Origin of the sequence: Bradyrhizobium sp. AZCC 2176 (assembly GCF_036924645.1) — a bacterium.
Classification (GTDB): Bacteria; Pseudomonadota; Alphaproteobacteria; order Rhizobiales; family Xanthobacteraceae; genus Bradyrhizobium.
Map to the genome: position 1 here is coordinate 6105148 of NZ_JAZHRX010000001.1, position 112276 is coordinate 6217423.

The 112276-nt window shown below is 63.1% G+C and carries 108 protein-coding genes and 2 pseudogenes (2 of these 110 running past the window's edge); 54 read left to right on the forward strand and 56 right to left on the reverse strand.

Features of this window, described 5'->3' with window-relative positions; genetic code table 11:
* Together sufB and V1288_RS28800 are read right to left on the reverse strand one after the other, a co-directional pair.
* Positions 1-904: the 5' portion of a Fe-S cluster assembly protein SufB gene (gene sufB, locus V1288_RS28795; RefSeq protein ID WP_334360239.1), read on the reverse strand. The gene continues 578 nt to the left of window position 1, outside the view; only the first 904 of its 1482 coding nucleotides appear in the window; it begins with the start codon at positions 902-904; its stop codon lies beyond the left edge, outside the window.
* A gap of 88 nt (positions 905-992) precedes the next feature.
* Positions 993-2147, reverse strand: coding sequence for a cysteine desulfurase family protein (locus V1288_RS28800; protein WP_334360240.1), 1155 nt, complete (start codon positions 2145-2147; stop codon positions 993-995).
* A gap of 293 nt (positions 2148-2440) precedes the next feature.
* Between V1288_RS28800 and V1288_RS28805 the strand changes: the two genes are divergently transcribed.
* Positions 2441-3088 carry an alpha/beta hydrolase gene (locus V1288_RS28805; protein WP_025589847.1) on the forward strand — a complete coding sequence of 216 codons (648 nt, stop codon included), beginning with the start codon at positions 2441-2443 and terminating at the stop codon, positions 3086-3088.
* Positions 3089-3112: 24 nt separating this feature from the next.
* Here the strand turns inward: V1288_RS28805 and V1288_RS28810 are convergent, their stop codons facing one another.
* A complete protein-coding gene (locus V1288_RS28810) occupies positions 3113-3790 on the reverse strand; it encodes a glutathione S-transferase family protein (RefSeq protein WP_334360241.1) in 678 nt (225 codons plus the stop codon).
* A 115-nt stretch (positions 3791-3905) separates the two neighbouring features.
* A complete protein-coding gene (locus V1288_RS28815; protein WP_334360242.1) occupies positions 3906-5006 on the reverse strand; it encodes an anhydro-N-acetylmuramic acid kinase in 1101 nt (366 codons plus the stop codon).
* Positions 5007-5182: 176 nt separating this feature from the next.
* Here V1288_RS28815 and tyrS point away from each other — a divergent pair, with 176 nt between their 5' ends.
* The gene (gene tyrS, locus V1288_RS28820) at positions 5183-6436 is read left to right on the forward strand and encodes a tyrosine--tRNA ligase (protein ID WP_334360243.1); all 1254 of its coding nucleotides are present in this window, start codon (positions 5183-5185) and stop codon (positions 6434-6436) included.
* Positions 6437-6505: 69 nt separating this feature from the next.
* Complete coding sequence (locus V1288_RS28825) at positions 6506-7753, forward strand: MFS transporter (RefSeq protein ID WP_334360244.1); 1248 nt, start codon at positions 6506-6508, stop codon at positions 7751-7753.
* Here V1288_RS28825 and V1288_RS28830 read toward each other — a convergent pair whose 3' ends face one another.
* Entirely contained in the window at positions 7754-8659 is a 906-nt protein-coding gene (locus V1288_RS28830; RefSeq protein ID WP_334360245.1) for a LysR family transcriptional regulator, read from the reverse strand.
* Between the two features lie 113 nt (positions 8660-8772).
* On the opposite strand from V1288_RS28830, the gene bla reads away from it, so the two are divergent.
* Positions 8773-9669, forward strand: coding sequence for a class A beta-lactamase (bla, locus tag V1288_RS28835; RefSeq protein ID WP_334360246.1), 897 nt, complete (start codon positions 8773-8775; stop codon positions 9667-9669).
* A 31-nt stretch (positions 9670-9700) separates the two neighbouring features.
* Positions 9701-10102, forward strand: a complete 402-nt coding sequence (locus V1288_RS28840; RefSeq protein WP_334360247.1) for a hypothetical protein — start codon at positions 9701-9703, stop codon at positions 10100-10102.
* A gap of 49 nt (positions 10103-10151) precedes the next feature.
* Here the strand turns inward: V1288_RS28840 and V1288_RS28845 are convergent.
* A pseudogene (locus V1288_RS28845) lies at positions 10152-13831 on the reverse strand (YhdP family protein).
* 228 nt (positions 13832-14059) lie between these two features.
* Between V1288_RS28845 and V1288_RS28850 the strand changes: the two are divergent.
* The 3 genes from V1288_RS28850 to V1288_RS28860 all read left to right on the forward strand — a co-directional run bounded on the left by V1288_RS28850 (position 14060) and on the right by V1288_RS28860 (position 16973).
* Complete coding sequence (locus V1288_RS28850; protein ID WP_334360248.1) at positions 14060-14833, forward strand: peroxiredoxin; 774 nt, start codon at positions 14060-14062, stop codon at positions 14831-14833.
* A 101-nt stretch (positions 14834-14934) separates the two neighbouring features.
* A complete protein-coding gene (locus V1288_RS28855) occupies positions 14935-16290 on the forward strand; it encodes a peptidoglycan DD-metalloendopeptidase family protein (protein WP_334360249.1) in 1356 nt (451 codons plus the stop codon).
* A 233-nt stretch (positions 16291-16523) separates the two neighbouring features.
* A complete protein-coding gene (locus tag V1288_RS28860; RefSeq protein WP_334360250.1) occupies positions 16524-16973 on the forward strand; it encodes an SRPBCC family protein in 450 nt (149 codons plus the stop codon).
* A 41-nt stretch (positions 16974-17014) separates the two neighbouring features.
* Here the strand turns inward: V1288_RS28860 and V1288_RS28865 are convergent, their stop codons facing one another.
* Positions 17015-18238: an ABC transporter substrate-binding protein gene (locus V1288_RS28865; protein ID WP_334360251.1), complete on the reverse strand. Its 1224-nt coding sequence runs from the start codon at positions 18236-18238 to the stop codon at positions 17015-17017.
* A gap of 176 nt (positions 18239-18414) precedes the next feature.
* Here V1288_RS28865 and V1288_RS28870 point away from each other — a divergent pair, with 176 nt between their 5' ends.
* A complete protein-coding gene (locus V1288_RS28870) occupies positions 18415-20565 on the forward strand; it encodes a carbamoyltransferase C-terminal domain-containing protein (protein ID WP_334360252.1) in 2151 nt (716 codons plus the stop codon).
* A gap of 1 nt (position 20566) precedes the next feature.
* Here V1288_RS28870 and V1288_RS28875 read toward each other — a convergent pair whose 3' ends face one another.
* From V1288_RS28875 to V1288_RS28900, 6 genes are all read right to left on the reverse strand, one after another.
* A complete protein-coding gene (locus tag V1288_RS28875) occupies positions 20567-21472 on the reverse strand; it encodes a DMT family transporter (RefSeq protein ID WP_334360253.1) in 906 nt (301 codons plus the stop codon).
* A gap of 73 nt (positions 21473-21545) precedes the next feature.
* Positions 21546-22415 carry an NAD(P)-dependent oxidoreductase gene (locus tag V1288_RS28880; RefSeq protein ID WP_334360254.1) on the reverse strand — a complete coding sequence of 290 codons (870 nt, stop codon included), beginning with the start codon at positions 22413-22415 and terminating at the stop codon, positions 21546-21548.
* Between the two features lie 3 nt (positions 22416-22418).
* Positions 22419-23550, reverse strand: a protein-coding gene (gene prfB / locus V1288_RS28885) for a peptide chain release factor 2 (RefSeq protein ID WP_334360255.1) whose coding sequence is annotated in 2 segments (ribosomal slippage) — positions 22419-23480 and positions 23482-23550 — 1131 coding nt in all. Because the reading frame shifts where the segments join, the coding sequence is not laid out codon by codon here.
* A 152-nt stretch (positions 23551-23702) separates the two neighbouring features.
* Positions 23703-26192, reverse strand: coding sequence for a penicillin-binding protein 1A (locus V1288_RS28890; RefSeq protein ID WP_334361430.1), 2490 nt, complete (start codon positions 26190-26192; stop codon positions 23703-23705).
* Positions 26193-26362: 170 nt separating this feature from the next.
* Positions 26363-28861, reverse strand: a complete 2499-nt coding sequence (locus V1288_RS28895; RefSeq protein WP_334360256.1) for a penicillin-binding protein 1A — start codon at positions 28859-28861, stop codon at positions 26363-26365.
* A gap of 240 nt (positions 28862-29101) precedes the next feature.
* Positions 29102-30391 carry an N-acetylmuramoyl-L-alanine amidase gene (locus V1288_RS28900; RefSeq protein WP_442893869.1) on the reverse strand — a complete coding sequence of 430 codons (1290 nt, stop codon included), beginning with the start codon at positions 30389-30391 and terminating at the stop codon, positions 29102-29104.
* 785 nt (positions 30392-31176) lie between these two features.
* Here V1288_RS28900 and V1288_RS28905 point away from each other — a divergent pair.
* A complete protein-coding gene (locus tag V1288_RS28905; RefSeq protein WP_334360258.1) occupies positions 31177-34290 on the forward strand; it encodes an Rne/Rng family ribonuclease in 3114 nt (1037 codons plus the stop codon).
* 66 nt (positions 34291-34356) lie between these two features.
* Here the strand turns inward: V1288_RS28905 and V1288_RS28910 are convergent, their stop codons facing one another.
* Together V1288_RS28910 and V1288_RS28915 are read right to left on the reverse strand one after the other, a co-directional pair.
* On the reverse strand, positions 34357-35685 hold the full coding sequence (locus V1288_RS28910) for a dicarboxylate/amino acid:cation symporter (RefSeq protein ID WP_334360259.1): 1329 nt from the start codon (positions 35683-35685) through the stop codon (positions 34357-34359).
* A 197-nt stretch (positions 35686-35882) separates the two neighbouring features.
* Complete coding sequence (locus V1288_RS28915; RefSeq protein ID WP_334360260.1) at positions 35883-37070, reverse strand: pyridoxal phosphate-dependent aminotransferase; 1188 nt, start codon at positions 37068-37070, stop codon at positions 35883-35885.
* 231 nt (positions 37071-37301) lie between these two features.
* On the opposite strand from V1288_RS28915, the gene V1288_RS28920 reads away from it, so the two are divergent.
* From V1288_RS28920 to V1288_RS28960, 9 genes are all read left to right on the forward strand, one after another.
* Complete coding sequence (locus tag V1288_RS28920; RefSeq protein ID WP_334360261.1) at positions 37302-38708, forward strand: M48 family metalloprotease; 1407 nt, start codon at positions 37302-37304, stop codon at positions 38706-38708.
* 126 nt (positions 38709-38834) lie between these two features.
* Positions 38835-39602, forward strand: coding sequence for a DsbA family protein (locus V1288_RS28925; RefSeq protein ID WP_334360262.1), 768 nt, complete (start codon positions 38835-38837; stop codon positions 39600-39602).
* A 206-nt stretch (positions 39603-39808) separates the two neighbouring features.
* Positions 39809-40600, forward strand: coding sequence for a DUF1236 domain-containing protein (locus tag V1288_RS28930; RefSeq protein WP_334360263.1), 792 nt, complete (start codon positions 39809-39811; stop codon positions 40598-40600).
* A 292-nt stretch (positions 40601-40892) separates the two neighbouring features.
* On the forward strand, positions 40893-41360 hold the full coding sequence (aroQ, locus tag V1288_RS28935) for a type II 3-dehydroquinate dehydratase (RefSeq protein WP_334360264.1): 468 nt from the start codon (positions 40893-40895) through the stop codon (positions 41358-41360).
* A 77-nt stretch (positions 41361-41437) separates the two neighbouring features.
* Positions 41438-41929, forward strand: coding sequence for an acetyl-CoA carboxylase biotin carboxyl carrier protein (gene accB, locus V1288_RS28940; protein WP_334360265.1), 492 nt, complete (start codon positions 41438-41440; stop codon positions 41927-41929).
* 85 nt (positions 41930-42014) lie between these two features.
* The gene (gene accC / locus V1288_RS28945; RefSeq protein ID WP_334360266.1) at positions 42015-43376 is read left to right on the forward strand and encodes an acetyl-CoA carboxylase biotin carboxylase subunit; all 1362 of its coding nucleotides are present in this window, start codon (positions 42015-42017) and stop codon (positions 43374-43376) included.
* Between the two features lie 123 nt (positions 43377-43499).
* A complete protein-coding gene (locus V1288_RS28950; protein WP_334360267.1) occupies positions 43500-45032 on the forward strand; it encodes a sensor histidine kinase in 1533 nt (510 codons plus the stop codon).
* Complete coding sequence (locus V1288_RS28955) at positions 45029-45469, forward strand: response regulator (protein ID WP_334360268.1); 441 nt, start codon at positions 45029-45031, stop codon at positions 45467-45469. The genes V1288_RS28950 and V1288_RS28955 overlap by 4 nt, the downstream gene beginning before the upstream one ends.
* Positions 45466-46560 carry a sensor histidine kinase gene (locus V1288_RS28960; protein ID WP_334360269.1) on the forward strand — a complete coding sequence of 365 codons (1095 nt, stop codon included), beginning with the start codon at positions 45466-45468 and terminating at the stop codon, positions 46558-46560. The genes V1288_RS28955 and V1288_RS28960 overlap by 4 nt, the downstream gene beginning before the upstream one ends.
* On the opposite strand, the gene V1288_RS28965 is transcribed toward V1288_RS28960, so the two are convergent.
* Positions 46557-47351, reverse strand: coding sequence for an IclR family transcriptional regulator (locus V1288_RS28965; RefSeq protein WP_334360270.1), 795 nt, complete (start codon positions 47349-47351; stop codon positions 46557-46559). The two genes, V1288_RS28960 and V1288_RS28965, sit on opposite strands and share 4 nt — an antisense overlap.
* A 171-nt stretch (positions 47352-47522) precedes the next feature.
* Between V1288_RS28965 and V1288_RS28970 the strand changes: the two genes are divergently transcribed.
* The 6 genes from V1288_RS28970 to V1288_RS28995 all read left to right on the forward strand — a co-directional run bounded on the left by V1288_RS28970 (position 47523) and on the right by V1288_RS28995 (position 52174).
* Positions 47523-48500 (forward strand): Bug family tripartite tricarboxylate transporter substrate binding protein, encoded by a 978-nt coding sequence (locus tag V1288_RS28970; RefSeq protein WP_334360271.1) that lies wholly within the window; start codon positions 47523-47525, stop codon positions 48498-48500.
* A gap of 3 nt (positions 48501-48503) precedes the next feature.
* Positions 48504-49121 carry a flavin reductase family protein gene (locus V1288_RS28975; protein ID WP_334360272.1) on the forward strand — a complete coding sequence of 206 codons (618 nt, stop codon included), beginning with the start codon at positions 48504-48506 and terminating at the stop codon, positions 49119-49121.
* 73 nt (positions 49122-49194) lie between these two features.
* The gene (locus V1288_RS28980; RefSeq protein ID WP_334360273.1) at positions 49195-50055 is read left to right on the forward strand and encodes a fumarylacetoacetate hydrolase family protein; all 861 of its coding nucleotides are present in this window, start codon (positions 49195-49197) and stop codon (positions 50053-50055) included.
* A gap of 3 nt (positions 50056-50058) precedes the next feature.
* Positions 50059-50862, forward strand: a complete 804-nt coding sequence (hpaH, locus tag V1288_RS28985; protein ID WP_334360274.1) for a 2-oxo-hept-4-ene-1,7-dioate hydratase — start codon at positions 50059-50061, stop codon at positions 50860-50862.
* Positions 50863-50891: 29 nt separating this feature from the next.
* On the forward strand, positions 50892-51275 hold the full coding sequence (locus tag V1288_RS28990; RefSeq protein ID WP_334360275.1) for a RidA family protein: 384 nt from the start codon (positions 50892-50894) through the stop codon (positions 51273-51275).
* A 23-nt stretch (positions 51276-51298) separates the two neighbouring features.
* The gene (locus V1288_RS28995) at positions 51299-52174 is read left to right on the forward strand and encodes an amidohydrolase family protein (RefSeq protein ID WP_334360276.1); all 876 of its coding nucleotides are present in this window, start codon (positions 51299-51301) and stop codon (positions 52172-52174) included.
* Between the two features lie 212 nt (positions 52175-52386).
* On the opposite strand, the gene V1288_RS29000 is transcribed toward V1288_RS28995, so the two are convergent.
* Positions 52387-52773 (reverse strand): DUF1330 domain-containing protein, encoded by a 387-nt coding sequence (locus V1288_RS29000; RefSeq protein WP_334360277.1) that lies wholly within the window; start codon positions 52771-52773, stop codon positions 52387-52389.
* 361 nt (positions 52774-53134) lie between these two features.
* On the opposite strand from V1288_RS29000, the gene aat reads away from it, so the two are divergent.
* Positions 53135-53815, forward strand: a complete 681-nt coding sequence (gene aat, locus V1288_RS29005; RefSeq protein WP_334360278.1) for a leucyl/phenylalanyl-tRNA--protein transferase — start codon at positions 53135-53137, stop codon at positions 53813-53815.
* A 52-nt stretch (positions 53816-53867) separates the two neighbouring features.
* Here aat and V1288_RS29010 read toward each other — a convergent pair whose 3' ends face one another.
* Together V1288_RS29010 and V1288_RS29015 are read right to left on the reverse strand one after the other, a co-directional pair.
* A complete protein-coding gene (locus V1288_RS29010; protein WP_334360279.1) occupies positions 53868-54902 on the reverse strand; it encodes an aldo/keto reductase in 1035 nt (344 codons plus the stop codon).
* 27 nt (positions 54903-54929) lie between these two features.
* Positions 54930-56111: an MFS transporter gene (locus tag V1288_RS29015; RefSeq protein ID WP_334360280.1), complete on the reverse strand. Its 1182-nt coding sequence runs from the start codon at positions 56109-56111 to the stop codon at positions 54930-54932.
* Positions 56112-56214: 103 nt separating this feature from the next.
* Between V1288_RS29015 and V1288_RS29020 the strand changes: the two genes are divergently transcribed.
* Positions 56215-57174, forward strand: coding sequence for a LysR family transcriptional regulator (locus tag V1288_RS29020; protein WP_334360281.1), 960 nt, complete (start codon positions 56215-56217; stop codon positions 57172-57174).
* Between the two features lie 42 nt (positions 57175-57216).
* Here the strand turns inward: V1288_RS29020 and V1288_RS29025 are convergent, their stop codons facing one another.
* Positions 57217-58221, reverse strand: coding sequence for a DUF2155 domain-containing protein (locus V1288_RS29025; RefSeq protein WP_334360282.1), 1005 nt, complete (start codon positions 58219-58221; stop codon positions 57217-57219).
* A gap of 295 nt (positions 58222-58516) precedes the next feature.
* On the opposite strand from V1288_RS29025, the gene V1288_RS29030 reads away from it, so the two are divergent.
* The 5 genes from V1288_RS29030 (at position 58517) to V1288_RS29050 (ending at position 63354) form a co-directional block, all read left to right on the forward strand.
* Positions 58517-59296 (forward strand): SDR family NAD(P)-dependent oxidoreductase, encoded by a 780-nt coding sequence (locus tag V1288_RS29030; protein ID WP_334360283.1) that lies wholly within the window; start codon positions 58517-58519, stop codon positions 59294-59296.
* 33 nt (positions 59297-59329) lie between these two features.
* Entirely contained in the window at positions 59330-60277 is a 948-nt protein-coding gene (locus V1288_RS29035) for an alpha/beta hydrolase (RefSeq protein WP_334360284.1), read from the forward strand.
* A 61-nt stretch (positions 60278-60338) separates the two neighbouring features.
* Positions 60339-61559, forward strand: coding sequence for an SLC13 family permease (locus V1288_RS29040; RefSeq protein WP_334360285.1), 1221 nt, complete (start codon positions 60339-60341; stop codon positions 61557-61559).
* Between the two features lie 176 nt (positions 61560-61735).
* Positions 61736-62617, forward strand: a complete 882-nt coding sequence (locus tag V1288_RS29045; RefSeq protein ID WP_334360286.1) for a hypothetical protein — start codon at positions 61736-61738, stop codon at positions 62615-62617.
* Positions 62618-62841: 224 nt separating this feature from the next.
* Positions 62842-63354 carry a hypothetical protein gene (locus V1288_RS29050; RefSeq protein WP_334360287.1) on the forward strand — a complete coding sequence of 171 codons (513 nt, stop codon included), beginning with the start codon at positions 62842-62844 and terminating at the stop codon, positions 63352-63354.
* A gap of 16 nt (positions 63355-63370) precedes the next feature.
* On the opposite strand, the gene V1288_RS29055 is transcribed toward V1288_RS29050, so the two are convergent.
* Entirely contained in the window at positions 63371-64309 is a 939-nt protein-coding gene (locus V1288_RS29055) for a GlxA family transcriptional regulator (RefSeq protein ID WP_334360288.1), read from the reverse strand.
* A gap of 113 nt (positions 64310-64422) precedes the next feature.
* On the opposite strand from V1288_RS29055, the gene V1288_RS29060 reads away from it, so the two are divergent.
* Positions 64423-65127: a DJ-1/PfpI family protein gene (locus tag V1288_RS29060; RefSeq protein WP_334360289.1), complete on the forward strand. Its 705-nt coding sequence runs from the start codon at positions 64423-64425 to the stop codon at positions 65125-65127.
* 414 nt (positions 65128-65541) lie between these two features.
* Here V1288_RS29060 and V1288_RS29065 read toward each other — a convergent pair whose 3' ends face one another.
* The 3 genes from V1288_RS29065 to V1288_RS29075 all read right to left on the reverse strand — a co-directional run bounded on the left by V1288_RS29065 (position 65542) and on the right by V1288_RS29075 (position 67235).
* On the reverse strand, positions 65542-66240 hold the full coding sequence (locus V1288_RS29065) for a hypothetical protein (protein WP_334360290.1): 699 nt from the start codon (positions 66238-66240) through the stop codon (positions 65542-65544).
* A 69-nt stretch (positions 66241-66309) separates the two neighbouring features.
* On the reverse strand, positions 66310-66717 hold the full coding sequence (locus V1288_RS29070; RefSeq protein ID WP_334360291.1) for a MarR family winged helix-turn-helix transcriptional regulator: 408 nt from the start codon (positions 66715-66717) through the stop codon (positions 66310-66312).
* A 107-nt stretch (positions 66718-66824) separates the two neighbouring features.
* On the reverse strand, positions 66825-67235 hold the full coding sequence (locus tag V1288_RS29075) for an NADH:ubiquinone oxidoreductase subunit NDUFA12 (protein ID WP_334360292.1): 411 nt from the start codon (positions 67233-67235) through the stop codon (positions 66825-66827).
* Between the two features lie 262 nt (positions 67236-67497).
* Here V1288_RS29075 and V1288_RS29080 point away from each other — a divergent pair, with 262 nt between their 5' ends.
* On the forward strand, positions 67498-68175 hold the full coding sequence (locus V1288_RS29080) for a BA14K family protein (protein WP_334360293.1): 678 nt from the start codon (positions 67498-67500) through the stop codon (positions 68173-68175).
* A gap of 61 nt (positions 68176-68236) precedes the next feature.
* On the opposite strand, the gene V1288_RS29085 is transcribed toward V1288_RS29080, so the two are convergent.
* The gene (locus V1288_RS29085) at positions 68237-68419 is read right to left on the reverse strand and encodes a hypothetical protein (RefSeq protein WP_334360294.1); all 183 of its coding nucleotides are present in this window, start codon (positions 68417-68419) and stop codon (positions 68237-68239) included.
* A gap of 180 nt (positions 68420-68599) precedes the next feature.
* Between V1288_RS29085 and V1288_RS29090 the strand changes: the two genes are divergently transcribed.
* Together V1288_RS29090 and V1288_RS34175 are read left to right on the forward strand one after the other, a co-directional pair.
* A complete protein-coding gene (locus tag V1288_RS29090; RefSeq protein WP_334360295.1) occupies positions 68600-69004 on the forward strand; it encodes a response regulator in 405 nt (134 codons plus the stop codon).
* Positions 69005-69022: 18 nt separating this feature from the next.
* A pseudogene (locus V1288_RS34175) lies at positions 69023-71258 on the forward strand (CHASE3 domain-containing protein).
* An 18-nt stretch (positions 71259-71276) separates the two neighbouring features.
* Here V1288_RS34175 and V1288_RS29105 read toward each other — a convergent pair.
* The 5 genes from V1288_RS29105 to V1288_RS29125 form a co-directional block, all read right to left on the reverse strand.
* Positions 71277-72011, reverse strand: a complete 735-nt coding sequence (locus V1288_RS29105; protein WP_334361431.1) for an alpha/beta hydrolase family protein — start codon at positions 72009-72011, stop codon at positions 71277-71279.
* Between the two features lie 259 nt (positions 72012-72270).
* Positions 72271-73587, reverse strand: a complete 1317-nt coding sequence (locus tag V1288_RS29110) for a M56 family metallopeptidase (protein ID WP_334360298.1) — start codon at positions 73585-73587, stop codon at positions 72271-72273.
* Positions 73587-73961 carry a BlaI/MecI/CopY family transcriptional regulator gene (locus V1288_RS29115; protein WP_334360299.1) on the reverse strand — a complete coding sequence of 125 codons (375 nt, stop codon included), beginning with the start codon at positions 73959-73961 and terminating at the stop codon, positions 73587-73589. The genes V1288_RS29110 and V1288_RS29115 overlap by 1 nt, the downstream gene beginning before the upstream one ends.
* Positions 73962-74136: 175 nt before the next feature.
* Positions 74137-74499 (reverse strand): MmcQ/YjbR family DNA-binding protein, encoded by a 363-nt coding sequence (locus V1288_RS29120; protein ID WP_334360300.1) that lies wholly within the window; start codon positions 74497-74499, stop codon positions 74137-74139.
* A 3-nt stretch (positions 74500-74502) separates the two neighbouring features.
* Positions 74503-75147 (reverse strand): DUF1993 domain-containing protein, encoded by a 645-nt coding sequence (locus V1288_RS29125; RefSeq protein WP_334360301.1) that lies wholly within the window; start codon positions 75145-75147, stop codon positions 74503-74505.
* A gap of 199 nt (positions 75148-75346) precedes the next feature.
* Here V1288_RS29125 and V1288_RS29130 point away from each other — a divergent pair, with 199 nt between their 5' ends.
* Positions 75347-75793, forward strand: a complete 447-nt coding sequence (locus tag V1288_RS29130) for a MarR family winged helix-turn-helix transcriptional regulator (RefSeq protein ID WP_334360302.1) — start codon at positions 75347-75349, stop codon at positions 75791-75793.
* 165 nt (positions 75794-75958) lie between these two features.
* The gene (locus V1288_RS29135) at positions 75959-76291 is read left to right on the forward strand and encodes an HNH endonuclease (RefSeq protein ID WP_334360303.1); all 333 of its coding nucleotides are present in this window, start codon (positions 75959-75961) and stop codon (positions 76289-76291) included.
* Between the two features lie 32 nt (positions 76292-76323).
* Here the strand turns inward: V1288_RS29135 and V1288_RS29140 are convergent, their stop codons facing one another.
* Both V1288_RS29140 and V1288_RS29145 read right to left on the reverse strand, forming a co-directional pair.
* On the reverse strand, positions 76324-77385 hold the full coding sequence (locus V1288_RS29140) for a ketopantoate reductase family protein (RefSeq protein ID WP_334360304.1): 1062 nt from the start codon (positions 77383-77385) through the stop codon (positions 76324-76326).
* 257 nt (positions 77386-77642) lie between these two features.
* Positions 77643-79046, reverse strand: a complete 1404-nt coding sequence (locus tag V1288_RS29145) for an MFS transporter (protein WP_334360305.1) — start codon at positions 79044-79046, stop codon at positions 77643-77645.
* A gap of 97 nt (positions 79047-79143) precedes the next feature.
* Here V1288_RS29145 and V1288_RS29150 point away from each other — a divergent pair, with 97 nt between their 5' ends.
* A complete protein-coding gene (locus tag V1288_RS29150) occupies positions 79144-79785 on the forward strand; it encodes a helix-turn-helix transcriptional regulator (RefSeq protein ID WP_334360306.1) in 642 nt (213 codons plus the stop codon).
* Positions 79786-79852: 67 nt separating this feature from the next.
* Here the strand turns inward: V1288_RS29150 and V1288_RS29155 are convergent, their stop codons facing one another.
* Together V1288_RS29155 and V1288_RS29160 are read right to left on the reverse strand one after the other, a co-directional pair.
* Positions 79853-80746: a DMT family transporter gene (locus V1288_RS29155; RefSeq protein ID WP_334360307.1), complete on the reverse strand. Its 894-nt coding sequence runs from the start codon at positions 80744-80746 to the stop codon at positions 79853-79855.
* A gap of 445 nt (positions 80747-81191) precedes the next feature.
* Complete coding sequence (locus tag V1288_RS29160) at positions 81192-81506, reverse strand: hypothetical protein (RefSeq protein ID WP_334360308.1); 315 nt, start codon at positions 81504-81506, stop codon at positions 81192-81194.
* Between V1288_RS29160 and V1288_RS29165 the strand changes: the two genes are divergently transcribed.
* The 3 genes from V1288_RS29165 (at position 81487) to V1288_RS29175 (ending at position 86871) form a co-directional block, all read left to right on the forward strand.
* Entirely contained in the window at positions 81487-85233 is a 3747-nt protein-coding gene (locus V1288_RS29165; RefSeq protein WP_334360309.1) for a vitamin B12-dependent ribonucleotide reductase, read from the forward strand. The two genes, V1288_RS29160 and V1288_RS29165, sit on opposite strands and share 20 nt — an antisense overlap.
* Before the next feature lie 78 nt (positions 85234-85311).
* Positions 85312-86052, forward strand: a complete 741-nt coding sequence (locus tag V1288_RS29170; protein ID WP_334360310.1) for a hypothetical protein — start codon at positions 85312-85314, stop codon at positions 86050-86052.
* 513 nt (positions 86053-86565) lie between these two features.
* Positions 86566-86871: a hypothetical protein gene (locus V1288_RS29175; protein WP_334360311.1), complete on the forward strand. Its 306-nt coding sequence runs from the start codon at positions 86566-86568 to the stop codon at positions 86869-86871.
* Positions 86872-87128: 257 nt separating this feature from the next.
* Here the strand turns inward: V1288_RS29175 and V1288_RS29180 are convergent, their stop codons facing one another.
* From V1288_RS29180 to V1288_RS29230, 11 genes are all read right to left on the reverse strand, one after another.
* Positions 87129-87785 (reverse strand): hypothetical protein, encoded by a 657-nt coding sequence (locus V1288_RS29180; protein ID WP_334360312.1) that lies wholly within the window; start codon positions 87783-87785, stop codon positions 87129-87131.
* A 432-nt stretch (positions 87786-88217) separates the two neighbouring features.
* The gene (locus V1288_RS29185) at positions 88218-89204 is read right to left on the reverse strand and encodes a tripartite tricarboxylate transporter substrate binding protein (protein ID WP_334360313.1); all 987 of its coding nucleotides are present in this window, start codon (positions 89202-89204) and stop codon (positions 88218-88220) included.
* 231 nt (positions 89205-89435) lie between these two features.
* Positions 89436-89795: a hypothetical protein gene (locus tag V1288_RS29190; protein WP_334360314.1), complete on the reverse strand. Its 360-nt coding sequence runs from the start codon at positions 89793-89795 to the stop codon at positions 89436-89438.
* A gap of 95 nt (positions 89796-89890) precedes the next feature.
* On the reverse strand, positions 89891-90604 hold the full coding sequence (locus V1288_RS29195; RefSeq protein ID WP_334360315.1) for an ROK family protein: 714 nt from the start codon (positions 90602-90604) through the stop codon (positions 89891-89893).
* Positions 90605-90828: 224 nt separating this feature from the next.
* Positions 90829-91137 (reverse strand): cytosolic protein, encoded by a 309-nt coding sequence (locus tag V1288_RS29200; RefSeq protein ID WP_334360316.1) that lies wholly within the window; start codon positions 91135-91137, stop codon positions 90829-90831.
* A gap of 115 nt (positions 91138-91252) precedes the next feature.
* Positions 91253-92281 (reverse strand): SH3 domain-containing protein, encoded by a 1029-nt coding sequence (locus tag V1288_RS29205; protein ID WP_334360317.1) that lies wholly within the window; start codon positions 92279-92281, stop codon positions 91253-91255.
* A 163-nt stretch (positions 92282-92444) separates the two neighbouring features.
* Entirely contained in the window at positions 92445-92630 is a 186-nt protein-coding gene (locus tag V1288_RS29210; RefSeq protein WP_334360318.1) for a hypothetical protein, read from the reverse strand.
* A 31-nt stretch (positions 92631-92661) separates the two neighbouring features.
* Positions 92662-93090 (reverse strand): hypothetical protein, encoded by a 429-nt coding sequence (locus tag V1288_RS29215; RefSeq protein WP_334360319.1) that lies wholly within the window; start codon positions 93088-93090, stop codon positions 92662-92664.
* A 227-nt stretch (positions 93091-93317) separates the two neighbouring features.
* Positions 93318-94253: an oxygenase MpaB family protein gene (locus tag V1288_RS29220; protein WP_334361432.1), complete on the reverse strand. Its 936-nt coding sequence runs from the start codon at positions 94251-94253 to the stop codon at positions 93318-93320.
* A 29-nt stretch (positions 94254-94282) separates the two neighbouring features.
* Positions 94283-95281: a Bug family tripartite tricarboxylate transporter substrate binding protein gene (locus V1288_RS29225; protein ID WP_334360320.1), complete on the reverse strand. Its 999-nt coding sequence runs from the start codon at positions 95279-95281 to the stop codon at positions 94283-94285.
* A gap of 321 nt (positions 95282-95602) precedes the next feature.
* Positions 95603-95815, reverse strand: a complete 213-nt coding sequence (locus V1288_RS29230; protein ID WP_334360321.1) for a hypothetical protein — start codon at positions 95813-95815, stop codon at positions 95603-95605.
* Between the two features lie 96 nt (positions 95816-95911).
* Between V1288_RS29230 and V1288_RS29235 the strand changes: the two genes are divergently transcribed.
* The 3 genes from V1288_RS29235 (at position 95912) to V1288_RS29245 (ending at position 97602) form a co-directional block, all read left to right on the forward strand.
* The gene (locus tag V1288_RS29235) at positions 95912-96256 is read left to right on the forward strand and encodes a tRNA-binding protein (protein ID WP_334360322.1); all 345 of its coding nucleotides are present in this window, start codon (positions 95912-95914) and stop codon (positions 96254-96256) included.
* Between the two features lie 117 nt (positions 96257-96373).
* Entirely contained in the window at positions 96374-96547 is a 174-nt protein-coding gene (locus tag V1288_RS29240) for a hypothetical protein (RefSeq protein ID WP_280971857.1), read from the forward strand.
* Positions 96548-96591: 44 nt separating this feature from the next.
* Entirely contained in the window at positions 96592-97602 is a 1011-nt protein-coding gene (locus tag V1288_RS29245; RefSeq protein WP_334360323.1) for a dienelactone hydrolase family protein, read from the forward strand.
* A 342-nt stretch (positions 97603-97944) separates the two neighbouring features.
* On the opposite strand, the gene V1288_RS29250 is transcribed toward V1288_RS29245, so the two are convergent.
* Positions 97945-98214 (reverse strand): DUF2312 domain-containing protein, encoded by a 270-nt coding sequence (locus tag V1288_RS29250; protein WP_334360324.1) that lies wholly within the window; start codon positions 98212-98214, stop codon positions 97945-97947.
* A 111-nt stretch (positions 98215-98325) separates the two neighbouring features.
* On the opposite strand from V1288_RS29250, the gene pdxY reads away from it, so the two are divergent.
* Positions 98326-99186: a pyridoxal kinase PdxY gene (gene pdxY / locus V1288_RS29255; protein ID WP_334360325.1), complete on the forward strand. Its 861-nt coding sequence runs from the start codon at positions 98326-98328 to the stop codon at positions 99184-99186.
* A gap of 140 nt (positions 99187-99326) precedes the next feature.
* On the opposite strand, the gene V1288_RS29260 is transcribed toward pdxY, so the two are convergent.
* Complete coding sequence (locus V1288_RS29260) at positions 99327-99602, reverse strand: hypothetical protein (protein WP_334360326.1); 276 nt, start codon at positions 99600-99602, stop codon at positions 99327-99329.
* 265 nt (positions 99603-99867) lie between these two features.
* Between V1288_RS29260 and hisC the strand changes: the two genes are divergently transcribed.
* Positions 99868-100932 (forward strand): histidinol-phosphate transaminase, encoded by a 1065-nt coding sequence (gene hisC, locus V1288_RS29265; RefSeq protein WP_334360327.1) that lies wholly within the window; start codon positions 99868-99870, stop codon positions 100930-100932.
* Positions 100933-101033: 101 nt separating this feature from the next.
* Here the strand turns inward: hisC and V1288_RS29270 are convergent, their stop codons facing one another.
* Positions 101034-102440 carry an adenylate/guanylate cyclase domain-containing protein gene (locus V1288_RS29270; RefSeq protein WP_334360328.1) on the reverse strand — a complete coding sequence of 469 codons (1407 nt, stop codon included), beginning with the start codon at positions 102438-102440 and terminating at the stop codon, positions 101034-101036.
* A 316-nt stretch (positions 102441-102756) separates the two neighbouring features.
* Between V1288_RS29270 and V1288_RS29275 the strand changes: the two genes are divergently transcribed.
* Entirely contained in the window at positions 102757-103662 is a 906-nt protein-coding gene (locus tag V1288_RS29275; protein WP_334360329.1) for a ketopantoate reductase family protein, read from the forward strand.
* A gap of 17 nt (positions 103663-103679) precedes the next feature.
* Here the strand turns inward: V1288_RS29275 and V1288_RS29280 are convergent, their stop codons facing one another.
* The 4 genes from V1288_RS29280 to V1288_RS29295 all read right to left on the reverse strand — a co-directional run bounded on the left by V1288_RS29280 (position 103680) and on the right by V1288_RS29295 (position 105687).
* Positions 103680-103862 carry a hypothetical protein gene (locus tag V1288_RS29280; RefSeq protein WP_334360330.1) on the reverse strand — a complete coding sequence of 61 codons (183 nt, stop codon included), beginning with the start codon at positions 103860-103862 and terminating at the stop codon, positions 103680-103682.
* A gap of 121 nt (positions 103863-103983) precedes the next feature.
* Positions 103984-104340, reverse strand: a complete 357-nt coding sequence (locus V1288_RS29285) for a hypothetical protein (protein WP_442893870.1) — start codon at positions 104338-104340, stop codon at positions 103984-103986.
* 165 nt (positions 104341-104505) lie between these two features.
* Positions 104506-105096, reverse strand: coding sequence for an NADPH-dependent FMN reductase (locus tag V1288_RS29290; RefSeq protein WP_334360331.1), 591 nt, complete (start codon positions 105094-105096; stop codon positions 104506-104508).
* Positions 105097-105348: 252 nt separating this feature from the next.
* Positions 105349-105687 (reverse strand): hypothetical protein, encoded by a 339-nt coding sequence (locus tag V1288_RS29295; protein WP_334360332.1) that lies wholly within the window; start codon positions 105685-105687, stop codon positions 105349-105351.
* 352 nt (positions 105688-106039) lie between these two features.
* Here V1288_RS29295 and V1288_RS29300 point away from each other — a divergent pair, with 352 nt between their 5' ends.
* From V1288_RS29300 to V1288_RS29310, 3 genes are all read left to right on the forward strand, one after another.
* The gene (locus tag V1288_RS29300) at positions 106040-106273 is read left to right on the forward strand and encodes a DUF6894 family protein (protein ID WP_334360333.1); all 234 of its coding nucleotides are present in this window, start codon (positions 106040-106042) and stop codon (positions 106271-106273) included.
* 9 nt (positions 106274-106282) lie between these two features.
* On the forward strand, positions 106283-106465 hold the full coding sequence (locus V1288_RS29305) for a hypothetical protein (RefSeq protein WP_334361481.1): 183 nt from the start codon (positions 106283-106285) through the stop codon (positions 106463-106465).
* Between the two features lie 250 nt (positions 106466-106715).
* Positions 106716-107747 (forward strand): hypothetical protein, encoded by a 1032-nt coding sequence (locus tag V1288_RS29310; RefSeq protein ID WP_334360334.1) that lies wholly within the window; start codon positions 106716-106718, stop codon positions 107745-107747.
* Between the two features lie 80 nt (positions 107748-107827).
* Here the strand turns inward: V1288_RS29310 and V1288_RS29315 are convergent, their stop codons facing one another.
* Complete coding sequence (locus V1288_RS29315; RefSeq protein WP_334360335.1) at positions 107828-108013, reverse strand: hypothetical protein; 186 nt, start codon at positions 108011-108013, stop codon at positions 107828-107830.
* Between the two features lie 242 nt (positions 108014-108255).
* Here V1288_RS29315 and V1288_RS29320 point away from each other — a divergent pair, with 242 nt between their 5' ends.
* Together V1288_RS29320 and V1288_RS29325 are read left to right on the forward strand one after the other, a co-directional pair.
* Positions 108256-108489: a DUF6894 family protein gene (locus tag V1288_RS29320; protein WP_334360336.1), complete on the forward strand. Its 234-nt coding sequence runs from the start codon at positions 108256-108258 to the stop codon at positions 108487-108489.
* 9 nt (positions 108490-108498) lie between these two features.
* Positions 108499-108651: a hypothetical protein gene (locus V1288_RS29325; RefSeq protein WP_334361482.1), complete on the forward strand. Its 153-nt coding sequence runs from the start codon at positions 108499-108501 to the stop codon at positions 108649-108651.
* 71 nt (positions 108652-108722) lie between these two features.
* Here V1288_RS29325 and V1288_RS29330 read toward each other — a convergent pair whose 3' ends face one another.
* Positions 108723-109511, reverse strand: a complete 789-nt coding sequence (locus tag V1288_RS29330; protein ID WP_334360337.1) for an SDR family NAD(P)-dependent oxidoreductase — start codon at positions 109509-109511, stop codon at positions 108723-108725.
* A 147-nt stretch (positions 109512-109658) separates the two neighbouring features.
* Entirely contained in the window at positions 109659-111332 is a 1674-nt protein-coding gene (locus tag V1288_RS29335) for a serine hydrolase domain-containing protein (protein WP_334360338.1), read from the reverse strand.
* Between the two features lie 157 nt (positions 111333-111489).
* Here V1288_RS29335 and V1288_RS29340 point away from each other — a divergent pair, with 157 nt between their 5' ends.
* The gene (locus V1288_RS29340; protein ID WP_334360339.1) at positions 111490-111921 is read left to right on the forward strand and encodes a hypothetical protein; all 432 of its coding nucleotides are present in this window, start codon (positions 111490-111492) and stop codon (positions 111919-111921) included.
* A 150-nt stretch (positions 111922-112071) separates the two neighbouring features.
* On the opposite strand, the gene V1288_RS29345 is transcribed toward V1288_RS29340, so the two are convergent.
* Positions 112072-112276 carry the 3' portion of a hypothetical protein gene (locus V1288_RS29345; protein WP_334360340.1) on the reverse strand. Its footprint extends 53 nt past the window's final position, so 205 of the gene's 258 nt are visible here — the last part of the coding sequence; its start codon lies beyond the right edge, outside the window; it ends in the stop codon at positions 112072-112074.

Sequence of the window (112276 nt, forward strand, 5' to 3'; positions counted from 1 at the left end):
GCTTGGTGACGAAATTGTAGATGCCGCCGACGCCTTCCGAGTTGCCGGGATACCAGTTCTGCACCGTCGAATATTTGATCTCGGCGTCATCGAGCGCGACCAGTTCAACGACGGCGGCGTGCAACTGGTTTTCGTCGCGCTGCGGCGCGGTGCAGCCTTCGAGATAGCTGACGTAGGACCCCTTGTCGGCGATGATCAGCGTGCGCTCGAACTGGCCGGTGTTGCGCTCGTTGATGCGGAAATAGGTTGACAGCTCCATCGGGCAGCGCACGCCAGCCGGCACATAGACGAACGAGCCGTCGGAGAACACCGCCGAGTTCAGCGTCGCGAAGTAATTGTCCGAGGTCGGCACGACCGAGCCGAGATACTTCTTCACCAGTTCGGGATGCTCGCGGATCGCCTCCGAGATCGGCATGAAGATCACGCCGGCCGCCTTCAATTCCTTCTGGAACGTGGTAGCGACGGAAACCGAGTCGAACACGGCGTCGACGGCGATCCTGCGCTCGCCTTCCGGCTTCACGACGCCTTCCAGCACCTCAACTTCACGCAGGGGGATGCCGAGCTTTTCGTAGGTCTTGAGAATTTCCGGGTCGATCTCGTCCAGCGAGCCGATCTGCTTCTTCGGCTTCGGCGCGGAGTAGTAGTAGAGCTCCTGGTAGTCGATCTTGGGATAGTTGACGCGGGCCCAGGTCGGCTCGGTCATGGTCAGCCAGCGGCGATAGGCCTCCAGCCGCCATTCCAGCATCCAGGCCGGCTCGTTCTTCTTTGCAGAGATGAAGCGGACGGTGTCTTCCGACAGCCCCTTCGGCGCCTTGTCGGACTCGATGAGAGTCTCAAACCCATATCGATATTGGTCGACGTCGATGCGCTTCACGCGCTCGACCGTCTCTTGTACGGCTGGCATTCCATCCTCCGCTCGCGGTTTCAAGGACCGCGGTGGAACAATTCAACATCGGTGACGAAGCGTTCCGGCGAAACGGACTTAGAACGTTTCAAGCCGTGTTTCGTCGCCCTCTAAGTAAGGCATCGGCAAGCTTTCGCCAAGCCTGAAGGGCCAAATCAATGTCTGCCTCCGTGGTAGACCAGCCCAGACTAAGCCGCACCGCTCCTTGGGCTAGGTCTCTGCCGACCCCCATGGCGGCCAGGACGTGCGACGGCTGGACCTTGCCGGACGAGCAGGCGGAACCGGAAGATACCGCAATACCGCCGAGATCGAAGCCAATCACGGCGGTTTCGGCCTTCAGGCCGTCAACCGTGAACAGGGTGGTATTCGGCAGCCGCGGCGTGCCTTCCGAAAACACAATCATTCCAGGGGTCTGCCTGAGGCCCCTCTCGAGGCGGTTCCGAAGGCCATGCAGCCGAACTGCATCGCCTTCCAGCGCGGCCATGGCCACCCGCACAGCAGCGCCAAAGGCCGCTAGACCCGCAACATTCTCGGTGCCGGCCCGGCGTCCAAGTTCCTGTCCGCCGCCGCGCAGCAGCGGCTCCAGTCCCTGCACGTCCTCGGCCAGAACCAGCGCACCGGCGCCCTTGGGGCCGCCGATCTTGTGCGCAGAAAGCGTGACCAGATCGGCCTTCATCGATTTGATCTCAAACGGTATCTTGCCAAATGCTTGGATCGCATCGACATGCAGCAGGCCGCCTGCTCCGTGCACGATGTCGGCGACGTCGGCGACCGGCTGGATGGCGCCGGTCTCGTTATTCGCCAGCATTACCGACACCAGCGCCGGCGGCCCGTCAGCGAGCAGTGTGCGCAAATGGTCGAGGTCCACCAGGCCAACGCCGGAGACTTTGATGGCCGCGATCGCGTCGGCGGGAAACCGTCCCCCTGACAGCACCGACGTATGCTCGATGGTCGAAACCAGCAGCCGCTGAACCGGCCAGCCCGCGCCGCGGCGCAACCCGGGCGTCAGCGCCATCGCGTTGGCTTCGGTGCCGCCAGAGGCGAACACCACGTCCTGCGGCCGCGCCGAAATCGCTGCGGCGACGTCCGCCCGTGCATCCTCGACCAGCCGGCGCGCCTGACGCCCTTCGGCATGAACAGAGGACGGATTGCCGGCCATGTCCCAGGCAGCCGCCATCGCCTGCCTGGCCTCGGGGCGAAGCGGCGTCGTCGCATTCCAGTCGAGATAGACCCGGTCAGGCATGTCCGTACAATATTACCTATATCCGGCAAGCAGCTCATGCAAGGCATGGCCTCGCGCCGGCGCAGGTTGCCTTATGGCAACTAGGGATCGCGCCGTCTCCAGGCAATCGCAGCTTAACGCCTTGAGCTGCCTTCGAGATGTTCAAGATGCTTGCTTTTTGCCCCTCGCCTCATGCTAGAACGCCGCCACCAGTTTCACGGGAGCGCCGTTTGCGCACCACCCAACGACGCCTGATCGCATTTCTTCTCCGCCGGATCACGGCCGTTGCCGAGGACCACTTCCAAGGATCATGAATGCCTGAAGTTATTTTCACCGGCCCCGCGGGCCGCCTCGAAGGCCGTTACCATCCGGCCAAGCAGAAGAACGCGCCGATCGCGATGATCCTGCATCCGCATCCGCAGTTTCACGGCACGATGAATCACCAGATCGTCTACCAGTGCTACTACGCGTTTGCGCATCGCGGCTTCTCGGTGCTGCGATTCAATTTTCGCGGCGTCGGCCGCAGCCAGGGCTCGTTCGACCACGGCACCGGCGAATTGTCGGATGCGGCTTCCGCGCTCGACTGGGCGCAGACCATCAATCCCGAAGCGCGCGCCTGCTGGGTCGCGGGCTTCTCGTTCGGCGCCTGGATCGGCATGCAGCTTTTGATGCGCCGGCCCGAAGTCGAAGGTTTTATTTCGATCGCGCCGCCCGCCAACCTCTACGACTTCTCCTTCCTTGCGCCCTGCCCGTCGTCAGGCCTTATCGTGCATGGCGAGAAGGATGCGGTGGTGCCGCCGAAGGACGTCAACACGCTGGTCGAAAAACTGAAGACGCAAAAAGGCATCGTGATCGATCAGCAGATCATCCCCGGCGCCAACCATTTCTTCGACGGCAAGCTGGAGCCGCTGATGGAGACGGTGACCGGCTATCTCGACATGCGGCTCGCCAACGTCCGCTGACGTGACCGTGTCGGTATCTTCGTCTCACGCCGCCAGTTTCAGCATATGCGCGTTATGGCGCACCAGGAACGCGTGCAGCAACTGCGGATAGTCCGGACCGACTGCCGTGCGCACGCTCGGCCGCTGCGCCAGCGTTTCTCGCCATGCGCTTGCCTTCGGCGTATCGGCAAACACCGATAGATCGATCAACTGATCGAACACATCGAAGTAGCGGAAGATCGGCGCGAACACCGCGTCCACCAGGCTGAAATCCTTGCCGGCGAAGAACGGTCCCGCGCCGAGCGTTTTCTCGACCTGCGCGAACTTCGCGGCTACTGCCTTCCGCTTGCTCTCGAAGATCGCGGGATCGCCTGTGGTCTCCAGGCCCCATAGCTCGCTCAGAATCGTAGAGCCGAATTCCATCCAGGCGCGGTGCTGCGCCCGCTTGAGCGCGTCCTGCGGATGCAGTTTCGCGCCTCCTTGCGTCTCCTCGATGTACTCGCAGATGACATTGCTCTCGAACAGCGCCACCTCGCCGTCCTTGGTCTCGACAAGCAGCACCGGCACCTTGCCGAGCGGCGAAATCTTCAGAAACCAGTCCGGCTTGTTGGCAAGATCGATGTCGATCCGCTCGAACGGAACGCCCTTTTCGGTGAGCGCGATCACCGCGCGCTGCACATAGGGACAAAGCTTGTGGCTGATCAGCGTGAGTTTTGGTGCCATGACGACCTCCCGGGCGAAGGCCGGCAGGCCTCGCTCCATGCATCTGCATTTAATTAGATGCATTTGCATGTAGCCGTCAAGGTCGATGCAGTTGCATCAACAGATCTTGAACCGGTCAGGGTCGCGCGATGATGCCGCCGGTCATCGGGAACGGTACCCCCGTGGTGGCGGGGTAGCTCAGCGGCAGGCCTTTGAGGCCCCGCGCCGCCAGAAATCCGAAGGCCTGTGCCTCGATGGCGTCGGATGCCCAGCCCAGCGTGTCCGCCGCCTGAACGGTCGCCGGCGCCAAGCACTCGCGCAGCATCCGCAGCATGGTCAGGTTGCGGGCGCCGCCGCCGGCCACGATCCAGTTCTTGGGTTCTTTCGGCAGCAGTGGCACCACGCGGGCGATCGCGGCCGCTGTGAACGCGGTCAAGGTCGCAGCGCCATCTTCCGGCGGTATGTCGCCGAGCTTCAGCCTCGCAAAATCGTTGCGATCGAGCGATTTCGGCGGCGGCAGCGAAAAGAACGGCATCGCCAGCGCGCGATTGATCCACGCCGCATCGACTTTGCCCAGCGCCGCGGTGCGGCCCTCGGTATCGAAGCGCTGGTTCAGCCAGCGGAACATGTAGTCGTCGAGCAGCGCGTTGCCCGGACCGGTGTCGCAGGCGACCAGCGTGTCGCCATCGATATAGGTGATGTTGGCGACGCCGCCGATATTGACCACGACGGTCGGCCCCTCCCAGTCCAGCGATTGGGCGAGCGCGCGGTGATAAACCGGCACAAAGGGCGCGCCCTGCCCGCCGGCTTCGACGTCGGCCGCGCGGAAATCGTACATGACCGGAACGTGGATCATCCTGGCGAGCGTGGCCGCGTCGCCGATCTGGACCGTTAGTTTTTTCTCGGGCCGATGCAGCACGGTCTGGCCGTGAAAGCCGACGATGTCGATGTCGTCGAAGCGCATCCGGTGTTGCGCGGTAAAGGCGGCCACCGCCTCGGCATGCGCTGATGTGACGACCCGCTCCGCCTCGCGCAGGCAGCCTGGCCGCGCCGCGCGATCCGGCAGGTCGGCGGCCTCATACAGTGCCTGGCGCAGCAGGCTGCGTTCCATTTCGGTATAGGGCCGGTATCCCGACGGCCCGAGGGCGTTGACCCGTCGGCCATCGGTTTCGATCAAAGCGACATCGACCCCGTCGAGCGAGGTACCGCTCATCAGACCAAGCGCCGTCAACATCATCTCAAATCGTGCCTTTGCAACGCCCTGCTCGATCCGTCCCGCCGACGACGATCAGCTTGTGCCAAACACGCACATCTTATAATGCCACAGCGCCTACCCTTGCGGCAGCCCGTTCCGCCATGGTTCCGCAAACAGTTACAATTACAGTGAAAATAGAATGATCAAAGCAGCCCGTCATGACCGCATTTAAATCAGATTTCCTGAACATTTTAAGGGAACGCGGCTTCATCCACCAGTGTTCCGATTTCGAGGGCCTGGACGCATTGGCCGCAAAGGGTCAGGCGACCGCCTATGTCGGTTACGACTGCACGGCGCCGTCGCTGCATATCGGCAATTACCTCACCATGATGATGCTGCACTGGCTGCAGCAGAGCGGCAACAAGCCGATCACCCTGATGGGCGGCGGCACCACCATGGTCGGCGACCCCTCCGGCAAGGACGAGTCGCGGGCGATCCGGTCGATCGAGGAAATCGAGGCCAACAAGGCCTCGATCCGCGGCGTGTTCGCGAAGGTACTTCGCTACGGTTCGGGCCCGAGCGATGCCATCATGCTCGACAATGCCGAGTGGCTGACGAAACTGAACTACATCGAAATGCTGCGCGACGTCGGCCGGCACTTCTCCGTCAACCGCATGCTGACGATGGACTCGGTGCGGCTTCGGCTCGAGCGCGAGCAGGAGATGAGCTTCATCGAGTTCAACTACATGGTCTGCCAGGCCTACGACTTCGTCGAACTGGCGCGGCGCACCGGATGCCGCCTGCAGATGGGCGGCTCCGATCAATGGGGCAACATCGTGATGGGCGTCGATCTCGGCCGTCGCATGGGCGCGCCGCAACTGTTCGCGCTGACGACACCGCTCTTGACGACAGCGTCGGGCGCCAAGATGGGCAAGACCGCGCAGGGCGCGGTGTGGCTCAATGCCGACCAGTTCTCGCCCTACGATTTCTGGCAATACTGGCGCAACGTCGAGGACGCCGACGTCGTCAAGTTTCTAAAGCTGTTCACGATTCTGCCGATTAGCGAGATCGCAAAGCTCGCGACATTGCAGGGTGGCGAGATCAACGAGGCCAAGAAGGTGCTGGCGACGGAAGCGACCGCGCTGTTGCACGGCCGCGAGGCCGCCGACACGGCCGCAGAAACCGCCCGGCAAACCTTTGAGCAAGGCGCGATCGCAGAGAGCCTGCCCACAGTGGAAGTTTCGCGTGGCGAGCTCGAAACTGGCGCCGGCGTGCTGGGGCTGTTCGTGAAAGCGGGCCTCGTGGCCTCGAACGGCGAAGCACGGCGCCAGATCAAGGGCGGCGGCTTGCGCGTCAACGATGCCGCCGTGACCGACGAGAAGATGGTCCTGACGCCCTCCAACCTCACGCCGGAAGGCGTCATCAAGCTTTCCATGGGGAAGAAAAAGCACGTCCTGCTGAAACCCGCCTGATCGGGCCTGCATAGGCGCATTCGCTTTTGATGCTTGCGGGGAACTGCGGAAACGCGCTCCCTGCGTCCCATGGACAACAAGACGCCAGAGGGAGATGCGTTAGCCAGACCGCACAAGCCGGAGCGGGTTGCGCTCAACGTGCTGGCGCTGTGCTTTACGCTGGCGCTGCTCGGCCGCGGCCTCGGCGAGAGCTTTACGGTTTTCCTCAAACCGATCTCTGAGAATTTCGGCTGGGACCGCGCGGCAGTGGTCTCGGTCTATTCGCTGACCTGGCTCGCCGGCGGGCTGACGGCGCCGGTGGTCGGCCGGCTATTCGATCGCTACGGCCCTCGCACCGTCTATTCGCTGGGACTGCTGCTGCTCGGCGGCGCGTTCCTGGCGGCCTCGCAGGCGCAGGCGCTGTGGCAATTCCAGTTGAGCGTTGGCCTCTGCGTCGGGATCGGCATCGCCTTCATCGGCAACGTGCCGAATTCGATTCTGCTCGGCCGCTGGTTCGGCCCGCGGTTGCCGACGGCGATGGCGATCGTCTATTCCGCAACCGGCGCAGGCGTTTTGGTCCTTCTGCCGGCGTCGCAAATCCTGATCGACCAGGTCGGATGGCGCGGCGCCCACCAGATCTTCGGCATCATTGCGCTGTGCTTGTTGGTGCCGCTGTTGCTGCTACCATGGCGGCTGTTCTCAACCGGCTCGCCGCACATCGCCAAACAGGCCGACCCTGGTTTCGTCGATGAGGGCTGGACGCTGGTCAGCGCGATGCGCCACCACGCGTTCTGGGCGCTGTTTTCAACCTTCTTCTTCACGGCAATCGGCATGTACGCGATCTCGGCGCAGATCGTCGCCTACCTTATCGACGCCGGCTTCCCGCCGCTGCAGGCCGCAACCGCCTGGGGCTTTTCCGGCGTCGTGCTGCTGTTCGGCATGCTGGGGGTGACGCAGCTCGATGCGATGATCGGACGAAGACCGTCAGTGCTGCTCAGCTACGCCATCTCGATCGTCGGCATCATTCTGCTGTGGCTGCTGCAGTACTATCCGAACTTCTGGCTGCTCGCGGCTTTCGTGGTGACCTTCGGCAGCATGATCGGTTCGCGCGGCCCGCTGATCACGGCGACCGCGATGAAGATCTTCCGCGGCGAGCGGGTCGGCACCATCTACGGCACGATCTCGATCGGCAGCGGTCTTGGCTCAGGGCTCGGCGCCTGGGCCGGCGGCCTGATCCACGACTGGACCCACAGCTATAATCCCGTGATCGCCTTCGCGCTGGTGGCCGTCGTGCTCGGAATGATCCCGTTCCTCGTCGTGCCGGCGCTGCGGCGCTAGCTAGCTAAGCCCCGGCCTGATTGCCTGGACCCTGCTTGTTGCCGCCATCGTCTCGAGCAGCCAACTCTTGAATGAGAGCATCGCGGGCGACGGTCGCCGGGAATGCAACGAGGTAATCCAATAATCGCCGAGTCCCACTTCGATCTTGAATGGACGTACGAGTCGACGTTTTCGGACCTCATCCTGAAACAATGCCCCCGGCAACAACGCAACGCCGAAGCCGCGCGCTGCTGCGCTGGCGATCGTGATCGATGAATCGAACACCATTCCCTTGAGAACCGGACTCTGCAGTCCCGCCGCCGCAAACCAGCGCGGCCATTCCTCCTGTCGGTAGGAACGCAGCAGCACCTCGCGCTTGAGATCGGCCGGCCGGCTAAGCCGGCGAGCCAGTGCAGGCGCGCAGTACGCCGTAAATGGCGCCCCCATCAAGTGGGTCGCCTCGGTGCCATGCCAGAGCCCATCGCCAAACCTGATCGCGTAATCGAGGCCCTCACCGGCGATATCGATACGATTGTTGTTGGTGAACAGGCGCAAATCGATCCGCGGATACGCGTTTCTGAAATCGTCAAGCCGCGGCAGCAGCCATCCCGAAGCGAAGGTACCGACCACGCCGACCGTGATGACGTCCTGGTAGCGACCATCTTCAAAACGGTTGAGCGTTTCGCTGAGCCGGCCAAAGGCCTCGACGATGCTTGGTAGCAGCGATTGTCCTTCATCGGTGAGCGCGACGCCGCGCGGCAGCCGGCGAAACAACTGTACGCCAAGCCGGTCCTCCAGCACTTTCACATGCTGACTGACCGCTGCCTGCGTGACGCGAAGTTCCAGGCCGGCACGGGTGAAACTCAAGTGGCGCGCTGTTGCTTCAAAGGCCCGCAGTGCGTTGAGCGGAAGGTGCGAAAGCTTCATCCGGCGTCGCATTACTTGTCCCTGGTTTTTCTTATGCCTGCCCGCAGAACTGATCGTTTGTCAAGACAGCAGCCGATGGGCACTTTCCTGCTCGCAGCAAGGAGGGATTCGTAGTGATTACCAGAAGACAGTTCCAGCTTGGGTTCGGCACAGTGCTGATAGCGACTGCTTTGAGCGCGCGGATAAAAGCCGTGCGCGCATCAACCGCAGATCAACGACTGATCGATGAGATCAAGCGCCTGGAGAGCGAAAGTGGCGGCCGGCTGGGCGTTTGTGTCCTCGAGACAGCAACGGATGCCCGCCATGTCCATCGGGGCGACGAGCGGTTTCCGATGTGCAGCACCTTCAAAGTGCTCGCAGCCGCGGCGACTTTGGCGCGGATAGATGCAGGCAAGGAACAGTTGACACGGCGCATAACCTTCGACGCGTCCGCACTCGTCGTGAACTCACCCGTAACTGAAAAGCGTGTCGGCGGCGATGGCATGACGCTCGCTGAGATTTGCGATGCGGCGCTAACTCGGAGCGACAATACGGCCGGCAATCTGCTGCTCGCCAGCATTGGCGGACCTCCGGGACTGACGGCCTTCGCACGAAGCCTGGGTGACCAGGTCACGCGGCTGGACCGGGATGAGCCCTCGCTCAACGAGGCTTTGCCCGACGATCCCCGCGATACTACGACACCGAATGCGATGGCTTCGAATTTGCAGGCCCTCATTCTTGGGACGACAGCGCTGTCGGCTGCATCGCGTGAGCAACTGACGGCATGGTTGATCGCCAACAAAACCGGCGACATGCGACTGCGTGCCGGTTTTGCAAAACGCTGGCGTATCGGAGACAAGACCGGCACAGGCGGACGAGGCACGAACAACCACGTCGCCGTGGTCTGGCCACCCAGCGCCGCCCCCATGGTGATTGCGGTCTATCTGACGGGCGCTACTGTTTCTTTCGAGCAACAGAATGCTATCGTGGCTTCGGTCGCGCGCGCGGTCTCGGCGACAACATCCGGCTAGGTAAGAAATGCGAGCGGTAACGATTGGCGGATTGTCGATAGCAATCATCCCGCTGTGCGTTGGCGTACCGGGTTTGTCTCCATTGATCGCCTCGGAGGAGTTGTTCGCCAACCGGCCCGCATTTTCCGTAGCGGAGCAGCCCGTGCGGATGCCAGCCGAATGCCGAGATGTGAGGCGGATGGCAGAAGGAATTCCTGAACTCGACTACCGGATCGATCTATCCGTGGTCGGCAGCCTCACGGCCGTGCAGACGGATCAGGTGTTGTGGTATCTCGTGCTGTGTTCATTGCCGGATATCCGGATCATGTGCGTGACCTACCAATCCAACGGCATGACGGTTGGCGAGAGGGTCATCGTTAAGGGCGGATATCGGCGACGCGACGCCAACCACGTCCTCCTTGATCCTTGCTTGGCAAGCAGGCCGGAACAGTGATTGTGATTTCGGCCGAACGCGCAGCGCGACCGGTCGCAGCGCGGCTTGACTAGTTGTTCGGCGGAAATTCGATCGGGGTGTTCTGCTTGCCGGTGTTGAACTCCATGATCTTTCGCGTCACGCCGGGAAAGATCGCCGAAATCGGATTGACGCGCAGCACGGGCTGGCCCGGCGTGCCCACGACCTCATAGGTCACGCCGATCAGGCCTTCATTGTTGCCGTTGCCGAGGAACAGGCCGAGCACCGGAATCTGGCCGAACATGTTGTTCAGTCCGTACATCGGAACGAAAGTGCCGCTCATCCGAACCTGATTGGCGACGGTATCGATGCTGCCTTCGATGGTCGCCCCGACCATCGGTCCCTTTACGACACCATCGCGGATCGCGAGCTGTCCATTCTGCCGGGTGAACTCGGCGCGCAACGCCGTAAAGGAAACCCCGCTCTGCGTGCCGGTAGAACCACCTGCGGCCACGCGGTCGAGCGAAGCCTCGCCCTTGATAGAAAAGTCGCGGACGTTGATCAGGCCGTCCTTGGCGCTGGGTTCAACCGTTGGCGGCTCCAGCGCAAGGGACAATTGTCCGCCAATCACCTTGGAGTACATGTCGGTGAAGCGGAAGAAAGCCCCCGCATCGTTGGTCTGCAGGATGATGACGTCCCGGCCCTGCCCCTGTCCACGGCCGCGCAAATCGGCCGTCACCGACGTGTCGCGTCCGACCTTGCCGGAGAGCGTGAAGTTTTTCACGATGCCGTTGCGGCGGGAGAACTTGCTATCGACGCTGCGCAACGCTTCGCCGTTGAAGCCCGCCACCGCGCCGAGCTTGACGTCGATGTCGAGGTCGATGTTCCTGGACTTGCTCTTGGGATCGGCCTCCTTGCCTGAGATCGCCGATTTGAGGAAGCCGCGGCCGTCGAACACGTCGCCGCGCATCGTGACCTTCACGACGCCGTCGGCGCCGCGTTCAGCCTTCAGCGTGGTCTTGTCGCCGTCCGACGGTGCATAGACCGGGAAGTTCGCGCTCAACAGCTCGCCATTCTGGTCAACTTCCAGCGATCCCTTGATCGAAACGCCGCCGCCTTCGACCACGATATCCTGGAACAACGTCGACTGTTCCTTTTTCACCACGTTGAACGTCGCCTTGCCCGACTTGCCGGGCAGCTTGACCCATCCGGGCAGGATGTTGTCGAGACGCAGGGAGGTCAGATCGGCCTCGATGCCGACGCGGCTGTCGTTCTCGCCGATCTTGCCGATCACCTTGATCGGGATGGAGCCGCTGACGGCAGATCCGAGATCGATCCCGAGGCGTGCGCGGCTGGCGTCGTCCAACGTCGCCTGCAGCCTGATGTCGGCGTCGCCCTCGTTCAGCTTGCGGTAGTCGAGCGAGGCCGGCTGCCCGTTGATCTTGACGTCGCCCTTGACCTGGTAGCCCGTGTTGTTGGCGACCAGCTTAAGCGCATTGGATTCCAGTTTCTGGTTCATCACGAGCTTGTCGGCGGCAAACCCGGAGAGATCGGCCGTGACGGCGTAGGTGGTGTCGGCCTTGGTCATTGAGCCCTTGACCGGCATACCCATCGTAATGGAGGCGGTGAGGTTGCCCTTGCTGGAATTCGGATCGATCAAGGTGCCGGAGACGTCGCTGAGGCGGTCCGAGGCGAGAATCTCTGCGGCGGCCGGCACCGGAGCATCGACCCTGAACTTCACCCGCGAGGGCGACGGCTTCGGCGCCATGTCCGGCACTTCGAACGTGAAATCCGAAATGTTGATCTTGCGCCCGGCCGGCGTATCGGCGATGCCCTGTCCGATGGTCACTGTCGCGGTGCGGCCGGTGACCCGCGCCTTCAAGTCGGCATCACGAACCGATGGCATTTCATCCACTGGGCGAACCGTGACGCCGGAGGCCACGATGTTGACGGCGAGACCATCATCCGGAATCGGCGGCCCCTTGCGCGACAGATTACGCACCGGCGAGTTGACGCCGACCTCGATGCGCTGAAGCGTACCCTTTTCGATCCGCTCGATCACCCATTCGCGCACTTCGGGCACGATCAGGATCGGCCACATCCGCTTCAGTGCGGATGCCGACATCGGCGTGCCCGCGAAACCAAGTTGCAGCCGCGCCTCGTTCGCATAGTCGATGCTGCCGGTGCCGGCGATGCCGATCTCGCCGTTGCTGATATCGGCCTGGGTGAGCAGCACGCGCTTCCGGTCGGTGTCGAACTTCAGCCCGATCGCGATGCGATTGAAGATCAGCGGCGGGGTTCGTTGTCGGTGCCGGCCAGCAGGATCGTGCCGCCGCTAAGGCCCGCCTGCCATTCGGTGGTCGCGCCGTTCGGCGGTTCGAGATGGCCCAGTAACGTAATCCGGTTCGCGCCGGAAACGATCTTGAAGGGCGCCACCAGCACGCGCCGTCCGGCGTCCCATTCGACGCTCATCTCTGCCGAATCGATCGCCATCGGATAGTCGGGCGTATCGGTGTCAATGAGGTTTCCGGCGCCGGCGGTGATCTTGCCGCGGAAATAGGTCGGCAGGCCGTCGCGGCCCAATTCGCCCTTCAACTCGCCGGAGAGCGGCAATTCCGCGCTGTAGGTCAGGTCCTTGACCCGCATCGCCAGCAGGATGTTGGCAGCCGGTACCTTGTCGGCGCGAAGGTCGACCGACCGCACGCCGTTCTGCTGCGGACCGACCACGACCTTGAGCGACCACGGGCGCGCGCCCTCCTCGCCCAGGCTCACCGCGACCCCGCCGCCGCTCGGCCGGCGCATGCTGAGGCTGATATTATCGAACGTCCATTTGTTGCCGCGCTGCTGGTCGTCGACGACGAGATTGCCGTTCTTCAGGCCGATCTCGTTCAGATTCTGGCCGTCAAGGCCGGTGAGGCTGAGGCTGTCGAGCCAGTCGAGGCCGGCCAGCAGTCCGTTCTGCGTCGTGTCGGGAGCCGTCGCAACAGCACCCTGCGCGGGTGCAGGCGCCTGGCGCGGGAATGTCGGCGCCATGCCGGCGTCGCGCTTGGAGGCGACGCCTGTCGCCAGCGGCTTGGCGGTGTCGCCGGCGGACACCGTCACCTGACCATCCGGCGTGATTCGCACAGCTAGTTCGGCGTCGACCAGATTGAGGCTTTCGGCGCGCAGCCGCCCCATCAGAAGCGCCGTGCCGGATAGTTTCACCTCGGCCTTCGGCGCGGTGGCAACGATGACCTGGTCACGGTCGCGCACCACGATGTCGCGGATGCGCACCGCGATTCGAATCCGCCCGGCCCGCTCGATCTGCGTACCGCCGACCGCAACCGTGTTGCCGTGGCCGATGTTGTCCTCGATCGCGGCCGCAAGCCATGGCGTGGCCACGTCGAGATTGATCGGCCCGGCGCCGAGGCGCCACCACAGCCCGCCGAAGCAGCCGGTGAAAATTACTGCCAGCACGCCGATCACAATCGCCAGGCGCTTGACCCAGCGTTCGCCGGTCAGCCAGCGCTGCAGCGCTGCAAACCGGTCTCCCGCCCGGTGAAATCCGGAATCGGAATGCGACAACAGCCGCCGCGCACGCGAGCGCGCCGCCTCATCGGGCTCTTGATCCCAGCCGGCCGCATCGTCCCACTGCGAGATGTGGGCCTCGGCACGCGGATTCGACCCCTTGGGCGAAGTGTTGCTAGCCATTGCCTCTCGGTGCCGGCACTGAGGTTGATCGCCGCCAAGGGCTCGCTCTTCGATCGTTATCGAGCGCTCCTGTGCCGGCATCGCTGCCAATCCTCGATTAATACTGTTACTCGTGGTCGGGCCCAAGGGTTGATTCAAGGGTTGACTGGGCGGCCCCATCGACGAGCGGACGGGTGTTGCGTCGAATTCCTTGTAACCATACTCCGGGGTCATCAAACTTGCCCAGCAGCCGGAGCGAATCCGACGATCAAGGGCGAGACCCGCAATACCTTAATGGTTGATCTGCGGAAAGCGACGAAAGGAAGGCGTATGTCCAAGAAAACGCGCAAGAAATCCTCCAAGCCATCCCCCGAAAGCCGCAAGACGCCCGCCCAAAAACCAGTCTTGGCCAAGACACCCAGCAAGCCCCCCGGCAAGGCCGCTCGCCGCAGCGGGACCACATCGGCCAAAAAGCCTGCAGCCAAGCTAGCCAGCAAGGCAGCCAAAACCGCCACCAAGACGGCCGCCAGGAAATCGGACAAGGCGGCCAAAACCACGTCAGCAAAAGCCTCGCACAAGCCGACATCGAAACAGTTAATAAAATCCAATCTATCGGACGCGCCCAAACCGGCTGCCGGAACCGGACTTGTCGAAGGCGCGATGGCTCCCCCCTTCAGCCTGCCCCGCGACGGCGGCGGCAGCGTCTCGCTGGCTGACTATACGGGCAAGAAACTGGTGCTGTTCTTTTACCCCCGCGCCGACACCCCCGGCTGCACGCGGGAAGCGATCGACTTCACGCGTCTCAAGGACGCGTTTGCCGACGAGGGAGCCGCGGTGCTCGGCGTCTCGGCAGACACCATAAAAGCCCAGGAGTCCTTCCGTACGAAGCACCAGCTTTCAGTTCCTCTGATCTCGGATGAGCAACATGAGATGCTGGAGGCCTACGGCGCCTGGGGCGAAAAATCGATGTACGGCAGGAACTTCATGGGAATCATTCGAACGACGGTTGTGATCGGCGCCGATGGACGGATTGCCAAGATCTGGCGCAATGTGCGGGTCGACGGCCATGCCGACGAGGTGCTGGCTGCCGTCCGCGCCATCTGATTTGGCAGGTTCCATTTCCCAAAAATTAACCATGAAAGGGTCAAATCGGCCCCGCAAATTGAGCCGTACGGAACTCATCTCCGACCGGCGCGGGAGTGCCGATGTCGTACCGTTCCGGTCATCATTATTCCGACTACCACCATCCTCACGACCATGGCAGGACGCCGCCCCACCGTCCCGCCCCCTCCGCGGCAAAGGCCGCAGCGATAGACGGCGACGGCTACACCATCGTGCATGCCGGCAAGCAGGTCCGGCTCGGCCCCGTCCTGTTCTGGATCGTTGTCGGCACGATCGTGTTGCTCGGCATGTGGTCGGCGGCGACCGCCACCTATTTCGCGTTTCGCGACGATGTCCTGACCCGGCTGATCGCCCGTCAGGCCGAGATGCAATATGCCTATGAAGATCGCATCGCGGAGCTGCGCGCCAAGGTGGACCGCACCACCAGCCGCCAGTTGCTCGATCAGGAACAGTTCGACCAGAAGCTCGACCAGATCATGCGCCGCCAGACCGCGCTCGAATCGCGCGCCACTGCACTTGGCGCGATCCCGGACGCCGCGGCTACCGGTTCTGTTCGCCCGCCGGGCCGTGGCGCGGCGGCAGAGACGCCGGCTTCCGGTTCTCTAAAACCCTCCCCGATCAGCGACACCGTGATCTTCGTGGCGCCGCCGGATCGCGAAGCGCGGCTGGAATCGCGCGCGCCCACCATCGTCAAGCCGCAGCCAAATCAGTTTGCCAAGGTTCAGGGCTTCGACAACGTTTTGGTCCGCCTGCAGACCTCCCTCGACTCCGTCGAGCGGCGCCAGATGGCGGCACTGACCGCGGTCGAGGACAGCATGGAATCGCGCGTCCGCCGGATGCGCGGCGTATTCACCGATCTCGGCCTCGACATGGCGCAACTCCAAGCGGCGACGCCGCGCTCGGCCATCGGCGGCCCGTTCGTGCCGGTGAAGCTTTCGGCCGATGCCGGCGCATTCGAGCGCCAGCTCTACCGGATCAGCATCGCGCGCTTCCAGATGCAGCGTCTCAACGCGACGCTGGCACTGGTGCCCTACCGCAAGCCGGTTATCGGCGAGGTCGAATTCACCTCGGGCTTTGGCGTCCGCAGCGATCCCTTCCTCGGCCGCCCGGCCATGCACACCGGCCTCGATTTCCGTGCCGCCACCGGCGATCCCGTCCGCGTCACCGCGAACGGCAAGGTCGTATCGTCGGGTTGGATGGGCGGCTATGGCCGCATGGTGGAGGTCGACCACGGCAATGGGTTGTCGACCCGTTACGGCCACCTGTCGGAAATTCACGTCAGGGTCGGCGACGTCGTCAGGATCGGCCAGGTGATCGGCGCCGTCGGCTCCACCGGCCGCTCCACCGGTCCGCACCTGCACTATGAAACGCGCATCGACGGCGATGCCGTCGACCCGCAAAAGTTTTTGCGCGCGGGCGTCAGGCTCAGCGCGGGCTAGCATCGCGCCGTCAGAACCGACTTGCTCGCTTGTCGATCGCGCGCGGGGTATTCCCTCTATTTTATCCTTGCAGTTCCACAGTCACCTAAAACGGAACCGGCTCGCGCCGGCGCCGGTGAATTTTTTGGCCCGATGTCGGCTCGCAGGGAGGCCAGGCGTCCTTGTAGCAGAGACGGAGCCAACCCAACCAAATCCCGCGATATACTCCGCTCGGTAATGGAGAAAATAACGTCATGTCCCAAGGCAATACCGTTCGTTTGCATCGTGTCCTCGCCACCAAGCCGGAGAAGGTTTTCCGCGCCTTCCTCGATGCGGAAGCCATGGCCAAGTGGCTGCCGCCCTATGGCTTCACCTGCAAGGTTCACCATTTCGAGGCGAAGGTTGGCGGCACATTCAGGATGTCGTTCACGAATTTCACCACGAACTCAGGCCATTCGTTCGGCGGAGAATATCTGGAAATCGTGCCCAATGAGCGTATCCGCTACACCGATCGTTTCGACGATCCCAATTTGCCTGGCCTCATTGAGGTCACTGTGACCCTGAAAGCGGTTTCGGTCGGAACCGAGATCCACATCGAACAGACGAACTTGCCGACGGTAATTCCGGTCGAAGCCTGCTATCTCGGCTGGCAACAGTCGCTCGCCCAGCTCGCATTGCTCGTGGAGCCGGATATTCCGGGATAGTGACGGTCGAGGGGAGGCACCACGCTGTGGTGCCTTGTCCTCTAATGCCCGACCTCGCCGGTGATGACGTCGCCGAAAACTTCCCACGCTTCGCCGTTGAATTTCATCAACTGCATCTGCTCGATCGGAAAGAAGTCGTTGGCGGCCGTGTTGATCCTGATGCCGGGCAGCAGCACCTCGCTGGTGAAATCCTTCAGGCTTGCGGCCTGCTTCATCACGTTCTCCCGGGTGAGATTGTCGCCGCACTGCTTCAGCACCTGCACCATGGTCTGTGCCGTCGCATAGCCGTAGATATTGTTGGCGTTGGTCTTGTCGCCGTCAGGGAAATATTTGTCCATGAACGCAAGCCAGCTCTTGATGCCCGGGTCGTCCTTCCACAATGGATCGGTCGGATCCTTCAGATATGCGGTTGAAATGATGCCTTTCGAATTATCGAGGCCGGCCGGCTTGAGAACGGCAGCGACCGAGGTCGAGACATTGCCGAGGAAATAGACCGGCTTCCAGCCGAGCTCGGCGACCTTGCGGATCGCCTGCGCCGCGCCCTTCGGCGCCGCCCAGGTCATCATGATGTCGGCACCCGAATCCTTCAGCGCGACGATCTGCGAATCGATGGTGGGATCGGAGACCTCGTAGGATTTGTCGGCAATGATCATGCTGGCCTTGTCGCCAAGGCCGTCGCGCAAGCCCTTCATCTGGTCCTTGCCGGCATCGTCATTCTGCCAGAGCGCCGCGATCTTGGCGTTTGGGAAATTCTTTCGGATGTAGGCGGCGTAGATCCGCCCCTCGCTCTGGTAATTCGGCTGCCAGCCCATCGTCCACGGAAAATTCTGCGGATCACCCCATTTGGTGGCGCCGGTCGCGACAAAGAGCTGCGGCACCTTCCTGGCGTTCATGTATTTCTGGATGGCGGAGTTCGACTGCGTGCCGAGCGGCTGGAAGATAAGGAGCACCTCGTCGCTTTCGACCAGCTTGCGCGCCTGCTCGACCGCCTTAGGCGGGCTGAAGGCGTCGTCATAGCTGATGAAATTGATCCTGCGGCCGTTGATGCCGCCCTCGGCGTTGATCTTGTTGAAATAGGCCGCCTGCGCCTTGCCGATCGTGCCGTAGGCCGACGCCGGGCCGCTATAAGGCATGATGTTGCCGATCTTGATTTCGGTATCACTGGCGCCGGGATCGTACTTCTTCTGCGCGGCGGCCGCGGTGGCAACCATTGCGGCGACGGCCAACGCTGTCAGGGCAACAAGGTTCTGCATGCGAACCGGCATCGGTTTCTCCCCCTTATTTTTTCAGTCTTGTTGCGGGCAAGTCTCGCAAGTCGCATCAACGCTTGCAAGCATGCGCTTATTCCGTATGACGAAACACCATTGTTGCCCAACAGCAATTGTGATTGATGCAGGTTCGCGTCATTCCCATGCGTGCAGGGCCCAGAGGTTGGACAGGGTTGAAACAGAACACACGAATTGGTCCGCGACATCCCAGGCTCGCTGCCGGCGGATTTCGCTTCGCGCGCTGGCTGGCGGCAAAAACCATGGGGCTTGCGGGATTTCACCAGCTCGGCTCGGAATTCGCCGATGCGCGGATCGCGCATGTGCGCGACAAGCTAGCGCGGGGCGAAACGGTCTATCTCGCTGGCCTCGGCGCACCCGGCACGCATAATTCGGGTCTGGCGCTGGTTGAGGTGACGCAGGCGGACGGGCCACGGCTGATCGTCAACAACGAGGAAGAGCGCTTTTCGGGCAACAAGCACACGACGGAATATCCGGAACTGTCGATCGACGCGGCGGTGGCGACGCTGCGGGAGATGGGCCGCGATATCGGCGATATCGATGCCTGGCTCACGAGCTGGGATTACCCGACGCTCGCCGGCACGCTGGCGCGCTCGGTGATCGAGGAACTGCCGCAGAGTTTCAAGCTCGTGCGTACCACCGAGGCTGCCGGCTTCGACGGCCGCCGCCTCGACCAGATGACGCGGACGCCAAAAATCCTCGCCCGCCAGCTCGGGGTTGCCGAGCGCGTGCCGCTGATCTGCCTGCCGCATCACGACAACCACGCCTGGTTTTCCTACGCCGCCTCGCCGTTTGCCGACGATGGCGAGCCGACGGCGATTGCGGTGCTCGACGGCACCGGCGATCAGGGGTCGATCTCGCTCTATGTGGTCGAGGATGGCGCGATGCGCCGGCTCTACTGCAACGACAGCATGTTCGATTCACTCGGCGCGTTCTACAGCGTGATCTCGTCGACGCAAGGAGGCTGGACCTGGCTTTCCAGCGAGGGCCGCTATATGGGCGCCGCCGCGTGGGGCGACATGGACCGCGCCAGCAATCGATACTATGCGCGGTTGCGCGACGTCTTGCATTTCGGCAGCGATGGCGAAGTTCGGCTCAACCGCGCGATGGCCCACTGGTATTGCGACCCCTTCGATCATCCCTACAAGCAGGCACTCACCGAGTTACTCGGCAAACCGCTCAAGCCGGACCAACTCTGGAATCCGGATGCGGTGCTGCGTGTCGAGGACATCCATCACCGCCCCGACACCAAAGACCGCCTCGACAAGGCGGCCGCGACCCAACTGGTGTTCGAGGACGCCATGATCCACGTTGTCGATCATTTGTTGCGCACGACCGGCGCCAACCGGCTGGTATTGACCGGCGGCGTCGCGCTGAACGCGGTCGGCAATATGCGGCTGCTCGAACATTTCGATCAGGCATGGTTCGCCCAAGCCCAGCAGCGCCACGCGCGGCTGCATCTGTGGGTGCCGCCGGTCCCCGGCGATGCCGGCGTCACCATCGGCGCCGCCTGGCTGTTTGCCCATCTCGCCGGCGCCCCGCGCGGCGCGCCGATGACGCATGCGTTCTATTGCGGCACGCCGCCATCGCAGGACGACATTGCGAGCGTGCTTGAGGCCGATGACATCGCCTCGCAACGCATCGGCGATATCTCGACGCCTGACGGCCTCGACGCGGTCGCCGACCTGATGGCATTCATGGTCGCGCAAAACGGTGTAATCGCGCTGTATCAAGGCGCGGCCGAAACCGGCCCCCGCGCACTCGGCCATCGCTCGATCCTCGCCAACCCCTGCGATCCCAAGGCGCGTGAGCGGCTCAACGAGCGCGTCAAATACCGCGAGGCCATTCGCCCGCTCGCGCCGATGGCAACGCTGGAGGCCGCCCAGGAATATTTCGAACTGCTGCCCGGCGCCTCGGATGCCGATTACAACGCCTATAATTACATGGTGCTGACGGCGCATTCGAAGCCGCACGCGCGCGAAAAGATCCCGGCCGTCATTCATGCCGATGGCACCGGCCGCATCCAGATCGTGCGCGCGGGCGACGATCCTCTCACCTACGCCTATCTGAAGGCGCTCGGCCGCCACATCGGCGTCGAACTGTCCGTCAACACATCCTTCAATGTCGCGGGTCCTATCGCCCAGAGCCCGCAGCAGGCGATCGACACGCTGCGCCGTTCCAAGGGACTCGATGTCGTGGTGCTGGTGGCAGGGGACGGCACGGTGACCGCAGCCTGGCATGGTGACGAGCGCGACAGCCGAAGGTTTACGGGCTGGTACTCGCAATGGAAGGCCCGTCGCGCGTAGCTTATCGCTGAAAGAACTTCAGCATGCGGCCGTCGATCAACAGCAGCGCGCTGCCGATCACCAGCGCGCCCGCAATTTCACGCGGCGAAATCTGCTCGCCGAGCACAAGCGAGCCGAGCAGGATGGCCGTAACAGGCACAAGCAGCGTCACCAGCATGACATTGGTGGCGCCTGAGCGCCGCAGCACCTGAAAGAAGACGATATAGGCCAGCGCCGTCGATAATGCGGCAAGACCGAGCACCGCGAACCATGTCACCGCGCCCGGTATCGGCAATTGCCACGGCCGCTCGAAAATGCCGGCGACGACAGCCATCATCAAGCTCGATGCCATTAATTGAAACGTGGCGGCAGCAAGCGGCGGCGAATCCGATAGCGCGCGGCGGGCTATCAGCGCCGAGATACCGTAGCTCAGCGCCGCCGCGAGGCACAGCAGGACGCCGAGCCCCTGCCCGCTGGCAAAGCCTACGCCGCTGCCGCGAAGGATCACGACGCCGACAAGGCCGACGATCACACCGGCCACACGCCTGATGATGAGCTTCTCCTCGCCCGCCGCCGCCATCACCGCCACCGTGAACAGCGGCGTGGTGGCATTGAGGATCGAAGCCAGCCCGCTCGGGATGTACATCTGTCCGGTGACGATCAGCGAGAACGGCAGTACATTGTTGAACAAGGCGACGAGGAAGAACGGCCTCCAGCCCATCCACCCCTTCGGAAACGGCAGTCGCTGCGCGCAAAGCACCGGCAGCAGGATCATGGCGGCCAGCAGCACGCGCAACAGCACGAGCGTGAAGGGCGGCAGTTCGCGTAGCACCACGCCATTGAAGAAGAACGATCCGCCCCACAGCACCGACAATGCGGCGAGCAACGCCCAGTCACGCGCATCGATCCGGCCGTCGCTGACTGTCATTTCGCAAGAACCTGATGAAATCGCACAACCAGCTAGGACGGACGCGCGTCGCCGTCCACCCGATTTCCGAAGGTTATTTCGACTGCGACACGATCTCGATCATCTTGCCTTCGTCATCGTCGGGCGCGCTTGCCTTCGCCTTCTCATAGGCGGCAAGCGCGGCGCGGCTGACAGGCACGCCGGGCAGCAGTGTTTCGGCCAGTGCCACGGCATAGGCCGCATCCTTATGGCGAAGCGCCGCAGTGAACGACGCGCCGGAGAAATCGCGCGCGACCATGCGTTTGGAATGGCGGATCACCTGCGGGCTCGCCACCGCGCCGGTCGAGAGCGCCTCCGCCACCAGGTTCATGTCGAGCCCGGCCTGCTCGGCCATGGCAATGCCTTCGGCGAGGCTAGCAATCTGCACCGCGCCCATCATGTTGTTGATCAGCTTGAAGACCGTGCCGGTGCCGACCGCGCCGAAGTGCCTGATCACGTCGCCGATCGGCGCCAGATAGGGTTTCGCGCGATCGAGATCGGCAGGTTCAGCGCCAACGAGCAAGGTCAACTTGCCGGCGGCCGCCGCTTGCGGCAGGCCGGTGACGGGACAATCGATATAGATCAGGCCGCGCCCGCGCAGCTCGCGCGCCATGTCGAGCGCATGCTGATGCGAGACCGTCGAGCATTCGATCGCGAGGCTGCCCGCTTTCATCGTTGCAGCCGCGCCATCCTTGCCGAGCCAGACGGCACGCGATGCCTCGTCGTCCGCGACCATGGTCACGACGGCATCGGCGCCGTTAGCAGCGTCGGCCGGCGACGAGGCCCAGCGCGCGCCGCGCGCGATCAAATCTTCCGCTTTTGCCTTGCTGCGATTCCACACCGCAACGGCACAACCTGCATCGAGATAGCGGCCGGCCATGCCGTGGCCCATCCGCCCAAGCCCGATGAAGGCGACCTTTGTCATCGGCTAGTCCACATCCTCGACAGCGCCGGGCGCGGTGCCGAACGCGCGCTGCGCCAGGGTTGCCGCCATGAATTCGTCGAGGTCGCCGTCGAGCACACCTGATGTATCTGATGTCTGCACGCCGGTGCGCAGGTCTTTCACCATCTGGTAGGGCTGCAGCACGTAGGAGCGGATCTGGTGGCCCCAGCCGATGTCGGTCTTGGCGGCCTGATCGGCGGCGGCCTGCTCCTCGCGCCGCTTCAGTTCGATCTCGTAGAGCCGTGCGCGCAGCATGTCCCAGGCTTGCGCGCGGTTCTTGTGCTGTGAGCGGCCGGCCTGGCAGACCACGGCGACGCCGGTCGGAATATGCGTCAGCCGTACCGCGGACTCAGTCTTGTTGACGTGCTGCCCGCCGGCGCCGCCCGAGCGCATGGTGTCGGTGCGCACGTCCGATTCCTTGATGTCGATCTTGATCGAATCGTCAACCACCGGAAAAATTGCGACCGACGAAAACGAAGTGTGCCGGCGCGCGTTGGAATCGAACGGCGAGATCCGCACCAGGCGATGCACGCCCGCCTCCGTCTTCAGCCAGCCATAGGCATTGTGCCCGCTGATCTGGATGGTCGCGGATTTGAGGCCGGCTTCTTCACCGAGGGTTTCTTCCAGATATTCGATCTTGAAGCCGTGGTTCTCGGCCCAGCGCGTATACATGCGCAAGAGCATCGCGGCCCAGTCCTGGCTTTCGGTGCCGCCGGCACCGGCATGCACCTCGAGATAGGAATCGAACTTGTCGGCCTCGCCCGACAGCAGCGCTTCGAGCTCGCGGCGGGCGACTTCCTTCTTCAGGGCTTTCAGCGCGTTTTCGGCTTCGACCACCACGCCTTCATCGTTCTCGGCTTCGCCCAGCGCGATCATTTCGACATTGTCGTCGAGCTCACGCTCGACCTTGCCGATGCCCTCGAGCGCATCCACCAGCGAGGTGCGCTCCTGCATCAGCTTCTGGGCTTTCTGGGGATCGTTCCAGAGATTGGGATCTTCGGCGAGCTTGTTCAGCTCGGCGAGGCGAGCCGTCGATTTCTCGACGTCAAAGATGCCTCCTCAGCAGCCCGACTGACTGCTTGATCTCTTCTACGAGGCGTTCGACTTCGGCGCGCATGGTCTCTTCTGTCTGCGGCTGGAACCGCTACTGGTGGTCTTTTGTTGGACGCGTTTTCCTGGCGCGAACCGGTATCCACTTCGCTCGAAAACGCTTTGGCTTGCGAGGGATGTAGCGGCCTGCGCCGCAAAGCGCAATCCGCAAACCGGCTGCTAGTAAAGCCGGCCGGTTCCGGGACGCATGATATTGCTGGCATCGGGCGGGATTTCCTGTGGCACGCGCCCATCCTGGTCGGTAACGCCAACGAGGGAATAATTATCCGGCGGCGCGGTGCCCGGCTTGAAGGCTTCCAGGATGGTGCGGCCGCCCTCGCCCGGGTTGGGGCGCATGCCGCTCTTGGCATCGATACGGACCAGCCTGATGCCGGCGGGAATCTTGAACGGCGTCGCCGGCTTGTCCGCGAGCGCGAGCTTCATGAACTCTTTGACGATCGGAGCGGCGGTATGGCCGCCTTGCGCCGCCCTGCCCAGGCTGCGGGGCTTGTCGTAGCCAAGATAGAGACCGACGACGAGATCCGGCGAAAAGCCGATGAACCAGACGTCTTTTCCATCGCTGGTGGTGCCGGTCTTGCCGGCGATCGGCTTGCCCACCTCGCGCATCACCGACGCCGTGCCGCCCTGCACCACCCCCTCCAGCATCGAGGTGATCTGATAGGCCGTCATCGAATCGAGCACCTGCTCCCTGCGGTCGACAAGCTGCGGCTCGGGCTGATTCTTCCAGCCGCCCGGCGCGTCGCAGCCGCGGCACTCGCGCGCATCATGTTTGAAAATCGTACGTCCGTAGCGGTCCTGGATGCGGTCGATCAGGGTCGGCTTCACCCGCCGGCCGCCGTTGGCGAACATCGAATACGCCGTGACCATCCGCATGACCGTGGTTTCGCCGGCGCCGAGCGCATAGGAAAGATAGTTCGGCAATTCCTCATAGACGCCGAAGCGTTTGGCATATTCACCGATCAAGGGCATGCCGACATCCTGCGCCAACCGCACCGTCACTGTGTTGACCGACCATTTGAGCGCTTCACGTAGGGTAATGGGGCCACGATAACTGCCAACCGAAAAGTTCTCCGGGCGCCAGACGCCGGCGCCCTGCCCCTGATCGATCTCGATCGGTCCGTCGACCATGATGGTCGCCGGGGTGTAGCCATTGTCCATCGCCGCCGAATAGACCAGCGGCTTGAACGTCGATCCCGGCTGTCGATAGGCCTGGGTCGCGCGATTGAACTGGCTCTGGTCGAACGAGAAGCCACCGACCATCGCGAGCACGCGGCCGGTCAACGGATCCATCGCGACCATGGCGCCGGACACTTCCGGCAATTGCCGCAGGCGATACTGGCCTTCAACTATATTGCCGTCCTTGATCAGCGGATCGGCGTAGATCACGTCGCCCGGGACAAGAATTTGCGAGACCGCGCCCGGCGCCTTGCCGCGAGCTGAGGCGGAAGCCGCCCTCGCCCATCGGACACCTTCCAGCGTGATGAGGCCGGTCTGCCGGTCCTTGGAGATCGCGCCTCCCAGTTCGCGGCTGGGCTGGAAACCGATGCGGGCCGACTGGTCGCTGGTCTCGAGTACCACGGCCATCCGCCACGGCGAGATGTCGCTGAGCGATTTGACTTCGGCGAGCTTGACGCCCCAGTCGCCGGAAATGTCGAGCTTGCTCATGGCTCCGCGCCAACCCTGGGCCTCGTCAAAGTTCACGAGGCCGGCGGCCACGGTCTTGCGCGCCATCACCTGCAGCTTCGGATCGAGCGTGGTGCGGACCGACAGGCCGCCTTCATAGAGTTTCTTTTCGCCGTAGCGCTCGAAGATGTCGCGCCGGACTTCTTCGGCGAAATACTCACCAGCAAAGATATGCGCGGCGTTGGACCGGCTGGTCACGACCAGCGGCTCCTTGCGCGCCTTGTCGGCATCGGCCTGCTTGATCCAGCCGTTTTCCAGCAGGCGGTCGATCACGTAATTGCGCCGCTCGACCGCGCGATCGCGGTTACGAACCGGGTGCAGCATGGCCGGCGCTTTTGGCAGCGCTGCCAGATACGAGGCTTCCGCAACCGTCAACTCGTTCACCGATTTGTCGAAATAGACCAGCGACGCCGCCGCGATGCCGTAGGCACCGAGGCCGAGATAGATTTCATTGAGATAGAGTTCGAGGATGCGGTCCTTGGAATAGGCGCGCTCGATGCGCATCGCCAGCAGGGCTTCCTTGATCTTGCGGGTGAAGGAAACTTCGTTGGTCAAAAGGAAGTTCTTCGCGACCTGCTGGGTGATTGTTGACGCACCTTGCGGGCGGCGATTGGAGCCAAAGTTCTGCGCATACACCACGGCCGCGCGCGCCATGCCGGTAAAGTCGATGCCGCCATGCTCGTAGAAGTTCTTGTCCTCGGCCGCCAGGAACGCGTTGGTGACGAGTTTTGGCATCGCCTGGATCGGCAAATAGAGGCGGCGTTCCTTGGAATACTCGCCGAGCAGCGCACCGTCAGATGCGTGCACGCGCGTCATCACCGGCGGTTCGTAATCCTGAAGCTGCGAGTAGTCGGGCAAGTCCCTGGAGAAATGCCAGATCGCGCCCGCGACACCGGCTACGCCGACCAGGAACACCACGGTCCCCGCGGCGAACAGGAAACCGAAAAACCGCACCAGCAAGCGCATCATCGACGCCCCGTTCCAACCCTTGCACCGCAACAGCCGGCGCTTGCCTTCGTATCCATCGGAGATTCCCTTTGCCCCGGCGCGGATCGCTCAGATCGGCCGGGTCCAATCATTTGTCTATCGCAATGTCCGAGAGATACGTCTTGAGGTTGTGAGCCTTCCGTGCGGGATCAGTAAAGCCCGCCGGTTCCGGGACGCATGATATTGCCGGCGTCGGGCTGGTACCCTTGCGGATATCCCTGCGGCATCCGGCCATCCGCATCGGCCACGCCGATGACCGAATAATTATCCGGCGGCGCGGTGCCCGGCTTGAAGGCTTCCAGAAGGCCGCCACTGCCCGGACCGGCGCGCATTCCGCTCTTGGGGTCGACGCGGACGAGCTTGATGCCGGCGGGTACCTTGAAGGGAATCGCGGGCTTGTCGGCGAGCGCGAGTTTCAGGAAGTCCTTGGCGATCGGCGCGGCCAGATGACCGCCGGTCATGCCGCGGCCGAGATTGCGCGGCTTGTCGAAGCCGACGTAGATGCCGACCACGAGGTCCGGCGAGAAGCCGATGAACCACGCATCCTTTTCATCGTTGGTGGTGCCGGTCTTGCCGGCGATCGGCTTGCCGACTTCCTTGACGACGGTCGCGGTGCCGGCCTGGACGACATATTCCATCATCGAGGTGATCTGGTAGGCCGTCATCGGATCGAGCACCTGCTCGCGGCGGTCGACGAGCTGCGGCTCGGCCTGATTCTTCCAGCCGCCGGGCGCGTCGCAGCCGCGACATTCGCGGGCGTCATGCTTGAAGATGGTATGGCCGTAGCGGTCCTGAATACGATCGATCAGCGTCGGCTTCACGCGGCGACCGCCATTGGCGAACATCGAATAGGCCGTCACCATTCGCATGACGGTGGTTTCGCCGGCGCCGAGCGCATAGGACAGATAGTTCGGCAGGTCGTCGTAGACGCCGAACCGTTTGGAATATTCGCCGATCAAGGGCATGCCGATGTCTTGCGCCAGCCGCACGGTCACGGTGTTCAGCGAATTCCGCAGCGCGTTGCGCAGCGTGACCGGTCCCTGGTACTTCCCCGACGAATAGTTTTCCGGACGCCAGACGCCGGCGCCCTGCCCCTGATCGATTTCAATGGGTGCGTCGACCACGACCGTCGACGGCGTGTAACCATTGTCCATCGCCGCCGAATAGACCAGCGGCTTGAACGACGAACCGGGCTGCCGATAAGCCTGCGTGGCGCGGTTGAACTGGCTCTGGTCGAACGAGAAGCCGCCGACCATCGCCAGCACGCGGCCGGTCCACGGATCCATCGCGACCATCGCGCCGGAAACTTCCGGCAACTGGCGCAGCCGATACTGACCCTCGACTGGCTTGCCCTCTTTGTCGAACAGCGGGTCGGCATAGATCACGTCGCCGGCCGCCAGAACTTGCGCCACCGAAGTCGGCGTCTTGCCCCTCGCAGGACCCGAGGCCGCCTTGGCCCAACGCACGCCCTCGAGCGTGATGATGCCGGTCTGCCTGACCTTGCTGACGGCGCCGCCGAGCTCGCGGCCCGGCTGGAAACCGATCCGCGCCGACTGGTCGGACGTCTCCAGCACCACAGCCATCCGCCAGGGCGAGATGTCGCCGAGCGATTTGACTTCGGCGAGCTTGACGCCCCAGTCGCCGGAAATATCGAGCTTCGAGGGCGCGCCGCGCCAGCCACTCGCCTCGTCATACTTGACGAGACCGGCGACCATGGCCTTGCGCGCCATGACCTGCATCTTCGGGTCGAGCGTGGCGCGGACCGACAATCCGCCCTCGTACAGTTTCTTTTCGCCGTAGCGCTCGAAAATGTCGCGCCGCACTTCCTCGGCGAAATATTCGCCGGCGAAGATATGCGCGCCGTTGCCGCGGCTGGTGACGTTGAGCTGTTCCTTGCGCGCCTTGTCGGCGTCGGCCTGCTTGATCCAGCCGTTTTCCAGCAGGCGATCGACCACGTAATTGCGCCGCTCGACCGCACGATCGCGGTTGCGAACCGGGTGCAGCACCGCGGGCGCCTTGGGCAACGCCGCCAGATAGGAGGCTTCCGCGATCGTGAGTTCGTTCACCGATTTGTCGAAATAGACCAGCGATGCGGCCGCGATGCCGTAGGCGCCAAGGCCGAGATAGATTTCGTTGAGATAGAGTTCGAGGATACGGTCCTTCGAATAGGCGCGCTCGATGCGCATTGCCAGCAAGGCTTCCTTGATCTTGCGGGTGAAGGAGACTTCGTTGGTCAGAAGGAAGTTCTTCGCGACCTGCTGAGTGATCGTCGAGGCGCCCTGCGGCCGCTTGTTGGAGCCGAAATTTTGCGCGTAGAGGACGGCCGCGCGCGCCATGCCGGTGAAGTCGATGCCGCCATGCTCGTAGAAGTTCTTGTCCTCGGCCGCTAGGAACGCGTTGATGACGAGCTTCGGTACCGCCTGGATCGGCAGATAAAGCCGGCGCTCCTTCGAATACTCGCCGAGCAGCGCACCGTCGGACGCGTGAACGCGCGTCATCACCGGGGGCTCGTAATCCTGAAGCTGGGAGTAGTCAGGCAAGTCCTTGGAGAAATGCCAGATCGCGCCCGCAACGCCGGCGACGCCAACCAGGAACACGACGGTTCCGGCAGCGAACAGGAAACCCAAAAACCGGACCAGCAAGCGCATTATCGAAGTTCCGTTCCAACCCTGTGCGCCGAAATCTGCGGCGGCTATCCTAACACGGCAATCTCGCCGAACGAGTTGCCGCTACGCGGTCGAACAATAAAAGGTCCGGCGGACAATTTTGACCGATGCCGAAGACCTGCAGTCGATTTTCTATACCGTTGCCGCTGTGGCCAAACTAGGGCTTGGGCCACCGAACGGCATGCTTTTCAGCCCGCGCTTACGCCCTGCGCACCGGACTTTTCACTTGCCCGGTCCGTTAGTTGCCAGCCGTTTGGCGAGAAATGCATCAATTGCCTGCGCCATCGATCCGACCGTCTTGTTCCGCCAGTTTTCCGACACCAGGTGCTCGAGGTCGCCCTTGTTGGAGACATAGCCGAGCTCGACCAGGACCGAGGGCACGTCCGGGGCCTTCAGGACCCGGAAGCCGGCCGATTTCAGCGGATGCTTGTGCATCCGCACCGTGCTCTTCATTTCGCCCATCAGCATCCGCGCGAACCGGTTTGAGAAGGTTTTGGTTTCCCGCTGTGCCAGGTCGATCAGGATGTCTGCGACTTCGGTCGGCTCGTCGGCAAGACTGACGCCGCCAATCGCGTCCGACTTGTTTTCGGTATCTGCCAGCCGTTCGGCCTCGGAGTCGGTGGCCTTGTCGGACAGCGTGTAGATGGTGGCGCCCTGGGCGTCGCCCTCGCCGCGCGGCAAGGCATCGGCATGGATCGAGACGAACAATGCCGCCGATTCGCTGCGCGCGATCTTCACGCGGTCGCCGAGCGGAATGAAAGTGTCGTCCGTCCGGGTCATGACGACGCGGTACTTGCCGGATTTCTCGATCCGATCGCGCAGCGCCAGGCCAAATCCCAGCACCAGATTCTTTTCCATGATGTCGCCGCCACCGGCCTGGGTGCCGTTGTCGACGCCGCCATGACCGGGATCGATCACGACCACCGGTCGCTGGTCCGGCGGCCCTGGCGGGGGCTTCGGCGCGGCTGGCGCATCCGGCGAGGCGGCAGCGTTGGCCTCGGCGATCGCAGGCCGCAGCTCGGGACGGCTTTCGGGCGCCAGCGACTGGACAAAGGCGGTGCGATCCACCTCTGCGAATTCGATCACCAGCCGCGGCGGCTGGTCGTTTGCCGCCTCCAGCACATAGGACTTGGCGATTTTGGCCGGCCCGATCAGGTCGAACACGATCCGCGACCCGCCCGGCATGACAAGACCGTAGCGGAACGCCTTGACCAGCCCTCGTCCCGCGACGCCGACCCCGGCGGGAAGCTTGAAACTGACCTGGGGAAGATCGACCACGACGCGATACGGGTCCGCCAGCGCGAAGGCGCGAAACTGGACCGGCTTGTCGAGGTCGAGGATGAAGCGGGTTTGCCTTGCGTCGCCAGCCAGCCGGGCGTCAGACGCGATCGGGAAATTCGATACCGTCGCCGGGCCGGGGACCGCGGCTTGAGAAGCCGGCCCTTGATAAACCGGTGCCTGGGCCGCGCTGGGGCCGATTATTTGAGCGCACAGCAATGCTGCAACGCACAATGCGCCACAACCCAGCAAAACAAGGTGATTTGCGCGGCTCGCCAACGATTCGGTGCCTCCGGAGGAGCCTTCCCTTACCGCATTAGAACCACAGGGTTAATTGGGCCTTAAGCCTGATTTGCGAAAAGAAATGAGTGTTGCCGCGATGCGACGCTTAAGGGAGGGCCCTTTTTGGCTCCCTTGGGGTTCCCTTGCGCTTCCCTTGCACGCAGCTCCCAATCCACGTATGTACGAGGTGCTGACGGCTAATACTCCCGGTTGTGTCGCGTTCAGCCTCCCGGTGCAGCGCCGGTACCTTCGAAGCCGGAGGAACCTGCGTCTTTCCCGATCCTCCACGGCCAGCGCAGCGCGCGGCTGACACGGAGCGGCGGTTTCGAGCCCGAGCGGCGTCCGGTCCCAGGTACTTTTCCAGGGACGGTTTAAGACACGGCAAAACTGATTATCCGGACCCAAAACGGTCCGATATGCGATGGCCGGCGGGCGTTTAGGCGCCGAACCGGGTCTTCAGCGATAGATGCGGCGGTATCCTTTCCGCCAACATGTTCAGACGGGCCGACGCTTGATGCGCCAGACTGTATTGCCGACCAAGGTCCACGGAACGACCGCGCCGACGCGAGGCGAAAGCTTCGCACGTCGCCTCGCTCTGGTGGTCCCCCGTTCGGCGCGGCGCCAAGAAGTGCGTTTTGGCCTTCCCCTCACCCCCGAATCAGGTGGACCGTCGCGTCACCGGGCCGCGCAATTTGCGCGCGCCATGCACCGCGCCCGCCGCCGTCAAGAGTTCCAAAATGCCCAACAAGATGTTGATCGACGCCACCCACCCGGAAGAGACCCGGGTCGTTGTGGTCCGCGGCAACCGCGTCGAAGAATTTGATTTCGAGACCGCCCAGCGCAAGCAGCTCCGTGGCAATATCTATCTCGCCAAGGTCACGCGCGTAGAACCGTCGCTGCAGGCGGCGTTCATCGAATATGGCGGCAACCGCCACGGCTTCCTGGCGTTCAGCGAAATCCATCCGGATTACTATCAGATCCCGGTCGCCGACCGTCAGGCGCTGATCGAAGCCGACGAGCGCGCCCACCGCGAGGCCGAGGAAGAGAGCGAGAACCGCGCCAGCCATCGCCGCCGCTCGCGCCACCGCAATGCACGCCGCCGCGGCCATGGCGACCGCGTCCAGAGCGACGTCGTCGAGAATGCCGGCCAGGATCCCGCACAGGCGGCCCAGCCCTACGAGGGCGAGGCGCATGGCCACGAAGAGATGTATGCCGGCGAAGCCGAGGCGCACGACGCCGGGCATCATGAGGATGATGCCGGGCATCACGGGGATGCGGCCCATCACGCCCATGATAACGAGGCGCATGGTCATGACCACTCGCATGATCACCACGATCACGATCATCCCCACGATCACGATGCGCCGGGTCCTGGCGAAGGAGCGGAAACCGTAAGCGAAGCGCCGGCCGCGGGATCAGAATCCGGCACGTCCGCCGCGGCATCGGTCGAGGCGGCCGGCCCCGAGGCGACGGTTGAACATCCCCATGATGAGCATCATGATGAGGAACAGGCGCGCGAAAACGCGGCCCATGCCGACGACGCGCCGCATATCGAGCACGCCGGTGAAGGATACGGCGTTGCTTCCCCCGACGAACTCGCCCCCGTCTCCGAACGCGACGACGGCCACGACGATGAGGACGACGCTGAGGACGCCGAAGAGGAAGTCGTCGAATCCGTCGGCGGCGATGACGTGCTCGAGGAAGTTCCGGAACGCCCGTTCCGCCCGCGCCGCCAGTACAAGATTCAGGAAGTCATCAAGCGCCGCCAGGTGATGCTGGTTCAGGTCGTCAAGGAAGAGCGCGGCAACAAAGGCGCGGCGCTCACGACCTATCTGTCGCTCGCCGGCCGCTATGCGGTGCTGATGCCCAACACCGCCCGCGGCGGCGGCATCAGCCGCAAGATCACCTCGGCCCAGGACCGTTCGCGGCTGAAGGAAGTGGTGCAGGATCTCGACGTGCCCGAGGGCATGGGGATCATCCTGCGTACCGCCGGTGCCTCGCGGACCAAGCCGGAGATCAAGCGCGACTTCGAATATCTGATCCGCATGTGGGAAACCGTACGCGACATGACGTTGAAGTCGCAGGCCCCCACCCTCGTCTACGAGGAAGGCTCGCTGATCAAGCGGTCGCTACGCGACCTCTACAACAAGGAAATCGACGAGATCCAGGTCGCCGGCGAAGCCGGCTACCAGGAAGCGCGCGACTTCATGAAGATGCTGATGCCCTCGAACGTGCGGGCAGTGCGGCAGTATCGTGACGGCCAGCCGCTGTTCTCGCGGATGGGCGTCGAGAGCCAGTTGGATGCGATGTTCTCGCCGACCGTGCAACTGCGCTCCGGCGGCTACATCGTTATCAACCAGACCGAGGCGCTGGTCTCGATCGACGTCAACTCCGGCCGTTCGACCCGCGAACATCATATCGAGGATACCGCCCTCAAGACCAATCTCGAGGCGGCCGAGGAAGTCGCGCGGCAGTTGCGGCTGCGCGATCTCGCCGGCCTGATCGTCATCGACTTCATCGACATGGACGAGAAGCGCAACAACCGCGCAGTCGAGCGCAAGCTCTCCGACTGTCTGCGGCAGGATCGCGCGCGCATCCAGGTCGGCCGCATCTCGCATTTCGGCCTTTTGGAAATGTCGCGCCAGCGCATCCGCGCCAGCGTGCTGGAGAGTTCGACCGAGCCCTGCGCGGTATGCGGCGGCAGCGGGCATGTGCGCTCGGTCTCCTCCGTCGCGCTGCAATTGCTGCGCGGCATCGAGGAAATCCTGATGAAGGGCGCGACTCACAATCTGGTGGTGCGTACCCGCACCGACGTCGCGCTCTATGTGCTCAACCACAAGCGCGGTCATCTGCGCGATCTCGAAAATGCCTTCAAGGTATCGCTCGCAGTAAGCGCCGATCCAACCGTCGCCGGCCAGCAGTCCTACATCATCGACCGCGGTGAGCAGGTGCACACGCTGGAAGCCGCGAAGGCTTTGCTGGCAGCGCAGGCTGCCGCCTTCCCGTCGCAGGTCGAGGAGGCCTATGACGACGATGAGGCGTTCGACATCGAAACCGAATCCGAGATCGAAACCGAGGAGACCGAGGGGTTGACCGAGGACGCCGCCGAAGTGGCGGCTGGCGAAGGCGAAGGCGACGGCCACCGCCGCAAGCGGCGCCGGCGCCGGCGCGGCCGTGGCGAGCCGCGTGAGGGCGGCGCTCCGCGCGAGGACAGTGACGCGATGCGCGTCGCCGGCGAGGCCGTCGAAGGCGCGATCGCCGAGGACGGCGAAGCCGACGAGGACGAAGGCGATGAACAGCCGGGCATGGTCCGCGGCGATCAGCCTGCCAATGGCGAGCGACGCCCGCGCCGCCGCGGCCGTCGCGGCGGACGCCGCCGGCGTGGTGGCGGGCCGGACGACGGTCTTGCCGGATCGATCGCGGACGAACTCGGGCCGGCGCCCGCTCCCGAAGTGACTAACGCGGTTGCCGATTTCGACGGCGGCGAGTCCGAGTCTGCGCCGTCACTGGTGCAGGCCGACGTTCAGCCGGGGCCGGCCTCGCAGCCGGCGGAGATGCAGCCCGCGGCCTATGCCCAACCGGAGCCGGTCGCGAGCGAGCCCGCGCCAACCGCTGAAGAAACCAGGCAAGAGGCCGAGCGCGCTGCGGCGCGGCGGCGTTCGACCGTGCGCGAGAAAGTCAGCTTCATGACCAGCGCTCCGGCCGAGGCGGCGCCCGCGGTCAGCCCGAGCGCGCCAGAGCCGGTCGCGCCTCCCGACCCTGCTCCGACCGAACCTGCGCCAGCCGCATCGGAGGAATCCGCGCCCCGCAAGGCGGGCTGGTGGTCGCGGCGCTTCGGCAGCGGCGAGTAAGATTCAAACCAAAAGAAAAACCGCCCGGCCAAAACCGGGCGGTTTTTATTTGCGTTGAGCTGGTCGCTATCCCGTCGTGATCGCGGTCTCCACGTCGGACGGATCGATCTCTTTGTTGAGACCGGCGCGCAGCTTCTCGTGATCGAGTTCGCCTTCCCACCACGACACCACCACGCAGGCGACGCCGTTGCCGCACAGGTTGGTCAGCGCGCGGCACTCGCTCATGAACTTGTCGATGCCGAGGACGATGGCCATGCCCGGCACCAGCCGCGGATCGACCACGGCGAGCGTCGCGGCCAGCGTGATGAAGCCGGCCCCGGTAATGCCGGATGCGCCCTTCGAGGTCAGCATCGCGACCAGGAGGATGGTCAGCTGCTGGCTGAAGGTGAGATCGAAGCCGAGCGCCTGCGCGATGAACAGGGTCGCCAGCGTCATGTAGATATTGGTGCCGTCGAGGTTGAACGAGTAACCGGTCGGCACCACGAGGCCCACCACCGACTTCGAGCAGCCGAGCCGCTCCAGCTTTTCCATCAGGGACGGCAGCGCGCTTTCCGAAGATGAGGTGCCGAGCACGATCAAGAGTTCGTCTTTGATGTAGGCCAGGAACTTGAAGATCGAGAAACCGACCATCCGCGCGATCACGCCGAGCACCACGAACACGAACAGCGCCGCGGTGACGTAGAAGGTCGCGATCAGCCCGATCAGGTTCAGGATCGCGCCGGTCCCGAACTTGCCGATCGTGAACGCCATCGCGCCGAACGCGCCGATTGGAGCTGCCTTCATCACGATGGCGATGACGCCGAACACGGCATGCGCCGCATCGTCGATAAAGGCGCGGACCGTATGGCCGCGCTCGCCGAGCCCCATCAGCGCAAAACCGAACAGGATCGAGAACAGCAGCACCTGGAGGATTTCACCCTGCGCGAACGCACCGACGACGGTATCGGGGATGATATGCAGGAAGAAATCGACGCTCTTCTGCGCCTCGGCCTGCTTGGCAAAGCCGGCGACGGCTTGCGCATTCGCCATGCCGCCGCCGAAACCCGCGCCCGGCTTGACCAGATTGCCGACGAGCAGACCGATCACCAGCGCAAAGGTCGAGACGACCTCGAAATAGACCAGCGCCTTGACGCCGATCCGGCCAACCTTCTTGGCATCTTGTATATGCGCGATGCCAGATACCACGGTGCAGAAGATGATCGGCGCGATCACCATCTTGATCAGTTTGATGAAGCCGTCGCCGAGCGCCTTGATCCAGTCGTTGGTCGCAAGCACAGGCCACAGCCAGCCGAACAACGCGCCGAGCACGATTGCAATCAAGACCTGGACATAAAGAACGCGATACCAAGGCTTTGCCGCACTTGCCGGTGCTTCGGTCGCAATCGTTGCCGCCATGACGCTTACTCCCCTCGGAAGGTGCGGATCGATCGAATATGCGCCAATCCGTCGCAGACAGCCAAAATCCTTTGGGCAAGCGGAGTCAATGGTGTTGGTCGCTTCGCCAACAGGCGAGCGATGCCTCGACCGAGAAGAATAATCTTTCCGGCCGGGGCGGAACAATGGAACGAAATGAACGGCAGATGAGCCGCGTGCTAACGAAGCCAACGCGCGATGCGCGTCACCGCTTCACGCATCTCGTCGGCCGAGCGCGCGTAGGAGAAACGAATGAAGCTGCGGCCGTGGATCGGATCGAAATCGACGCCTGGCGTCGCCGCCACATGCGCCTTCTCCAGCATGCGGCCGGCAAACTCGAAACTGTCGGCGGTGAAATCGGAAACATCGGCGTAGAGGTAGAACGCGCCATCCGCCGGCAGGAACTTGGCGAGGCCCGCCTTCGGCAGTCCCTCGATCAGGATGCGGCGGTTCTCCTGATAGCCACGCTTGATTGCTTCCATCTCCTCGCGGCCTTCGAACGCCGCTTCGGCCGCGATCTGCGACAGCGTCGGCACCGAGATCGACAGGTTCTGCTGCAGCCGTTCGATCGGCCGCACCAAAGGCTCCGGCACCACCATCCAGCCGACCCGCCAGCCGGTCATGCAGAAATATTTCGAGAACGAATTGATCACGAGCGCATGCGGCGAAAGCTCCGCCGCCGTCACCGCCGGAAACGCATAGTCGAGGCCGTGATAGATTTCGTCGGAGATGAAACGGATGCCGGCGCCTTCCGCCGCATTGATCAGGCCGGTGAGCGCCTCGCGCGACATCATCGTTCCCGTCGGATTGGCGGGGCTGCCAACCAGCACGCCCTTCAGCGGCGCCTTGCGATGCGCGGCCAGCAAGGCCTCGCCCGTCAACGCATGACGCGTTGCGCCCGATGTCTCGATCAGCACCGGCTCGCAGCCAAGCGCGGTCAGGATATGCCGGTATGGCGGATAGCCCGGCACCGTGACCGCCACCCGGTCGCCCGGCTCGAACATCGACAGGAACGCCAGAATGAACCCGCCGGACGAGCCGGTCGTGATCACGATGCGCTCGGGATCGACCGCGCAGCCGTAAGTATCACGGTAGTGTCTGGCGATCCGCGTACGAAGCGAGGGGATGCCGAGCGCGGACGTGTAATCGATCCGCGCCGCATCGAGCGCGGCATGCGCGGCCGCGATCGCGACCTTGGGTGCCGACGCCGCCGGCTGCCCCACTTCCATGTGAATGACATGGCCGCCGGCCGCCTCGATGCGCGCTGCCGCCGCCATCACATCCATCACCATGAAAGGCGGAACATCGCTCCGTGCCGAGGGGGTCAGCAGCGCTTTCGCGCGATCTCTAAGTGTCGATTCCAGCATCGATATCTGCTATTTGCACGGGGCACGTGCCGAATTCAGGTTCCCGAACCGGTTAGCGCCCCAGACTGGCCGCATTCGATGGCTTGTTATAACTTTTTCCAGCGAAGTGATACCGGCTCGGGTGAAAGAAACGCGTTGAAACAACAAACTGGGACCCGTTTCTGATCTAATCGGAAACCGAACCGGCGTCCGGGCAAATCCGGTCGCATCGCCAATCGCCAAAGACTGCTCATGCTGCTCCGCATCGCCTTACGCACGAAATCACTGAAATTGACCGCGCTGATGACGGCCGCAGCGCTTGCCGTTGCGCCTATGGCGGCTGTGGCGCAGGAGAACAAGGGTCCGCCGGTGCTGCGCGACACCGAGACGGAGCAGTTGCTGCGCGAATATACGCGGCCGATCCTGCGCGCCGCCGGTCTGGAAAAACAGAACATCCAGATGGTGATCATCAACCAGGGCGTCTTCAACGCCTTCGTTGCCGACGGCCGTCGCATCTTCGTGAACTATGGCGCGATCATGCAATCGGAGACGCCGAACCAGATCATTGGCGTGATGGCTCACGAAACCGGCCACCTTGCCGGCGGCCATCTCGCCAAGATGCGCGAGCAAATGGCGCAGGCCCAGACCCAGATGATCATTGCCATGCTGCTTGGCGCCGGCGCGATGGTGGCGGGTGCGCAAGGAGGCGGCAGCAACAGCGGCTTGGCGAACGCCGGCGCGGCCATGTTCTCAGCTCCGGGAGAAATCATCCGCCGCAACCTGTTGTCTTACGTGCGCCAGCAGGAGGAAAATGCCGACAAGGCGGGCGTGAAATTTCTGAACGCCACCGGCCAGTCCGCTCGGGGCATGTACGAGACCTTCAAGCGCTTCACGGACGAGAGCCTGTTCGCCGCACGCGGCTCGGACCCCTATGTTCAATCACATCCGATGCCGGCGCAGCGCGTCGCCGCACTGGAAGAACTGGCAAGGTCGAGCCCTTACTGGGACAAGAAGGACGACCCTGCCCTGCAACTGCGCCACGACATGGCGCGCGCCAAGATCTCGGCCTTCATGGAGCGGCAGGAGACCGTGTACCGGCGCTATCCGCTGTCCAACAACAGTCTGCCTGCGCGCTATGCCCATGCGATCTCGACCTATCTGCACGGCGACCTGCGCAGCGCGCTCGCCCAGATCGATGCCCTGATCCAGCAGCAGCCGAACAATCCCTATTTCCACGAGGTGCGCGGCCAAGCCCTCCTGGAGGGCGGCAAGCCGCAGGAGGCGATTGCGCCGTTGCGCAAGGCCGTCGCGCTCTCCAACAACGCGCCGCTCATCGAGATGCTGCTTGGGCAGGCCCTGGTGGCAACCGGCAACAACGCCTACACTGACGAGGCGATCGCCATCCTGCGCGCGGCGGTGGCGCGCGAGAGCGAAGCGCCGATCGGCTACATCCAGCTCGCGATGGCCTATGGCCGAAAAGGCGACTACGCGCAGGCCGATCTGGCATCGGCCCAGGCCGCCTACCTTCGCGGCGACAGCAAGACGGCGCGCGATCTGGCCTCGCGCGCGAAAACGCGCTTCGCGATCGGGACGCCTGGATGGGTCAAGGCTGACGACATTGTGAGCGCCAAGCCGCTGCCAGGCCAGAAGAGCAACTAGAATTAAACCGCGTTCGGCTATAATCGGACCTGATCACCAAGGACTTGGTCACCAGCGACCAGGATATTCTCCAGGAGCCGGCCTTCAGCAGAATTGCCCGGGAACCCGCCGCATAAGGATTTACCGATGCCCTCGTTCCGTCTTCTCGTCCCCGCATTGTTTGCTCTGGCGCTTTGCGGCGCGCCGATGTCCGCTTCCGCGCAGGGCTTCAGCGACACCCAGCGCGGCGACATCGAGACGATCGTCCGGAATTATCTGATTGCCCATCCTGAAGTGCTCGAAGAGGCGATGACCGAACTCAGCAAGCGTCAGGCCGCGGCGGAAGCCGCCAAGCATGCATCAGGTGTCGCCAACAACGCGGACGCGATCTTCAACTCGCCACGCAACGTCACGCTCGGCAACAAGGACGGCGACGTCACCTTCGTCGAATTCTTCGATTACAATTGCGGCTACTGCAAGCGCGCGATGACCGACATGATGGAGCTGATGAAGGCCGACCCGAAGCTGAAGGTCGTGCTCAAGGAGTTTCCGGTGCTGAGCGCGGGCTCGGTCGAAGCCGCCCAGGTCGGCGTCGCCGTACGCATGCAGGATCCGACCGGCAAGAAATATCTCGACTTTCACCAGAAGCTGCTCACCGGCCGCGGCGCCGCCGACAAGGCGCGCGCGATGGCGGTTGCCAAGGAAGTCGGACTCGACATGGCGAAGCTGGAGAAGGACCTTTCGAGCGCCGAAGTACGCAACACGCTCGAGGAAAATTTCAAGCTCGCCGAAGCGATGGGCATGAACGGCACGCCGAGCTACGTCATCGGCAAGCAGGTCGTGATCGGCGCGGTCGGCGTCGAGAGCCTGCGGGAAAAGATCAGCAACGCCCGCTGCGGCAAGGCGACATGCTGAGGCGAAGCTTCGCACGCAAAGCATTGCGATGAAAAGGCCGGCCTCGCAGCCGGCCTTTTTGTTTGCGCGTTTACGGCACTGCCGGGCGCATCAATTCATCCTGCGTTCACCAAACAAGGCGTTCGGAACCGGCAATATGCCGGAACATCAGGCAATTCCTTTCGTTGACGGCGTGGGCAATGCAGAAACTCGTGAGGAGACATTCGATGACTAATCGCTTTTTGATTTCGGTCGCGACAGCGGCCCTGATCGCAGGAACTGGCTTTGCGAATGCGCAGGGTACCGGCATGGGGCGGGACGCGGGATCGGCGGGTTCCGCTGCGCAGCAGGGCGCACCTTCCTCGGATCGCGGCGGCGCCTCGTCGGGCACGATGCAGCGCGATAGCGGCGGCGCGTCCGGCATGAAGGGCGAACAGTCCGAGCAGAAGTCGATGGGCGCTGAAAAGAACCAGCGCGTCGAAGACCAAAAGAAGGGCGGCAAGGACATGAAGGCCGAGGGCAAGGAAGACCGCGGCGGCATGAAGTCCGAGCAGAAGTCCGAGAAGGGCCAGACCACCGGCCAAGGCAAAATGGAACGCGATCAGGGCACGACCCAGCATCGTGACCAGACGACCCAAGGTCGCGACCAGACTATGCCGCAGAAGGACCAGAAGGCCCAGGGCAAGGAAGACCGCATGCAGACCCAGACTCAGGGCGGAGCCACTGGTCAAAGCACGACCACGACAGGCCAGGCTGGCGCGGCAGCTAAGCTCTCAACTGAGCAGCGCACCCAGATCACCAGCGTGATCAAGGAGCAACACGTTGCGCCGGTGACGAACGTGAACTTCTCGATTTCGGTCGGCACCCGCGTACCGCGCGACGTGACCTTCCACACCCTGCCGGAGCGCGTGGTGACGATCTATCCGGAATGGCGCAGGTATAAGTTTATCCTGGTCAAGGAGCAGATCGTGATCGTGGATCCGAACACCTACGAGATCGTGGCTGTTCTGGAAGTCTGATCGCGGACTTTTCACAGGTATCGGGGGCGGGCAGAAATGCCCGCCCTTTTTTGCGGTCAAAATTCCCGTGGCGACTTTGGCCCGAGCCCGGGCATTCGGGCCCAGGGCGACGTGACGATGGCGCCGACTTCCCGGCATTGGTTAACGAAGCAGTTTCAGCAGGTTCTGCACGCCTTTTTATGAACAGGACGAGGCCCTTCAAAGGTTCAAAAGCGCCCTCAAAGGCTTCCCCTGCGGCCCGTTGTTACCTATAACCCCCGCGACCTGTCCCACCCCGTTTACTGGAATTTGGATGGCCCAAGCCTCTGCCGCGACGATCTATGTGCTTAACGGCCCGAACCTCAACATGCTGGGGACGCGCGAGCCCGAAACCTACGGCCATGCGTCGCTCGCCGATGTCGAAAAGCTGTGCGTTGAAACCGCCGCGCAATTCGGCCTGAAGGCCGATTGCCGCCAGTCCAACCGCGAAGGCGAGTTGATCGACTTCATCCACGAGGCACACGCCAGGAAGGTGGCAGGCATCATCATCAACGCCGGCGGCTATTCGCACACCTCGATCGCGTTGCACGACGCGCTGGTCGCGGTGAAAATCCCGACGGTGGAAGTGCATATCAGCAACATCCACGCCCGCGAGAGCTTTCGCCATCACTCCTACACGGCCATGGCCGCCTTTGCATCGCTCTGCGGCTTCGGCATCGATGGCTATCGTCTCGCCATCAATGGCCTCGCCGCCAAACTCGGCGCCAAGGCCAAAACCTGACTTCAAATCCTGACGTCGAACGACACCAAACCTGACGCTTACGGCGTCACCCACATCGAGAATTCCGGATCATGAGCATGGCCCGCCAGCCCGACAACAAGTCAGCGGACAAATCAGCCGCAAACCTGAAGAGCGACGACAGCGCGCTCATTCGCGAACTCGCGCTGCTGCTGGATGAGACCAGCCTGACCGAGATCGAGATCGAGCGCGCCGGCTTACGGGTGCGGGTCGCACGCAACGTCACCGTGTCGGCAGCGATGCCGGCGAACTTCCATCCGGCGGCGGCGGCCGCGGCGGTTGCCGTCCCCGCGGCGAGTGCCGATCTGGCCAAGCATCCGGGCGTGGTCCCCTCGCCGATGGTCGGCACTGCCTATTGGGCGCCCGAGCCCGGCGCCAAGCCGTTCATCGAGGTCGGCACCAAAGTATCGGCCGGGCAAACTCTCCTGATCATCGAAGCGATGAAGACGATGAACCAGATCCCATCGCCGCGCGCCGGCACGGTGACGCAAATTCTCGTCGAGGACGGCCAGCCGGTCGAATTCGGCGAGCCGTTGGTAATAATTGAATGAGCGAATGGCGAATGGCGAGTAGCGAATGAAAATCAATGCACCTCCATTCGCTACTTGCTATTCGCTACTCGCTACTTGAGGCCGCATGTTCGATAAGATCCTGATAGCCAATCGCGGCGAGATCGCGCTCCGCGTGCTGCGCGCGTGCAAGGAGCTCGGCATCAACACCGTCGCGGTGCATTCCACCGCTGACGCCGACGCCATGCATGTGCGGCTCGCCGACGAGAGCGTGTGCATCGGGCCGCCCCCGTCAAAAGACTCTTATCTCAATGTCCCCGCATTGCTCGCAGCCTGTGAGATCACCGGCGCCGACGCCGTGCATCCCGGCTACGGCTTCCTGTCGGAGAACGCCCGCTTCGCCGAAATCCTCGCCGACCACAATCTGCATTTCATCGGCCCGAAGGCCGAACATATCCGCCTGATGGGCGACAAGATCGAAGCCAAGAAGACCGCCAAACGGCTCGGCATCCCGGTCGTGCCCGGCTCCGATGGCGCGGTCTCGCCCGACGACGACGCTCTGGCGATCGGCAAGGCGATCGGCTTCCCCGTGCTGGTGAAGGCGGCGGCGGGCGGCGGCGGACGCGGCATGAAGGTGGCGCATAGCGCCGACGATTTGATGATGGCGCTGTCGACCGCATCCAATGAGGCCAAGTCGGCGTTCGGCGACGCCTCGGTTTATCTCGAAAAATACCTGCAGAAGCCGCGCCACATCGAGATCCAGATTCTCGGCGACGGCCGCGGCGGCGCGATCCATCTCGGCGAGCGCGACTGCTCGCTGCAGCGCCGCCACCAGAAGGTCTGGGAAGAAGGTCCCTCGCCGGTTCTCGCCGCCGCCGCCCGCGCCAAAATCGGCGAGACCTGCGCCAAGGCGATGCGGGACATGAAATATCTCGGCGTCGGCACCATCGAATTTCTCTATGAGGATGGCGAGTTCTACTTCATCGAAATGAACACCCGCATCCAGGTCGAGCATCCCGTCACCGAGAGCATCACCGACATCGACCTCGTGCTGGAGCAGATCCGCATCGCCGCCGGCGGCGACCTGCCCGCGAAGCAGGAAGAGATCGCCATCATCGGGCATGCCATCGAATGCCGCGTCAATGCGGAAAACCCGCAGACCTTCCGCCCGTCGCCTGGCCGGATCACGCAATTCCACCCGCCCGGCGGGCTCGGCGTGCGGATCGATTCCGCCGTTTATCAAGGCTACGTCATTCCGCCTTATTATGATTCGCTGGTCGGCAAGCTGATCGTGCACGGCAAGACCCGCGCCGAATGCCTGATGCGGCTGCGCCGGGCGCTCGACGAGATGGTGGTCGATGGCATCGAAACCACCCTGCCGCTGTTCCGGGCGCTGGTCCGGGAGGCCGACATCATCAACGGCGACTACCACATCCACTGGCTCGAGCAGTACCTCGCCGGTCAGCCGCTGGACGGCAAGACCTCCTGAGAACAAGAGCTCCCGAAATATTCTACGGTGCGCGGAACCGGCGGGTTCCATCGCACGTTAAGAAGCACAGGGGTCTTCCCAGCCGGGGGCAACTTGTTCCGTTTGTCATGACGCGAGATCACCGTGACCGCTAATGCCCAGCGCAAGCGCGCCATGGGGCATATCCTGCTGCTTGCAGCGGGACTGCTGGTGTTGACCGTCATCAGTGCCGGTTCAGTCCATCTGGTGAATGAGGCGCGCGAGGACGCGCGCAAGGTTCTGCGCACCCTCGAGGTTGAAAACCAGATATCGCTCGTCCAACTGCAGTTGCGGCGTGCTGAAAGCGCACAACGCGGCTACCTCGCGACATTGCGGCCGGATTTCCAAACCGATTTTGAGCAAGCCCTATCCGAACTGACGCCGGCGCTGACGCGATTGAACCAGCTCATCAGCGACAATCCGGTTCAAAGACGGCTCATCAACGAAATGATGCCGCTCTACGACCAGCGGATCGAGGAATTCCGCACGACGAACGAACTGGCCCGGTCGAAGCGCATGAGCGACGCCGCCAAGATCGTGCGCGAGGGCATCGGACGTGACACCATGAAACATATCGACGATCTGGCGGGCCGGATGCGGGCGGAGGAAGACCGTCTGTTTGTCGAGCGTACGACCAATGCCGACCGCAGCCAGACGCTGGCGGCCTCGATCACCGGCATCGGGTCGGGTTTCGTGGTCGTGCTGGCCGGCATCGCGATCTTCCTGGTCCGGCGTTCGTCGCACGCGCGCGACCAGGCCGACGCCAGGCTGCGCGACAGTCATCTCAACCTCGAGGCCACGATCGACGAACGCACCGCGGACCTGCGCGAAGCCAATGACGAGATCCAGCGTTTCGCCTACATCGTCAGCCACGATCTGCGCTCGCCGCTGGTGAACATCATGGGCTTCACCAGCGAGTTGGAGGAACTGCGCGGCGACATCTTCAAACGGATTGCGTCACTTTCCCGCGCGCAATCCGAGACGCCGCCCGCCCCGGAAAACCCCACCGGTACCGCCGAGCCCGTACTCGAAGGTTCCGACAAGCAGCTCTCGGAAGATTTCTCCGAGGCGCTCGCCTTCATCAAGTCCTCGATCGGCAAGATGGACCGGCTGATATCTGCGATCCTCAATCTCACCCGCGAGGGACGGCGCGAGTTCGAGCCGGTCTGGATCGATACCAGGGAGCTCATCGAGGGCATCGTGGCGACCGTGGCGCATCAGGCCGCCGAAGCCCAGGCCGAGATCCGGATCGACGCGCTGCCGAATATCGTCACCGATCGTCTTGCGCTGGAGCAGATCTTCTCCAATCTGATCGATAATGCGCTCAAATACCTCAAGACCGGAGTCCCCGGCGAAATCACGGTGCGCGGCCGCACCAAGCTCGGCTTTGCGATTTTCGAGATTGCGGACAACGGGCGCGGTATCGATCCCAAGGACCATCAGCGCATTTTCGAATTGTTCCGCCGCGCGGGAACCCAGGACCGACCGGGACAGGGCATCGGCCTTGCCCATGTCCGCGCTTTGGTGCGCCGCCTGGGAGGAACCATGTCAGTCGCGTCGGAACTTCACCAGGGCAGCACATTTACGATTACGCTGCCTATCAATTGGCCTGTCGGTAACCGGAACACACGGATATGAGTACTCCAGTCACCATCATCATGATCGAGGACGATGAGGGCCATGCCCGCCTGATCGAGCGGAATATTCGCCGATCCGGTGTCAACAATGAGATCATGCCGTTCACCAGTGGTACAGCCGCCCTGAATTACCTGTTTGGCGAGGACGGGACGGGTTTGGACCACAAGGGCAGCGCGCTCCTGATCCTGCTCGATCTCAATTTGCCCGACACGACCGGCATCGACATTCTGAAGCGGGTCAAGGAAAACAAATATCTGAAGACCACGCCGGTGGTGGTGCTGACCACGACCGACGATTCTCATGAGATCAAGCGCTGCTACGACCTCGGTTGCAACGTCTACATTACCAAGCCCGTGAACTACGAAAGCTTCGCCAACGCCATTCGCCAGCTTGGTCTGTTCTTCTCCGTCATTCAGATTCCTCCGGCCGCCACATGAAACCAGCAACGCCGACACTGCTGTACATCGACGACGACGCCGGCCTCGCCCGGCTGGTCGACCGCGGCCTGACGCGAGCAGGCTTCAAGGTCGTCCACGCGGCGGGCGGTGAGCAAGGGCTGGCGCGGCTGGCGCAAGGCGGCATCGATGTGGTTGCGCTCGACCAATACATGCCGGGGCTCGACGGCCTCGAAACGCTGGAACGGATCATGGCGATTGCGGACGCCCCGCCCGTGGTGTTCGTCACGGCCGCGCAGGATTCGGCGATCGCCGTCACGGCGCTGAAGGCCGGTGCCGCCGACTATCTGGTCAAGGATACACAGGGCGATTTCATTCCGCTGCTCCAGGTCGCCGTCAACGGCGCCCTGCGGCAGGCCGAGCTTCAGCGCGCGCGCGACGAAGCCGAAGCCGAGGTCCACGCCTCGCGCGACCGCTATGCGGCGCTTGCCGCCGAACGCGAAGTGCTGTTGCGCGAAGTCAACCACCGCGTCGGCAACTCCTTGCAGATCATCGCCTCGCTGCTGCATCTGCAGGCCAATTCGACGACGCAGGACGACGTCAAGGCAGCGCTGACCAATGCAATGGGCCGCGTCGCCGCGGTCGCCCAGGTCCATCGGCGTCTCTACACCTCGCATGATCTCAAGAGCGTGTTGCTGAACCAGTATCTCGAAGCCCTGCTGGAAGACCTCCGGCGTTCGGCCGAAGGCAACAGGATGTCGCGGCTGACGCTCAAGGCCGAGCCGATCGAGATCGACCCCGACCGCGCGGTCGCGATCGGCATCATCGTCAACGAGCTGGTGATGAACGCCGTCAAATACGCCTATCCCGACGGCGCCGGCCCGATTCACGTCGAGCTGAAGCCCGACGGCGAGGACCTGGTGGTCGCGATTGCGGACGACGGCGTGGGTCTCAACGCCAAGGCCGATCCGCGCTCCACCGGCATGGGACAACGCATCGTGAGCGCAATGGCCGCCAAGCTGGACGCCAGTGCCGAGCGCGATCCGAACCATCACGGCACCAGGATCGTGCTGCGCTTCCGCCGCATCCCGGCAGCACCGCCGAAATCGACCAACGCCGCCGCCGCGGGTTAGCTGCGCGGCGTCGCCGCCTCGATCGCACGCGCAGCCGCGACAAGAACGTCGGCCACCTCGATCGCGCGACGCGGGCTCAGCCTGTTTCGGATGGCGGAGAGCGTAATCGCGGCGGCAGGCTGGCCGTCCGGCGTCCGGATCCAGGCCGAAAGCGACTTCGTCCCCTGCACGAGCCCGACGTCACGCAGATTGTAGCCCCTGCGGCGCGCGAGCTGGATCTGGCCAAGTACGGTGGCCGTATCGGTCCGATAGGCGGCAAAGCGGGCTTCGTTGGCCAGCACGATCTTGCGCGCCTCAGGGACCGGCATGGCGGCCAGGATTGCGACCCCTGCGCTGCTGACGCCCAGCGGACGCCGCACACCGACCTCGATCGACAACACCTGGATCGGATAGCTGCCGATGCGGCGCGCCACGCACAAGGTGTCGAGCCCGGTGCGCAAGGTTAGAAACAGGGTGTCGCCGAGTTGCGCCGACACCGCCGAGAGATGCGGCTCGGCTGCAATCAGTAGTGGCGAACGCGAGGGACGCGCCAGCGCCAGCTCCGGCACCTGGCGGCCGACAACGTAATTTCCCGTCCGCTCGCTGCGCTCGACAATTCCCTCCTCGATCAGCACATGCACGATGCGATGTACCGTCGGACGAGCGAGCGACGTCGCCCGCACGACTTCCGCGAGAGGTACGCCTCTTTCTCCACCAATCGCAAGCGTGCGCAGCACGGCTACCGCGCGGCGGATCGCCTGCCCGCCCTGCCGCGGCCCACGCCCGCGCGCCTTTAACCGACCGTTTGTCATATGCATTGTCCGCTGTCCACAATGTGGACAAAAACACCACAATTTGGTCGACAGCGGAAGGGCTGAGCGCAAGATCGGGCGCGCGGAACAATAAAGGCGCGCATGCCGCTCGGACGGGGCTCGCGCAAAACAAAAAGGTAGCGGCGATCCGCCGCTTTTCGGGAGAATGCGATGAAATTTTTCGCGATCGCAGGCGTCGCTGTATCGGTACTATTTGCGGCTTCGTTGAGCACGCCCGCCGAGGCCCAGCAATGGCCGGCGCGGCAGGTTAAGCTGATCGTCCCCTATCCGGCAGGCGGCAATGTCGACAGCGCGGCGCGCGTCATTGCCGACAGGCTGCAGGCCAAGTTGGGCCAGCCATTCATCGTGGAAAACAAGGCCGGCGCCGGCGGCCTGATTGCCGGCGAGGCGTTCGCGAAAATGCCTCCCGACGGCTACGCCTTGTTCGTCGGCGCCAACGGCCCGGTGCTGTTCGCGCCCGAGATCGCAAAGCGCGAGGCCTACAATTGGAAGCGGGATTTCGTCCCGATCACCTCGATCACGATGACGCCGCTGGTGCTCGAAGTGCATCCCTCGGTGCAGGTCAAGGATCTGAAGGAATTCATCGAGCTCGCCCGCCGCGATCCCGGCAAGCTGACGATGGCCTCGCCCGGCCAGGGCACCACCAACCATCTACTCAGCGAACTGATGCAATCGGCGCTGGGCCTGCAGTGGCTGACGGTGCATTACCGCGGCAACGCCCCTGCGCTCAACGACCTGATCGGCGGACAGGTGCAATTTGCGCTGGATCAGATCTCGGTCGGTCTGCCTTCCATCAAAAGCGGCATGCTGCGCGCGCTCGCCGTCACTGGCAGCCACCGTGCCTCCTGGCTTCCGGATGTGCCGACCTTCACTGAACTCGGCTACAAGGAATTTGACGGCCAGACCTTCACCGGCCTGTTCGCGCCCGCGCGTACGCCGGCAGAGATCGTGACCAAGCTCCACGACACCCTCGCGGAGATCCTGAAAGATCCCGCCATCGTCGAGAAGTTCAACGCGCTCGGCGCCGAGGCCGTATCGATGACGCCGGCGGACTTCACCAGCTACCTCGAGCGCGAGGACGCCAAGTGGATTCCCGTCGTCCGCAAGGCGAACATCAAGGCTGACTGATCCATGCAGATCGATCCCGGCGATCTCGGCGCGGAGCGGATTTACCGGCTGATGACCGGCATCGTGGTGCCGCGTCCGATCGCCTGGGTGACGAGCCTGTCGCGCAAGGGCGTGCTCAACCTCGCCCCGTTCTCTGCCTTCACCTTCGTCTCGCAGAAGCCGCCGATGCTGGCCATTAGCGTCGGCCGCAAGGGCCCCGACTACAAGGATACGGCGCACAACATCCTCGACACCGAGGAGTATGTCATCCACATCGCCGACACGCCGCTGATGGCTGCGGTGCATGACAGTTCGGTCGAGCATCCGCCCGAAGTCAGCGAGGTCGAAGAGCTCAACCTGGAAACGCGTCCCAGCGATCGCATCAAGGTGCCCCGGCTTGCCGCCGCGCCGGTCGCGATGGAATGCGTGTTTCGGCAATGTCTCGAATTCGGCGAGGCGCGCAGCCGGCTCATCGTCGGCGAGGTCGTGATGTTCCACATCCGCGACGGTCTCGTGAACAACGGCAAGGTCGAGACCGAGACGCTCGACCCGATCGCCCGCATCGGTGGGCCCCGCTACGCCCGCCTCGGCGAGATCGTGACGCTGCGCGGCGTCTTCCAAACCCCGAAATCGACCGATTAGCGGTGGCAGCAATCCGTAGCGCGCTTGCTGACGCCGGACGCAGATCGAAGCAGAATTCTCGAAGAGGACGACAATGCGACTGGTGAGCTATCTGGTGGAAGGAGAGCCGCGCTACGGCGCGGCAGTCGACAGCGGCGTCGTCGATCTGACGAAGCGGATCGGCCGCGACTTCTCCGACGTGAAGGCGCTGATCGCGGCCAACGCGCTTGACGATGCCCGCGAGGCGGTGGCCGGACAGAAGCCGGATTACGCACTCAAAGACCTGGACGTGCTCCCGCCGGTCCTGGCGCCGGAAAAGCTGTGGTGCATCGGCGTCAACTACAAAGACCGCAACGCCGAGTACAAGGACAATTCGGACCTGCCGAAATATCCGAGCCTGTTTGTCCGCAACCCTTCTTCGATCGTCGGCTCGGGTCAGCCGATCGAGAAGCCGAAAATTTCCGAACAGCTCGACTATGAGGGCGAACTCGTGATCGTGATCGGCAAGGAAGGACGGCACATCCCCCGCGAGCGCGCCTGGGACCACATCTTCGGCATGACGCTGTGCAACGAAGGCAGCGTTCGCGACTGGCTGCACCACGGCAAGTTCAACGTCACCCAGGGCAAGAATTTCGACCGCTCGGGCAGCATCGGGCCATGGATCGTCACATCGGACGAATGCAATCCGCGCGGACCTCATGACATTATTACCCGCGTCAATGGCGAGGTGCGCCAGAGCGACTCTACCGAGCGGCTGATGTTCCCGTTCGATTTCCTGATCGCCTACCTTTCCGCGTTTGCCACCTTGAAACCCGGCGACATGATCGCGACCGGCACCCCGACCGGAGCCGGCGCCCGGTTCACGCCGCCGCGCTGGCTCAAGCCAGGCGACGTCGTCGAGGTGGAATCCAAAAGCATCGGCATCCTTCGCAACACCGTGGCGGAGGAGCGGTAGCCGATGCTCGATCAACCAACCGTCGAACGGCTGGCGCAGCGCCTCGATGACGCCGAACGCAGCAAGTCGCTGATACCAGCGTTCACGCGCGAATATCCTGACCTCACGATCGAGGACGCCTACGCCATTCAGCGCGCCTGGACCAAACTGCAGCTCTCCCGCGGCCGCGTCGTCAAGGGGCACAAGATTGGCTTGACCTCGAAAGCGATGCAGAATGCCGTCGGCATTTCCGAGCCGGATTACGGCGTACTGTTCGCGGACATGTTCTACCCCGACGCGTCGCCGATCCCGTTCGACCGCTTCCACGCGCCGCGCATCGAGGTCGAACTGGCGTTCGTGCTGAAGACGCCGTTGAAGGGCCCGGATTGCACGCTGTTCGACGTTCTCAATGCCACCGACTACGTCACGCCGGCGCTCGAAATCCTGGAGACGAGGATGCATCGCGTCGATCCCGTGACCAAGGCGCCACGCAAGGTGATGGACACGATTTCCGACAATGCCGCGAATGCGGCGCTGGTCGTCGGCGGCAGGCCTATCCGCCCGCTCGATTTCGACCTGCGCTGGATCGGTGCCCTGTTGTTTCGCAACGGCCAGATCGAGGAGACCGGGATCGCCGCCGGTGTCCTCAACCATCCCGCCAACGGCGTGGCCTGGCTCGCCGACCGGCTGGCCGCCCAGGGCGAGTACCTCGACGCTGGCGAAGTGGTTTTGGCCGGATCGTTTACGCGCCCGGTCGACATCATCAAGGGCGACACGTTTCACGCCGATTACGGCCAGTTCGGATCGGTGTCCTGCCAGTTCGTCTGAACAAGAAGCGTCCCGGAAGGAGAGCAGAGATGACAAGGCGCAAGAGCATTCATATCGGCGAGTTCAAGCACGCCAATCCCATTCCGAACGCCTGCCGCATCGGCAATCTCCTGATGTCCGGTGTCATCCTCGGTCGCGACCCCGCGACCGGCAAGATGCCGGAAAAGATCGAAGATCAGTGCGCCAACATGTTCGGCCACATGAAGGCGATCGTGGAGGCCGGCGGCGGGACCACCGACGACATTATCAGGATGACGGTATGGCTGCAGGACCGCAGTCAGCGTGCGCCTGTCAATACCGAGTGGCTGAAGATGTTTCCCGACGAGCATTCGCGGCCTGCCCGTCACGCGCTGCAGATGGACATGGAGAACGGCGCGCTCGTGCAATGCGATTTCACCGCCGTGATCGGCTGACACGACCGAATAAGGAGCCTGACATGCCGGCCTACCTCCCGTTTGATCCGAACCCGCGCCGCCCTTCAAGGCTGCCGCCGCCGAAGAGCATCGACAGCCAGTTTCACGTGCTCGGTCCGCTGGAGAAATATCCGGTGCGGCCGGGCGCTGCCTACCAGATGCCGACCGCGACCTGGGAAGCGGCGCTGCGCGTCCACAAGGCGCTCGGCATCGAGCGCGGCATCATCGTGCAGACCACGACCTATGGCGCCGATCACTCCGTGGTTCTCGACGGCCTCGTGGCGATGGGGCCGAACTACCGCGGTTGCGCCAACGCGCTGGTGTTTGCCGAAGCCGACGACGCCTATCTCGCCAAACTTCACGACGCCGGCGTGCGCGGGGCCCGCTTCAGCTTCCGGCAGGAACTGGGCGCAGTGCTCTCGGACAAGGATTTTGCGCGCGCGATCGCGAAAATTCGCGAACTCGGCTGGTACGCAAAAATCCAGCCGGAGAAGGACGGCATCGTCTCCAGCGTCGCCAAATACGAAAACCTCGACGTGCCCGTGCTGATCGACCACATGGCCCGCCCTGACCCTATGCGCGGCAAGGAAGATCCGAATTTGCAAAAGATGCTGGAGCTTCTAGCGAAGGGCAATTTCTGGGTAATGCTGTCGCTTGGGGAAAAGACCTCGAAGAAGGGCCCGCCCTGGGACGACGTCATTCCGATCGCGCGCGCCTATATCGAAGCCGCCCCCGACCGCTGCGTGTGGGCCAGCGACTGGCCGCACCCGGTCTCGGTGGTGCAGCCGCCCAATGACGCCGACTTGCTCGAACTGCTCTATCGGTACGTCGTCGACGAGGCGGAACTGCAAAAGATTCTGGTGACCAACCCGGCCAAGCTGTTCGGCTTCAAGGACTAAGGCGTGGCGCTCATAAACGCTTGGCCAGACACGACATAGGTTTCCCCATTCGCCGGCAAAGCGGAGATGGCCCGAATTGCTGCTGGCTCGACCCGACCGCGAATGACCGGAAAGAAGACGTGCAGCAAAGCCGCGGTAACTCAAGTCCTTCGTGCGAGAAAGAAGGCTGCCAGCCAAGGCGGCCTTCAATTCGGCAGGCCCATTGTGAACAGCTATTGAGGTACCGCCTCAACGGCGAAGGAGCGGAACTTCGCCAGACTGTTGCGGAGCGGCACGAGGTCTTTGAAGGCCGCTGAATCGCGATACGCTTGGATTTTCTCAACGGTATCCCATTGGATGATAACAACGCGTGGCTTCGGCGGCTCTCCTTCGATTGTCGTGGTTTTACCTCCAACGGCAAGGAACTTGCCGCCAGCCGCTTTGATGGCGGCCTGAGCCTTTGGCGCGTAGTCCTTCACGTAGGTCTCTGTGTTCGAGGGCTCGATTTCAACGACTTGGTATACTGGCGGCCTGGCCTGAGCATGAAGTCTCTCAACCGCGACTGCACCGAGTCCTAAGCCCGCCAGCATCGCCAATGTCACTGAATGGTGAGTCTTCATGACGTTTCTCCCTGGTCACTGCGGAAATTATTCGGTCGTGCAGGCTCGCACGGCCGTGCGATTGCGAATGCCAAGACGCGCCGGCTAAAAAAGACTGTCGGTCTATTTGAAGTGCGACGCCTGCCGACGGCATCAACGCTGCCAATAAAAAACGGTGACGTCGGCACGCCCCAATGACAGCTCGCGGACCAACTGGATGTCCGTTCATTCAGCGTACAACGTCGGCCGGATTGTTGGAAGGGCGGGAGGACATCTATTGAGGCGCACCAATCAAACTCGATTTACTAACGATCGGGGCGACGCCGCCATTTTTTGTCTGAAGCGTAGCATAGGCCCGTGCCGTCCTGCTATTCTCCCGCGCATGACATCGCGCGAGTCAGCCGTTTCCGAAATCACGCCCGAGGTGCTGCTGCGGGCCTATGCCTGCGGCATCTTCCCGATGGCCGAGAGCGCCGGTGATCCGACGCTGTTCTGGGTCGAGCCGGAAATGCGCGGCGTGATTCCGCTTCAAGGCTTCCGCATCGCCTCGCGGCTGGCCCGCACCGTGCGCTCGGACGCCTTCCACGTCACCGTCGATACCGCCTTCAAGGCGGTCATCGCGGGTTGCGCGGCGCCGCAGCCGGGCCGCGACGATACCTGGATCAACAAGCGTATCAGGGATCTCTATGTCGGGCTCCACGAACTCGGGCACTGCCACAGCGTCGAGGTTTGGCAGGACGGCGACCTCGTCGGCGGCCTCTACGGCGTCAGCCTCGGGCGGGCCTTCTTCGGCGAGAGCATGTTCCATCGCGCCCGCGACGCATCGAAAGTGGCGCTGGTGCATCTGGTGGCGCGGTTGATCGCAGGCGGATTCGAGCTGCTCGACACACAATATGTCACCGAACATCTGCGCAGCTTCGGCGCGATTGAAATTCCAAGGCGCCGCTATCGCGTATTGCTCGACAAGGCGATCGCCGGCGAGCCTGCGGATTTCCTGAATTTGGCCGCCGGCCAACCGGTCAGCGGCGCGGAAGCGCTCGCGATCATCGCCGAACGCAATTAATGCGTAGGTCTTGCAAAGCACCGAGGCGCTGCGGCGTCCGCTTCCGGTCGGCTCAAACCGGCGGCGGGTTCAATCGCGCAAAGCCTTCCTGGACGCGATAAGGATAATAGGGATAGCAGGGCATCGCCGCGCTCGCCTTGTCGAGGCGCGCGATCTGCTCGGCGGTCAGCGACCAGCCAATGGCGCCGAGATTATCGCGGAGCTGCGCTTCGTCGCGCGCGCCGATGATCACGGACGCCACGCTTGGGCGGGTGAGCAGCCATGCGATCGCGACCTGCGGAACGGTGCGACCGGTCTCGGTCGCGACCGCATCCAGGACGTCGACGACGCGATAGAGCCGCTCCTCGTCGACAGGCGGACCGAACTGCGCCGTCTCGCGCAGGCGACTGCCCGCCGGCAGCGGCTGGCCGCGTCTTATCTTGCCGGTGAGACGTCCCCAGCCCAGCGGGCTCCAGACCAGCGCACCGACGCCCTGATCGAGACCGAGCGGCATTAGCTCCCACTCATAGTCGCGGCCGACGAGCGAATAATAGACCTGGTGCGCCACATGGCGCGGCCAACCGTGACGCTCGGCAATGGCGAGCGACTTCATCAACTGCCAACCCGAGAAATTGGAGGCGCCGACATAGCGCACCTTGCCGCCACGGACGAGCCCATCAAGCGTTGACAGCACTTCCTCGATCGGCGTGAAGGCATCGAAGGCGTGGAGCTGCAGCAAGTCAATGTAATCGGTCCCGAGCCTCCGCAAGGCGGCGTCCACCGCCAAAATGAGACGATGCCGCGATGAACCCGCGTCGAATGGACCATCACCCATCGGCAGGCTCGTCTTGGTAGAGATCAGCACCCTGTCGCGGCGGCCTTTGATCGCGGCGCCGAGAATCGCTTCCGACGCACCGTTCGAATAGACATCGGCGGTGTCGAACAGGTTCACGCCGGCTTCGAGGCAGATGTCGACCAGCCGCCTCGCTTCCTCGGCGTCGCTCCGACCCCACGCCGAGAACAGCGGCCCCTCTCCGCCGAACGTGCCAGTGCCGAAACTGATAACGGGGACCTTCAAGCCCGAGGCACCCAGGTTGCGATATTGCATCATCGTGCTCCTTTTGATGCTTTGCTTTCATTCCGCCGGGCACGCCGCAGCAGAAGGTACCGGCCGGTCGAGACGCAAGCTCCATAGCGCCAGCAGGAGCCCCGCCGCGGTGATCGCCGCCGCGACGAGTGGAAGCGCGGCAAGGCCGAGGCCCTGATCGATCGTTAGCCCGCCGGCCCAGGCGCCGAGCGCATTGCCGAGATTGAAGGCCGCGATGTTGAGGCTGGAGGCGAGCGTGCGCCCCTCCGTGCCGGCAGCTTCGAGCACGCGAAGCTGCAGCGGCGCCACGGTGGCGAAGGCGGCGGCACCGAGCAGGAAGATGAACGCCACCGCGAGGCCCTTGATCGACAGGACCGCCGCAAGCGCGACGAGCACGAGTGCAAGCGCCGCAAGCGTGCCGATCAGGGCGCGTCCGAGACCGCGGTCGGCGAGCCGCCCACCCGCAACATTGCCGATCGACAGGCCGACGCCGAACACGAGAAGAATCGGCGAGACCGCCGCTTCAGAGAAGCCGGTCAGCCGCGTCAGGATCGGCTGGACATAGGTAAAGACCACGAACAGGCCGGCAAAACCGAACACGGTCATGGCGAGGCCGAGCAGGACTTGCGGACGGCCGACCAGTGCCAGTTCCTCGCGCAGCGAAATGGCTTTCTCATTGCCACCCACATGGCCGGGAACGAGAACGACCAGCACTGCGAAGGCGACCACACCGATCGCGGTCACCGCCCAGAACGCGGCGCGCCATCCCAGCATCAGGCCGAACCACGCGCCGAAGGGAACGCCGAGCAGAGTAGCCACCGTCAGCCCAATGAACATGGTGGCAATCGCCGAAGCACGCTTGTCCTCGGCGACGAGGCTCGTAGCCACCACCGAACCGACGCCGAAGAATGTGCCATGAGCAAGAGACGTGAGGATCCGCGCCGCCATCAACAACCCATAGTCCGGCGCCAGCGCACATGCGGCGTTGCCGAGGGTAAAGATCGCCATCAGAGCAAGCAGTACCGCCTTGCGCGGCATCCGCCGCGTCGCCAGCGTCAGGATCGGCGCGCCGACGAACACCCCGAGCGCGTAGCCGGAGATCAGCAGGCCCGTCGCGGAGACGGAGACCTGCATATCGGCGGCGACCTGCAGCAAGAGACCCATGATGAGGAATTCAGTGGTGCCGATGCCGAAGGCACCGGCGGTTAGCGCAAGAACGGCGGCAGGCATGCGTTGCTCCGGATCAGGACAGGGTTGCTGCAACGCAAATAGCGGAAGGGCCACGAAAGAATTAGAATGCCGGTAGTCCAATCATTTGTGACGTGAAATCAACATGCCCCGGCTCGACATCAACCGTTCCACCGAGATGGAAGTCTTCGTCCGCGTCGTCGACCTCGGCGGGTTCACCGCCGCGGCAAAAAGCTTTCGCATGACCCCATCCGGCGTGAGCAAGCTGGTATCCCGCCTGGAAGCCCGGCTCGGCACGCGGCTTGTGAACCGGACCACGCGCAAGCTCCAACTGACCGAGGAAGGCCAGGCCTTCTATCAGCGCTCGTTGCGCATCCTCGGCGAGATCGACGAGGCGGAGCGCGAGGCCGGCTCCGGCGCAGCGCCGCGCGGGCATCTGATGGTGAACAGCAACATCCCCTTCGGCATGCAGCACGTGATGCCGCTGTTGCCGCGCTTCCTCGCCGAGCATTCCGATATCACGCTCGACATCGTCCTCACCGATACGGTCATCGACCTGATGCAGGAGCGCGCCGACGTGGCAATTCGCGTCGGGCCGCTGGGGGCGTCGCGCCTCGTCGCGCGCAAGCTCGGGACCAGCCGCATGGCAGTGGTGGCCGCGCCGACCTATCTTGCCCGTTTCGGCGAGCCGAAGACGCCGGCCGAACTCGCGGGCCATCGCGGCATCGGCTGGACTTTTCCGCGCAGCATCCGCGGTTGGCCGTTCCGTCGCGGCGAGCGGATTGAGGAGGTGCTGCCGCCGCCGGCAGCACGCGCCAGCGACGGCGAAGCGGTCCGCCGGCTCGCGCTCGGCGGAGTCGGCTGTGCACGCCTGGCTCTATTCCACATCGGTCCGGACATCGAGGCCGGACGCCTGGTTCCGGTGCTGCACAACTACAATCCCGGGGACCGCGAAGACATCCATGCGATCTACGTCGGCCACGCCGGGCCGCTGCCGGCGCGCGTGCGCAGCTTCATCGATTTCCTCGCGACGCACATCCGCATGGGCGACCCTACCCTAAGGCGTACTGCCGACGGCAAGTGGCGGCTACACGGCAAATGCTGAGTATCCGGGCGGACAACACCCCGACGCGCAGGCGCGGACGTCTTAATTCCCGAACAATCCGCCAAACAGCCCACCCGGCCGCTGCTGTGGCGGAGGCGGCGGTGGCGGAGCCTGTTGCGGCTGCGGCTGGAATTGCGGCTGCGGCGGCGGTCCAGGCGGGCGCGGCGCCGCCTGCTTCGGCTGCGGCGGACGCTTTGCGGCCGGCGGCGGAGCCGCCTTCGCCGGATCGGGCTGCGCGCTGACGATGGTCTGGTCGGGACCTTTGCAGTCGGTCAGCCAGATGTCGTAGACGGGATGCTCGACGCCGTGCAGGCCGGGGCTCGCGGCGTACATCCAGCCCGAGAAAATCCGTTTCACCTCGCCCTGCAGCGTGATCTCGTCGACCTCGACAAAGGCGTCGGTGTTGGCGGCCTCCGTCGACGGCCGCGTGTAGCAGGCACTGGTCTTCACGCGCAGCGCGCCGAACTGCACGGTCTCGCCGATATCCTCGTCGAAATTGATGATGCGGCCGGTAATCTTGTCGAGGCCGGAGAAGCTGGCCTTCTTGTTGGTGATCTTGGTGGCCGGCGGCTCGGACACGACCTCGTCGCCCGGCTGCAGGGTCGCCGGCGATTGCGGCACGCCCTTGGGCTGGCGCTGGCCCGGCGGCAATCCCGGCTGCGCATTGGGCGGCGCGTTGGCAACGCCCGGCTGGCCCGGTTGCGGCGGCTGAACGGCGACGCCCGGCTGCGTGCCTTGTGGCGCGACCGTTGTGCCTGGCGGCGGCGCCAGCGGTTGCGATTGGAAGCTTCCCGGCGGCGGCGCGCCCTGCCCCGGCGGCGGACGGTTCGGGGTCGGCAACAGGCGGCCGCGCGGCAGTTCCGGCACTTCCTCGTCGTCGTCGGGGAATGGTTGCTGCTGCTGATTGCCGCGTGGAATCGCGCCCGGCGGCCGCAGCGGCGGATCGGAAAAGATATTGCCGATCTGCGCCTGCGCCGGCGGCACAAGCGAGGTCGTGGTGGCGGCAATCAAGGCCGCAAGACCGGTCAGGGCAATGGTTCGAAGCATCTCGCGGCTTTTACAGGCGAATCGGGCTCGCGACATAGTACAGACTTAGCCGCCGCTCGCGTCCCATCCGGTTAACACGGCGAATACGGCGGGGAAAGGGCCGGTTTACCGCCTTCCTGCCGCACTCGACCGTGGCCTGAAAAGCAGGAAACCGGCCTTCTGATAGGCGCCCCATGATCTAGTCAGCCCCCGCCGCAAATGAAATAGTCGCTTCCGGTCGCGCGAGAGTGCCCACTCCTGGCGCGAAAACCATCAAAATCCGGGATAACCGGACGAACGAGAGGAAGCCCCAGCTATGCCCGATCGAATTCGCCTCGATGGCCGGGTTGCCGTCGTGACCGGCGCGGCCGGCGTCATTGGAACCGCGACCATCCTCCTCTTGGCCGAACGCGGTGCCCGCATCGTTGCCGTCGACCGCAAGGAGCGGGATCTTGCGGCCGCCATCAAGGATCTGCCGGCTTCGGCCGAAGCGCTCGCGGTCACGGCGGACGTCACAAGGGAGGACGAGGTCGCGGAATATGTCCGCGCCACGGTCGACAGGTTCGGCACTATCGATGTGTTCTACAACAATGCCGGCATCGAGGGCGACATCAAGCCGATCCCGGAATATTCGCTGGAGAGTTTTCGGCGCGTGCTCGACGTCAATGTCGTCGGCGTCTTCCTCGGGATGAAGCATGTGCTGCCGGTGATGCTGAAGCAGAACAACGGCAGCATCATCAACACAGCCTCCATTGCCGGCCTGATGGGATCGCCGATGATCGCCGTCTACAGCGCCAGCAAGCACGCCGTGATCGGGCTCACCAAGAGCGCCGCCTGGGAATGCACCGGCACCGGCGTCCGGGTCAATTGCGTCTGCCCGGGCCTGATCGACAGCCGGATGCTGAGCACCATCCTGCAGGGCCGCAATCCCGGCAACGAGCCGCCGCCGACCGATAGGATCGTCGACCGGATTCCGGCGCGGCGGCTCGGACAGGCGTCCGAAGTCGCCTCCATCGTGGCGTTCCTCGCCTCCGACGAGGCCAGCTACGTCTCCGGCTCCGCCTATACCGTCGACGGCGGCCGGACCGCCGCCTAAGCTTTCAATCAACGCACGAGGTCTTCGCAAACCATGCCAGTAACGCTCGATCCCGATGCCGCCGCCGTCTACAAGGCTTTTCAGGAAGCGGGCCGCCCGGCCTATGAGACGCTCACCGCACCGGAAGCCCGCGAATACTATCTCAACGCCCGCTTCGTCAGTAATCCCGAACCGCCCGAACTGGAATCGGACAAGCTGCTGTCGATCCCCGCGCCGCATGGCGCGCTCCCGGCCCGCATCTACACGCCGAAGACGCTGCGCAAGACCAACGGTCTCGCACCATGCCTCGTCTTCTTCCATGGCGGAGGCTGGGTGATCGGCAATCTCGATTCCCACGATGTGGTCTGCCGCATGCTCGCCCATCAAGGCGAGCTGATCGTCATCTCCGTCGACTACCGCCTCGCGCCCGAGCACAAATTCCCGGCCGCCGCTGATGATGCCATCACGGCAACGAAATGGGTTTCCGCCAACGCCAAACAACTCGGCATCGACGCCGCGCAATTGCTGGTTGGCGGCGACAGCGCCGGCGGCAACCTTGCCGCCGTCGTGGCGCTGGCCGCGCGCGACGGCGGCGGCCCAAAACTCGCCGGCCAGGTGCTGATCTACCCCGCCACCGACTTTGCGATGAGCCATCCCTCGCACAGCGAACCCGAGACCAGCATCCTCCTCACCCATTCCGTGATCAAATGGTTCTGCAACCATTATCTGAACGGCGCCGCCGACATCGACCACTGGAAGGCCTCGCCCGCGCGCGCCACAACGCTCGCCGGGCTACCGCCGGCCTATGTACTGACCGCGGGCGCCGATCCGCTGCGCGACGAGGGGGCCGAATATGCCGCGCGGCTCAAGGAAGCCGGCGTGCCCATGACCTACCGTCACTTCCCCGGCCAGTTCCACGGCTTCTTCACCATGGGCAAGCTCTTGCAGCAAGCCAACGTCGCGGTCAGCGAAATCGCCGATTGGCTCAAGACGCTGAAATAATGCACATTGCAGATTGCGCGCTGAACTCCGTGAATTTCCCCTGCCCGCATCCGAGGCCGTTGTGATCGAACCCATCCTTGTATTCGGAATACCCGTCGACTTCATCCTGTTCGCGCTGACGCTGCTCGGAGTCGCGCTGTTTCATCACAAGACGCTTCAGGTCGCGCTCGCCGGCCTTGCCGCGATCATCGTCTACAAGTTGATCTTCACCGGTTTCAAATACGGCACCGGCCTCGGCGGCCTCGGCCACCACATGGCGCATGAGTGGGTCACGCTCGCCAACCTGTTCCTGCTGCTGATGGGGTTTGCGCTGCTGTCCCGGCATTTCGAGGAAAGCCGGATTCCGGATGAGATGCCGGCGCTGCTGCCGGACGACTGGAAGGGCGGCGTCGTGCTGCTCGTGCTGGTGTTCGTGCTGTCGAGCTTCCTCGACAATATCGCCGCCGCCCTGATCGGCGGCACCGTTGCGCGGCATGTATTCCAGGGCAAGGTTCACATCGGCTATCTCGCCGCGATCGTCGCGGCCTCCAACGCCGGCGGCGCGGGCAGCGTCGTCGGCGACACCACCACCACCATGATGTGGATCGCCGGCGTCAGCCCGCTCGCCGTGGTGGAAGCCTATGTCGCGGCGATCGTCGCCATGCTGATCTTTGCCGTGCCCGCCTCCATTCAGCAACAGCGCTACTCGCCGATCCAGAAGGATGCGTCGAAGGGCCTGAAGATCGACCCGGCGCGGGTTTTCATCGTCGCCGCGATTCTGCTCGCCGCGTTGGCCGCGAACATCATCGCCAATCTGAAGTTCCCCGCCCTGCTCGATGCCGTCCCGGTTCTCGGCATCGCCGTCTGGGCGGTCATTCTGTTGACGGCGGGACTGCGCGCGCCCGATTGGAAGGTGATGCCCGAAACCTTCAAGGGCACGATCTTTCTGCTGGCATTGGTCACCGCGGCCTCGCTGATGCCGGTCGAGAAACTGCCGGCCGCCTCATGGCCGACCGCGCTGGGCTTAGGCTTCGTCTCGGCCGTGTTCGACAACATCCCCCTCACCGCGCTTGCGCTGAAACAGGGCGGCTACGACTGGGGTTATCTCGCCTATGCCGTCGGCTTCGGCGGATCGATGATCTGGTTCGGCTCGTCGGCGGGCGTCGCACTGTCGAACATGTATCCGGAAGCCAAATCCGTCGGGCGCTGGATCAGCCAGGGCTGGCCGGTGGCTGTGGCCTATGTCGTCGGGTTCTTCGCGATGCTGGCCGTGCTCGGCTGGCACCCGGATAAGCCGCTTTAGCCGCTTTCCATGGACGGCGAAGGCGATGGCCGGCCCGGCGTCGGCCATCATCCACTGCCTAGTTTTCCCAAAACAGACTTAAGCCGCAATGTCATCCAAGTTTCAGGCTAGATTTTGCGCGTAACGAATCGGCCCGCTGATTCGGCGGACAATCGTGATGCGCGGGGGGTATTGCCATGGCATTTTTCAAGCGCGAGCTCGGTCCGATCGAGCGCTTCGAGAACGCGCTGAAGGAGAAGCAGACGGCACGGCAGAAGCTGGCCGAGCGGCTGACCGTCGCCGAAGCGGAACTTGCAGAAAAGCGTGCCGCAGCCGAACGGCTGGCGGTGGCAGGCGCTGCCGCTGCCCGGCTCGATCGCGCAGAAGCCGACATGCGCGCTGTCGAGGAACGCACCAAGACATGGCGCGCCGCATTGGCGGAACACGACGAGCAGGTCGCTTCAGCCGAACGGGCGCTGGCCGATGCCAAAGCCCAGCGCGACCGCGATGCGATGGCGGACCAGATTGAGGCGATGGCTGCGGCGATCGAGCGGGCCGCGCCGGGATTTGATGGCGGCGCCACCGCGCTGGTCGAGGCCGTCACCAAAGGCGCGATGTCGATACCGGAAGCAACCAGGTTTTCGAGCAACGTGGATGCCGTGCGCCGCGAGGTTCTCGCCGCGGCGGACTTGATATGTTGGGAGCTGCGATCTGCAGCCGTACGGACACGTGCGGGCAACGCCAACCTCGCGAGCATCACGCTATCGGAATCGGAGCAACCGCCGTCGGCAGAGATCGATCGGCAACTGATCTACACCCTCCATCCCTTAGCTTGGCGCGAGGGGGACGAGGTGCGCAGGGTCCCGGCTTTTGCGCTGGTCGGGCTCCCCAAAGCGCTGCTGCCGATGGCGCTGCAGCATCAGCATGTGGACCATCTCAACGCCCGCCGTGTGCAGACGCTGATGCATCTTCACGGCAGCGCAGGACTCGGCGAACCCGAGGTTGACGATCCGCAGCTTGTCGATCTCGACGCTTTGCTGGCGGAGGAGACGCCGAGCGCGCAAGCCGACGTCGCATGAGCCGGACGAATGGCGCTCGGTGATCGCGCGCCGGAGATCGTCGAATGACGAGCGGAGCAGGTCCGGCTGCCTCGTTGCGGCGCTGCGCAGCCATCCGGAATCGCGAAAGCCGATAGTATAGGCGACATAGCCACAAGGTTCCCCCGGAAATCGGGTGGCCGCCACGCCTCCATCCTGCGATCTGAAGCGCTCCCGAAGCGAAGCAATTGCAACTGGAGACGCCGATGAAATCCGAAAGCGCAAAGCGAAGCGTCGCATCCGAAAACGATCCGGCACCCCGAAATCCGTTCGGCGTCATCGACGTTCCAAATCCCAACGACGATGACGTGACGCAGTTTGCCCGCAACACGGCGCCCGAAGGATCCGCCGCCGATGAAAATGCAACGCCATGGGGCGCTGACGATGCGAGCGGCCAGCGCGGCACCATCGAAGGTCAATGGTCGAGCCGCTGGAAAGGCGCTGCGGACCCCACCATACCGGGCGATGCCCCCGACAAATGGAAACAGGGCCGGGGCGAGGCAAGAATCGTCGGAGACCGCGTGTACCTGCTCTTCGATTGGGATTCCGGCAGGCGCAGGGGACTGATCGATGCAAGGCGCGAAGGTCCGCGCCGGCTGGTGGGCAAGTATATCAACCTGAACAATCCGGAGATCACAGTCCCCTGGGTCGGCCTGGTGGTGAGCGATCAGCGAATAGACGGTTATTTCGCGCAAGGCCGGGTAGATTTTCGGAGATAATTTTTTCCCGAAACATCTACCCTGCCCTTGCTGCGCGGCGCAGCGATTGCGGAGGCTGGCCGAAGGCGCGGATGAAGGCGCGGCGCATCCGCTCCGGATCGCGGAAGCCGGTGGTTTGCGCGACGCGCTCGATCGCCTCGCTCGAGGACTGCACGCGCTGCCGCGCCACCTCGATGCGCAACCGCTCCACCGCCTTTGATGGCGTGGTGCCGGTCTCCGCCATGAAGGCGCGGGTGAAATGCCGCGAACTCATGCCGGCCTGTTCGGCGAGATCCTCAACGGTGAGCGGCGCATCGAGATGCTCGCGCGCCCAGGCCAAGAGCGGCCCGAAGCGGCCGTTCGGCGCCTTCAATTCCAGCAGCGAGGAGAATTGCGACTGGCCGCCGCTGCGGCGGTGATAGAGCACCAATTGCTTCGCGGTCTTCTGCGCGATCTCGTCGCCATAGTCTTCTGCGATCATCGCCAGCGACAGATCGATGCCGGCCGATATCCCTGCCGAGGTCCAGACGTTGCCGTCGCGCACGAAAATGCGGTCGGGCTCCAGCTTCACCTGCGGATAGGTTTTCAGAAAGTGCCGCGTGCGCTGCCAATGCGTGGTGGCGCGACGGCCATCGAGCAGGCCGGCCTCCGCGAGGATGTAGGCGCCGGAGCATACGCTGGCGATGCGGATGCCGCGCTTGCCCAGCGCGCGCACGAAGCCGAGCGTCTTCTCGCAGGTCGCCGCCTGCCGCACGCCCTCACCGCCCGCGACGATCAGCGTCGTGATCGCGGATGCCGACTTCAATCCCCTCGCGACGATCTCGACGCCTGACGACGAGCGCACCGGCCCCGGCGTCACCGCCAGAACGCGGATCGCCGACGCGCCTTCGGCAAAGCGCGCCGCGATCTCGAATGCCGAAATCGGCCCGGCGGCGTCGAGCAACTGGAAATCCGGAAACACGAGAACGCCGATCATGCTGCTGACCCGTTTTCTGGTTTATGTCCTAAAATGAGGGAAATATACCGTTTCGGACACGAAGCGACCATGTCAGGATGCCTCCCGTCAAGCCAAATTTTCCGGAGGTCACGATGTCCGCGCCGTCTCCCACGCCCACGCCGCTGCAAATCGGTCTCGTGCTGTTCCCGCGCGTGACCCAACTCGACTTCACCGGCCCGTTGCAGGTGTTCTCCAGCCTGCCCGGCGCCAACGTCCATCTGGTCTGGAAGCGGATCGAGCCGGTCACCAGCGACTCCGTGCTGATGCTGACGCCGACCACGACCTTTGCGGACTGCCCGCAGCTTGACGTCATCTGCGTGCCCGGCGGGTTCGGCACCGACGACATGATCAACGACGAGGAAATGCTGGCTTTCCTGCGTCAGCAGGCCTCTGGCGCCAAATACATCACCTCGGTCTGCACGGGTTCGCTGGTGCTCGGCGCCGCCGGCCTGCTCAAAGGCTATCGCGCGGCGACGCATTGGACGGCGATGGATTTCCTCTCGGCCTTCGGCGCGATCCCGACCAAGACGCGCGTCTGCGTCGACCGCAACCGCGTCACCGGCGGCGGTGTCACCGCAGGCATCGATTTTGCGCTGACGCTGGTCTCGCTGCTGCACGACCAAAGAACCGCGGAAGCGATCCAGCTCCGGCTCGAATACAACCCGGCGCCACCGTTCAACTCCGGCTCACCGGAAACCGCGCCGCCGGAACTCCTCGCCCTCATGAAAGACAGGATTGCTCAGGCGCAAATCCGCCGCGGCGAGATGATCGGCCGCGCCGCCGCGCGGCTGGCGTAGGCGCCGTACCTTTACATCCTGTCTCGGACCCGGCGCAGCGTTCTCCAGGCGATGCGAAGCATCGTCCGGTTACGCGTAAACGCGCCGATGGTGCCGCGCTGCGTCCGGGACATGCAACTGCCACACATAAGAAAAAGGCCGCCTGGTTTCCCAGACGACCTTTCCTGTCCTACGGCAGCCACACATTAGCGGGCGATTTCAGAACCTCTGCACCGGGGGCCTATCTCCCGGCCGTATCCTGATCGGTGGCCGCTGCAAATCGGGGCAGTCGCGACTGGAGCCCGACACCGACGCGATGGTTTCCCATCTCCGTAAGATGTCCCTATTGAACCGCCACCACGCGCACAGTGCAATACGGCGCCAAGGAATGTCCCCGCTGTTACCGTTGTCCACAGGCCGGGACCATGATCGTCGTTACGACGCCTTCGCATCCCTGTCGGTACGGGCCAGTTGGGCGAAAATGACCGCGTGCACGATCAGGAACATCGGCACCAGGACGGTCGGGATCAGCGACCAAGGCAGCATCTGCACGCCCGCCGAGCCAATACCGGCGTGAATGATCTGCAGCGGCGAGCCACTCGCCGAGGTGATGCCGAGTGCAAGCGCGACCACAAGATCGAGCATCCCGAACGCATTCCAACCCCAGGCCAACGCTTTGCCTTGCCCGCGCAGCGCGAGCCAGGCCACCGGCAACGCGAGCACGCCGGTGATGATGTCTCCCCAGCCCGCCGAATACGGAAATGGCCCCTCAAGCCGGCCTTCGGCCGCGAGGAGCAGGAAGAATCCTCCCCCTATGCGCCAGACATTGAGACCGATCAGGAAAGGCATCGGCATCCCGAGCAGCGAACCGCGCACCGATGCGGAAAGCGAAGCCGCGACAGCAGCCGCAACCAGCGGCGACGCAATGACCGTACCGATCATCACTGGCCCCACCGCCTTTGAGCCGAGGAACAGGTTCGCGCCGGCAAGCGCGGCGGCCAGGCCCGTCCACAGGCCGGCGGCCACCGAAAGGGCAATGCGCTGCGATGCGCTGATCGGCATCGCGCCGGTGAGCGCATTGATGCTGACGATGATCGCGGCAACGAGAACGACGGTTCCGATGAAGTCCAGCATGACACATCTCCTTATGTGTGGTTACACCTATTGAGACGAACGAAGTGTCGACCAGACGTTCGGCTCGTTTCACCCCAAATTCCGGGAACCCAAAAGCCTCAGCGCGGCCTGGCCGTCGGCGCCGAGCAGCTTGCCGATGTGCGCCTGCGCTTTCGACCAGTAGGGAAATCCGCGGCGAACGAGGCCGCGTCCCTGCGCGGTAATGGCGATCATGCGTGCGCGCGGATCCTCGCCGGCGCTGATCGAGATCCAGCCCTTGCCTTCCAGCAGATTCAGGTTGCGGCTCAGCGTGGTGCGCTCCATCCCAAGCTGGCCCGCCAGCTTGCCGATCGGCATTTCACCGCGGAGCATCAGTTGCGACAGGATGGTGAATTGCGTGACGCGGACGCCAGACCCCTGCATATAGGAATCGTACAGCCGGGTGATCTTCCGCGCGGCCTGCCGCGACGCGAGGCAGAAGCAGCCGGCTGCGGCCATGTAATCGGTATCGCGATCGGACGGTTGTTTCATATCATGAGTGTATATACACCTATATTGCCGTGACAAGACGCCGGCCGTGAAAGGCGGGTAAACTTGTCGGGAGTTCAGCTTCCGGGCGTCCAGGCCTGGTAGTCGCCGGTCGCCTTGGGGCGGCGGCCGCTGGCGAGCGTCGAGCCGGAGGGACGGTAGGCGGCGGGCGTGCCGGTCATGTTGGGCACATGCGGCTTTTCCCACTCCCGCGCCGTGTAGCTCTCCTCGGTCGGCGCGGTATCGACAACGTGATGCAACCAGCCGTGCCATGACGGCGGCACCCGGCTCGCCTCGGCATACCCGTTGTAGATCACCCAGCGCCGCTCAAAGCCGAGCGTCGGATCGATCTTGCGGCCCTTGGTCCGATAGTAGCGGTTGCCCTGTTCGTCCTGGCCAACCAGCTCGCCGAATCGCCACGTCCACAGCTGCGTGCCGAAGGTCTGACCGTTCCACCAGGTGAAAAATTTCAGCAGAAACAGCTTCATGAGGGCTCGGCCGGTTCGAGATGTCGTGCCGCTCTGATGCCATCCGCGGGGCGGATTGTCCAGACAAAGGCTGGTTGCCCCCGGCCTGTCGCTGCGGCCCGCGCGGCCATTTGGGCCGGCGTTGCCGCGGAACCGGCGCAATCCGTTCATTTCGCATACAGCTCCGGCGGGACAGGCTCGGTATGCGCACGATCAGCGCGTGGGCTTGGGAACGTCCACCTCCGAAAATGGTTGAGACCATATCCCGGAAATGGAGCCTGAGATGATCAATCTGAAAGTTTTAAGTACTGCAGCGGCGATCGCGCTGGTGTTGCCAATGGTCGCGCCGAGCATCAGCGCCGTTCAGGCGCAGGAAGGCAGAGGCGGCGGGCCCGCCGGTGGCGGCGGTGCCGCCAGGGGCGGCGGCGGCGCAGCTATTGGCGGTGGCGCTGGCGTTAGAGGCGGTGGCGGCGGCGCTGTCGCGCCTAGCGGCGGCGGTGGCTTTAGAGGTGGCGGCATGGCCGTTGCACCCGGCGGTGGTAGTGGCTTCAGAGGTGGTGGCGTGGCCGCTGCGCCCAGCGGTGGTGGTGGCTTCAGAGCTGGCCCCGTTGCCAGCACCGACGGCCGCGGACCCGGCTTTGTCCGGCCCGCGCCCGGCGTCGGTGCAGGTGCCGTCGCGGGCGGCGGCTACTACGGCGGCCGTTACCATCATCACCGTCATCGTGGAGGCTTCTGGCCGGGCTTCGCGATCGGCGCCGGTATCGGGTCGGCCTATGCTTACAGCGATCCCTATTACTACGATGACTCGTACGGATATTACGACGACAGCGTGGTCGCTGCGGCGCCGCCGGCCGGCGATGATTCCGTGGCGTATTGCATGCAGAGGTACAAATCCTACGATCCGGCGTCGGGAACGTATCTCGGCTATGACGGACAACGGCACCCCTGCCCCGCGCAATAGCGCGATATCGTGAGTTCGAAGGGCGGCGCGCTCCCCTGCGCCGCCCTTTTCGTTTGCGAAATTACGCACGCAGCGCCAACGCCGCAGCGCCGGCGATGCCGCCCGGGCCGCGTGAGGACAATGGCGGCCATTCCGTCAGTAAATCTTTCATGATCGGGAAATTGAGGCCCCATCCCACCGACGTAATGGCGAGCAGGATGAGTCCGAGCGGCGACTGCCGCCCTGCGTGCTTGATCGGGTGCATGGCAGGCTTAGATCCGGAACCGGAAGTGCATTCGTTCTCGAACTGACGCAGCGAAACGGAATTGCCCTCAGCAACTTTTATGTGCACTCTATGAGACAGACGACCTGTCGCGTTTCGACTTAATCGTCACGTGGGCTGTGCAAGTCGCTTAAGCCGCCGCCCGAGGAAGAAGGAATCATCGTGCCGCGCGTTCTCGTGGTCGATGACGACCCGATGGTATGCGTTGCCATCGAGGTCTGTCTGACGCGCAAGGGTTTCGAGGTCACCGTCGCCGACGGTGGTGAGGCGGGAATGCGCGCACTCGAATCCTCCGATTTCGACGTCATGCTGGTCGACGTGTTCATGCCGCATATGCGCGGCTTCGAATCGATCCGGATGTTCCACGAGCGCAGGCCCGACATACCGATCATCGCGATGTCGGGCTACGCCTTCGCCAACACCGAGCGCGCGCCGGATTTCCTGCGGATGACCATCGAGCTCGGCGCGGCATGCTGCCTGCGCAAGCCCTTCACGCCTGACGCGCTGTTGACCTCGGTCAATCAATGCATCACCACACCGAAAGCTTCCGCGCGCCACTCGAAATAGTGAAGTAAGCAATTGGCAATGCCCTCGCAGCGTATCATTCTTGGAATTGGCCTCGCCATCCTCCTCGCTATCGGCGCTGCCTCGATCGGTTTGGACCTCAAGTCAAGGTCCGATAACGCTTCCGTCGACCGTGCGCTTGGAATACTCGCGAAACTCTCCGATATGCGCCCGCTGCTGCGCCGGGCGGAAAGCGCGGCGCGGGCCTTCGCGATCAGCGGCGATCAGCAATTCACCACGGAATACCGCGAGGCCAGCGACGCGATCCTGCCGGCGCTGGCGGCGCTGATCGAGGCCGTCAAGGCCAATCCCACCGAAAAGCAACTGATCGAAGAGACCAAGGCGCTGGTGGAGCGCCAGATTGCCGTCAATGGCGAGTTGATCAGGCTGCGGACCGCGGGAGACAGCGCCGCGATCGAGGCGCTCGTTGGCCAGGAGGACCGTGCCGCGACCGCCGCGATCACCGGAAACCTAGAAAAGGCCGTCGCGGAAGAGCGCAGGCTGCTGTTCGCGCGGCGCGCCGAATCCGAAACCAACGGCAGCTTCCTGCTGGCGATCGATCTCGCTGGCGTCGCGCTGATTCTGATCCTCGCCATCGTTCTGACGGTGTCGGCCCGCCGCTCGCGCCGGGCACTGCAGGATTCGCTGAGCGCCACCCAGGCCACCAACGAGGCGCTGGAGGCCGCGGTCGCCGAGCGCACCGAGCACCTAGTTGCCGCGCATGACGAACTCAGGCTTTCGGCCGCGGTCCTGCGCAGCACCTTTCACAGCATGGCGGAAGCGGTGCTGGTCATCGACACCAAGGGAGAGATTTTGCTCTCCAATCCGGCCGCCGAGAAGATGCTGCGCTTCCGGCGCGGGAATGACGGTGGAACTGCTGCACTCGCTCAGCACGGTGTTTCATGCCGACGGGGTCACGCCGCTGCTGGTCCATGATATGCCCGCCTCGCGCGCGCTGCGCGGCGAAGCGTTCGATGCCACCGAAATCGTGGTCCGCCCGGTCAGCGGCAGTCCGCCGGTTCATCTGATGATCAGCGGCCGGCCGCTGCGCGATGCCTCGGGCGCCATCAGCGGCGCCGCGCTGGTCTATCACGACGCCACCGCCTCGCGGGAAACCGAGCACAAGCTCCTGCAATCGCAAAAGCTCGACGCCATCGGCAAGCTTACCGGCGGCGTCGCGCACGACTTCAACAACATGCTCACGGTGATCACCGGCACCACCGAAACGCTGGTCGCGCGCCTCGCGCACGAGCCGGCTCTGCAGAAGACGGCCGAATTGATCGATCAGGCGGCGGAACGCTGCAGCGAGCTGATCCAGCATCTGCTCGCCTTCGCCCGCCGCCAGCCGTTGCAGCCGCGCAATGTCGACATCAACGCTACCGTGCTCGATATCGCAAAACTGCTGCGGCCGACGCTCGGCGAGCAGATCGAGGTCAACTCGATCCTCGAGCAGGAAGTGGCGACCGCCCATATCGACCCCTCGCAGCTCGCCAACTCCCTGCTCAACATGGCGATCAACGCGCGCGACGCGATGCCGAATGGCGGCAAGCTGATGCTGGAGACGCGCAACGTCGTGCTCGACGAAGCCTATGCACAGGCCAATCCGGACGCGAAACCCGGTCCCTATGTGATGCTCGCGGTCAGCGACAACGGCGCCGGCATGTCGCAGGACGTGCTGGACAAGGTGTTCGAGCCGTTCTTCACCACCAAGGAGGTCGGCAAGGGCTCGGGCCTCGGGCTGAGCATGGTCTACGGCTTCGTCAAGCAATCGGGCGGACACATCCGGATCTACAGCGAGGTCGGCCACGGCACCACGATCAAGCTCTATCTGCCGCCCGCGCGCGGGCAAGCCGAGGCAGCGCCAGCCGCGGTGGCGCCGCTGCCGCATGGCAACGAAACCATCCTGGTGGTGGAAGACGACGCGCTGGTGCGCAATTTCGTCACCGCGCAATTGCAGAGCCTCGGCTACCGCACGCTGGCCGCCGCCAACGGACCGGCGGCGATGCTGATGGTCGACAACGGCGAGCCGTTCGACCTCCTGTTCACCGACGTCATCATGCCCGGCGGCATGACCGGACGGCAGTTGGCCGACGAAGTGGCAAAACGCCGGCCCGGCATCAAGGTGCTCTACACGTCAGGCTATACCGACAACGCGATCGTGCACCAGGGCCGTCTCGATCCCGGCGTGCTGCTGCTGACCAAGCCGTATCGAAAATCGCAACTGGCCAACATGGTCCGCCGCGCGCTGACGGGGTGAGGTGGCGGAAGCTACCTATTACCTTCCAATATCAATTGTGCTGGCAACCTCTTCGAGGCGTTCCATCGCGATTGGTTCGAGCAAGATGTTGTGACCAAGACCTGGAGCAATCGTCACATTCACCGCAACATTGCGATTTCGTAGCGCTTCGGCATAGACGAGCGTCAGCGCTGAGGGTGTAATTTGATCGTCGCTACCCACCAGCAACCAGATCTTCGCCGACGCGGGAACGCTATCAACCAGAGCCAGCGGTGAACGGGAGCGCACGTCGCGTTCCCAGATTGCGCCTCCTTTTACCGACTGCATGTGCTTGCGCCATGCTGTGACATCACACGGGCATGACACCAACAGAGCGCCGTCCACCGCTGTCCCCTGCTGCCCCAATAAATTGCCAACTATTGCAGCGCCTCCCGAGTGCCCAACCAGGATCACCCGGCGCGGATGATATTTGTCTTTCAGTTCAGAGAGCACGGTAGCCATCGCATTGATTACTTCAGGCGTCCAGTTGTCGCCCGTGGTGTAGCCGCGCATACCATCAGAGCTGTCTTCGCCGTCACTGTAGCCAGGCCGAAGAACCGCCGCGACAACTGTATCTGACATCAGGGCCGCAGCCCTCTGCGCAAATCGGTATTGGTACGTGGGAGGGTTGTCTGGCGAGTCCCCATGGACCACAAGGACAAGGATCGGATGCTGGCTTAGGCGGGCATTCTCATAGATTTTTGACTTGATACGTTGTGTCGTGGCTACCCACATTGTCGCACCCGTGTTCGTCGTGTCCTGCGCAGCGATTGTGGATTGTGCGAACGCTGAAGGGGCAATTCCGAAGAGTACAAAGCACTGCGATATGAGCACGGCTGCAGCCGCGGACAAGATACGACTCACTATCTGAAGCTCCCCCGCAACGATTGCACGCTTACTGTCGGTGGATTGCACACATGTACGTTCTGCACAGCGGACATCAATCACGAAGCCGGCCTCCTTCAAGATGCCGTGCAGATCCGGTCCAAATCTGTCACCGCAGGATTATCAAAGCGCCCACCCTGTCTGGCTTGGGTCGATAGCGTTGCTCGGCCTTGGTGCTGGCGATCCGCTGCGCAGTAGCGGCATCGATACGCTTCATCGGCATGTTTATGCCGTGCTGGTGCAATATCAGGGATGTCGTCTGCCCATCAGGTTCGGTGATGAAACTGATGCTTTTGTCTTTGTAAGAAAATTCGGTGTCGCTCCGAGCAAAGATCGGTACTGACGGCTGGCCGGTGAGTCGCGCATTCAGTTGCTGGCCATTGCGGGTAATCGTCAACATGGCATTGTCGTTCAGTTGGTAGAATCCGACATGGCCATCGCGTATTCTGCTATCTGTGGCGATCTCCTGCGATGCGGACTTGCCGGAGCCATCGTTGTCGGGAGGGCTGATTTCAGCAGCGCCGACGGCAAATGCGATCCCCAGGCAGCCGAGCACCACCGCCGTTGCGGGGGTATATTTTGTCTTTTCCCGCAACATGTTCCGGATTCGCTGCTCGAGCAATGATCTCGGTTCGGACATCGCAGCTACCATGGCGATGGTTGCCGACTGCCTCTCGCCAATCGCAATCAGAGTTTCGCCGTAACGTGAAATGTCATAGCCGCATCGCAGGACTCTGGCATCACAATCGATCTCGATGGCAAAGCGCAGACGCCGCAATTGCCACCAGAGCGGCAGGTTCCAGGGCATGCAAACGAGAAGGCCAAGTGCGATCGTCACCAGCCGGGCATCATGCGCTTCAAGATGGCTCCGCTCATGCGCGATGACCAGTTCCTGTACATCGGGTGAGCACTGCAGCAGCCAGCGCGGTACGACGATGTGCGGATCAAGCAGTCCCACTATGGCGGGACCTGCATCTTCGGAGATGTGCACCGGGACGCCGGCCACGTTGCCGCGCTCCCAGTGACGTCGGCGCCGGTTCAGTTGCATGCTGCTGGCCAGGATTGCCAGGAACAAGATTGCCGACGCGGCGCTCCAACCAACCTGCAACAATCGGTCGAGACCGGGAGACGCCGAGAGTGATCCGGCAGTCGCGGTCAGCCAGCCGGATGGCGATAGTCCGCTTATGGTTATGTCTCGCACCGCTACGACTCGCTGGGGTATCACTGGGTCGACGACGCCGGTCAGCCGCGGAATCTGCAAGGAAACCGAGGAAACGACCAGTGGAACCAGCAGCGAGGTAATCATGCTGGTGCCCCACAGCCAGCGCGTCGGCTTTTGCCGGAAGCGCGCCGAGTGCTCCAAGGCGAGAGCAGCCAGGCTCAGTAGCAAGCTTACCACGATGACGTATGACATCCAGGCCAGCATCAGCTCTCTCTCTTCTGCGACTTGTCTTCCAGCAGCGCGCGCATGTTGCGGATCTGCTTCGCACTGAGTTTCTGGTCGGAAACCAGATGAGTGAAGAGCAATTCGGCCGATCCCTTGAAGAGCTTGCTGGTGAGGTGACGTAAGGCACTTTGCTGCGCGGTCTGTTGCTTGACCGAGGCGAAATAACGATGACCACGACCTTCTTGCTCATGGCCAACGTATCCCTTGCCCTCAAGCGTGCGTAGGATCGTCAGGACTGTGGTATAAGCCAGATCATCCTTCAAGGCGGCCCTGACCTCGCCGACCAGTGATGGTCCTCGCTCCCACAGCACTTCCATCACGTCGATTTCGCGATCTGTGAACTGGATGTTCATCCATCACCATCTACTATAGATATAGTAGATGGAACTGGATGTTCATCCATCACCATCTACTATAGATATAGTAGATAGTCTCACCGTCGACGCCGATTGTCAACTATAGGAATAGTTGATAGCGGCGGCTGTACCGACAACGCGTTCACCCAAACCACGCCCGCCATCCCGCGGGCTACGGCGGTGCAAGCCCGAGCTCAAGCCGCCTCTTCTTTGACATGCCCTGCGAGACGATAGAGTGAGACTGCCGGATGTAGTCGCGCAGCGCCGCATCAGGCAGCCCGGGCTTTTCGAAGTGCTGGATCCATTTCATGCCGCGCGATGCGAGGTACGGCGCAGGGCGCAAACCCGGCTGATCCTTGAGCATCTCATAAGCAATGTCGCTCACTTTGAAGGTGATGCTCGGCTCATCATGCTTCCCGCTGGCGATCGCAAAGACCTTGCCGCCGACTTTCCAGACATGCGACCCGCCCCACTGGATCACATGCGTGGTCGCAGGAAGTGTCCGGCAGAATGCATTGAATTTTCCGCGGGTCATATCTCACGTTACTCTCATCGGAATGACACCGAGGAAATCGCGCTTGCCGATTTCGACACCGCAGTGACGGAGGATGTCGTAGGCGGTGGTGACGTGAAAGTAGAAATTTGGCACCGCAAAGTGGTTGAGATAGTCCACACCTTTCATGTAACCCGTATTCGGGCCGAGCGGGAAAGTGATCTCACGGTCGGAGGATTCGTCGATCCTCTTGGCGTCGAGCGCCTTCAAAAAGGCAATCGTCCTGACGATGCGCGCCTTGAGCTCGGCGATCGTCTTCTCGTTATCGTCAAATTTGGGCGGGTCGATGCCGGCGAGCCGTGCACCGCCGTTCTTCGCCTGGTTACAGGCGCTCTGCACCTGCCGGTTGAATGCGAACATATCTGGAAAGAGGCGCGCGCCGAGCAGCACCGCGGGGTCGATCGACTTGGCTGCCGCATATGCGTCGGCCTTGTCGAGAACCGCCGAGAGCGCGTTGAGGCCGATCTCGAATACCGGAATCGCTGCAAGGGACATCGACATGGCAGAATCCTCCTTCGTAGATGAATTAGACAGGTCAGCGGCGCGGCCGGATGATTCCTTTGATTCCGCCTGACGGTCAGGCAGCGCCGCCATCAAGCGCAATAGCTCCGGCGCGATGCGCTCGTGCACGTCCCCTTGGAGGCCGGCGCCTTCGACCAGGCGGCCCGAAGTCCCTCGCCAATCGCCCGCTCGTTTCGACCCTTTCGAGAAATTAAATGCATATGCACTTATTCTGTCAATAGCTACCTCTCAGCTAAATTTAATCGACATTCGACAATTGAATGCATATACACTTTCCATGCCCGATTACTCTCATTTGGCGCGACAAATGGCCGAGAACTGCCCGGCCCTTCGCGTGCGGCAGGCGTCACGCGTTCTGGCCAGGCTCTACGACGACGAGTTGACGCCCTTCGGTCTGCATTCGTCGCAACTGCCGGTTCTCGTGGCGGCCGCACTGTTCGGGGATTCGGGCACGACCATGAGCAAGCTCGCGCAGGCCGTGCTGATGGACCGCACCACGCTGACGCGAAGCATTCTGCCGCTCGAGCGCGTAGGACTTCTACGCGTGGCGCGGTCGCCGGAAGATGCCCGCACCAAAGTCGTCGTCATCACGCGGGCCGGCGAGCGCATGATCGAATCTATCTTTCCCGTGTGGGAACGCGTCCTCACGCGAATCAAGGAAACCATCGGGGAAGATACCCTCATCGAACTTCATTCGCAGCTCGATGAAGTGATTGGGTTGCGCAATCGGCCGTCGCCAAACAGGTCGGGTTGACGTATCGCAAATCCCGATTGGCGAACATGGTCCGCCGTGCGTTGACGGGGTAAACTGGCGGAAGGCGCAAGCTTCTCCTCACGTGCGGCGTGGTTTCAATGCCGATCTGGTGTATGAAGGGACGAGACGTTCGATGAAGGGATTCGGGGGAAGAGCCAAAGTCTAATGGCCGACGTGATCTACAAGCGCTGCTATTTCGATTGGGGCGGACGATGCGCCTACTGCGACGTTGGACTCCCCCGGATAAAGACCGGCGGCAAGGTCAAGGCCAGTATTGACCATTTCATCCCGCTCTCAAAGGGAGGCCGGAACAGCAGGAGCAACCGCGTGCTGTCCTGCTACCCCTGCAACCTCGCCAAGGGCGACACCGACCCGCGCGAGACGAGCCAATGGTCCCACGTTGAACGGCGGCTTGCCGAGATCGCCGCTTCGCCGCTCATCAGTCACGGGCGACTCAAACTGCTTATTCCCGAACTGGTGAAACAACTTGGCGTCTAGCAGCACCGAACCTGACATGGAAATCCGTCACGTCACGAGCCGGATCCGCCTGCCACGATCTTCTCGTTCAGCTTCTGATCGACGGTCTGAACCGTGCGGTCGATCTCGGCACTGGGTAGGCCGAGTTGATCCGAAACCAATTTCACCAGCAGATCAACCCGCTCGATGAAGGGCGCTCCGGCGGCGACCGCCCGGGCCGCCGATGACGGCTTGAGAAGGCTTTCCGCCGCCTTGGCATATTTCTCGAAAGGCACCTGATCCGCCGAGTCGGCGCCCAGACGGCGGGCGACGGTGTCGACATGGTCATAGATCGACTGCGAGAGTTTCAGGTCGCTGTGCACGGCGTCGCGGATCGACTGCGGCTCGTGCGGCGTGATGCAGCGGTAATTCCCGGTCAGCAGCATCGACCATTTGGCCAAGGGCACGAACAGCGAATCGAACACCTTGAGCTTTACTGGAACGTCCTTGCGATCCAGCGTCACCGCGTCGATATCGGCTTCGAGTTCGCGCAGCAGCTTGTTGTGCTGCTCGTCCTCAAATGCCGCGGCCTTGAAGTTGGTCGGCAGGCCGACATGAAGCACGTTCGCCGCCTCTTCCGGCGGGCGGAAGGCCTGCGGATCGGGCGAGCAGAGCGACACCAGTCCCGGCTTGAACCGCTCCCACACCTGGGCGTTCGTATAGGCCTCCTCCAGATCCATGTCCGCCAGCGCCGGGATCCGCTTGAGATAGGGCAACGGCGGCATGTTCATGATCGAAAGGCAAGGCAGTTTTGCCTCGGCGATCTTGATCATCAGAACGCGGATCGTGTGGTTGGTGTATTGCGGCTCCTGCATTGCAAGGCCGACCAGATCGTAGCGGGAAAGGTCGACCTCGGCGGGCGTGGTGGCGTCCAGTTTGCCGGGCAGATCGCGCGAAAAGATCGCGCGATGCACCGCCTCGTCGCGCAGCTTGATGCGAACTTCGGTGCCGTCGCGGTTGATGAGGTCTGCCGTCTTCCTCCGGCACACCAGCGTCACATTGTGACCCGCCATCAAAAGCTTCGTCGCCAGCAAGGAGCCATACGAGGCCCCAAGGATCAAAATGTTGCGCGCCATACTCTCTCTTTCACAGGTGATGCCGGAATCTTCTTGAACGCCCCGGCCCGTGCGGAGCCAAAATTTCGCCCGTGGCATACAACGAATTAATAGGCGTTACAATCACATAGCGGCCCGCAATCTCTCCTTCTCGGGCGCCAAGACAGAACTAGAAGGGAGATATTCCCAGGATCGCGCCGCCGGCACCGCGCCAGCCAGCGTAAAACACCTCCACCGCGATCTGCGTCGGTCCGAGCGACGCGCCCAGCGAAACAACCTCAGGGCTTCCGCAGGTGGCGCAGGCGCAAGCCCGCCAGGCAGGCGAAGGCCGCCGGCACGACAAAGCTTGCCGGCACCCAGAACGCCACTTGCATCATGCTTTCATCCGCGGCCCCGGCGGAGAAACCACTGGCATTTGCAACCAGGCCCGCGAGCGCCGCGCCCAGGGCAAACCCGGTCTGCTGGACGGTCGGGACCGCGGAGGCCGCGACGACCTCATCGCCCGCTTTGGCGCCGTTCATGATCCGGTGGGCTACAAAGGGCCAGCATTGGCCGATGCCCATCCCCAGTGCGGCAATGGCCGGGAGCAAAGTCAGCGTCGCCGCGGAGCCTGGGAGCAGCGACGCGATAGCCATCAGCCCGATGCCCATCATCACCGGACCGGCCAGCATGAGCCGGTCCGGCCACGGCCCGGCTGCGCCGGCGGTGACAAGGGACGCGATCGTCCATCCCAGTGAGCCGCTTGCAACCATGAAACCGGCCGCCAGCGGATCCAGTCCGCGCAAGTGCTGCAGGAAGATCGGCACGTATATCTGCAACGGGCTGAAAGTGATGCAAAGCAGCAGCGCCAGCCACAAGCCTGCGCCGGTCGGCGTGTACAATGAAAACGCATCGCTCGGCAGCAGCGGCGCCGCCGCGACACGATCAAGCCGCAGCATCGCCGCGAGCGCTCCGATCGCAAGGACGATCAGGCTGGCTTTGGCAAACGATGATTCGACGATTGAGGCTGAAGACATCCCGGCGATTGCGAGCCAGATCAATGCGACGCGTCCGGCCGGCAGGCGTGCAGCGGGCGTCCGGCGTTCCGACGTGCCCGACGGCAGGATGACATAGGCGCTCGCGGCCAATATGCCGGCGACGATCGCGGTCGCGACGAACGCACCGCGCCAATTGCCGAAGCGGGCGAACATTCCGCCGACCAGCGGCCCGAGCAAGACAGACATGCTCCAACTGGTCGACATCAATGCAATCGTCCGTGACCAGACTGCTTCCGGGAAAGTCGCTCGCACCGCGACATAGGCTGCGGCCGCCTCCAAACCACCGCCGAATCCCTGCACCAACCGGCCGACGACGATCCAGCCCATTGTTGGCGCGAGCGAGCAAAGCAGCGCGCCGAGACCGAATGTCGCTACCCCGGCGCAGTAGGCCGCCCGGGGACCGATCGCAGCCGCGAGCATGCCAGCACAACTCGCTGCGACAATGGATGACGCAAGAAATGCGGTTGTCGGCCAACTCAACATGGCGACGCCGCCCAGCTCGCCGACGATGGACGGCAGCACCGTCGTCAGCATCAGAACGTTCATCGATTGAAGCAGCACGCCGCCCAGCAGGATCCCGAGCGTCGGTATCCACTCCCATTTGAGGAGCGATCGCCATCCCTCGCGCCCCGGGTTCTGTTGCATGCCTGTTGCTTCCCTTCCGGGATTAACGCGCCGGGATTGCCAGCCATCAGCGTTCGGGTTATTTTAGATAGTAATTGCTTCCTAAATCAAGGACCCCATGAGTCAAGACGAGGATCGCAGTCAGCATCGCATCCTGTTTCACCTGAAGACCCGCGGATCGCAGACCGCTGCAGATGTCGGGTCACACCTCGACATGACCCCGGCCGGCGCACGTCAGCATCTCGTCAAGCTCGAAACGGCAGGTCTGGTGGAAAGCGAGGACCGACGCGAAGGGCGGGGACGGCCAAGGAAATACTGGCGGTTGGCGCCGCGAGGTCACGAACGATTCCCCGACCGTCATTCCGATCTTACTCTTGATCTGTTGCGATCCATGCGCGACGTCTTTGGGGAGCGCGGATTGGAACAGCTAATCGAGCACCGCGAACATGCGAGCATTGCAGATTACCGGAAGCTCGTCGGAGAGCGACGCTCGCTTCACCAAAAGCTGAACGCCCTCGCCAAAATTCGAAGCCGCGAGGGCTACATGGCGAGCGTCGCCAAAGACACGCGAGAAAGCTTTCTGTTTGTCGAGAACCACTGCCCGATTTGCGCGGCGGCGACAGCTTGCCAGGGTCTCTGTCGTTCGGAATTGGCGATCTTCCGCGCCGTGCTGGGGACCGACGTCACCGTCGAGCGCATCGATCATATCCTCGCCGGTGCCCGTCGCTGCGCTTACCGGATTGGCAAGCGTCAGCAGTGAAGCCAGGCGTGCGACGAGCCAGTGACAAACTTGGGGCCGAGACCCCTCGCCTCCCCCAAATCGGCGGCTACGATCTTGTCGCCAGCACCACGCCGGCGAGCGTGAACACCAGCGCCACGATCTGAATCACGCCGAGCGGCTCGCCGAGCGCGACTGCGGATGCCACCACGCCGATCACAGGCACCGCCATGGTGCCGATCGCCGCGACCGACGCCGGCAGGCGGGCGAGCGCGGCGAACCAGCTCACATAGGCGATGCAGAACTGGATCACGGTCGAATAGATCAGGAGCCACCAGCCGAGCTGCGTCACCTTTTCGATATGCGTGGTCTCGACGGCGAGACCGATGATGACGATCGGAAAACAACCCAGCCCGATCTGCCAGGCCGCGGCCGGGATCGGCGGCAGCGGCACCGGCAACCTCTTCGCCAGCACCGTGCCGAGCGCGAAACCGAAAGCGCCGCCGAGCGCCATCACCATGCCCGGCAGTTTTGCGGCGGTCGCGCTAAAACCGTTGCCGCCCATGATCGCTGCAAGACCAGCAAACGCCATCACCAGCGCCACCGTGCGCAAGATCGTCGGCCGTTCGCCGAGCACCGGCCAGGCCAGCAGCGAGGCCCATACCGGCATGGTGTAGGCGATCAGCGCCGCTTCGCTCGCCGGCAGCCACAACAGCGCCAGCCCCATCAGCACCATCCAGCCCGTGACGTTGAGCAGCGCCGCCAGCATCAGCCGCGGCCACAGATGACGCTCGACCTTCAGGCTCTGGGCGCGCGCCAGCGCCAGCACGGCCAAGAGCGCAGCGCCGATCACGCCGGTGGTGCCGCGCAGCGTCAGCGGCGGCAGCTCGCTCAGGAGGTATTTTGTAACGGGCCAGTTGAAGCCCCAGCCCACCGAGGTGATGGCGAGGAACATCAGGCCCGCGGGCGCGATCCGCGGCGCGGTGGGTTTTGAGTCTGTCATGGAGCCCGGCAAAGGGTGGAATCAGGGGCGCACCATGCCGCGTATCCGCCCCACCGACCACGGATGCGCCGACATGCCAGACCTCGCCTCCCCGTAGCATCAGGCAAGCCCGCTCCGTAGCCGTACGTGAGTCTCATCAACGCAATCCCGGCGGCTGAAAAAATACCTGCCCTGTGAACAGCGGGGCGAAGGTGGTTTCCACACGCCGCAAGAAATTTTTTGTGTTGGGAATCCCTGAGGACTCACTGATACTTGGCGTCATCACAGGCGCGGGATCACCCCCTGTTTTCCCGTACTTTCCACCATATTTAGTATTTGATTCAGGAACTCGTACTAGTCCTTGACGGGCGCGACGGGTTTGGCCTAGCCTCTTTGCTGGACGGCGCGAGTTAAGTTTTGGGTCCCGCCGGACGCTCCCAAACGGGTTCCCCAGACGAGCACTCCGTCAGCCGGTCGAGGCACGGATCGAGCGCTCGTCTGCCCGAAAACGGCGGCGATCCGGCGCTGAAAAACGAGCCGAATGGCTCAGGCGATCGAGTAGCGGCGTTGAGTTGGGATTGGCCCCGTCGATCGGCGGGACCATGGGGTGGCGAAGACAGAAACAGGGCCGGGTCCACCGGTAGAGCTTGCGGATCTCAGGCCCAAGGTTGTCTTCAACCTTGGTGCCGATGGTTCGCTCACTGAAAACATCCGGCAACCGCGGAAAATGCGGACCGGGCAAGAAGACGGGGCACGACAAAATGCGAATCGAACGGCGCAACACCACTTCCGGCCAGTCACCCTACGCAGGGATTGATTTCAGGCTGACGACATCGGAGATCCGCAACCCCGACGGTTCGATCGTGTTCCGGCTCGAAAATGTCGAAGTGCCCCAGTTCTGGTCGCAGGTCGCCTCCGACGTGCTGGCCCAGAAGTATTTTCGGAAAGCGGGCGTCGCCGCGCGGCTGAAGAAGGTCGAGGAAGAGACCGTGCCGTCCTGGCTGTGGCGCTCGGTGCCCGACACCGAGGCGCTCGCCCTCCTCCCCGAATCCGAGCGTTACGTCAGCGAACTCAGCGCCAAGCAGGTGTTCGACCGCCTCGCCGGTTGCTGGACCTATTGGGGCTGGAAGGGCGGCTACTTCTCGACCGAGGAAGATGCCTCCGCCTTCTTCGACGAGCTGCGCTACATGCTGGCGAAACAGATGGTCGCGCCGAACTCGCCGCAATGGTTCAACACCGGTCTGCATTGGGCCTACGGCGTCGATGGCCCCGGCCAGGGCCACTATTATGTCGACTGGAAGACCGGCAAGCTGACGAAGTCCAAGTCGGCCTACGAGCACCCCCAGCCGCACGCCTGCTTCATCCAGGGCATCGAGGACGACCTCGTCAACGAGGGCGGCATCATGGACCTCTGGGTGCGTGAGGCGCGCCTGTTCAAATACGGCTCCGGCACCGGCTCCAACTTTTCGCGCCTGCGCGGCGAAGGCGAGCGCCTCTCCGGCGGCGGCCGCTCCAGCGGCCTGATGAGCTTCCTCAAGATCGGCGACCGTGCCGCGGGCGCGATCAAGAGCGGCGGCACCACGCGCCGCGCGGCCAAGATGGTCGTGGTCGACGCCGACCATCCCGATATCGAGACCTATATCGACTGGAAGGTGAAGGAGGAGCAGAAGGTTGCCGCGCTCGTCACCGGCTCCAAGATCAACCAGAAGCACCTCAAGGCCGTGCTGAAGGCCTGCGTGAACTGCGAAGGCTCGGGCGACGACTGCTTCGATCCCGAGAAGAACCCGGCCCTGCGCCGCGAAATCAAGCTGGCGCGCCGCGCGCTGGTGTCCGACAACGTCATCAAGCGCGTCATCCAGTTCGCCAAGCAGGGCTACAAGGACATCGACTTCCCGACCTACGACACCGATTGGGATTCGGAAGCCTACCTCACGGTATCCGGCCAGAACTCCAACAATTCGGTATCGCTGAAGGACGATTTCCTGCGCGCCGTGGAAACCGATGGCGACTGGAACCTGATCGGCCGCACCAACAAGAAAATTACAAAAACGCTGAAGGCCCGCGAGCTCTGGGAAAAGATCGGCCACGCCGCCTGGGCCTCGGCCGATCCCGGTCTGCACTTCAACACCACCATGAACGACTGGCACACCTGCAAGGCGTCCGGCGAGATCCGCGCGTCGAATCCGTGCTCGGAATACATGTTCCTGGACGACACCGCCTGCAATCTGGCGTCCGCCAATCTCATCACCTTCTATTCGACCACCACAAAACGGTTCGACGTCGAATCCTACGAGCATCTCTGCCGGCTCTGGACCATCGTGCTCGAAATCTCCGTGATGATGGCGCAGTTCCCGTCGAAGGCGATCGCCGAACTCTCCTACGAGTTCCGCACGCTGGGCCTCGGCTTCGCCAACATCGGCGGTCTCTTGATGACCATGGGCTTGCCCTATAACAGCAAGGAAGGCCGCTCGCTGTGCGGCGCCCTGACTGCCGTGATGACCGGCGTGGCGTATGCGACCTCGGCCGAAATGGCCAAGGAACTTGGCCCCTTCCCCGGCTACAAGAAGAACGCCCAGCACATGCTGCGCGTGATCCGCAACCACCGCCGCGCGGCGCATGGCGAGAGCCGCGGCTATGAGGCGCTGGCGGTCAATCCCGTGCCGCTCGATCACGCCTCCTGCCCGCAAGCGGATGTCATCGCCCACGCCAAGGCGGCCTGGGACAAGGCGCTCGAACTCGGCGAGCTCAACGGCTACCGCAACGCCCAGACCACCGTCGTGGCGCCGACCGGCACCATCGGCCTGGTGATGGATTGCGACACCACCGGCATCGAGCCTGATTTCGCGCTGGTGAAATTCAAGAAGCTCGCCGGCGGCGGCTACTGGAAGATCATCAACCAGGCAGTGCCGGTGGCGCTGCGGACGCTCGGCTACAGCGAGGCTGATATTGCGGAGATCGAGGCCTACGCCGTCGGCCACGGCTCGCTGTCCAATTCGCCCGGCATCAATGTTTCGACGCTGAAGGCCAAAGGCTTCACCGACGAAGCGTTGGCCAAGGTGGAGAAGGCGCTGCCGACCGCGTTCGACATCAAGTTCGCCTTCAACAAGTGGACCTTTGGCGAAGATTTCCTGCGCGAGACGCTCAACCTCGCGCCCGAGACGATCGCAGCCCCCGGCTTCGACCTGCTCGCCGCGCTGGGCTTCACCAAGCGCGAGATCGAGGCCGCCAACGTGCACATTTGCGGCGCGATGACGGTGGAAGGCGCGCCGCACCTTAGGCCTGAGCACTATCCGGTGTTCGACTGCGCCAACCCCTGCGGCAAGATCGGCAAGCGTTATCTGTCGGTCGAGAGCCACATCCGCATGATGGCGGCGTCGCAGCCGTTCATCTCGGGCGCGATCTCGAAAACCATCAACATGCCGAACGACGCCACCGTCGAGGATTGCAAGGCGGCGTATCTCCTTTCCTGGAAACTCGCGCTGAAGGCCAACGCGCTCTACCGCGATGGCTCGAAGCTGAGCCAGCCCCTGAACTCGCAGCTCATCGCCGACGATGACGACGAGGAAGATGCGGTGGAGGCGCTCTACGAGAAGCCGATGGCGGCGCGTGCCGCGCAGGTCTCGGAAAAGATCGTCGAAAAACTGGTCGAGCGCATCGTCGTGATGCGCGAGCGCGAAAAAATGCCGGATCGCCGCAAGGGCTACACCCAGAAGGCGGTGGTCGGCGGCCACAAGGTGTACTTGCGCACCGGCGAGTATGACGACGGCCGGCTCGGCGAGATCTTCATCGACATGCACAAGGAAGGCGCGGCGCTTCGCTCCTTCATCAACAACTTCGCCATCGCGGTTTCGCTCGGCCTGCAATACGGCGTGCCGCTGGAGGAATATGTCGACGCCTTCACCTTCACCCGCTTCGAGCCGGCGGGTCCCGTGCAGGGCAACGACTCGATCAAGTACGCGACCTCGATCCTCGACTATGTGTTCCGCGAACTTGCGGTCAGCTACATGTCGCGCTTCGATCTCGCCCATGTCGATCCCAGCGAGTCCAACTTCGACGCGATGGGCAAAGGCGTCGAGGAAGGCAAGGAGCCGTCCGACGGCAGCCAGCAGGCGACAAAATATCTGTCCAAGGGCCTGACCCGCTCGCGCACGGATAATCTGGTCGTGATGCGCGGCGGCGATGCCGACGCGCGCGGCTCCCACAACGTCACCGCCATCGGCGGCCACGGCCCCAGCGCCCGCGTCTCCGACGCGCACGAAGGCGCAGTCGCCCTGAAGCAGGAAACCCAGCACGACCTGTCACCGACGGAAAAGCTGGAAGCGATGAAATGGAGCAAGGCCGGCAGCGCCGCAGTGGCGGTCGCCCCGTCCAAGGCCGAACGCAGGGCGGAAGCCAAGGCCAAGGGCTACGAAGGCGAGATGTGCTCGGAGTGCGGCAACTTCACGCTGGTGCGGAATGGGACCTGCATGAAGTGCGATACGTGTGGAAGCACGACGGGGTGTAGCTAGCCGTCGATTAGAAAAAAGGCGTACGGGCCGCTCATAAGAGCGGCCCGTACGGTTTCTGTAGAAGCCTCAGAGACAGCCATGGATGACGCTGTAAGGGCCCTTCTCACGCTTGTTGGTCTAGTTTTTGGCGCTGGCGGCGGAATTGCCGTTGTCGCCTACGGCATACTTCGCTTTTTCGGTGAGAAGTGGATGAACGCCAAGTTTGAAGAACGACTGGCGGCGTTTAAACATGCACAAGAAAAGGAGCTTGAGGAGCTACGTTACAAGATCAATGCGCTCATGGATCGAACCATCAAGCTTCACCAAAAAGAATTTGATGTAGTTCCGGAAGCATGGGGCAAGCTCACTCAGGCGCACGGCATTGTTATGACCGTCACATCTTCGATTCAACAGTATCCAGACTTAGATCGAATGGCCGCAGGTCAGCTTGAAGAATTTCTAGAAGGAGGTTTCCTAGCTAGATGGCAGAAGGACGAACTTAAGGAAGTCGACCAGCGCAATGAGTATTACCAAAGGGCGTGCACTTTGCATCGGATATGGGAAGCGCGCGAAGCTTGCTGGGACTTCCATATCTATTTCAAAAAGAATGGAATCTTTGTGCCTGAGCCGATAAAGGCTAAGTTCTTGCATTTGGACAAACTGATATACGACGCTCTGATTGAGCATCAAATCAACGAGCAAGAGGAAATCCGGCCTAGACTACGCGAGAACACAAAAAGACTGTCTGAGGCGGAAGAGATCATGAATACGCTCGAGCAGGATATTCAGCACCGACTCTGGAGCACCGCTAAAAGCGACGAGCGTATCAAGCAAATGTAGCCCGGATGGGCGGAGTGACATCCGGGGATACCCTGTTGGCGAACCACCTCGCTTCGCTCATGCGGGCCACTCGCTTGCCTACACTTCGGACCGGACAGGCGGCCCGCACGGATACCGGCTCCTCTCCCATAGATCTGTCGTCTACGTAGACATTTATGATGGCCTACTCCATGCCCGCCTCTGTTAGGTTCGCTCGCTAGGTGATACCAGCGAGTCTTTCAACATTGGACCATTTTCATGGACCCCGATCAGAAGGTTTGGCGATACCTTGGATTTTTCCGTTTCATGTGGATGCTGCAGCGCCGTCAGCTTTGGCTTGCCCGCGCCGACAAGCTCGAAGATCCTTGAATTACGGTGACAGTGCACTCAATTCGAAAGCCGGTAGCAAAGCCGTATGGTGCTCAACAGGGAATTGAATGCACTGTCATCGTAATTCCCCGTAATACCCCGCTCGAAAGAGCGGCCTTTTGATTATGGGCGAATGAGTTTAAGTTGGGCAACAACATGAGAAGCATGCTGTCCAGACTGTTCAGGGTGATGAAATTTGTCGTGCCCGCTCTCTATATCGCGGGAGCAATGGGTATCTGGCTGGCCTTTTCCAGAACGAACCCCGATGGGCTCGCCAATATCTGGATTGCAGTCTACACCTTTCCAATGGTCCTGATCGGCACCTTTCTGCTGCAAGGCGAGTTTCCATATCTGCCTGGCCGCTACTATGAAGCACACGCCCTCTACTTCTGGCCAAGCGTTGCCGTTTTGGCTCTTGCATTATTTCTCTTTTTTCATGGATTGCAGCGACTGGCTCGCAAGGTGGAATAGCAAGCGCAGGGCGGATTAGTTAGTTAGCCGACTTGTCCGCCGTAGCTCGAAGAGCGAAGGCGGAAGGCGTAATCCGCCATTCCAAGTGCCGGGTCGGCGGGTTACGCTGCGCTAACCCACCTTGCTCACTTGCTTCGCCGTTACGTGACAGCGCACCTAACCATTCGATATGCTGACCGAGGCACAATTCATTGCCTGCACTGGCAACGTAATTCCGCGGGCGCGCGGGACCGATGCCCGCGTCGCCCTGCTGTCGGTTAGCCTTGTGGGGCTGCCGTGGTAGCCGGGGCACTCAGGACTGCTCCTCCGACCGAAACAGGTCCAAAAGGCTTTGACTGCCGAGCCATTTTTTTGCGCATTACCCGGGATAGCCGGTTGCGAGCGTGCCTTGTTGGAATGGACGAAGTCACTTCCGGGGTCATTGCATTTTTCAGCGAGTCGACCTTCGCCATCAGCGTGGAAATCTGAGCAGAGATCTTCTTCACGTCTTCATGTTCATCCGTGATCTGAGCGGATATTTTCTTCACGACGACCTGCTCATCCGCGACGCTCTGTCTTAGGGAAGCAAGCGCAATTGAATCCTGCTGAAGAAGCGCTGCGTTTTGCTGCAACAGCGAGCTGTTCTCTTGCAGAGCGGCAGCCTGTTGCTGCTCGGCCGACTGAGCATCCTTCGATGCGGCGCCGGCCAAATCGGCTATGAGATCGGAAACTTTCTGGTGCGGAATCAGATCGGCCAACATGCTGACATTCGGCAGGGCAAAATCGGAAGGGGTCATGGTATAGACGGCCGCAGCACTGTTTATTCCAAGCGCGATCACCGACAGCGCCAGGATCGATTTCCGGCTCGATTGCTTGCTCGGCGCCGTGGATTCAGGTTGTTCGCTTTGGCTCTGCTTTTCCGATGTGCTGGTCACGTGCAATACCTCAAATGAGTGAGCGAAAAGAAGCCGTCGCCGGATCGTCCCTCGCGACGGCTCCTTTACGCGGCACCCAACTGGAACTGCCTGAGACTTTAGGCTGATCAGATTAATTCGGCGTTAGCGCCTCGGTCGTCTGGCATGAGCCGCAAGCGGTTGCCGGCTGCGCTTCCGATGTGATGGGCGCAGGCGCAGCGACGTCCGGGACAACGCTCATACCGCCCCGGATTGCGTGGAGCCTGTCATCACTGTGCGAGCGCAATTGCGCTCGTCGCGGGGCGCGCATTCGCGCGACCCGTTGGCTCGATCCGGGCTACGCTCGCTACTTTGCATGGGGTTGTTTTCGCGATTTTGTGTCTGGGTCCTGGGGTGTACTGCGGAAGAGTATCTGCACCGGGGCTACGCTCCGCCACAACTCACTTCATCCTCTTACTTCGCCAGCCCGAGCGACTTCAGCGCCTTGCCGTTGTCCTCGTTGTCCGCCTTCATGAACTCCGCGAAGCCGGCCGAATCCAGATAGATCATGTCGAAGCCGCGCCGGTTCATGAACTCCTTGAACTCCGCGCTGTCCCAGACCTTCTTGATCGCGGTCTCGTACTGCGTGGCAATCTCCTTCGGCAGGCCCCTGGGCGCCGCAAAGCCACGCCACACACCCTTGTGCCACTTGTGACCCGTCGCCTCCTCGGTGGTCGGCACGTCAGGGAAGTTCGGCGCGCGGTTGGGCGAGAAGAACACGAGGCTGCGGATACGCCCCGCCTTGAGCAGCGCCTCGGCTTCCGGCATCGAGCACGCGACGAAGTCGACGCCGCCGGCCGCCAGATCGGTCAGCGCGGTCGCAGCGCCGGTGGACGGCACCCAGCGGATCGAGCCGGGCGAAACGCCGTCGGCCTGCATCAGGCCGGCGAGCGCGACATGCCAGCTTCCGCCCTGCCCCGTACCCGAGGCCACCACCTTGTTCGGGTTCGCCTTGATATGCGCGAACAGCTCCTTGACGTTCTTGTAGGGCGAGTCCGCCTTGACGTGAATCGCGGCGGGGTCCTGGTTGACCAGCGCGATCGGCGTATACTTCTCCCAGGTGAGATCGGTGAGCCCCACCCAGTGCATCAGGTTGATCTCGAGCGTGATGAGACCGAACGTGTAGCCGTCCGGCGCGGCGGTGGCGATCGCCTGGTGGCCGACCACGCCCGAGCCGCCCGTGCGGTTCACGACGTTCACCGGCTGCTTGAGATCGCGCTCCAGCATGTGGGCGATCTGGCGCGCGACCGCGTCGGTGCCGCCGCCGGCGGCCCACGGCACGATCAGCGTGATCGGCCGCTCCGGGAAGGCCGCTTGCGCGTTTCCGGCACCGAGCAGGCTTGCGGCCGCAAGCGCCGCAAGCGCGAAATTTCTGACATGATTTCTCGCTTGGCGAAACATTCGCAAACCCTCCCGCCTTGCTTTTTATGCGTCGGGTGAGGCACCGCGACGCCGCGCTTATGCGCTATTCGCCATTCGGGCGACGGAGGGCCAACATGTCAAGGGGAAGCAAGCCTGGCGCGGATTGGCATAGGGTAATCCGCCATCAGCGCCAGACAGTGCAGTACGCGGAATTTATCATCGGGCGCACAATCGCGCGACGCGTTGGCTCTTGCGCCCCGTTTGACCTGATCAGCCGCAATTCCAGATCGGCCCGATCGGTGTCCGCGTCCAGCACGGGCCGAAGCTGCCGCCATTGTAGCGTCCGCCGTAAAAGCCGGGCCGGCCAAAATAGTGCCAGTCGCCATCATACCCGTAGTAACGGGGGACCGGGTCAATATACCAATGGCGCCGGTCGCGGCGTGCCAAACGCCGCGTCGCGTCTTTCTGGGCGTAAAGTGGAAGGTTGTTGTTCAGCGGCTGATGGTAACCTGGCAGGAAGCCGTAGCCGTGCCAGCGCGCAGCCGGCCGCTTATGCACCGGCGCAGCCAGCGCGGCGACGGACAACAGGGACAGGAGGACAGCCGTCAACAGACACACAAGGCGGGACATCTGCACACCATAGACAGTCCACTGTTGAGAGGCCATTCAAATCCAGGTGCAAAGCTCACGCGCCTGTGCACCGGCGCCGCCAGCTCCGGCTTGCTCTACTGCCGTACACTGGACGCTTTGACCGCCCCCTTCTTCCACAGTCGAAATCCGCCCTCGAACGCGTTGGTGTTGGCGCCGAGCCGGACCTTGCGCGGCAGCTTGTCGATCTTGTCGGCGTTTCCGCCGCCCAGCATGACGTAATCCGGCTCCAGCGCAGCGAGCAGACGCTTCAGGACGTCATCCACCGCGCGTTGCCATTTCTTCCTGCCAACGCGCTTGAGGGCCGCGGCGCCAACGCATTGCTCGAACGTCTTGCCGTTACGGTACGGCAGGTGAGCGAGCTCCATCGGTTCCAGAATGCCATCCACGATCATCGCGGAGCCAAGACCCGTCCCCAGGCCCAGAAACAGCATCCGGCCGCCCCGGTAGCTGCCGATCGCCTGCATCAGCGCATCGTTGACGACCTTGGTCGGGCGGCCGAAGGCCTTTTCGAAATTGAAACCGGCCCACCCCTGACCGAGATTGTGCGGCTCCGACAAGGGCCGGTTGTTGACCACGGGCCCCGGATATCCGATCGAGATGACGTCATAGGACCAGTCTTTCGTCAGCGCCTTGACCTTCCTTACCATCACTCTCGCGGAAAGGTCGGGACCGGACGCAAACGCGCGCCTGGTTCGCTCCCTGCTGGTCATGGCCTTGACGCGCGAACCACCGACGTCGATCACGAGGACCGTATGCCGCGATATCAGCTTGCCGGTTTTCTTCGCCATGAATTCGCGGCTTGCACTGTAGGACGAGCACAACTGTACTCTGCCGAGGTAAAGAAGCAAACAGCACCACAGCCTTGTTCTCCATCCGACTCCATTTTGTTCGCAAGGAACGAATCGGAATCGCGCAAATCAGCGCGAGGCAATTCTTAACGATGCGTTTGCTTCATGCTTGCGCAGCAAGTAGCCCGGATCAGCCAATAGGTCGCGCGAATGCGCCCGTTGGCTCATCCGGCCTGCGCTCGCTGTTCTTGCAGGATCGGTGAACCGAGTTCATCGAAACGAAAGAGCTGAAAGATCCGCTGGCCGTTGAAGTCGAGGATCCTCAAATCATCAGTCTCGTGCAGATTGCTTTCGACGGCTTGAAAATGTCCGCCGTAGCGCTGCCTGGCAAGTGACAATGGAACCTCAAACGCGACGAACTTGCCGATGCCTTTTTGCCTGAGCACCTCAAGAAGCTTCTGATCGGTTAAGGACTCGTGCGATGTGAGAATGAGCAGCGGACCGCTCGCCGTGAGCAGCAAAAGCGATTTCATCGGATACTCCTTCGCGGGTTGGGCTGGACTCACCCGTCCTATGCAGATTAGCGCGCAGGACGGATCAGCAAGTAGTCCGAGCAAAAAAAGCCCGGCTCAAGGCCGGGCTTTTCGTTCATTGGCGCTGACCGTGGCCTCCGCCGCCGCCCGGTGCTCCGCCACCACCGCGCGGGGCGGCGTTGATGTGCGGTGCGCCGCCGCCCTGCGGCATCGCGGGCGCTGCTGCGCGCGGGGCGGCCGGGGCCGGCATCTGCGCGCGTGCGCTCGCCGGCGGGCCACCGCCGCCGCGCGCTGCATTGGGCTGCGTCATGTGGGGCGTGCCACGCTCGATCCGCGGCGCAGCCGCACGCGGTTCGTCATGACCGCGGGCCATGACCGGCGGCGTCTGCGTGCGGGTGCGACCCATCGGCTGCTCGCGCACGGCCGCTTTTGCATTCCCTCTTGCGTTCTCACGCGTCATCCGCGCGTTCTCGCGCGTCATGCGGGACTGGACCGCCGCACGTTCGCGCACCTCTCGCGCGCTGCGCGTGGCGAGGTCTCTCTCCCGCGTCACGCGCTCCGTCACACCGGCGCGGGTCCGATCCCGCGTCCGCTCCTCGACACGGGCACGCGACCTCTCCTCGACACCGAAACGCTCCGTTGCACGCGTCCTTGCCTCAGGCAGCGCAGCATCGCGCGCTGCCGCCGCGCGGCCGATCCGGGCCGCCGAGCGGTCGATCGTCAACCGCGTCGCGAAACGCTCATGCGATTGCCAGTAGCCGCTCCAGTGGGCGCGGCGGTGATACCAGGGACGTCCCGCATAATAGCTCGACCAGTACGAGGTCAGCACGAACGGCACGACGGGAACGTCGATCTCGTCGACATAGTCGGGCAGATAGACGTAGCGGTTGCGGTAGAGATATTCGAGATATCGCGACGATACCCAGCCACGATCATCCGACCAACTCACATCGCACCAGGCCTTGCCTCTGAAGCACCCGTGGATGTTGACACGGGCGCCGCCGGGAATGCGGTCGACCGTCGGAAAGCCTTCACCGGGCCCTGCCTTGAGGCTGACCGTGGTGGTGACGATGCCCGGCGCCGCCAATGCGGCGGTCGGCATCAGCAGCATGGCTGCTGCGATAAACAATCCTTTTAATTTCATGGCGAGTTCCTCCTCATAAGTTATGGAACGCCGCAGCGAAACAGGCGTTCCCTAATGGAGTGGTCGCGTTAACCAAAGGGTGCAGGCGTCTCGCAGGTGCGAGACGCCTCGCTTTTGTCGCTGGGCGCGCATTCGCGCGACCATTGGCTCACCCCGTTACTCGCTATTGAATGTGCTGCTGCTGAGCATCGCGGCGAACCTGTTCCTGCACCTGCTTGAAGGTCGGCAATGCCGGGTTCGGCTGCACCGGGGAAACCTTGACCGTTACGGCGTTTGGACTGTTCAGGAACCATGACGCCGCGACGGCAGCAATAAGTATGGCCACAGCGATGGCAGCAATTCCCTTCATCGCGCGTCTCCCGGAAAATCTGTTTGCGGAACTAGCTGGAGAGGATCACGCTGTGCTGACGTCGCGACGGATGATCGGCGCCGACCAATGCTTGCGGGTCGGTTGCAATCACGACTTCCGGCAACGGCACCGGCTCGATACCGGCAAAGCGACGGTAGAGCGCACCCATGATCGCGCCGTTGACGACTGCAATCGCAAGGAACAGAAACATCGTATGGACGGCCAATAGCGGCGTCAGCAGCACGACACCCCCGGCCACGAGGCTTCCAATCGCTGCATACTCGCCGCCCCTGCCGCGGTTAAGCGCCCTGGCGATATGGTGGGCGGCAAGCATGAGAATAGCCGATGGCACGCTGGTGCCGATCAGGGCTGTCAGAAATATCTGCGCCGGAAGCGCGGCAGCGAAAATCGCACCGGGACCTTCCGCTCCCGCCATTCCGCCGAAAATGACCATAAACATAAACACCAGCACGGCTGAAAGGGCCGCTGGCGCCGTTGCCGCGATGGCAATAGCGCCCACCGAGGTGCGAACGCGGACGGGACCATCGCCCAGCGACGAGCGCAATTGCGCTCGCGCAGTGATGACAGGCTCCGCGACATCCGCGACCACTTTAACCCGGATATCGCTTGGCTCATCCGGGCCACCAGCTAGCTAAAAATCGACGACCTTCCTCACCCCAGCCAACATCATTCCATCATCGGCCGGCCGATCCAAAGCCGGTTGAGCCAGCGCACGGCCAGGTCCGGTTGCTTGTCGCCTTGCAGGCGTGCCAGCGCCTCCTGATAAGGACCCACTGCGCGCAGACGCATGGGAAGGCGGGGATAGATGCGCCGGATCCACGCCAGCGCCCGGTCCATGCTGCGCTGCTCGCGTTCGCCGAACTCAAATCCGAATTCCTGGGCCAAACGCTCCGGCAGCAAATGGGCCGTCAGCGCGCGATACCATCTGGGTACGCGCAGTCCTGTGGCGGAGCCCGAAAAGATCTGCTCCGCAATGTCGCGGGCGGCAGGACTGACCGCGAGGCTATCCGAGTGCGACATCGCTTCCGTGTAGGCTGCGAACGACGTCCAGTCCGCAGGCAGGTCGACCGCGCGAACGCCGAATAGCGCCGCGTACAGCTTCGCCTCGGCCCAGTATTGTTCGCGCTCGCTGTTGGTGAGTGCAGGCAAGACAAGGTCATGCGTCTGCCAGGCGGTCTCCACCAGCGTGGCGTGAACCCAGCGTAGCGCCGAAACCTCATTGGCGCTGTAAGCCGAACCGGCTTCGAAGCGGCCTGCTGCCTGTGGCAACGTTCCGGTGATCACGGCGTGGCGGCGATGCAGCCGGCGGCTTGCGGCCAGCGCCTGATCGAGCGAGCCGAACACCATCGTGAACGTGATGTTGAATGTCCGGTGAAACCGGCCGACGGGATCGGCAAAGGTCCGGGAATGCTCCGATATGGCGGCGGCGACCCAGGGGTGCGCCAACTGCAGCAACAGCGCCCGCCCGGCGCCAAGGAAAACCGCCGCCTCGCGGTCGACCCGCCACGTCAAGGACTCCGGGCCAAAGATTCCCGCGATGGGTCCGGCCGCCGCCGCGCGAACGGCATCGAGACTGTTTTCAAAATCATCTGCGGACAACAACAACGGCGCGTCCTCAAGCGGGCCTGCCCTCACCCGCCCTCCGGCTTGATTCCGGCCGCCTTCATGATCGGCAGCAACCGAGCTTCTTCGCTGTCGCGATAGGCTGATATCTCCTGCGGCGTGGTCGGCCAAGCGGTGGCGCCGAGGTCGGCGTAGCGCTGTTTCAACCAGGGATCGCTGAGCGCCTTCACGACGAGTGCGTTGATTTGCGCCACGAGGTCGGCGGGCATGTTCGCGGGGCCGACCAGGCCGGCCCATGAGGTGATCTCGTAGCCGGGCAACAGTTCTGCCATCGCGGGCACGTCGGGAAGCTCCGCCAGCCGCTTCTTCGCGGTGACCGCGACCGGCCTGATCGCGCCCGAGCGCACGCTCGGCAGCGAGCCCGGCAGATTGTCGAACAACAGATCGACATTGCCGCCGAGCAGGTCGTTCAGCGCCGGCGCCGCGCCGCGATAGGGCACGTGACGGACCTGGACGCCGGCCATGCTGTTCATCATCTCACCGGAGAGATGCAGCGTGGTGCCGAAGCCGGCGGAGGCATAGGTGTATTTGCCCGGCTCCTTCTTGAATGCCGCGAGCAACTCCTTCAGGTCCGCGGAGAACAGGTCCTTCTTCGCGGTCAAAATGTTCGGCAATTGCCACATGCCGGAGATGAAGGTGAAATCCTCGCGCGGATGATACGGCAGCTTGGCGTAGCTGCCGATCGCCAGCACGTTGGAGGCGATGCCGCCGAGCCCGACCGTATAGCCGTCCGGCGGTGACTTCACGATCGCATCCGCGCCCAGCACGCCGCCGGCGCCAGCCTTGTTCTCGACCACGAAGGTTTGCCCGGAAAGTTCGCTCATCTTCTGGCAGATCAGGCGCGAGAGCGTGTCGGTGGCGCCGCCAGCCGGAAAGCCGTTGACGTAGCGCACCTGGCGGATCGGCCAGCTCTCTCCGGCGCGCCCCACACGCGGCGCCAGCCAGGACGCGGCAACGAAAGAGCCAATGGTCGCGAGCGCGCGACGGCGGTTCACGGACGACGGCATCAGTGTCCTCCCCTTTCAAAGGCCGTGTGCCGCGCTGCAGCTTTTCGCTGTTCTTCTCCCCGGGCTGCGATCGGCGTGACGGAACGATCTGCCGGTCAGAGGGAGGGCGCGTTCGGCTGGCTTCAGCTTAAGGGCTGCGGGCTATGCTGCAAAGCCCGCATTTCGCAACAAAAGGTCCCGCGCGCTCCTCACCTGCTCTCTGGCGCCTGATGATTTCAAGTCGAAGACATGCGGCTTCGCCGTTGTCGCTGGAGATGCGAGCGAAGCGAGCCTCGACGAACGCGCTGCGCGGGCCGTGTCCTTTTTCCTTTGATCCCGCCCTCACCCGCCCAGCACGTTTCCCCAACCGTCGAACACATACTCTCTCCACGCGACGGTCCCGTCATCGCGGAACACGCTGGAACGGCGGAAGTCGTCGGCTTCCTCGCCAGTCCAGCTAATGATCTGATCGGCCGTGAGGTCGTGCAGGACTGCCGGCTCGAACGGGTCGAAGGTCGTCATGGGACGCATGGCTGGCGCTGTCATCATGCGCATGCAACGCTTTCGCGGCAAGAAAGGTTGCGTTACGGCATCCCCAGATATTCGATGCGGATATCTTTGGCGGCCGACCGCGCAAACAATGAGCAAGACATGCCCCCGCTAAAACCCCAGGCTACCTACGACGATTTCGCGCGTCTCGATATCCGGATCGGCAAGGTTGTCGACGTGCAGCCGTTTCCCCGCGCGCGCAATCCGTCCCTCAAGGTCGGCGTCGACGTCGGCGCCGGCAGGATCATGTGGTCGAGCGCGCAGATCACGAACTACGAGCCGGCAGCCCTGCTCGGCTCGCTGGTCGTGTGCGTCTGCAATCTGGGCGCGAAGAACATCGCAGGCTTCACATCCGAACTCTTGATCCTCGGCGCCAAGGACGCGGCAGGCAACGTGATCGTGCTGGGCCCGCGCAGCGAGATTGCGATCGGCGAGCCGATCTTTTGACATCACGGGTGACGCGGGCGCGGCCTTGTTCGCAGGGACTTCGGCGGGGTACGCTACCGCCGCCCCGCTTCAACGGGCGCGGCTCCAATCCACGCCTATCGCAGGGTAAGGATCGCCATGAACGGAAATCGATATTACGGGGTTCGCGTCGAGGGCGCGAAATACGGCGTGGGTTTTGGCTCGGCGCTCGCCATCGCGATCTCCTACACCAACAACCACTCGATCCTCTGGGCGATCATCCACGGCATCCTGGGCTGGCTCTACGTGATATATGTCGCGCTGTTCAAGTAGGCGCAGGTAAGCCCCGCCCGAACGGCAAAGCTAAGAGGGCTCCCATGTACCAGATGTTATGCGTTCTACTGGCGACGATCGCCTATGGAAGCACGACTGGACACTGCCAAGGCACTCAAGAAAGCACTCAGGCCGGCATGACCGCGGTCACGTTTCAGTCTTCCACCTACAGCGACATGGGTCAGCTCTTGACGCGAGAGGCTGCGACCGGAGCGGTGACGGTCAGGGCCGAACTCGGCTTCCCCGAACAGGCCAGGAATCGCTATCCTGCCGTCATCGTCGTTCACACCCTCGCCGGCTATCGTGACGCCAACGAAGGCTATGCCGCGGCCGAATTGCGCAAGGCGGGCTTCGCGACATTGACCTACGACAGTTTCGCCGCGCGCGGAACCACGGGCGCTGCCCTGCAGGGATCAACAGGCTATCTGCCGCTTGGCGTTGCGGACGCATACGCCGCGCTGCGGCTTCTTTCGGGCGAGCCACGAATCGATGCCGACCGCATTGCCATCATCGGCTTCTCGTACGGCGCTGAAGTGGCGCATCTCGCTTCATTCGAGACGCTGCGATCGGCGCTCATTCCCGGACCGGGCCGGTTTGCCGCGCACGCCGCGTTCTATCCCGGCGGGAGTTTTGGCGCGGTCGCCGAAGCCAGCGCCTATACCGGCTCTCCGGTGCTGATGCTGCTCGGCGAGAAAGACGACAATTTGCCGGTGACAAAGATCGAGAGCTATCTGGCCTACGCGCGCGCCGCCGGGACTCCGGCCCCGATCGAAACCGTGATCTACCCGGGCGCCTACCATGCATGGACCGTTCCCGACCTCACCCGCGCGCGCTTCTATCCGAACCTCGTCAGCACGAAAAAATGTCCGCTCATCCTGCTCGGGCCGAAGTGGCCGGCTTTGCTCATCGACGGCGAGGCGAAGCCGTTCGACCCGGCCACCTTCGGTGCGTGCATAGCGGCAGCGCCCGGCTATTCGATGGGATTTGATGCGGCGGTTCGCGCCCAATCGATCACCGACACGGTTCGGTTCCTTCAACGGAGCCTGCGACCGTAGCGAGTAGCCCGGGATGAGCCAATGGAGCACGCATTCGCGCGACCCGTTGGCTCAGCCCGGCTACGTTCGCTACAGTTTTGTTCTCCATCCGACTCCAATTTGTTCGCAAGGAACGAATCGGAATCGCACAAGTCAGCGCGGGCCAATTCTTAACAAGGCGTTTGCTTCGTGCTTCCGCGAGGATACAGCGGAGAAGTTGCGACGAAGCCGCGCCGCGTTGTCCTTAGCGAACGGCGCGACCGACGGATTCGCAAGTAGGGCGGATTAGCGTTAGCGCAATCCGCCGTTCTCGCGAAAATTCGGTGGGTTACGCTGGCGCTAATCCACCCTGCTCACCGAAGCTCAGGCCGCTTTCGCGGTCTTCTCCGGCGGCGCGGTTTCCATCGCGCGCATGTAGAGATCGAGCAGGCTTTCGCGCTCGTCGCGCTCGTCCTGGTCCTGCTTCCGCAGCTTGATGATCTCCTTGAGGATCTTCACATCAAACCCCTCGCCCTTGGCCTCCGAAAACACTTCCTTCTTCTGCTCGTTCAGTTCCTGCAATTCGGTGTCGATATTCTCGATCCGCTCGACGAAAGAACGAATCCGGCCGCCGGGAATGGTGACGTCAGACATGGTGCCTCCCTGTTGAATGAGGTCGTGAAAATGCCCGCAAACAAATAACCAATGTGTTAACCTCGGCAGGTTCCCCGCCCCGACAACCGGCTTATTCCCCAGATCAATCTCATGAACGTGATTTCTATCCAGTCGCAGGTCGCCTACGGCCATGTCGGCAACAGCGCCGCGGTGTTTCCGATGCAGATGCACGGGATCGACGTGGTGGCGGTGCCGACCACGCTGCTCAGCAACCGGCCGGGCTATCCGACCATTCGCGGCCGGGTGCTCGATCGAGAGCTCGTCGCCGACCTCTTGCACGGGATCGAGGAGCGCGGCGCGGTCGATACTGCCACGATGATCCTGTCCGGCTATCTCGGCTCGGCCGACAACGCCGCCGTGGTCGCGGACTTTGTCGCCCGCGCCAAGGCCAGGAATCCGGCGCTAGTCTATTGCTGCGACCCCGTGCTCGGGGATCGCGACCGCGGCCTGTTCGTCCACGCCGACATCCCGCCGCTGGTGCGCGATTTGCTGTGCCCGCTGGCCGATATCATCACGCCCAATCATTTCGAGTTCGAATGGCTGTGCGGGGCCAAGGCAACTTCGATCGATCAGGTGCTTAAGGCGGCGCGCGCGTTCATGGCGCGCGGGACGGTTGTCGTCACCAGCGCCGAGCTTGCCGACACGCCCGAAGGCGAGATCGAGACGCTCGCCGTCGAACGCGCCGACGAAGGGTTCAAGGCCTTTCGCGTCCGCACCCCAAAACTGCCGATCAGCCCGAACGGCACCGGCGATCTGTTTGCCGCGCTATTGGTGTCGGCGCGCGTCCGCGGCTTCGACACGCCGGATGCGCTCAGCCACGCCGCCTCCGCCATCTTCGCCGTGCTGGAACGCACCGAGGCCAGTGGCACCGAGGAAATGCGCATCGTCGAGAGCGCAGAGTGGCTCGTTCATCCGCAACGCAAATTCGAATGCATCGCGATCGGCCAGTAGGGCGGATCAGCCGCAGGCGTAATCCGCGGTCCATCCGCGGCCGATCGGCTACTCGCTGTCACTCATCCGTACAAAAAGCCCGCGACGAAATCGCGGGCTTTCTGGCGCAAGCGGCGATGGAGACGCCGGCGCGACCGTGGTCAGCGAATGGCGCGGCCGGTGGTCGGGGTTGGGGCGGCCGTCTCGGCCGTCCGTGTCGTTCGCGGCGTCAAGACGCTCAACTGATGCGCAGTGGCTGTGGAGGTCAGCGCCGGCGACTGCTCCCTGACGTCAGCGGCTCCCAGCACGCGTACCTGCACCGCCGATATCGGCAGCCCCTTCGTTTCATAGCGCGGCAACTCTGCTGCAAAACCGGCAGTGGCACCCGCAATCGAGAATGCGGCAACGGCTGCGATCGACAAGGTCGTCTTCTTCACTTCAATTCTCCGGACGAAAGGATTCGAGGGGGCAGCTTACACCTTTTTGCTGCGCTGCGATATCATAATATTGCATTGCAACAATGCAGCGCCCTACCCTCAATTAATAGTGAGAGGCCAACCAGTTAGCCGAAAGGCCTGGCGTGTGTTCCGGGGGCCGTGGGCAGGCCGCCCAGCAGGTCGGCAACGGCGCGCGCATTGGGACTGGCAAACGAGCACATAGGGCCTTAGGCCGGATAGCCGACTTGTCCGCTTGGAGAGAAAAATGAGCCGTTTCTGGAGCAGCCTGACGCACGACCTGAGGCCTTATGTGCCAGGCGAACAGCCCCGCATGGCGGAACTGGTCAAGCTCAACACCAATGAAAGTCCCTTCGGTCCTTCCCCGCGCGCGTTGGAAGCGATCCGCGGCGAGGCCGCTGATACGCTGCGTCTATATCCGGACCCGCAGGCGTCAGCGCTGCGGGCTGCGTTGGCCGACCATCATCAGGTACGGTCAGAACAAGTGTTCGTCGGCAATGGCTCGGACGAGGTGCTGGCCCACGTCTTCGCCGCGCTGCTAAAGCATGATGCGCCGTTGCTCTTCCCTGACATCACCTACAGTTTCTACCCGGTCTATTGCCGCCTGTTCGGCATTGCTTACGAAACCGTCCCGCTCGATCAGGCCATGCAAATCCGCTGTTCCGATTATCGCCGGCCGGCCGGTGCGCTCATCCTGCCCAATCCGAATGCGCCAACAGGCGTTGCGTTGTCACGGGCCGAGATCGTTACCTTGCTGGAGGACCATCCCGACGCTCCCGTTGTCATCGACGAAGCCTATGTCGATTTCGGTGCCGAGACCGCGATACCGCTGGTCGCCTCCCACCCGAACCTTCTGGTCGTTCAAACCATGTCCAAGTCCCGGGCCCTGGCTGGCTTGCGGGTTGGCTATGCCATCGGCAACGCCGACCTGATCGAGGGGCTCACCCGGGTGAAGGACAGCTTCAACTCCTATCCCCTCGGCCGGCCCGCCCAGGCCGGCGCCATCGCCTCGCTGCAGGACGAAGCCTATTTTCAACAGAGCCGCGCGCGCGTGATCGAAGGCCGGGAGCGGCTGAACCGCGGCCTGGTCGGGCTTGGCTTCGAGGTGCTGCCGTCCTCCGCCAATTTCGTCTTTGCGCGGCATCCGGCACGCGAGGGCGCGGCGCTGGCCACCGCGCTGCGCCAACGGGCGGTGATCGTCCGCCATTTTTCCGCTCCCCGTATCGCCGACCATCTTCGGATAAGTGTGGGCACAGACGAGCAAGTTGACCGGCTGTTGTCGGCGCTATCGGACATCTTGGACAGCCCATAGCCAGAAGCCCGGATGAGCGGAGCGATATCCGGGGCGGTATCAGAGTGGTCGCCGGATGTCGCTTCGCTCATCCCGGGCTACGCCATTACCAGCTAGCCATGTCAGGGAATCTCATAGACCGACACCTTGTCCGCGATGCCGCTCAGCGCCACGCGTCTCGTCGCCGGCTTCAGCCCGTTGCTCTCGAGCAGGGCCCGGGCATGCGCGTTTTCCACCACCGATTCCGTCACCACGATCGAGCGTGAGGCCGCAAGCCCCTGGACGCGCGAGGCGATATTGACCGTCTGGCCAAAATAGTCCTGCTGGCCATTGAGTGTGACCGCAAGGCATGAGCCTTCGTGGATGCCCATCTTCAGGCGCAGGCTCTGATGCTGGCGCTCGGCGCCAAGATCGCTCATCGCCTCGCGCATGCGGATCGCCGCGGCAATGGCGCGGTCGGGCGTCTCGAAAGTCGCCATGACGGCATCGCCGATAGTCTTCACGATCGCTCCCCTTTCGGACGCAATAATCTCCTGCAGCAGCCTGAAATGCTCATTGACGAGATCGAAGGCCGTGAGGTCACCGACGCGCTCATAGAGCTCGGTGGAGTCCTTGAGATCGCTGAACAGGAAAGTCAGGCTCAGGATCTTGAGGCGCTGGCCAATGGCGAGCGTATCGGTCCGGTAGATATCGCGAAACGTCTGATTGGTGAGGAGACGCGTTGCCGTGAGAACCGACTTGCGTCGCTTGAGGATGTCGTCCAGCGCAGGGTTCGCCACCCATACCGCCGGCAGCACGCGACCGTCGGTGCGGTTGTCCAGGGCGAGGCGCAGCGGCCCGGGACGCAAGGTCACGGTATCGACGGGAACCTGGACCCTGTTGAAGATCACCGACAGGTTCTGGCGCTCGCTGGTCTCTTCGCCGCTGACCTCCAGGAACTGGGCCGCATGCGTCACGGGATCGAACACGATCAACGTGCCCTGCGGCACCTGCAAGGAAAGGATGGCCCTTTCGCCTGCCGGCAAGTCGACGATTTCGAGCGTGACCTCGTCCAGCAGCTTCTCCAGATCGGTCGGAAGATCGATCGCCGAACTCCAGAAGATCTGGCGATAATATTCGGCCGCGGATAGTTCGTCGGGATTATGGGCCGCGATCTTGCGCACGCGCGGGCTTACCGTAAAAGTCACCTCGACCAGATTATCGAGCGTCGTCTCATAGCCCGCGGCGCAGAAGGCGCAATGATACTGCGTCCGATCCAGGGTCTTCAGGCTTTTGTTGGCGGAAAGAACCCCGGCGCAGCTCGGGCACATCACGTTCCATGTCATCTCGAATATGCCGAGCCCCACCGCATTCAGAAGGGCTGCGATGACCCGATCTTCGTCGATACCTTCCGTGCCTGCGAGATCAAGCGCGTTCATCTTGTTCAAGGCATGATCCGGGGCATGCCGCACCATCCGCTCGAGCATGTCGACAACGGCTTCGTCGGACGACTGGCGCAGGGCCACAAACAAAGTCCCGGTTTCACTCATGCGACAATGCTACCTGAAAGAAGGCCGCGCGAACACCCGCTAAGCCATGCGCCCATCTAACAAGATGCTCGCCCATCGCCCGAGACAGTGAAAGATCAGCGGATTGGATGGCGTATTCCCCACGCTCAGTTACGCTCAATTAATGGTGAGAGCCCAACCGGTTAGCAGAAGGGCCTGACATGCGTTCTATCGGCGGGTTACGCTGAGCCTGTCATCACTACGCGAGCGCAATTGCGCTCGTCGGGGGTGCGCATTCGCGCGACCCATTGGCTAACTCGCCCTATTCAAACCGGCGTCCGCCGAACGGGAGAAAAGCATGCAAGTCGCAGTCGTCGGTGCCGGAGCGGTCGGGTGCTACTATGGAGGACTGCTGCTGAGGGCCGGGCATGACGTGACGTTCATCGGCCGGCCGCCGCATGTCGATGCCATCAACACTCATGGCCTGCTGCTGGATACCAACACGTTCAAAGGCCACCTGCCCGCCAAAGCCGCAACCGACGCAACGGCGCTTGCCTCACCCGATCTGGTGCTGGTGTGCGTGAAGTCGGCCGATACCGAGCAGGCAGGCCGATCGCTTGCCGGACGCTTGCTGCCGCAAGCATCCGTTCTCAGCCTGCAGAACGGCGTCGACAACGCGTCGCGTCTTTCCGCCGTCACCGGCCACGCCGTCATTCCCGTCGTCGTCTATGTCGGCAGCGAGATGGCCGGGCCCGGACACGTCCGGCATCACGGCGGCGGCGACCTCGCCATCGGCCCCTCCGCCGCGAGCGAAGCGCTGGCGCAAACGCTTCGAGCCGCCGGCATCCGCACCACGATCGCCGATGACATCGACAAGACGCTGTGGAGCAAGCTGATCATCAACTGCGCCTTTAACGCGCTTTCCGCCGTGGCCGGCATCTCCTACGGCCCGATGCTGGAAGTCGAAGGCACAAGCGATGTCGTCACGCGCGCGGTGCAGGAAGCAGCATCCGTCGCCCGCGCCTGCGGCGTATCGATATCAGACGATATCATCGAGCAGATCCTGAAAATCCCCGCCAACATGCCGAACCAGATGTCGTCTACCGCGCAGGATCTTGCGCGCGGCAAGCCCAGCGAGATCGACTTTCTCAACGGCTACGTGGTGCGCAAGGGCGCCGAGCTCGGCATTGCCACGCCGACCAATCATGCCCTGCAGGTCATGGTGAAGCTGGCGGAACGGGGCAAGGCGATGTCGCGGAAATAGCCCGAATCAACGGCCGCCTACGCGACCAGGCGCTTCTCGAGGATCTTCCGGAAATCCGTGGCCAAGCTGCCGTAGTAGCCGGCCAGCACCTCATAAAAGCTCTGCTCGGCCTTGTCGGTTGCATCCCGCGCCTGCTGTTCGCAGCGCGAGGCTTTCGTCTCATACTTCTCCACTTTGGTCTGGAGTTCAGCCACCACCATCGTCGTTACTCCCCGCCACACGCACCCCTAGGATGCTAGGCCGGCAAAGGTCGAAAAGATGGCCGGGCTAAGGAGATTTCGTAGCGCAGCCGTGAGCAAGTCGTGGCTGATAGCGCGGGGCCTATCGTGCCGGCACCGGCGCCGGCGGACGCAAGCGTGACCGCGACGCGGCTGTCGCGGCAACCTGTGGCTTCGCCGCAACGCGCTTCGCATTGTCGATGGATTCCAGATAGGACGTCAGCGCCCAAGCCGAGCTGGAGCCGCTGGAGTAGTGCTTCTGCAGGAACAGATAGAGCGTGAGGTGAAAGCGGCCCTTGGCGAGCCCGCGCGGGCTGCGATGGCAGGACACGCAACTTTCGGCAAACAGTTTTGGCGCCGGTTTTCCCTGATCGAGGTTCTGTGCGAAGGCCACCGATCCGCCCAGCGCAGCCATGACGGCAACAACAAGCAGACCGCAGCGCGCTTTCATGGGCGACATCAGTTTTTCCGGCATATGGAGCGGATGAGCTGCCTCAGGCAACTCGGGAGGAAGGCAGGCGACACGCAATCTGCTGTCCAGCCGTGGCAAAAAATGGGTGCGCCTCCGCCAACATTGCGTTCCAATCGCGGCATGGCGCAGTTCGTGGGATGGGAGGAGCATCGCTCAATACGGCGGCTTCTTCTTTTCCCGCTGCGCCCGCGCCGCCTCCATCCACCACGCGAGATCATCGGCAAAGCGCGGAAACGTGTGCGACAGCGCCTTGCCGCCGTCGCCGGTCGGCTTGGCGTCTTCGCTGAGCGTCTGCGCGATCGGGCCGACCGCGATCGAGCTCGAAATCACCACCATGCCCATTTCCGACAGCGTGCCATGCCATGCCAGCGCCGCGCGCGCGCCGGAGAAGCGGCCGGCCGAATAGCTGGCAATCGCGGCGGGACGCCAGAACCATTCTTCGAGGAAATGGTCGGTGAGGTTTTTCAGCCCCGGCTGCATGCCCCAATTGTACTCGCCGGTGACGAACACGAAGCCGTCGGCGGTGCGGATCCGCCCGGCCAGTTTCTCGAGCGCGTCCGGCGCGCCGCCTTTCGGATATTCCTTGTACATCCGGTCCAGCATCGGCAGGCCGATCGCCTTGGCGTCGATCAGTTCGACATCATCGCCGCGGGCGGCAAATCCCTCGACAACGAATTGCGCCAGCCGGATGCCCATGCGGTCGGACCGGTAGGAGCCGTAAAAGACGAGAATGCGGTTGCTCATGGGACCTGCACCTTGAGACATTGGATGATGCATCCGAACCATGCGGGCCATTCCCATGCAAGCCCTCGCCTGCCGCAAAATAAACCGAAAAGGCTGCCGCGCGATACCTAAGGCCGGACTTCATGCTCTTCGATAATTCCCGGATGAAGCTGCATCTTTTCCGGATTACCGCATAGAGACGCCACCGCCCGCCGAATCAAGCCAACAAAAAAGCGGCCTTGCGGCCGCTTCGTTGCAGTTGCGCGTCCGGCTCTACCAATAGCCGGGCTCGTCATAATAGGCGTAGGAATCAACGTATGGCGCGCCTGCGATCGCAGCCGCCGTTCCGATCGCACCGGCGGCTACGCCAGCCGCAAGCCCAACAGGCCCGGGACCGTAATAGACGCGAGGTCCGTAATAGACGCGAGGTCCATAGTAGCTATAGTCATAGCGGCTTGGCGTCCGCACGCCATACCCGCCGCGCAGATAGTTGGAGTTCGGGTAGGTGAACCCGATCATGCCGGGCTCCTGGGTCGCTTCCTGCGACATCGCAGGCGTGGCAAGTGCGGTCGCAAGGATCGCGGCCCCGCCAAGCAGTGTCAGTTTCGTCATCGTTCACTCTCCTGTTCATATGAACAGCGAACGGACGAGACGAGATGCTTGTTCCGGAGGGCGATTCACAGCGCCGTGATGTTCAGAAGCATCGCCTGCATGTCACCGCCAAGAGGCCCGCCAAGGAGAAGCCCCAAGAGAAAAGGCCGGCGGGCATTACGCCGCCGGCCTTCTCTTGCAACTGCCGGCTCGGGAGGTCCGGTTCCGCTGCGATTCCATGCCTAAAATTTGACCTCTATAGTATTAATAAAATCTTAACGATCCGATGTGAGGTGCATCACGGTTGGGCAGAACCTTCTGCGGCTAGCTTCGTACCAATACGAGTAGCTTCGCTTATGCGCAGGAGGCCAACATGGCCCAGGTTTATTTCCACTGTTCGAACTCCCGGGAAGTCCGGATCGACCGGTCCGGCGAAGCGGTGAGCGACCTCGCCGAGGCCCGCGACCGCGCGGCCTGCATCGTCCGGTCGCTGATCATGGGACGCGACTCGGAAGACTGGCGCGACTGGGTCGTGCATGTCAGCGACGATTTCGACGACGAGATCTTCGTTCTGCCGTTCGCCTTCGTCCTCGGCAAGCCGCACTGAGAGGCTGCCATGCTGCCGGCGCGACCGCCCTTCATGCCGCTGCTTCGCCGCCTCGATGCCATGATGGCGCGGTGCCACCGCCTGATCGAGCGCGCCCGCGACCCCTATCGTCCCGAGCGCCACTACATGCGCGGCCCCGGCCCGAAATGGCACGCCAGGCATCGCGCCGACATCGCAGGCGTTGCCCTCTAAGGACCCGGCCGACCGCGCAGCCGACACGTTCGGCGCCAGACCTGGAAAATCCCGATTCCCTTCGCATTCTTTGCTGCGCGCCGGTCCAGCGCCTGGAACCCGCGGCCCCAACCTCTCCACGAGATTGCCTTGCTTTGGTCAAACCTCGCTGGCCGTGTGGCGGCTTGGACAAGGCTTTCCGGGATTTCGACACCGCAAAGCGTGCTCGCCGCCCGATGTGGGTGCCATTGGACTGAGCAAGGGACCGCCAATGCAATCGCCAACGCTGAAAGACACCGATCCGCACGACGTCTTTGCGATCGAGACGCTGCTGGCCGCGCATGCCGAAAAGGCGCCGCCGCTGGCGCACGATCCGGCCGCCCATCCAGCGGCGCCGCCGGTAGATGTTGCGGCGGGGCCGCAAACCCAGCCCGCGGCGGCACCGCAAATTCACGTCGCGCCCGCGATTTCGGTCGCGCCAACCCCGCAGGTCGAACCGACGTTTCGTGCGCCCGACGTGCGCGATATCCGGATCGAGAATGTCAGGCCGAGCGAGATCAAGGTGGACGGTCTCAAGCCTCTTGGCGAACGGCCGACGGCCAAATGGGTGAAGCGCATTGTCATGGCGCTCCTGGGCCTGTGCGGCGCAATGGCTGCCGCCGCCTGGCAGCACTATGGCGATCATGCCAAGGCGATGGCCGCCGAGTGGACGCCGCCCTTTGTGCTGGCTGCATTGTCCTCGGACAAGCCTGCCATTGCCGAGCAACCAAACGCGCCTGCAGTCCAGGCCGCCGCGGCTGATCCGGCCGCCGCGCAGCAGCCGGTGGCAGCGGCACCGACCCAGCCCGAACCCGCCGCCACGGCTGCGGTCGCGCCTTCTGCCGCGCCTTCCGCAGAGTCGGCCCAGTTGCAATCGATGACGCAGGATCTCGCCGCAATGGGCCAGCAGGTGGAGGAGTTGAAAGCCACCATCGCGCAGCTCAAAGCGAGCCAGGCCCAAATGGCGCGTGAACTTGCCAAAGCCTCGGAGGGCAAGGCGGCCGAAGCCAGGCCTGTCGAGCAGAACGTGCGGCCCAGGGTGTCGGCGCTGACGCCGCCTGCGCCGCGGCCGGCCGCCCCGCCGCCTGCGCGCAAGCCGAAGCCGGCCTATTCCTATTCGCCGTCCTATTCACCGGCACCGATTGCCGCCGCGCCCGCAGCACCGCTGCCGCCGGCGCAAGCCGGCGCGCCATTGCCGCCACCCCAGCAAACGATGGCCGACGACGGCGCACCAGTGGTGCGCCCACCGATGCCGCTGCGGTAGGGAGCTGCGTTCCCCGGATGCTGCGCGGCGCGCCGCCGGCGGCGTGATGCGCTGCTGATCCAACTGGCCACGCCAATCCGCTAGCTCTGATGCGGTCCCCGCATCAGCTTCATGGCGTCCTCGATATGACGCCATTCCCTGGCTTCCTCGGCATCACCCTTGCTCTCGCAAGCCTGTGCATTATGCGCGGCTTGCGCGATCGCGGTGAGGCCGTGCTTCTCCATCATCTGGCGCGCAATCGTGTGGATCTGCATTTCCGACATCATGTCGCTCTCCCCAGGGTTCCACCAGTCCAGGCCGCAGCGTTTCGGTCATCGCGGCTTGCTCGTGAAACTGCCGAACCGAAAGTCTCGTTCCTCCCGCTGCGGCAGATAATTTTCGGACAAGTTTAGGGATCGCGCGGTTCCACTGCGGGTCCCCGTAATATCCCGTCCGCAATCTCCCCGAATATCAAGTCGATCTTGCGGCTGGTATTTTTCAGCGTGAATCGCAATCGCGGGAGTCGGACATGGCAAAAGTCTATTTCCACTACTCCAATTCCGAAGGCGTATGCATCGACCAGCGCGGCACTGCCGTCGGAAACCTGACCGAGGTGCGCGAGCACGCCGCCCGCGTCGTGCAGTCGCTGATTGCGGCGCAGGGCCCGGAAGACTGGCGCGACTGGACGTTGCATGTCAGCGACGATCTCAACGACGAAATCTTCGCCCTGCCGTTTTCGTCCGTGCTCGGCAAGCTGCATTGAGAGGTCGCCATGCTGGCCATGCAACCGCTTCTCCGGCGCCTGACAGAGATCGTGATCCATTGGCACAGGCTGGTCGACCTGGCCCGCGACCCCTACCGCCCCGAGTTGCACTACATGCGCGGCCCCGGCCCGAAATGGCACGCGAAGCATGAGAGCACATAGCGCTTAGGATGTAGGCTGGGCAAAGGCGCTCTTGCGACCCGGTGGCTTTTGCCCATCCTATAATTCATTACCTACAAATCCCCTAATTCCGGCGGCTCGAACCAGTTCGTCAGCGACAGGCCACCGTCGATCACGATCGCGGCGCCCGTAACGTAAGCCGATATCCGGTTCGACAGCACCGCCAGCGCGAGCGGCGCAAGATCGCTGGCCTGGCCGAGCCGGCCGAGCGGAATGTGTTTTGCGAGCGCGGGATCGGCGACGAAGCCGCCGGCCGCAATCGCGCCGGGCACCAGCGCGTTGACGCGGATGCCGAAGCGGCCGAACGTCTTCGCCAGCTCCTTCACCAGCACCGAAAGCCCCGCCTTCGACGTCGAGTAATGCGGCAGGTTGCGCGGGGTACCGGCATGCAGCGAGGTCAAGAGCAGGAACGAGCCGGGTCTTTTGTCGGCGATCAGCTTTCGCGCCAGTTCGCGCGACAGATGGAATCCGGCTTCAAGATTCACCGCATGCATCTGCGCCCAGGTCTCCGTGCTGACGCCAAGCGCATGATCCGCTTCGCGCCGCGGCGGAGAGGCGCTGTGCACGAAGTGCGTCACGCGCCCGAGGGTGGCGGCTGCTTCCGCCAATAGCGCCTCGCGCGCCGCGACATCGGCGAGATCGCCGACCCAGGGCACGGCGAGCTCCGGCCGCGACGAAGCGTTGACGGCTGCGGTCACCGTTTCCCGGTTCACGTCGGCGAATACCGTTCGCACACCCTCGCCGACCAGGGCTTGCGCGATCGCGCGGCCGATCCCGTTGCCCGCGCCGGTGACGAGCGCCGCCTCGCTTGCAGGGTCGAATGGATTATCGAGCAGGCTCATGTCGGTAACTCCTTTCGAGGGATGTCATCATGCCCGAACAAACAGCACGGAGGGCCCCTCGCCCTGGATGTCACGGGCATCCATCTCTTACCTGATCTCAATCGCGGACTCATTAGTGCGTAGCCGAATACGGATTATGCCAGCTTGCTACCTTGCCAATCGCTCAAAACGAAAGTTGCGGATCCTGAGGGTGCTGAGCAACGCACCCGAAACATGCCCCTGGTCATTACGTGTAAATCGAATTCGATTCTGCCCGTTCACGAACAGGTCAGTCGTGACGGGAAGCAGCGGCAGATCCGCTGCCTTCGATCGCACCACCAGATGACCGTCCTTGATGATCACTTCATACGGCAGGTCGATTTCGTCGCTGCGAAACATGCCGGTGAAACCCTCAAGCTGTGCGACCGTTGGCTGATAGGCGGCCGCGCGGCTGAAGTGGAACGACTTGCCTGCTTTGGTTCGCGCAGTGAATCCGCTGGGCGTCCCGGCCTCGTCCGGCCGGAAGCTCAATTCGGTCTGGAAAACAACATAGCGGAATCGCGTGTCGCTGATCGCTCTCAGCTCGTACCCTTTGCCGTTGAGGCCTCCACCCCAAAGTTTCCCATCTTCCACGTGCAGGCGCAGAACGCGAATGTCATCAGGATCGACATATACGCCCGCGAGAGCGGCCAGCCTGTCGGGGCCGGGCTGGGGCAACGTCGTGAAATCGCCATCTGCAGCATCAGCAGACGCAAGCTCGGGGGCGAGATAGATATCAGCGATCTTCCGATTCAATGCGCCGGGATTGATGGAGGCGAGATTGCACAACGTCGCGACGGAGAAATGCTGGCCGGGGAATCGCATCATAGCGGCTTTGTAGCCGGCATCTTCACCAGCATGCTCGGCGATTTTCAGGCCGCGATATCTGGTGACGACCAGGCCGGCCGCGTAGTCGATAGCCGTGCCGTCGTCCAGACGTCGCGGCTCCTGCAATTCCTTGATAATCGCTTCACCGCCAACGCGGGCTGTGTAGAAATTTTCATCCCAAAGCGCCAAATCCTCGACCGTGGTAAGAAGACTTGTCGCGCCCACGGTATCGAAATTGGGAACATTCAAGTCGAAGCGACTTCCCTTCTGCCTGTAACCATAAGCGATGTTCTCAACGATTTCCGCGTGATCATCGCGAAAGTGCGTATGTTTCATGACAAGGGGCTGGAAAACGCGCTCCGTTGTAAAGCTACGAAATGTCCTGCCGCTCACGCGCTTGACGACCTGCGCCAGAAGCGTGAAACCCGTATTTGAATAGAGGAATTCAGAACCGGGTGGAAAGTTGAGCGTTCGCTGGCGCGACATTATCGTCAGTACGTCTTGGTCAGTGATCAAATCCGAGGGGCGCCAACCCGCAAGCGTCAATAGCTCCCATTGGTCACGCAACCCGCTGGTGTGATGCAGCAAGTGACGAAGCGTGATCTTGACGCCAAAATCCGGCAGCTCGGGCACATAGGTCTTCACGGCGTCGTCGCGCGAAAGCTTGCCCTCGTGCTCCAACACCAGCACCGCCGCGGCCGTGAACTGCTTGGATATGGAGCCGACATGAAACACGGTCGCAGGCGTGATCTTCTCGCCGCGATCGAGGTCCGCCATGCCGTAGCCGCGCTTATGGACGATCCGGCCATCTTTCATGACGGCCACGGCGCAGCCGGGAGAATTCGGCTTGTCCCACTGCTGGAACAATTGATCGACGCGGGCAGTCTCGTCCGGTGATTCCGATCGCGCGGTCGAGGTTGTCGCCAGGCCCAGGGTCGCAGCCAAGAGCACAAGCAGGTCCAGGCGCAATCGCATCGGGTCAGGCCTCGCTATTCCCTTCCAGCTTGACGCAAAGTCTATACTACGCCTCACACCTTGCGCTGTATCAATTCGGCACCATCTGCACCGCTAGGTTGCTTCCAGCTCGCTGGAAACGGTCCTAAGCTCCCTCGGTAACCGGCGGGCACCGCCCATGCAAACCCGCGTCCGAAAAGTCGCCCACGTGCTGGAACGCCTTGGGCTTGCCATGGCAGGTGCGGCGAGCGGGTTGTTCGTGGCGGCTCTGGTGGGAACGAGCCATTCCGCCCTCACCAATCAGGCCTTCCTGCTCCTGATGATGATCGGCGGCGCCGTCGGCTTTTACCTTGGCATCGATACGCCGCCCCATCGCCTCACTGCATCGGACGGCGGGTCTGATGGCGCCTGGGAAGGCAAGATCGACACGCCGGAGCTGCTCAGCGCGGTCGGCACCTTCCTCGCGGCATTCTCGGCGTTCGCTTGCGTCGGCGTGATCGTGCTGCGCCACGATCCGCATTTGGCATGGATATCGATGATCATGGCCGGATGGGTGGTCGGCGTCGCGATGCAGATCATCGCCGGCACGATCGCCCGCCTGCACCGCTAGAGCATGATCCGGAAAAGTGGGTACCGGTTTTCCCTCGCGACAAACGCGGAACGCGTCTGCGCGGAGATCATGCTCAAATCAAAGAGATAGAGCGAGATGACGATTCGAAGAAAAGTCATCTCGCTCTAGTCGGCAGCAGCCCATTCGCCGTCAGCTCTCCTCCTCCTCCAGCGTCAGCACCAGACCCGTCAGCGCCGCGCCGATGCCGAACATCAACCCATAGGTCGTGACCAGCATCACCGTGGTCTGAACAGGTGCGTCACTTTTGGCGACAAGGTCCCTGACATGGAAGGCATCGGTCAGGCCGAGCAATAGGACCAGCGACAGCCCAAGCGCCACGCCCATCAGGAAATGG

What these genes read in the sequence shown, in the direction of transcription:
- hisC (WP_334360327.1), top strand. Translation starts at nt 99,868, where the DNA reads ATGAGCCGTTTCTGGAGCAGCCTGACGCACGACCTGAGGCCTTATGTG.
- V1288_RS29010 (WP_334360279.1), bottom strand. Translation starts at nt 54,902, where the DNA reads ATGCAATATCGCAACCTGGGTGCCTCGGGCTTGAAGGTCCCCGTTATC.
- pdxY (WP_334360325.1), top strand. Translation starts at nt 98,326, where the DNA reads ATGAACGTGATTTCTATCCAGTCGCAGGTCGCCTACGGCCATGTCGGC.
- V1288_RS29240 (WP_280971857.1), top strand. Translation starts at nt 96,374, where the DNA reads ATGAACGGAAATCGATATTACGGGGTTCGCGTCGAGGGCGCGAAATAC.
- V1288_RS29045 (WP_334360286.1), top strand. Translation starts at nt 61,736, where the DNA reads ATGGCATTTTTCAAGCGCGAGCTCGGTCCGATCGAGCGCTTCGAGAAC.
- V1288_RS28910 (WP_334360259.1), bottom strand. Translation starts at nt 35,685, where the DNA reads ATGGCGGCAACGATTGCGACCGAAGCACCGGCAAGTGCGGCAAAGCCT.
- V1288_RS29210 (WP_334360318.1), bottom strand. Translation starts at nt 92,630, where the DNA reads ATGAAGGGAATTGCTGCCATCGCTGTGGCCATACTTATTGCTGCCGTC.
- V1288_RS28930 (WP_334360263.1), top strand. Translation starts at nt 39,809, where the DNA reads ATGACTAATCGCTTTTTGATTTCGGTCGCGACAGCGGCCCTGATCGCA.
- V1288_RS29065 (WP_334360290.1), bottom strand. Translation starts at nt 66,240, where the DNA reads ATGCTGGACTTCATCGGAACCGTCGTTCTCGTTGCCGCGATCATCGTC.
- V1288_RS29195 (WP_334360315.1), bottom strand. Translation starts at nt 90,604, where the DNA reads ATGGCGAAGAAAACCGGCAAGCTGATATCGCGGCATACGGTCCTCGTG.
- V1288_RS29015 (WP_334360280.1), bottom strand. Translation starts at nt 56,111, where the DNA reads ATGCCTGCCGCCGTTCTTGCGCTAACCGCCGGTGCCTTCGGCATCGGC.
- V1288_RS28815 (WP_334360242.1), bottom strand. Translation starts at nt 5,006, where the DNA reads ATGATGTTGACGGCGCTTGGTCTGATGAGCGGTACCTCGCTCGACGGG.
- V1288_RS29335 (WP_334360338.1), bottom strand. Translation starts at nt 111,332, where the DNA reads ATGCGATTGCGCCTGGACCTGCTTGTGCTCTTGGCTGCGACCCTGGGC.
- V1288_RS29295 (WP_334360332.1), bottom strand. Translation starts at nt 105,687, where the DNA reads ATGACGAAACTGACACTGCTTGGCGGGGCCGCGATCCTTGCGACCGCA.
- V1288_RS29140 (WP_334360304.1), bottom strand. Translation starts at nt 77,385, where the DNA reads ATGGCGCGCAACATTTTGATCCTTGGGGCCTCGTATGGCTCCTTGCTG.
- V1288_RS29225 (WP_334360320.1), bottom strand. Translation starts at nt 95,281, where the DNA reads ATGCCGTCGTCCGTGAACCGCCGTCGCGCGCTCGCGACCATTGGCTCT.
- V1288_RS29280 (WP_334360330.1), bottom strand. Translation starts at nt 103,862, where the DNA reads ATGGTGGTGGCTGAACTCCAGACCAAAGTGGAGAAGTATGAGACGAAA.
- V1288_RS29135 (WP_334360303.1), top strand. Translation starts at nt 75,959, where the DNA reads ATGGCCGACGTGATCTACAAGCGCTGCTATTTCGATTGGGGCGGACGA.
- V1288_RS29275 (WP_334360329.1), top strand. Translation starts at nt 102,757, where the DNA reads ATGCAAGTCGCAGTCGTCGGTGCCGGAGCGGTCGGGTGCTACTATGGA.
- V1288_RS28855 (WP_334360249.1), top strand. Translation starts at nt 14,935, where the DNA reads ATGTCGTACCGTTCCGGTCATCATTATTCCGACTACCACCATCCTCAC.
- V1288_RS29030 (WP_334360283.1), top strand. Translation starts at nt 58,517, where the DNA reads ATGCCCGATCGAATTCGCCTCGATGGCCGGGTTGCCGTCGTGACCGGC.
- V1288_RS29230 (WP_334360321.1), bottom strand. Translation starts at nt 95,815, where the DNA reads ATGCGCATGATGACAGCGCCAGCCATGCGTCCCATGACGACCTTCGAC.
- V1288_RS29245 (WP_334360323.1), top strand. Translation starts at nt 96,592, where the DNA reads ATGTACCAGATGTTATGCGTTCTACTGGCGACGATCGCCTATGGAAGC.
- V1288_RS28905 (WP_334360258.1), top strand. Translation starts at nt 31,177, where the DNA reads ATGCCCAACAAGATGTTGATCGACGCCACCCACCCGGAAGAGACCCGG.
- V1288_RS28995 (WP_334360276.1), top strand. Translation starts at nt 51,299, where the DNA reads ATGCCGGCCTACCTCCCGTTTGATCCGAACCCGCGCCGCCCTTCAAGG.
- V1288_RS29080 (WP_334360293.1), top strand. Translation starts at nt 67,498, where the DNA reads ATGATCAATCTGAAAGTTTTAAGTACTGCAGCGGCGATCGCGCTGGTG.
- V1288_RS28915 (WP_334360260.1), bottom strand. Translation starts at nt 37,070, where the DNA reads ATGCTGGAATCGACACTTAGAGATCGCGCGAAAGCGCTGCTGACCCCC.
- V1288_RS29085 (WP_334360294.1), bottom strand. Translation starts at nt 68,419, where the DNA reads ATGCACCCGATCAAGCACGCAGGGCGGCAGTCGCCGCTCGGACTCATC.
- V1288_RS29205 (WP_334360317.1), bottom strand. Translation starts at nt 92,281, where the DNA reads ATGAAATTAAAAGGATTGTTTATCGCAGCAGCCATGCTGCTGATGCCG.
- accC (WP_334360266.1), top strand. Translation starts at nt 42,015, where the DNA reads ATGTTCGATAAGATCCTGATAGCCAATCGCGGCGAGATCGCGCTCCGC.
- V1288_RS29325 (WP_334361482.1), top strand. Translation starts at nt 108,499, where the DNA reads ATGCTGGCCATGCAACCGCTTCTCCGGCGCCTGACAGAGATCGTGATC.
- V1288_RS29200 (WP_334360316.1), bottom strand. Translation starts at nt 91,137, where the DNA reads ATGAAATCGCTTTTGCTGCTCACGGCGAGCGGTCCGCTGCTCATTCTC.
- V1288_RS29170 (WP_334360310.1), top strand. Translation starts at nt 85,312, where the DNA reads ATGGATGACGCTGTAAGGGCCCTTCTCACGCTTGTTGGTCTAGTTTTT.
- V1288_RS28895 (WP_334360256.1), bottom strand. Translation starts at nt 28,861, where the DNA reads ATGCGCTTGCTGGTCCGGTTTTTGGGTTTCCTGTTCGCTGCCGGAACC.
- V1288_RS29340 (WP_334360339.1), top strand. Translation starts at nt 111,490, where the DNA reads ATGCAAACCCGCGTCCGAAAAGTCGCCCACGTGCTGGAACGCCTTGGG.
- V1288_RS29060 (WP_334360289.1), top strand. Translation starts at nt 64,423, where the DNA reads ATGTCCGCGCCGTCTCCCACGCCCACGCCGCTGCAAATCGGTCTCGTG.
- V1288_RS29070 (WP_334360291.1), bottom strand. Translation starts at nt 66,717, where the DNA reads ATGGCCGCAGCCGGCTGCTTCTGCCTCGCGTCGCGGCAGGCCGCGCGG.
- V1288_RS29175 (WP_334360311.1), top strand. Translation starts at nt 86,566, where the DNA reads ATGCTGTCCAGACTGTTCAGGGTGATGAAATTTGTCGTGCCCGCTCTC.
- aat (WP_334360278.1), top strand. Translation starts at nt 53,135, where the DNA reads ATGACATCGCGCGAGTCAGCCGTTTCCGAAATCACGCCCGAGGTGCTG.
- V1288_RS29300 (WP_334360333.1), top strand. Translation starts at nt 106,040, where the DNA reads ATGGCCCAGGTTTATTTCCACTGTTCGAACTCCCGGGAAGTCCGGATC.
- V1288_RS29320 (WP_334360336.1), top strand. Translation starts at nt 108,256, where the DNA reads ATGGCAAAAGTCTATTTCCACTACTCCAATTCCGAAGGCGTATGCATC.
- V1288_RS29000 (WP_334360277.1), bottom strand. Translation starts at nt 52,773, where the DNA reads ATGAAGACTCACCATTCAGTGACATTGGCGATGCTGGCGGGCTTAGGA.
- V1288_RS29305 (WP_334361481.1), top strand. Translation starts at nt 106,283, where the DNA reads ATGCTGCCGGCGCGACCGCCCTTCATGCCGCTGCTTCGCCGCCTCGAT.
- V1288_RS29130 (WP_334360302.1), top strand. Translation starts at nt 75,347, where the DNA reads ATGGCCGAGAACTGCCCGGCCCTTCGCGTGCGGCAGGCGTCACGCGTT.
- V1288_RS28980 (WP_334360273.1), top strand. Translation starts at nt 49,195, where the DNA reads ATGCGACTGGTGAGCTATCTGGTGGAAGGAGAGCCGCGCTACGGCGCG.
- tyrS (WP_334360243.1), top strand. Translation starts at nt 5,183, where the DNA reads ATGACCGCATTTAAATCAGATTTCCTGAACATTTTAAGGGAACGCGGC.
- V1288_RS29145 (WP_334360305.1), bottom strand. Translation starts at nt 79,046, where the DNA reads ATGCAACAGAACCCGGGGCGCGAGGGATGGCGATCGCTCCTCAAATGG.
- V1288_RS29250 (WP_334360324.1), bottom strand. Translation starts at nt 98,214, where the DNA reads ATGTCTGACGTCACCATTCCCGGCGGCCGGATTCGTTCTTTCGTCGAG.
- V1288_RS29115 (WP_334360299.1), bottom strand. Translation starts at nt 73,961, where the DNA reads ATGAACATCCAGTTCACAGATCGCGAAATCGACGTGATGGAAGTGCTG.
- V1288_RS29150 (WP_334360306.1), top strand. Translation starts at nt 79,144, where the DNA reads ATGAGTCAAGACGAGGATCGCAGTCAGCATCGCATCCTGTTTCACCTG.
- V1288_RS28955 (WP_334360268.1), top strand. Translation starts at nt 45,029, where the DNA reads ATGAGTACTCCAGTCACCATCATCATGATCGAGGACGATGAGGGCCAT.
- V1288_RS29050 (WP_334360287.1), top strand. Translation starts at nt 62,842, where the DNA reads ATGAAATCCGAAAGCGCAAAGCGAAGCGTCGCATCCGAAAACGATCCG.
- accB (WP_334360265.1), top strand. Translation starts at nt 41,438, where the DNA reads ATGGCCCGCCAGCCCGACAACAAGTCAGCGGACAAATCAGCCGCAAAC.
- V1288_RS28975 (WP_334360272.1), top strand. Translation starts at nt 48,504, where the DNA reads ATGCAGATCGATCCCGGCGATCTCGGCGCGGAGCGGATTTACCGGCTG.
- V1288_RS28965 (WP_334360270.1), bottom strand. Translation starts at nt 47,351, where the DNA reads ATGACAAACGGTCGGTTAAAGGCGCGCGGGCGTGGGCCGCGGCAGGGC.
- V1288_RS29290 (WP_334360331.1), bottom strand. Translation starts at nt 105,096, where the DNA reads ATGAGCAACCGCATTCTCGTCTTTTACGGCTCCTACCGGTCCGACCGC.
- V1288_RS29055 (WP_334360288.1), bottom strand. Translation starts at nt 64,309, where the DNA reads ATGATCGGCGTTCTCGTGTTTCCGGATTTCCAGTTGCTCGACGCCGCC.
- V1288_RS29330 (WP_334360337.1), bottom strand. Translation starts at nt 109,511, where the DNA reads ATGAGCCTGCTCGATAATCCATTCGACCCTGCAAGCGAGGCGGCGCTC.
- V1288_RS28860 (WP_334360250.1), top strand. Translation starts at nt 16,524, where the DNA reads ATGTCCCAAGGCAATACCGTTCGTTTGCATCGTGTCCTCGCCACCAAG.
- V1288_RS28925 (WP_334360262.1), top strand. Translation starts at nt 38,835, where the DNA reads ATGCCCTCGTTCCGTCTTCTCGTCCCCGCATTGTTTGCTCTGGCGCTT.
- V1288_RS29110 (WP_334360298.1), bottom strand. Translation starts at nt 73,587, where the DNA reads ATGCTGGCCTGGATGTCATACGTCATCGTGGTAAGCTTGCTACTGAGC.
- V1288_RS29035 (WP_334360284.1), top strand. Translation starts at nt 59,330, where the DNA reads ATGCCAGTAACGCTCGATCCCGATGCCGCCGCCGTCTACAAGGCTTTT.
- V1288_RS29215 (WP_334360319.1), bottom strand. Translation starts at nt 93,090, where the DNA reads ATGTTTATGGTCATTTTCGGCGGAATGGCGGGAGCGGAAGGTCCCGGT.
- V1288_RS28830 (WP_334360245.1), bottom strand. Translation starts at nt 8,659, where the DNA reads ATGAAGCTTTCGCACCTTCCGCTCAACGCACTGCGGGCCTTTGAAGCA.
- V1288_RS28865 (WP_334360251.1), bottom strand. Translation starts at nt 18,238, where the DNA reads ATGCCGGTTCGCATGCAGAACCTTGTTGCCCTGACAGCGTTGGCCGTC.
- V1288_RS29120 (WP_334360300.1), bottom strand. Translation starts at nt 74,499, where the DNA reads ATGACCCGCGGAAAATTCAATGCATTCTGCCGGACACTTCCTGCGACC.
- V1288_RS29020 (WP_334360281.1), top strand. Translation starts at nt 56,215, where the DNA reads ATGCCCCGGCTCGACATCAACCGTTCCACCGAGATGGAAGTCTTCGTC.
- V1288_RS29310 (WP_334360334.1), top strand. Translation starts at nt 106,716, where the DNA reads ATGCAATCGCCAACGCTGAAAGACACCGATCCGCACGACGTCTTTGCG.
- V1288_RS28970 (WP_334360271.1), top strand. Translation starts at nt 47,523, where the DNA reads ATGAAATTTTTCGCGATCGCAGGCGTCGCTGTATCGGTACTATTTGCG.
- V1288_RS28875 (WP_334360253.1), bottom strand. Translation starts at nt 21,472, where the DNA reads ATGACAGTCAGCGACGGCCGGATCGATGCGCGTGACTGGGCGTTGCTC.
- V1288_RS28960 (WP_334360269.1), top strand. Translation starts at nt 45,466, where the DNA reads ATGAAACCAGCAACGCCGACACTGCTGTACATCGACGACGACGCCGGC.
- V1288_RS28880 (WP_334360254.1), bottom strand. Translation starts at nt 22,415, where the DNA reads ATGACAAAGGTCGCCTTCATCGGGCTTGGGCGGATGGGCCACGGCATG.
- V1288_RS28810 (WP_334360241.1), bottom strand. Translation starts at nt 3,790, where the DNA reads ATGGCACCAAAACTCACGCTGATCAGCCACAAGCTTTGTCCCTATGTG.
- hpaH (WP_334360274.1), top strand. Translation starts at nt 50,059, where the DNA reads ATGCTCGATCAACCAACCGTCGAACGGCTGGCGCAGCGCCTCGATGAC.
- V1288_RS29270 (WP_334360328.1), bottom strand. Translation starts at nt 102,440, where the DNA reads ATGAGTGAAACCGGGACTTTGTTTGTGGCCCTGCGCCAGTCGTCCGAC.
- V1288_RS28805 (WP_025589847.1), top strand. Translation starts at nt 2,441, where the DNA reads ATGCCTGAAGTTATTTTCACCGGCCCCGCGGGCCGCCTCGAAGGCCGT.
- V1288_RS29190 (WP_334360314.1), bottom strand. Translation starts at nt 89,795, where the DNA reads ATGTCCCGCCTTGTGTGTCTGTTGACGGCTGTCCTCCTGTCCCTGTTG.
- V1288_RS29285 (WP_442893870.1), bottom strand. Translation starts at nt 104,340, where the DNA reads ATGTCGCCCATGAAAGCGCGCTGCGGTCTGCTTGTTGTTGCCGTCATG.
- V1288_RS28920 (WP_334360261.1), top strand. Translation starts at nt 37,302, where the DNA reads ATGCTGCTCCGCATCGCCTTACGCACGAAATCACTGAAATTGACCGCG.
- V1288_RS28890 (WP_334361430.1), bottom strand. Translation starts at nt 26,192, where the DNA reads ATGCGCTTGCTGGTGCGGTTTTTCGGTTTCCTGTTCGCCGCGGGGACC.
- V1288_RS28850 (WP_334360248.1), top strand. Translation starts at nt 14,060, where the DNA reads ATGTCCAAGAAAACGCGCAAGAAATCCTCCAAGCCATCCCCCGAAAGC.
- V1288_RS28825 (WP_334360244.1), top strand. Translation starts at nt 6,506, where the DNA reads ATGGACAACAAGACGCCAGAGGGAGATGCGTTAGCCAGACCGCACAAG.
- V1288_RS29235 (WP_334360322.1), top strand. Translation starts at nt 95,912, where the DNA reads ATGCCCCCGCTAAAACCCCAGGCTACCTACGACGATTTCGCGCGTCTC.
- V1288_RS29315 (WP_334360335.1), bottom strand. Translation starts at nt 108,013, where the DNA reads ATGATGTCGGAAATGCAGATCCACACGATTGCGCGCCAGATGATGGAG.
- V1288_RS29075 (WP_334360292.1), bottom strand. Translation starts at nt 67,235, where the DNA reads ATGAAGCTGTTTCTGCTGAAATTTTTCACCTGGTGGAACGGTCAGACC.
- V1288_RS29105 (WP_334361431.1), bottom strand. Translation starts at nt 72,011, where the DNA reads ATGTGGGTAGCCACGACACAACGTATCAAGTCAAAAATCTATGAGAAT.
- V1288_RS29025 (WP_334360282.1), bottom strand. Translation starts at nt 58,221, where the DNA reads ATGCTTCGAACCATTGCCCTGACCGGTCTTGCGGCCTTGATTGCCGCC.
- V1288_RS29165 (WP_334360309.1), top strand. Translation starts at nt 81,487, where the DNA reads ATGCGAATCGAACGGCGCAACACCACTTCCGGCCAGTCACCCTACGCA.
- V1288_RS29155 (WP_334360307.1), bottom strand. Translation starts at nt 80,746, where the DNA reads ATGACAGACTCAAAACCCACCGCGCCGCGGATCGCGCCCGCGGGCCTG.
- aroQ (WP_334360264.1), top strand. Translation starts at nt 40,893, where the DNA reads ATGGCCCAAGCCTCTGCCGCGACGATCTATGTGCTTAACGGCCCGAAC.
- V1288_RS28990 (WP_334360275.1), top strand. Translation starts at nt 50,892, where the DNA reads ATGACAAGGCGCAAGAGCATTCATATCGGCGAGTTCAAGCACGCCAAT.
- V1288_RS28800 (WP_334360240.1), bottom strand. Translation starts at nt 2,147, where the DNA reads ATGCCTGACCGGGTCTATCTCGACTGGAATGCGACGACGCCGCTTCGC.
- V1288_RS29185 (WP_334360313.1), bottom strand. Translation starts at nt 89,204, where the DNA reads ATGTTTCGCCAAGCGAGAAATCATGTCAGAAATTTCGCGCTTGCGGCG.